The sequence below is a fragment of the Pseudomonas sp. HPB0071 genome, from assembly GCF_000478505.2.
Taxonomy (GTDB): Bacteria; Pseudomonadota; Gammaproteobacteria; order Pseudomonadales; family Pseudomonadaceae; genus Chryseomonas; species Chryseomonas luteola.
Genome location: NZ_KI517367.1, coordinates 2,138,243 through 2,248,163 on the forward strand (window position 1 = coordinate 2,138,243; position 109,921 = coordinate 2,248,163).

Annotated in this window: 113 protein-coding genes (1 of these 113 only partly in view); 46 read left to right on the forward strand and 67 right to left on the reverse strand. The window is 58.3% G+C overall.

What is annotated here, in order from left to right; translation table 11 throughout:
- From HMPREF1487_RS10065 to HMPREF1487_RS10095, 7 genes are all read left to right on the forward strand, one after another.
- A protein-coding gene (locus HMPREF1487_RS10065; protein ID WP_010796535.1) for a LytR/AlgR family response regulator transcription factor crosses the window boundary here: on the forward strand, positions 1-617 show its 3' portion. Its footprint begins 130 nt before the window's first position; only the last 617 of its 747 coding nucleotides appear in the window; its start codon lies beyond the left edge, outside the window; it ends in the stop codon at positions 615-617.
- Between the two features lie 108 nt (positions 618-725).
- A complete protein-coding gene (gene hemC / locus HMPREF1487_RS10070) occupies positions 726-1,688 on the forward strand; it encodes a hydroxymethylbilane synthase (RefSeq protein WP_230382228.1) in 963 nt (320 codons plus the stop codon).
- Positions 1,685-2,446, forward strand: coding sequence for a uroporphyrinogen-III synthase (locus HMPREF1487_RS10075; protein WP_010796537.1), 762 nt, complete (start codon positions 1,685-1,687; stop codon positions 2,444-2,446). The genes hemC and HMPREF1487_RS10075 overlap by 4 nt, the downstream gene beginning before the upstream one ends.
- Before the next feature lie 23 nt (positions 2,447-2,469).
- Positions 2,470-3,639 (forward strand): uroporphyrinogen-III C-methyltransferase, encoded by a 1,170-nt coding sequence (locus tag HMPREF1487_RS10080; RefSeq protein ID WP_010796538.1) that lies wholly within the window; start codon positions 2,470-2,472, stop codon positions 3,637-3,639.
- A complete protein-coding gene (locus HMPREF1487_RS10085; protein ID WP_010796539.1) occupies positions 3,636-4,847 on the forward strand; it encodes a heme biosynthesis protein HemY in 1,212 nt (403 codons plus the stop codon). The genes HMPREF1487_RS10080 and HMPREF1487_RS10085 overlap by 4 nt, the downstream gene beginning before the upstream one ends.
- Before the next feature lie 160 nt (positions 4,848-5,007).
- Positions 5,008-5,517: a disulfide bond formation protein B gene (locus tag HMPREF1487_RS10090; RefSeq protein ID WP_037030661.1), complete on the forward strand. Its 510-nt coding sequence runs from the start codon at positions 5,008-5,010 to the stop codon at positions 5,515-5,517.
- A gap of 162 nt (positions 5,518-5,679) precedes the next feature.
- Positions 5,680-6,186, forward strand: coding sequence for an Rsd/AlgQ family anti-sigma factor (locus HMPREF1487_RS10095; protein WP_010796541.1), 507 nt, complete (start codon positions 5,680-5,682; stop codon positions 6,184-6,186).
- 63 nt (positions 6,187-6,249) lie between these two features.
- Here the strand turns inward: HMPREF1487_RS10095 and HMPREF1487_RS10100 are convergent, their stop codons facing one another.
- A complete protein-coding gene (locus tag HMPREF1487_RS10100; RefSeq protein ID WP_010796542.1) occupies positions 6,250-7,077 on the reverse strand; it encodes an aldo/keto reductase in 828 nt (275 codons plus the stop codon).
- A 76-nt stretch (positions 7,078-7,153) separates the two neighbouring features.
- Complete coding sequence (locus HMPREF1487_RS10105; RefSeq protein WP_010796543.1) at positions 7,154-8,083, reverse strand: LysR substrate-binding domain-containing protein; 930 nt, start codon at positions 8,081-8,083, stop codon at positions 7,154-7,156.
- A 110-nt stretch (positions 8,084-8,193) separates the two neighbouring features.
- On the opposite strand from HMPREF1487_RS10105, the gene HMPREF1487_RS10110 reads away from it, so the two are divergent.
- The gene (locus HMPREF1487_RS10110) at positions 8,194-9,273 is read left to right on the forward strand and encodes a tartrate dehydrogenase (protein ID WP_010796544.1); all 1,080 of its coding nucleotides are present in this window, start codon (positions 8,194-8,196) and stop codon (positions 9,271-9,273) included.
- 62 nt (positions 9,274-9,335) lie between these two features.
- On the opposite strand, the gene znuB is transcribed toward HMPREF1487_RS10110, so the two are convergent.
- From znuB to HMPREF1487_RS10125, 3 genes are read right to left on the reverse strand one after another with little or no spacing between them, the layout of a single operon-like run.
- Positions 9,336-10,121, reverse strand: a complete 786-nt coding sequence (gene znuB, locus HMPREF1487_RS10115; protein ID WP_037029903.1) for a zinc ABC transporter permease subunit ZnuB — start codon at positions 10,119-10,121, stop codon at positions 9,336-9,338.
- Complete coding sequence (gene znuC, locus HMPREF1487_RS10120; protein ID WP_010796546.1) at positions 10,114-10,884, reverse strand: zinc ABC transporter ATP-binding protein ZnuC; 771 nt, start codon at positions 10,882-10,884, stop codon at positions 10,114-10,116. Before znuC ends, znuB begins: the two co-directional genes overlap by 8 nt.
- Positions 10,881-11,366, reverse strand: coding sequence for a Fur family transcriptional regulator (locus HMPREF1487_RS10125; RefSeq protein ID WP_010796547.1), 486 nt, complete (start codon positions 11,364-11,366; stop codon positions 10,881-10,883). The genes znuC and HMPREF1487_RS10125 overlap by 4 nt, the downstream gene beginning before the upstream one ends.
- A 65-nt stretch (positions 11,367-11,431) precedes the next feature.
- Between HMPREF1487_RS10125 and znuA the strand changes: the two genes are divergently transcribed.
- Complete coding sequence (znuA, locus tag HMPREF1487_RS10130) at positions 11,432-12,376, forward strand: zinc ABC transporter substrate-binding protein ZnuA (RefSeq protein ID WP_010796548.1); 945 nt, start codon at positions 11,432-11,434, stop codon at positions 12,374-12,376.
- A 71-nt stretch (positions 12,377-12,447) separates the two neighbouring features.
- On the opposite strand, the gene HMPREF1487_RS10135 is transcribed toward znuA, so the two are convergent.
- Entirely contained in the window at positions 12,448-13,398 is a 951-nt protein-coding gene (locus HMPREF1487_RS10135) for a homoserine kinase (protein WP_010796549.1), read from the reverse strand.
- Between the two features lie 122 nt (positions 13,399-13,520).
- Positions 13,521-13,802 (reverse strand): DUF2782 domain-containing protein, encoded by a 282-nt coding sequence (locus tag HMPREF1487_RS10140; RefSeq protein ID WP_010796550.1) that lies wholly within the window; start codon positions 13,800-13,802, stop codon positions 13,521-13,523.
- A gap of 72 nt (positions 13,803-13,874) precedes the next feature.
- On the opposite strand from HMPREF1487_RS10140, the gene polA reads away from it, so the two are divergent.
- Positions 13,875-16,616: a DNA polymerase I gene (gene polA, locus HMPREF1487_RS10145; protein ID WP_010796551.1), complete on the forward strand. Its 2,742-nt coding sequence runs from the start codon at positions 13,875-13,877 to the stop codon at positions 16,614-16,616.
- 426 nt (positions 16,617-17,042) lie between these two features.
- Here polA and yihA read toward each other — a convergent pair whose 3' ends face one another.
- Positions 17,043-17,687, reverse strand: a complete 645-nt coding sequence (gene yihA, locus HMPREF1487_RS10150; protein WP_010796552.1) for a ribosome biogenesis GTP-binding protein YihA/YsxC — start codon at positions 17,685-17,687, stop codon at positions 17,043-17,045.
- Between the two features lie 149 nt (positions 17,688-17,836).
- Between yihA and HMPREF1487_RS10155 the strand changes: the two genes are divergently transcribed.
- From HMPREF1487_RS10155 to HMPREF1487_RS10170, 4 genes are all read left to right on the forward strand, one after another.
- Positions 17,837-18,442 (forward strand): c-type cytochrome, encoded by a 606-nt coding sequence (locus tag HMPREF1487_RS10155; RefSeq protein WP_010796553.1) that lies wholly within the window; start codon positions 17,837-17,839, stop codon positions 18,440-18,442.
- A 216-nt stretch (positions 18,443-18,658) separates the two neighbouring features.
- Complete coding sequence (locus HMPREF1487_RS10160; RefSeq protein WP_010796554.1) at positions 18,659-19,288, forward strand: thiol:disulfide interchange protein DsbA/DsbL; 630 nt, start codon at positions 18,659-18,661, stop codon at positions 19,286-19,288.
- A 256-nt stretch (positions 19,289-19,544) separates the two neighbouring features.
- Positions 19,545-21,635 (forward strand): GGDEF domain-containing protein, encoded by a 2,091-nt coding sequence (locus tag HMPREF1487_RS10165; RefSeq protein WP_010796555.1) that lies wholly within the window; start codon positions 19,545-19,547, stop codon positions 21,633-21,635.
- Between the two features lie 43 nt (positions 21,636-21,678).
- Entirely contained in the window at positions 21,679-22,458 is a 780-nt protein-coding gene (locus tag HMPREF1487_RS10170) for an N-acetylmuramoyl-L-alanine amidase (protein WP_010796556.1), read from the forward strand.
- Here HMPREF1487_RS10170 and HMPREF1487_RS10175 read toward each other — a convergent pair.
- A complete protein-coding gene (locus HMPREF1487_RS10175) occupies positions 22,455-22,883 on the reverse strand; it encodes a MarR family winged helix-turn-helix transcriptional regulator (RefSeq protein ID WP_010796557.1) in 429 nt (142 codons plus the stop codon). The two genes, HMPREF1487_RS10170 and HMPREF1487_RS10175, sit on opposite strands and share 4 nt — an antisense overlap.
- A 55-nt stretch (positions 22,884-22,938) precedes the next feature.
- Between HMPREF1487_RS10175 and HMPREF1487_RS10180 the strand changes: the two genes are divergently transcribed.
- Both HMPREF1487_RS10180 and HMPREF1487_RS10185 read left to right on the forward strand, forming a co-directional pair.
- Entirely contained in the window at positions 22,939-23,736 is a 798-nt protein-coding gene (locus HMPREF1487_RS10180; RefSeq protein WP_037029906.1) for a siderophore-interacting protein, read from the forward strand.
- Positions 23,733-25,106 (forward strand): MFS transporter, encoded by a 1,374-nt coding sequence (locus tag HMPREF1487_RS10185; protein ID WP_010796559.1) that lies wholly within the window; start codon positions 23,733-23,735, stop codon positions 25,104-25,106. The genes HMPREF1487_RS10180 and HMPREF1487_RS10185 overlap by 4 nt, the downstream gene beginning before the upstream one ends.
- Positions 25,107-25,136: 30 nt before the next feature.
- On the opposite strand, the gene HMPREF1487_RS10190 is transcribed toward HMPREF1487_RS10185, so the two are convergent.
- Together HMPREF1487_RS10190 and algB are read right to left on the reverse strand one after the other, a co-directional pair.
- Positions 25,137-26,927 (reverse strand): ATP-binding protein, encoded by a 1,791-nt coding sequence (locus HMPREF1487_RS10190; RefSeq protein ID WP_010796560.1) that lies wholly within the window; start codon positions 26,925-26,927, stop codon positions 25,137-25,139.
- Positions 26,924-28,267: a sigma-54-dependent response regulator transcription factor AlgB gene (gene algB / locus HMPREF1487_RS10195; protein WP_010796561.1), complete on the reverse strand. Its 1,344-nt coding sequence runs from the start codon at positions 28,265-28,267 to the stop codon at positions 26,924-26,926. Before algB ends, HMPREF1487_RS10190 begins: the two co-directional genes overlap by 4 nt.
- A 526-nt stretch (positions 28,268-28,793) precedes the next feature.
- Between algB and HMPREF1487_RS10200 the strand changes: the two genes are divergently transcribed.
- Both HMPREF1487_RS10200 and HMPREF1487_RS26765 read left to right on the forward strand, forming a co-directional pair.
- Entirely contained in the window at positions 28,794-29,039 is a 246-nt protein-coding gene (locus tag HMPREF1487_RS10200) for a hypothetical protein (RefSeq protein WP_010796562.1), read from the forward strand.
- A 298-nt stretch (positions 29,040-29,337) separates the two neighbouring features.
- Positions 29,338-29,499 carry a DUF1328 domain-containing protein gene (locus HMPREF1487_RS26765; RefSeq protein WP_010796564.1) on the forward strand — a complete coding sequence of 54 codons (162 nt, stop codon included), beginning with the start codon at positions 29,338-29,340 and terminating at the stop codon, positions 29,497-29,499.
- Positions 29,500-29,747: 248 nt separating this feature from the next.
- Here the strand turns inward: HMPREF1487_RS26765 and wrbA are convergent, their stop codons facing one another.
- Entirely contained in the window at positions 29,748-30,344 is a 597-nt protein-coding gene (gene wrbA, locus HMPREF1487_RS10215) for an NAD(P)H:quinone oxidoreductase (protein WP_010796565.1), read from the reverse strand.
- A gap of 224 nt (positions 30,345-30,568) precedes the next feature.
- Between wrbA and HMPREF1487_RS10220 the strand changes: the two genes are divergently transcribed.
- A complete protein-coding gene (locus HMPREF1487_RS10220; protein ID WP_010796566.1) occupies positions 30,569-31,798 on the forward strand; it encodes a nucleoside recognition domain-containing protein in 1,230 nt (409 codons plus the stop codon).
- A 4-nt stretch (positions 31,799-31,802) separates the two neighbouring features.
- Here the strand turns inward: HMPREF1487_RS10220 and HMPREF1487_RS10225 are convergent, their stop codons facing one another.
- Positions 31,803-32,450 (reverse strand): hypothetical protein, encoded by a 648-nt coding sequence (locus HMPREF1487_RS10225; protein ID WP_010796567.1) that lies wholly within the window; start codon positions 32,448-32,450, stop codon positions 31,803-31,805.
- Between the two features lie 156 nt (positions 32,451-32,606).
- On the opposite strand from HMPREF1487_RS10225, the gene HMPREF1487_RS10230 reads away from it, so the two are divergent.
- Positions 32,607-32,840, forward strand: a complete 234-nt coding sequence (locus tag HMPREF1487_RS10230; RefSeq protein WP_010796568.1) for a DUF1161 domain-containing protein — start codon at positions 32,607-32,609, stop codon at positions 32,838-32,840.
- On the opposite strand, the gene HMPREF1487_RS10235 is transcribed toward HMPREF1487_RS10230, so the two are convergent.
- Together HMPREF1487_RS10235 and HMPREF1487_RS10240 are read right to left on the reverse strand one after the other, a co-directional pair.
- Positions 32,837-33,274, reverse strand: coding sequence for a PA0061/PA0062 family lipoprotein (locus tag HMPREF1487_RS10235; protein WP_010796569.1), 438 nt, complete (start codon positions 33,272-33,274; stop codon positions 32,837-32,839). The genes HMPREF1487_RS10230 and HMPREF1487_RS10235 overlap by 4 nt on opposite strands.
- Before the next feature lie 33 nt (positions 33,275-33,307).
- On the reverse strand, positions 33,308-33,727 hold the full coding sequence (locus tag HMPREF1487_RS10240; protein ID WP_010796570.1) for a PA0061/PA0062 family lipoprotein: 420 nt from the start codon (positions 33,725-33,727) through the stop codon (positions 33,308-33,310).
- Positions 33,728-33,857: 130 nt separating this feature from the next.
- Here HMPREF1487_RS10240 and HMPREF1487_RS10245 point away from each other — a divergent pair, with 130 nt between their 5' ends.
- Positions 33,858-34,946: an aminopeptidase gene (locus tag HMPREF1487_RS10245; protein ID WP_010796571.1), complete on the forward strand. Its 1,089-nt coding sequence runs from the start codon at positions 33,858-33,860 to the stop codon at positions 34,944-34,946.
- Here the strand turns inward: HMPREF1487_RS10245 and HMPREF1487_RS10250 are convergent.
- Entirely contained in the window at positions 34,943-35,848 is a 906-nt protein-coding gene (locus tag HMPREF1487_RS10250) for a D-hexose-6-phosphate mutarotase (protein WP_010796572.1), read from the reverse strand. The genes HMPREF1487_RS10245 and HMPREF1487_RS10250 overlap by 4 nt on opposite strands.
- 145 nt (positions 35,849-35,993) lie before the next feature.
- Positions 35,994-37,664 (reverse strand): Na/Pi cotransporter family protein, encoded by a 1,671-nt coding sequence (locus tag HMPREF1487_RS10255; RefSeq protein WP_010796573.1) that lies wholly within the window; start codon positions 37,662-37,664, stop codon positions 35,994-35,996.
- A gap of 513 nt (positions 37,665-38,177) precedes the next feature.
- Here HMPREF1487_RS10255 and HMPREF1487_RS10260 point away from each other — a divergent pair.
- The 4 genes from HMPREF1487_RS10260 (at position 38,178) to HMPREF1487_RS10275 (ending at position 41,622) form a co-directional block, all read left to right on the forward strand.
- Entirely contained in the window at positions 38,178-39,185 is a 1,008-nt protein-coding gene (locus tag HMPREF1487_RS10260) for a methionine ABC transporter ATP-binding protein (RefSeq protein WP_010796574.1), read from the forward strand.
- Positions 39,185-39,859 carry a methionine ABC transporter permease gene (locus HMPREF1487_RS10265; RefSeq protein ID WP_010796575.1) on the forward strand — a complete coding sequence of 225 codons (675 nt, stop codon included), beginning with the start codon at positions 39,185-39,187 and terminating at the stop codon, positions 39,857-39,859. The genes HMPREF1487_RS10260 and HMPREF1487_RS10265 overlap by 1 nt, the downstream gene beginning before the upstream one ends.
- Positions 39,860-39,948: 89 nt before the next feature.
- Complete coding sequence (locus HMPREF1487_RS10270; protein ID WP_112297980.1) at positions 39,949-40,728, forward strand: MetQ/NlpA family ABC transporter substrate-binding protein; 780 nt, start codon at positions 39,949-39,951, stop codon at positions 40,726-40,728.
- A gap of 117 nt (positions 40,729-40,845) precedes the next feature.
- A complete protein-coding gene (locus tag HMPREF1487_RS10275; protein WP_010796577.1) occupies positions 40,846-41,622 on the forward strand; it encodes a MetQ/NlpA family ABC transporter substrate-binding protein in 777 nt (258 codons plus the stop codon).
- A 62-nt stretch (positions 41,623-41,684) separates the two neighbouring features.
- Here the strand turns inward: HMPREF1487_RS10275 and HMPREF1487_RS10280 are convergent, their stop codons facing one another.
- The 5 genes from HMPREF1487_RS10280 to HMPREF1487_RS10300 form a co-directional block, all read right to left on the reverse strand.
- Positions 41,685-42,122, reverse strand: coding sequence for a VOC family protein (locus tag HMPREF1487_RS10280; protein ID WP_010796578.1), 438 nt, complete (start codon positions 42,120-42,122; stop codon positions 41,685-41,687).
- A 279-nt stretch (positions 42,123-42,401) separates the two neighbouring features.
- Positions 42,402-42,932 (reverse strand): DUF5384 family protein, encoded by a 531-nt coding sequence (locus HMPREF1487_RS10285; protein ID WP_010796579.1) that lies wholly within the window; start codon positions 42,930-42,932, stop codon positions 42,402-42,404.
- 5 nt (positions 42,933-42,937) lie between these two features.
- Positions 42,938-43,459 (reverse strand): glycine zipper 2TM domain-containing protein, encoded by a 522-nt coding sequence (locus tag HMPREF1487_RS10290; RefSeq protein WP_037029910.1) that lies wholly within the window; start codon positions 43,457-43,459, stop codon positions 42,938-42,940.
- A gap of 219 nt (positions 43,460-43,678) precedes the next feature.
- A complete protein-coding gene (locus HMPREF1487_RS10295; protein WP_010796581.1) occupies positions 43,679-44,827 on the reverse strand; it encodes an MFS transporter in 1,149 nt (382 codons plus the stop codon).
- Between the two features lie 51 nt (positions 44,828-44,878).
- Positions 44,879-45,253 (reverse strand): MarR family winged helix-turn-helix transcriptional regulator, encoded by a 375-nt coding sequence (locus tag HMPREF1487_RS10300; protein ID WP_010796582.1) that lies wholly within the window; start codon positions 45,251-45,253, stop codon positions 44,879-44,881.
- Between the two features lie 337 nt (positions 45,254-45,590).
- On the opposite strand from HMPREF1487_RS10300, the gene HMPREF1487_RS10305 reads away from it, so the two are divergent.
- The 3 genes from HMPREF1487_RS10305 (at position 45,591) to HMPREF1487_RS10315 (ending at position 47,518) form a co-directional block, all read left to right on the forward strand.
- Entirely contained in the window at positions 45,591-45,758 is a 168-nt protein-coding gene (locus HMPREF1487_RS10305; RefSeq protein ID WP_010796583.1) for a rubredoxin, read from the forward strand.
- A 148-nt stretch (positions 45,759-45,906) separates the two neighbouring features.
- The gene (locus tag HMPREF1487_RS10310) at positions 45,907-47,061 is read left to right on the forward strand and encodes an NAD(P)/FAD-dependent oxidoreductase (RefSeq protein ID WP_010796584.1); all 1,155 of its coding nucleotides are present in this window, start codon (positions 45,907-45,909) and stop codon (positions 47,059-47,061) included.
- 184 nt (positions 47,062-47,245) lie between these two features.
- Positions 47,246-47,518: an HU family DNA-binding protein gene (locus HMPREF1487_RS10315; RefSeq protein ID WP_010796585.1), complete on the forward strand. Its 273-nt coding sequence runs from the start codon at positions 47,246-47,248 to the stop codon at positions 47,516-47,518.
- A gap of 149 nt (positions 47,519-47,667) precedes the next feature.
- On the opposite strand, the gene HMPREF1487_RS10320 is transcribed toward HMPREF1487_RS10315, so the two are convergent.
- The 3 genes from HMPREF1487_RS10320 to HMPREF1487_RS10330 form a co-directional block, all read right to left on the reverse strand.
- Complete coding sequence (locus HMPREF1487_RS10320) at positions 47,668-49,254, reverse strand: SulP family inorganic anion transporter (RefSeq protein ID WP_010796586.1); 1,587 nt, start codon at positions 49,252-49,254, stop codon at positions 47,668-47,670.
- A 200-nt stretch (positions 49,255-49,454) separates the two neighbouring features.
- Positions 49,455-50,165 (reverse strand): carbonic anhydrase, encoded by a 711-nt coding sequence (locus tag HMPREF1487_RS10325; RefSeq protein ID WP_010796587.1) that lies wholly within the window; start codon positions 50,163-50,165, stop codon positions 49,455-49,457.
- Positions 50,166-50,653: 488 nt separating this feature from the next.
- Entirely contained in the window at positions 50,654-51,052 is a 399-nt protein-coding gene (locus HMPREF1487_RS10330) for a hypothetical protein (RefSeq protein ID WP_010796588.1), read from the reverse strand.
- A 170-nt stretch (positions 51,053-51,222) separates the two neighbouring features.
- Here HMPREF1487_RS10330 and HMPREF1487_RS10335 point away from each other — a divergent pair, with 170 nt between their 5' ends.
- Both HMPREF1487_RS10335 and HMPREF1487_RS27930 read left to right on the forward strand, forming a co-directional pair.
- A complete protein-coding gene (locus tag HMPREF1487_RS10335) occupies positions 51,223-51,867 on the forward strand; it encodes a hypothetical protein (protein WP_010796589.1) in 645 nt (214 codons plus the stop codon).
- A 92-nt stretch (positions 51,868-51,959) separates the two neighbouring features.
- On the forward strand, positions 51,960-52,430 hold the full coding sequence (locus HMPREF1487_RS27930) for a hypothetical protein (RefSeq protein WP_010796590.1): 471 nt from the start codon (positions 51,960-51,962) through the stop codon (positions 52,428-52,430).
- Between the two features lie 36 nt (positions 52,431-52,466).
- On the opposite strand, the gene ybaL is transcribed toward HMPREF1487_RS27930, so the two are convergent.
- The 5 genes from ybaL to HMPREF1487_RS10365 form a co-directional block, all read right to left on the reverse strand.
- A complete protein-coding gene (ybaL, locus tag HMPREF1487_RS10345; RefSeq protein ID WP_010796591.1) occupies positions 52,467-54,173 on the reverse strand; it encodes a YbaL family putative K(+) efflux transporter in 1,707 nt (568 codons plus the stop codon).
- A 304-nt stretch (positions 54,174-54,477) separates the two neighbouring features.
- Complete coding sequence (locus tag HMPREF1487_RS10350; RefSeq protein ID WP_010796592.1) at positions 54,478-55,539, reverse strand: PA0069 family radical SAM protein; 1,062 nt, start codon at positions 55,537-55,539, stop codon at positions 54,478-54,480.
- A 112-nt stretch (positions 55,540-55,651) separates the two neighbouring features.
- Positions 55,652-56,179, reverse strand: a complete 528-nt coding sequence (gene gloA / locus HMPREF1487_RS10355; protein ID WP_010796593.1) for a lactoylglutathione lyase — start codon at positions 56,177-56,179, stop codon at positions 55,652-55,654.
- A gap of 118 nt (positions 56,180-56,297) precedes the next feature.
- Positions 56,298-57,323, reverse strand: a complete 1,026-nt coding sequence (locus HMPREF1487_RS10360) for an LLM class flavin-dependent oxidoreductase (RefSeq protein ID WP_010796594.1) — start codon at positions 57,321-57,323, stop codon at positions 56,298-56,300.
- Between the two features lie 196 nt (positions 57,324-57,519).
- A complete protein-coding gene (locus HMPREF1487_RS10365; RefSeq protein WP_010796595.1) occupies positions 57,520-58,251 on the reverse strand; it encodes a glutathione S-transferase in 732 nt (243 codons plus the stop codon).
- Positions 58,252-58,507: 256 nt separating this feature from the next.
- On the opposite strand from HMPREF1487_RS10365, the gene HMPREF1487_RS10370 reads away from it, so the two are divergent.
- Positions 58,508-59,386 carry a YihY/virulence factor BrkB family protein gene (locus tag HMPREF1487_RS10370; RefSeq protein ID WP_010796596.1) on the forward strand — a complete coding sequence of 293 codons (879 nt, stop codon included), beginning with the start codon at positions 58,508-58,510 and terminating at the stop codon, positions 59,384-59,386.
- Between the two features lie 11 nt (positions 59,387-59,397).
- On the opposite strand, the gene HMPREF1487_RS10375 is transcribed toward HMPREF1487_RS10370, so the two are convergent.
- From HMPREF1487_RS10375 to HMPREF1487_RS10425, 11 genes are all read right to left on the reverse strand, one after another.
- Entirely contained in the window at positions 59,398-59,961 is a 564-nt protein-coding gene (locus HMPREF1487_RS10375) for a GNAT family N-acetyltransferase (protein ID WP_010796597.1), read from the reverse strand.
- Between the two features lie 4 nt (positions 59,962-59,965).
- Positions 59,966-60,592, reverse strand: coding sequence for a LysE family translocator (locus tag HMPREF1487_RS10380; protein WP_010796598.1), 627 nt, complete (start codon positions 60,590-60,592; stop codon positions 59,966-59,968).
- A gap of 24 nt (positions 60,593-60,616) precedes the next feature.
- Positions 60,617-60,883 carry a hypothetical protein gene (locus HMPREF1487_RS10385; RefSeq protein ID WP_010796599.1) on the reverse strand — a complete coding sequence of 89 codons (267 nt, stop codon included), beginning with the start codon at positions 60,881-60,883 and terminating at the stop codon, positions 60,617-60,619.
- Between the two features lie 87 nt (positions 60,884-60,970).
- Complete coding sequence (locus HMPREF1487_RS10390; protein ID WP_010796600.1) at positions 60,971-61,339, reverse strand: hypothetical protein; 369 nt, start codon at positions 61,337-61,339, stop codon at positions 60,971-60,973.
- A 178-nt stretch (positions 61,340-61,517) separates the two neighbouring features.
- Complete coding sequence (locus tag HMPREF1487_RS10395; RefSeq protein ID WP_010796601.1) at positions 61,518-61,967, reverse strand: AAA family ATPase; 450 nt, start codon at positions 61,965-61,967, stop codon at positions 61,518-61,520.
- A gap of 11 nt (positions 61,968-61,978) precedes the next feature.
- Positions 61,979-62,548, reverse strand: a complete 570-nt coding sequence (locus HMPREF1487_RS10400) for a GNAT family N-acetyltransferase (protein ID WP_010796602.1) — start codon at positions 62,546-62,548, stop codon at positions 61,979-61,981.
- 25 nt (positions 62,549-62,573) lie between these two features.
- Entirely contained in the window at positions 62,574-63,131 is a 558-nt protein-coding gene (gene rimJ / locus HMPREF1487_RS10405; protein WP_010796603.1) for a ribosomal protein S5-alanine N-acetyltransferase, read from the reverse strand.
- An 81-nt stretch (positions 63,132-63,212) separates the two neighbouring features.
- A complete protein-coding gene (locus HMPREF1487_RS26300) occupies positions 63,213-63,713 on the reverse strand; it encodes a GNAT family N-acetyltransferase (protein ID WP_010796604.1) in 501 nt (166 codons plus the stop codon).
- A 10-nt stretch (positions 63,714-63,723) separates the two neighbouring features.
- Positions 63,724-64,035 carry a cupin domain-containing protein gene (locus HMPREF1487_RS10415; RefSeq protein ID WP_010796605.1) on the reverse strand — a complete coding sequence of 104 codons (312 nt, stop codon included), beginning with the start codon at positions 64,033-64,035 and terminating at the stop codon, positions 63,724-63,726.
- Positions 64,036-64,053: 18 nt separating this feature from the next.
- Positions 64,054-64,290, reverse strand: coding sequence for a hypothetical protein (locus tag HMPREF1487_RS10420; protein ID WP_010796606.1), 237 nt, complete (start codon positions 64,288-64,290; stop codon positions 64,054-64,056).
- 29 nt (positions 64,291-64,319) lie between these two features.
- Entirely contained in the window at positions 64,320-64,937 is a 618-nt protein-coding gene (locus tag HMPREF1487_RS10425) for a glutathione S-transferase (RefSeq protein ID WP_010796607.1), read from the reverse strand.
- 400 nt (positions 64,938-65,337) lie between these two features.
- On the opposite strand from HMPREF1487_RS10425, the gene HMPREF1487_RS10430 reads away from it, so the two are divergent.
- On the forward strand, positions 65,338-67,323 hold the full coding sequence (locus HMPREF1487_RS10430) for a methyl-accepting chemotaxis protein (RefSeq protein ID WP_010796608.1): 1,986 nt from the start codon (positions 65,338-65,340) through the stop codon (positions 67,321-67,323).
- A gap of 7 nt (positions 67,324-67,330) precedes the next feature.
- Positions 67,331-68,248: a substrate-binding domain-containing protein gene (locus HMPREF1487_RS10435; protein WP_010796609.1), complete on the forward strand. Its 918-nt coding sequence runs from the start codon at positions 67,331-67,333 to the stop codon at positions 68,246-68,248.
- Positions 68,249-68,289: 41 nt separating this feature from the next.
- Here HMPREF1487_RS10435 and HMPREF1487_RS10440 read toward each other — a convergent pair whose 3' ends face one another.
- Both HMPREF1487_RS10440 and oxlT read right to left on the reverse strand, forming a co-directional pair.
- Positions 68,290-69,879, reverse strand: a complete 1,590-nt coding sequence (locus HMPREF1487_RS10440; RefSeq protein WP_010796610.1) for a gamma-glutamyltransferase family protein — start codon at positions 69,877-69,879, stop codon at positions 68,290-68,292.
- An 85-nt stretch (positions 69,880-69,964) separates the two neighbouring features.
- Entirely contained in the window at positions 69,965-71,248 is a 1,284-nt protein-coding gene (gene oxlT / locus HMPREF1487_RS10445) for an oxalate/formate MFS antiporter (protein WP_010796611.1), read from the reverse strand.
- A 958-nt stretch (positions 71,249-72,206) separates the two neighbouring features.
- Here oxlT and HMPREF1487_RS10450 point away from each other — a divergent pair.
- The 4 genes from HMPREF1487_RS10450 to fos all read left to right on the forward strand — a co-directional run bounded on the left by HMPREF1487_RS10450 (position 72,207) and on the right by fos (position 76,380).
- Entirely contained in the window at positions 72,207-73,955 is a 1,749-nt protein-coding gene (locus HMPREF1487_RS10450) for a methyl-accepting chemotaxis protein (protein WP_371106365.1), read from the forward strand.
- An 8-nt stretch (positions 73,956-73,963) separates the two neighbouring features.
- The gene (locus HMPREF1487_RS10455) at positions 73,964-75,448 is read left to right on the forward strand and encodes a chemotaxis protein CheW (protein WP_177325219.1); all 1,485 of its coding nucleotides are present in this window, start codon (positions 73,964-73,966) and stop codon (positions 75,446-75,448) included.
- Positions 75,449-75,509: 61 nt separating this feature from the next.
- Positions 75,510-75,971 (forward strand): GNAT family N-acetyltransferase, encoded by a 462-nt coding sequence (locus HMPREF1487_RS10460; RefSeq protein WP_010796614.1) that lies wholly within the window; start codon positions 75,510-75,512, stop codon positions 75,969-75,971.
- Between the two features lies 1 nt (position 75,972).
- Entirely contained in the window at positions 75,973-76,380 is a 408-nt protein-coding gene (fos, locus tag HMPREF1487_RS10465) for a fosfomycin resistance glutathione transferase (RefSeq protein ID WP_010796615.1), read from the forward strand.
- 66 nt (positions 76,381-76,446) lie between these two features.
- Here fos and HMPREF1487_RS27310 read toward each other — a convergent pair whose 3' ends face one another.
- From HMPREF1487_RS27310 to HMPREF1487_RS10485, 6 genes are all read right to left on the reverse strand, one after another.
- Positions 76,447-76,593, reverse strand: a complete 147-nt coding sequence (locus HMPREF1487_RS27310) for a hypothetical protein (RefSeq protein WP_156913091.1) — start codon at positions 76,591-76,593, stop codon at positions 76,447-76,449.
- A 108-nt stretch (positions 76,594-76,701) separates the two neighbouring features.
- The gene (locus tag HMPREF1487_RS27315; RefSeq protein WP_010796617.1) at positions 76,702-76,860 is read right to left on the reverse strand and encodes a hypothetical protein; all 159 of its coding nucleotides are present in this window, start codon (positions 76,858-76,860) and stop codon (positions 76,702-76,704) included.
- A 187-nt stretch (positions 76,861-77,047) separates the two neighbouring features.
- Positions 77,048-78,325: a hypothetical protein gene (locus HMPREF1487_RS10470; RefSeq protein WP_010796618.1), complete on the reverse strand. Its 1,278-nt coding sequence runs from the start codon at positions 78,323-78,325 to the stop codon at positions 77,048-77,050.
- A 124-nt stretch (positions 78,326-78,449) separates the two neighbouring features.
- A complete protein-coding gene (locus tag HMPREF1487_RS10475) occupies positions 78,450-79,874 on the reverse strand; it encodes a sugar porter family MFS transporter (protein WP_010796619.1) in 1,425 nt (474 codons plus the stop codon).
- Positions 79,875-80,309: 435 nt separating this feature from the next.
- Positions 80,310-81,317, reverse strand: a complete 1,008-nt coding sequence (locus HMPREF1487_RS10480) for an SDR family oxidoreductase (RefSeq protein ID WP_010796620.1) — start codon at positions 81,315-81,317, stop codon at positions 80,310-80,312.
- 323 nt (positions 81,318-81,640) lie between these two features.
- Positions 81,641-82,102, reverse strand: coding sequence for a hypothetical protein (locus HMPREF1487_RS10485; RefSeq protein ID WP_010796621.1), 462 nt, complete (start codon positions 82,100-82,102; stop codon positions 81,641-81,643).
- A 263-nt stretch (positions 82,103-82,365) separates the two neighbouring features.
- On the opposite strand from HMPREF1487_RS10485, the gene treS reads away from it, so the two are divergent.
- A complete protein-coding gene (treS, locus tag HMPREF1487_RS10490; RefSeq protein WP_010796622.1) occupies positions 82,366-84,471 on the forward strand; it encodes a maltose alpha-D-glucosyltransferase in 2,106 nt (701 codons plus the stop codon).
- Positions 84,472-84,524: 53 nt separating this feature from the next.
- Here the strand turns inward: treS and HMPREF1487_RS10495 are convergent, their stop codons facing one another.
- The 8 genes from HMPREF1487_RS10495 to HMPREF1487_RS10530 all read right to left on the reverse strand — a co-directional run bounded on the left by HMPREF1487_RS10495 (position 84,525) and on the right by HMPREF1487_RS10530 (position 92,484).
- A complete protein-coding gene (locus HMPREF1487_RS10495; RefSeq protein ID WP_010796623.1) occupies positions 84,525-84,866 on the reverse strand; it encodes an FKBP-type peptidyl-prolyl cis-trans isomerase in 342 nt (113 codons plus the stop codon).
- Complete coding sequence (locus tag HMPREF1487_RS10500) at positions 84,863-86,056, reverse strand: murein transglycosylase A (protein WP_010796624.1); 1,194 nt, start codon at positions 86,054-86,056, stop codon at positions 84,863-84,865. Before HMPREF1487_RS10500 ends, HMPREF1487_RS10495 begins: the two co-directional genes overlap by 4 nt.
- Positions 86,057-86,244: 188 nt before the next feature.
- Positions 86,245-86,808 (reverse strand): hypothetical protein, encoded by a 564-nt coding sequence (locus HMPREF1487_RS10505; RefSeq protein ID WP_010796625.1) that lies wholly within the window; start codon positions 86,806-86,808, stop codon positions 86,245-86,247.
- A 261-nt stretch (positions 86,809-87,069) separates the two neighbouring features.
- On the reverse strand, positions 87,070-87,360 hold the full coding sequence (locus HMPREF1487_RS10510; RefSeq protein ID WP_037030686.1) for a YkgJ family cysteine cluster protein: 291 nt from the start codon (positions 87,358-87,360) through the stop codon (positions 87,070-87,072).
- A gap of 152 nt (positions 87,361-87,512) precedes the next feature.
- A complete protein-coding gene (locus HMPREF1487_RS10515; RefSeq protein ID WP_010796627.1) occupies positions 87,513-88,853 on the reverse strand; it encodes a c-type cytochrome in 1,341 nt (446 codons plus the stop codon).
- A gap of 11 nt (positions 88,854-88,864) precedes the next feature.
- On the reverse strand, positions 88,865-90,652 hold the full coding sequence (locus tag HMPREF1487_RS10520) for a GMC family oxidoreductase (protein ID WP_010796628.1): 1,788 nt from the start codon (positions 90,650-90,652) through the stop codon (positions 88,865-88,867).
- 3 nt (positions 90,653-90,655) lie between these two features.
- Positions 90,656-91,399 (reverse strand): gluconate 2-dehydrogenase subunit 3 family protein, encoded by a 744-nt coding sequence (locus HMPREF1487_RS10525; RefSeq protein ID WP_010796629.1) that lies wholly within the window; start codon positions 91,397-91,399, stop codon positions 90,656-90,658.
- Positions 91,400-91,560: 161 nt separating this feature from the next.
- The gene (locus HMPREF1487_RS10530; protein ID WP_037029918.1) at positions 91,561-92,484 is read right to left on the reverse strand and encodes a LysR family transcriptional regulator; all 924 of its coding nucleotides are present in this window, start codon (positions 92,482-92,484) and stop codon (positions 91,561-91,563) included.
- Between the two features lie 134 nt (positions 92,485-92,618).
- Here HMPREF1487_RS10530 and HMPREF1487_RS10535 point away from each other — a divergent pair, with 134 nt between their 5' ends.
- Both HMPREF1487_RS10535 and HMPREF1487_RS10540 read left to right on the forward strand, forming a co-directional pair.
- Positions 92,619-93,962, forward strand: coding sequence for an omega-aminotransferase AptA (locus tag HMPREF1487_RS10535; RefSeq protein WP_010796631.1), 1,344 nt, complete (start codon positions 92,619-92,621; stop codon positions 93,960-93,962).
- Between the two features lie 61 nt (positions 93,963-94,023).
- Positions 94,024-95,520 (forward strand): CoA-acylating methylmalonate-semialdehyde dehydrogenase, encoded by a 1,497-nt coding sequence (locus HMPREF1487_RS10540; protein ID WP_010796632.1) that lies wholly within the window; start codon positions 94,024-94,026, stop codon positions 95,518-95,520.
- Positions 95,521-95,554: 34 nt separating this feature from the next.
- Here the strand turns inward: HMPREF1487_RS10540 and HMPREF1487_RS10545 are convergent, their stop codons facing one another.
- The 3 genes from HMPREF1487_RS10545 to HMPREF1487_RS10555 form a co-directional block, all read right to left on the reverse strand.
- Positions 95,555-97,111, reverse strand: coding sequence for an SIR2 family protein (locus HMPREF1487_RS10545; RefSeq protein ID WP_010796633.1), 1,557 nt, complete (start codon positions 97,109-97,111; stop codon positions 95,555-95,557).
- A 152-nt stretch (positions 97,112-97,263) separates the two neighbouring features.
- Positions 97,264-98,073 carry an NYN domain-containing protein gene (locus HMPREF1487_RS10550; protein WP_010796634.1) on the reverse strand — a complete coding sequence of 270 codons (810 nt, stop codon included), beginning with the start codon at positions 98,071-98,073 and terminating at the stop codon, positions 97,264-97,266.
- 217 nt (positions 98,074-98,290) lie between these two features.
- A complete protein-coding gene (locus HMPREF1487_RS10555) occupies positions 98,291-98,767 on the reverse strand; it encodes a hypothetical protein (RefSeq protein ID WP_010796635.1) in 477 nt (158 codons plus the stop codon).
- A 223-nt stretch (positions 98,768-98,990) separates the two neighbouring features.
- On the opposite strand from HMPREF1487_RS10555, the gene HMPREF1487_RS10560 reads away from it, so the two are divergent.
- A complete protein-coding gene (locus HMPREF1487_RS10560; RefSeq protein WP_010796636.1) occupies positions 98,991-100,241 on the forward strand; it encodes an acyltransferase family protein in 1,251 nt (416 codons plus the stop codon).
- A gap of 55 nt (positions 100,242-100,296) precedes the next feature.
- Here HMPREF1487_RS10560 and HMPREF1487_RS10565 read toward each other — a convergent pair whose 3' ends face one another.
- Positions 100,297-100,596 (reverse strand): hypothetical protein, encoded by a 300-nt coding sequence (locus tag HMPREF1487_RS10565; protein ID WP_010796637.1) that lies wholly within the window; start codon positions 100,594-100,596, stop codon positions 100,297-100,299.
- Positions 100,597-100,901: 305 nt separating this feature from the next.
- Between HMPREF1487_RS10565 and HMPREF1487_RS10570 the strand changes: the two genes are divergently transcribed.
- From HMPREF1487_RS10570 to HMPREF1487_RS10580, 3 genes are all read left to right on the forward strand, one after another.
- Positions 100,902-101,606 (forward strand): sulfotransferase family 2 domain-containing protein, encoded by a 705-nt coding sequence (locus HMPREF1487_RS10570; RefSeq protein WP_037030692.1) that lies wholly within the window; start codon positions 100,902-100,904, stop codon positions 101,604-101,606.
- An 8-nt stretch (positions 101,607-101,614) separates the two neighbouring features.
- Complete coding sequence (cysC, locus tag HMPREF1487_RS10575; protein ID WP_010796639.1) at positions 101,615-102,202, forward strand: adenylyl-sulfate kinase; 588 nt, start codon at positions 101,615-101,617, stop codon at positions 102,200-102,202.
- 167 nt (positions 102,203-102,369) lie between these two features.
- Positions 102,370-103,071 carry a DUF1294 domain-containing protein gene (locus HMPREF1487_RS10580; protein WP_010796640.1) on the forward strand — a complete coding sequence of 234 codons (702 nt, stop codon included), beginning with the start codon at positions 102,370-102,372 and terminating at the stop codon, positions 103,069-103,071.
- Positions 103,072-103,128: 57 nt separating this feature from the next.
- Here the strand turns inward: HMPREF1487_RS10580 and dctM are convergent, their stop codons facing one another.
- From dctM to dctP, 3 genes are all read right to left on the reverse strand, one after another.
- Positions 103,129-104,412, reverse strand: a complete 1,284-nt coding sequence (gene dctM, locus HMPREF1487_RS10585) for a C4-dicarboxylate TRAP transporter large permease protein DctM (protein WP_010796641.1) — start codon at positions 104,410-104,412, stop codon at positions 103,129-103,131.
- Positions 104,409-105,038, reverse strand: a complete 630-nt coding sequence (locus tag HMPREF1487_RS10590) for a TRAP transporter small permease (RefSeq protein WP_010796642.1) — start codon at positions 105,036-105,038, stop codon at positions 104,409-104,411. Before HMPREF1487_RS10590 ends, dctM begins: the two co-directional genes overlap by 4 nt.
- A 107-nt stretch (positions 105,039-105,145) precedes the next feature.
- The gene (gene dctP, locus HMPREF1487_RS10595) at positions 105,146-106,138 is read right to left on the reverse strand and encodes a C4-dicarboxylate TRAP substrate-binding protein DctP (protein ID WP_010796643.1); all 993 of its coding nucleotides are present in this window, start codon (positions 106,136-106,138) and stop codon (positions 105,146-105,148) included.
- A 565-nt stretch (positions 106,139-106,703) separates the two neighbouring features.
- On the opposite strand from dctP, the gene HMPREF1487_RS10600 reads away from it, so the two are divergent.
- The gene (locus HMPREF1487_RS10600) at positions 106,704-107,483 is read left to right on the forward strand and encodes a hypothetical protein (RefSeq protein WP_083603127.1); all 780 of its coding nucleotides are present in this window, start codon (positions 106,704-106,706) and stop codon (positions 107,481-107,483) included.
- 65 nt (positions 107,484-107,548) lie between these two features.
- On the opposite strand, the gene HMPREF1487_RS10605 is transcribed toward HMPREF1487_RS10600, so the two are convergent.
- The 3 genes from HMPREF1487_RS10605 to HMPREF1487_RS10615 form a co-directional block, all read right to left on the reverse strand.
- Positions 107,549-107,890: a zinc ribbon domain-containing protein YjdM gene (locus tag HMPREF1487_RS10605; RefSeq protein ID WP_010796645.1), complete on the reverse strand. Its 342-nt coding sequence runs from the start codon at positions 107,888-107,890 to the stop codon at positions 107,549-107,551.
- Between the two features lie 77 nt (positions 107,891-107,967).
- On the reverse strand, positions 107,968-108,591 hold the full coding sequence (locus HMPREF1487_RS10610) for a YdcF family protein (RefSeq protein WP_010796646.1): 624 nt from the start codon (positions 108,589-108,591) through the stop codon (positions 107,968-107,970).
- 93 nt (positions 108,592-108,684) lie between these two features.
- The gene (locus tag HMPREF1487_RS10615) at positions 108,685-109,224 is read right to left on the reverse strand and encodes an invasion associated locus B family protein (protein WP_010796647.1); all 540 of its coding nucleotides are present in this window, start codon (positions 109,222-109,224) and stop codon (positions 108,685-108,687) included.
- A gap of 190 nt (positions 109,225-109,414) precedes the next feature.
- Between HMPREF1487_RS10615 and HMPREF1487_RS10620 the strand changes: the two genes are divergently transcribed.
- Positions 109,415-109,894, forward strand: coding sequence for a GNAT family N-acetyltransferase (locus HMPREF1487_RS10620; protein ID WP_010796648.1), 480 nt, complete (start codon positions 109,415-109,417; stop codon positions 109,892-109,894).
- Positions 109,895-109,921: the final 27 nt, after the last annotated feature.

The following is a 109,921-nucleotide window of genomic DNA, read 5'->3' on the forward strand; positions in this document are numbered from 1 at the left end:
AAAGCCTGAAGCCGGATATCGTATTGCTCGATATTCGTATGCCAGGTCTGGACGGGCTACAAGTAGCTGCCCGACTATGCGAGCGAGAAGCACCGCCTGCGGTTATTTTCGTAACCGCCCATGATGAATTTGCACTGGAGGCCTTCAAGGTCAGTGCCGTGGGGTATCTGGTCAAGCCGGTACGCCAGGAAGATCTTGAGGAGGCCCTGAAAAAAGCCGAACGCCCTAATCGCGTTCAGCTGGCTGCACTGACCAAGCCGCCGTCCAGCGGCGGTCCGGGGCCGCGCAGCCATATCAGCGCCCGGACCCGCAAGGGCATCGAGCTGATTCCGCTGGATGATGTCGTTTATTTCATTGCCGATCACAAATACGTGACCCTGCGTCACGGCAACGGTGAAGTCCTGCTGGACGAGCCGCTGAAGGCGCTGGAAGACGAGTTCGGTGACCGGTTCGTCCGTATCCACCGCAATGCCCTGGTGGCGCGGGAGCGGATCGAGCGCTTGCAGCGTACGCCGCTGGGCCATTTCCAGCTGTATCTGAAAGGGCTCAATGGCGATGCGTTGACGGTCAGCCGACGACATGTAGCCGGTGTACGACGCCTGATGCAGAACCTGTGACGCTGAGGGGCAGGACCTGCCGTTCTGTGCGCACGGCGCGCGGACGATTGGTCTTGCCTATCAGGGCGAAAGCGGCTTGCGACAGGAGAGCCTGTTATCATTCCGGTCATGTTTCAATCCCGGAATAGGCTCATGAACCGCGAGATTCGCATTGCCACGCGTCAAAGTGCGCTTGCCCTGTGGCAGGCCGAGTATGTAAAGGCCCGTCTGGAGGCAGCCCACCCGGGGTTGCACGTCAGTCTGTTGCCGATGACCAGCCGGGGCGACAAGCTGCTCGATGCACCGCTGGCGAAGATTGGTGGCAAGGGCTTGTTCGTCAAGGAGTTGGAAACGGCGCTGCTCGAAGGCGAGGCCGACATTGCCGTGCATTCCATGAAGGATGTGCCGATGGAGTTTCCCGAAGGCCTTGGGCTCTACGCCATCTGCGAGCGGGAAGATGCACGCGATGCCTTCGTTTCCAACACCTATTCCAGTCTGGCGGATCTGCCGGCCGGTAGCATTGTGGGTACTTCCAGTCTGCGCCGTCAGGCCCAGCTGCTGGCCCAACGCCCAGACCTTGAGATCCGTTTCCTAAGGGGCAACGTCAATACGCGCCTTGCCAAGCTGGATGCAGGCGATTATCACGCCATCATTCTGGCAGCGGCCGGGCTGATCCGTCTGGGTTTTCAGGACCGCATCCGTGAATCCATCAGTGTCGAAGACAGCCTTCCGGCAGGTGGACAGGGCGCGGTAGGCATCGAGTGCCGCACGGACGATGCCGAAGTCCACGAACTCCTGAAGCCGCTCCATCATCTGGAGACCGAGCAGCGCGTCATTGCCGAGCGCGCCATGAACCGCCATCTCAACGGCGGTTGCCAGGTGCCCATTGCCTGCTATGCCATCCGCGAAGGCGAAGAACTCTGGTTGCGTGGCCTGGTGGGTCAGCCGGATGGCACCCTGCTGCTGCGCGCCGAGGCGCGGGGATCGGTTATCGACCCGTCTGCATTGGGTATCCAGGTTGCGGATGAGCTACTTGCCCAGGGCGCCGGTGACATTCTACGGGCCGTTTACGACGAGGCTGCCCAGCCATGACGGCTTGGCGGCTGCTTCTGACCCGTCCGGCCGAAGAGTGCATACCCCTGGCGGCTGCACTGGACGAGCGGGGCATTTACAGCGCCAGCCTGCCGTTACTGGCCATCGAGCCGCTGCCTGAGACACCGGAGCAGCGCACCCTTATGCTGGATCTGGACCGCTACAAGGCGGTCATCGTGGTCAGCAAGCCGGCCGCCCGACTCGGCCTGGAGCGGCTTGACCAGTACTGGCCGCAGCTGCCCATTAACCAGACCTGGTTCGCCGTAGGCGCCGCCACGGCGGATATTCTCGAAGCGTATGGTCTTTCGATCATCACGCCCGACCAGAGCGAAGACAGCGAGGGCATCCTGGCCTTGCCGCAGCTTGATCAAGCCTTGCAGGAGGCCGATTCCCGCGTGCTGATCCTGCGGGGCGAAGGTGGCCGGGAAACCATGGCCGACACGCTGCGTGAGCGAGGCGTGCAGGTCGACTACCTTGAGTTGTACCGGCGCGTATTGCCGGATCATCCACAAAATGCCCTGACCGAGTGCCTTGCAGCGGAACGCCTCAATGGCATCATGGTCAGCAGTGGGCAGAGTTTCGCGCACCTGCGTACCCTGGCCGGCTCCGCATGGCCGGACGTGTGTTCGGTGCCGCTGCTGGTACCCAGCGAGCGTGTGGCCGAGCAGGCCCGCGCGGCCGGTATCCAGCGTGTCATTACCTGTCATGGCGCCAGTACCGCTGCGGTACTGGCGGCGCTTGAAGAGCATCATCCTTGAATAACCGATCAAAGGAAGGACTTGTGAGCGAAACAGTCACTCCCACTGACGATGCCGTACCGGCATCTGGCGAGACCGTCAACGCGACGCCTCCACCTGCCCCGACTCCGGAAAAGCCCCGGCGTGGCAGTGCCGGGCTGGCTCTGCTGGCATTGCTGGTAGGCGCTGCCGGCCTGGCGGCCGGTGGCTGGAGCCTCTGGCAGACACGGACCCTGCATGAGCAGGATCATGCCCAGCTGGCTCAGCTTGAAGATGCCCGTAGCCTGACGCGTCAGGTCGAGCAGCGTGAGCAGGCCCTGGCCGCTCAGCTGGAAAAACTGCCCAATGCAGAAGATTTCGAAAGCCGCCGCCGGCTGATGAGCCAGCTGCAGGCCGACCAGCAGCACCTGGCCCAGCAATTCAATGAAGTGGTTGGGCAGAGCCGGCAAGTCTGGCGCCTGACCGAGGCCGAGCACCTGATGCGCATGGCCACGCTGCGCCTGGCAGCGCTGCAGGATGTGCCCAGCGCGCAAAACCTGCTCCAGGCGGTCGATGAGATTCTCAAGTCGCAGAACGATCCGGGCGCCTTTGCCGTGCGCCAGCAGCTGGCGAACAGTCAGCAGGCGCTGCGCCAGCTGCCGGACTTGGACCGCACCGGCCTGTTCGTTCAGCTGTCCGCTTTGCGAGATCAGGTACAAACGCTTGAGCCGCTGCCGCCGCGCTTTGTGCATCCCGAAGGGGATCAGCCCGGTGTCCAGGCCAGCGAGGAAAGCACGAACCGCTTCGTGCGTGCCTGGCAGCGTCTGCGCGAGCGTGTTTCCGGCTACTTCCGGATCGATTTTTCAGCGGACAAACCCATCAAGCCGCTGCTGGCTGAGGAAAGCCTGGCCCAGGTCCGCCTGGCCATGAACCTGGCCCTTGAGCAAGCTCAGTGGGGAGCACTCAATGGCAACCAGGCGGTCTACCAGCGTGCGCTGACCCAGGCGCAAGGCGTTCTTGAGGCTCACTTCAATAGCCAGAACGCTGAAAGCCGCGCGGTTCGTGAGACCTTGAGCGAGCTGGCGGACAAGCCTGTAACGCTCAATCCACCGGATCTCAGCCCGACGCTGTCGGCTCTTCAGGCGTATATCGCCCGCCGTCAGCAACCTGAATCGACTACTTCTGCCCAGCCTGCACCCCCGGCTGCGTCGCCTGCCCAGGAGGAGCAACTGTGAAACGATTGACCCTGCTGTTCCTATTTGCCGTACTGGTTGCCCTCGGGGTAGCCGTCATCATGGCGGATGAGTCAGGCTATGTGCTGTTCTCCTACAACAGCTTCCGTTACGAATCGAGCTTCTGGGGGTTCCTCGCCCTGATCGTAGCGGCCGTGATCGTCCTGTACCTGTTGCGGCTGGCCTTGTCGGCCCTTGGCGTTTCGGGCCGAGTGGTCAATCCCTGGTCGCGTTACAACAAGCAACGCCGTGTCGCCCAGGCCGCTCATCGTGGTCAGCTGGAGCTGGCTGAAGGTGACTGGTCGTCAGCGCTCAAGCACCTGAAGACTGCAGCGGAAAGCGATGCACACCCGCTGACTCACTATCTGGGTGCCGCCCGGGCTGCCAACGAGATGGGTCAGTACGAAGAAAGCGACGCGCTTCTGCAGAAGGCCCGAGAGCGCGAGCCCCATGCCGATGTGGCCATCGGTCTGACTCAGACTCAATTGCAGATCCATCGGGCGCAGTATTCCGAGGCACTGGCAAGCCTGGCGCCTTTGCATGCAAAGTATCCCAAGCATCCCTACGTACTCTCACTGATGCAGCGCCTGTATGTGACCACGCGTGATTGGCCGGCACTGATCGGCCTGTTGCCGGAGTTGCGCAAACAGCGGGTTCTGGGCGAATCGGAATTAAGTGATCTTGAGCGCCGCGCCTGGTTGGCCTCGCTGGATGAGGTTAGCCCCATTGGCGATGAGGCACCTACACAGGCAATAGCGCGCCAATGGCAGCAGGTCCCCAGTGCGCTGAAAAGCGACGTGGAAATCGCCCATGCCTACGCGGCTCGTTTGCATGAGCTGAACCGAGAGGATGATGCCGAGGACGTACTGCGTGCTGCCATCAAGCGTAATTACGACGACCGGTTGGTCCGCCTGTATGGCTACATCAAGAGCCGTGACCCGGCCAAACAGCTGCAGTTGGCCGAGGGTTGGCTGCGCAACCGTCCAAACGACCCCGTTCTGTTGCTGACGCTGGGCCGTCTGTGTCAGACCAACCAACTCTGGGGTAAGGCGCGGGATTATCTCGAGGCCAGCCTGAGCGCCCAGCGCACACCCGAGGCCTGCGGTGAATTGGCGCGTCTTCTGATCCATCTGGGCGAGACGGATCGCAGCAACCAATTGCTGCTGGAAAGCACCGGCAGCCGCCCGACTCCTCCGGCGCTGCGGGCTTAAGAGGTGTTCAGGCAGGGTCTGGTGCGGTTCTTCACGCCAGACCCTTTATCCCTCTTGCAGCACCTCTCATCCGCCCTACCGCGTATAAGCTGCTTTACTTCGCTTGAAAGGCCGCAACGCTTTCACTACCGTAGCGACCTCTATTTCTTTTGGAGCCGTCCTGCTCGTGACTAGCCCGCGTTTTATTTTTTCGCTGATCGCTATTGCTTGCGCCGTGCTCATGGCCGCCGGCCTTTACCTTGAGCACGTCCTCGGCCTTGAACCCTGCCCGCTCTGTATCGTCCAGCGGATATTCTTCATCATCGCCGGTATCCTGGCGTTCATCGCGGCCCTGCATAATCCGGCTACCCGCGGCCAGCGTGTCTATGCGGTCCTGATCTTTCTGTCCTCGGCCCTGGGCGCTGCGACCGCCGGTCGGCAAGTGTGGCTGCAGACATTACCGGCCGACCAGCTGCCTGCCTGCCTGCCCAGCCTGGATTACATGATGCAGGCCCTGCCATTCCAGGACGTTGTGCGCCTGGTTCTGCATGGCACGGCCGATTGCGCTGAAGTGAACTGGACATTGTTTGGCATGAGCGTGCCGGAGTGGAGCCTGCTGGCCTTTACCGGCTTTATTCTGCTTTCGATCTATCAGTTCTTCCGCCGCTCCCGTGGTGTCATTGTCCGATAATCGGAATGCCGTTCAGCAGGTCACAGGGGTTGCAGTCGATCACTGAACGGCACTACTCTGCTTCGACGGTGTCCGAACAGTCTCTGGTTGGATTAACCGGGTCGAACGCCTTACGACGAAGACCGTCGGGGCTATTGTTTCGCCGCTGAGGAAGAGTTCGTCATGCTTGAACGTTGCCGAAATGCACAAGAACGTTGGGGTGGGGTGCACCAGATGATTGATCGCTGGTTGCAGGAACGTCAAAAACTGGTAACGGCATATCAAGCCCTGCAGCTAGAGCCTCAGTTGGCTCCGATGGTAAACCACAAGGGCCTTGAGCAGCTGTGCGATCTGCTCGTGGACTATGTATCGGCAGGGCACTTCGAAATCTATGAGCAACTGATGAACGAGGCAAAGGCCTTTGATGATCAGCGTGCCATGGAATTTGCCCATACCGTTTATCCACGCCTGCAGGCCTTGACCGAGGCTGCCCTGAATTTCAATGACCGTTGCGACAGTGGCGACTGCCATGAGCCGGCTCGCCTGCTGGTTGAGCTGCAGCAACTGGGCAAACTGCTCGATGAGCGCTTCGAGCTTGAAGACTGCCTGATCGAAGTGCTGCACAATTCGCATCAGCTGCAGCCAATGTCCACGCCCGGCGTGGCCGCGTCTCAACAGCCGGTCTATTGAGTGACGCGCTGATCGATGCACATGAAAAACCCCGCCTAAGCGGGGTTTTTTGTGCCCGATGGATTAGCAGAATTCTGCCGGGTCCGGGCCCAGGCGCTTGCCTTCATCCAGAGCGGCGATCTTTTGCATGTCATCGCTGTCGAGGCTGAAGTCGAAAATATCGGCATTTTCGCGGATACGTTCGGGATTGGTGGATTTGGGAAAAATGATTGAACCAAGCTCGACATGCCAGCGCAGGATGACTTGGGCAGGCGTCTTGCCATGCTTTTTCGCCAGTTCCTGGAACAAGGGATGCTTGAGCAGCTCGCCGCCCTGAGCGAGCGGACTCCAGGCTTCGGTCAGGATATTCTTCTGACGGTTCACTTCGCGCAGGTCATTTTGCTGTAGCAGCGGATGAACTTCGATCTGGTTCACCACTGGGGTTACACCAGTCTCCAGAATGATCTGCTCCAGATCTTCCTGGCGGAAGTTGGATACGCCTACCGAGCGAACGCGACCCTCTTCACGCAGGCGCAGGAACGCTTTCCAGGTATCCAGAAACTTGCCAGCCTTGGGGCAGGGCCAGTGAATGAGGTAGAGGTCTACGTAGTCCAGCTTGAGCTTGGACAGGCTCTCGTCAAAGGCCTTGAGGGTTTCGTCGAAGCCCTGGCGCTCGTTCCACAGCTTGGTTGTCACGAAGAGTTCGCTGCGGTCGATGCCGGATTCGGCGATGCCCTGGCCTACGCCTTCCTCGTTGTTATAGGCAGCCGCTGTATCGATGTGGCGGTAGCCCATTTCGAGGGCTGAGCGGATCAGCTGGGGCGCTTCTTCGTTCGGGGTTTTCCAAGTGCCCAGGCCGAACTGGGGAATATGGTGACCGTCATTGAGTTGAAGGCTCGGAATCGAGGACATGATTACTCCTGTGTCGAGATGAAGGGAGTCGTATATTTCCGGCGGTATCGGTGATACGACCGGGGAGGAGCCGTTTCTATCCCGGCGCGTTACGAACGGGCTCGGGAGCATTGGGCAGGCGCGCCTCCAACGCTTGGGCCAGATAGCGGACAAAGACCTTGATACGGCGAGGCACGTGCCGGCGGTACGGGTAGACCGCGTAGATGTCGGCACGGGGTGCCTCGTACGCGGTCAGCAGCGGCAGCAGGGCGCCCGAGGCGAGGTGCTCATGGACATCCCACCAGGAGCGCAGGATCAGGCCATGGCCGTCCAGCGCCCATTGCAGGGCAACTTCTCCATCATTGCTCGACAGGCTGCCGCTGACCTTGTGAGCGTACTCACGTCCCTCCTTATGGAAACGCCAGATAGCGTAGTCGCTGCCATCCTGGCGCAGCACGATGCAGTTATGTGCACTCAGCTCGGATACCTCATGGGGCGTACCGGCGCGGCTCAGATAGGCTGGAGAGGCACAGAGCAGGCGCGGATTGCCCAGCAGGCGATGGCCGACCAGGCGTGAGTCCGGCGGCTCGCCCATGCGAATACCGATATCCATGCCCTGGTCCAGCAGGCTGAGCGGCTGGCTGGTCAGCTCAAGGGATAGCTCGACATCAGGGTACTCCTGGGCAAAGCGGGACAGGACAGGGGCGAGGTGGCGTCGCCCAAAGCCAAAGGTTGCGTTGATTCTGAGCTGCCCGCGCAAGGTCTGGCGTTGGTTGCCCAAGGCGCTTTCTAACTCCTCCAGCTGCTGGAGAATCGGCCGGGCGCCCTCCAGGTACAGCTCGCCTTCTGCCGTCAGGTCAAGCCGTCTCGTCGTGCGTTGTACCAGCTGAACACCCAGGCGCTGTTCCAGCTGCGTCAGTCGCTTGCTTACTGCAGGGAGTGACAGCCCCAGCTCACGCGCCACGGCGGTAAGGCTGCCCCGTGTGGCGACGCGCTGGAAAAAGCTGAGGTCATCAATGGCGGACATGCAATTCTTTACCTGAATTCAATAATGGCTTTCTTCAAAGGCGAATTGTGTGGATCGGAGGAGTGAATAACACTGGCCGGACTGTGTATCAACTACAAGAGGATTCGCCCATGAGCACGCCCTGTTACCGGATTGCAGTCATTCCCGGCGATGGCATCGGCAAGGAAGTCATGCCTGAGGGCATTCGGGTCATGGATGCCGCTGCAAAGGCATTCAACCTGACGCTGCAATGGGACTGGTTTGATTTTGCCTGTGCGGATTACTACGTGAAGCACGGCAAGATGATGCCGGACAACTGGTTCGAACGGCTCAAGGGCTACGACGCGATTTACTTTGGCGCGGTGGGCTGGCCCGAGGTGGTTCCTGATCATGTCTCCTTGTGGGAGTCGCTGCTGAAATTCCGCCGTGACTTCGACCAGTACGTGAACCTGCGCCCCTGCCGCCTGATGCCGGGCGTGAGAAGCCCGCTGGCCAACCGCAAGCCGGGTGATATCGATTTCTATGTGGTGCGCGAGAATACCGAAGGCGAATACTCCAGCATCGGCGGCAAGATGTTTGCCGGCACCGAGCGCGAAGTGGTCATGCAGGAAACGGTCATGAGCCGTATCGGGGTCGATCGCATCCTCAAGTTCGCCTTTGAGCTGGCGCAGCGGCGTCCGAAGAAACACCTGACCTCGGCCACCAAATCCAACGGCATTTCCATCACCATGCCTTACTGGGACGAGCGGGTGGAAGCCATGGCGGCAGGCTATCCAGAGGTCAAGATCGACAAATACCACATCGATATCCTGACGGCGAATTTTGTGCTGCATCCGAACTGGTTCGACGTCGTCGTGGCAAGCAATCTGTTCGGGGACATTCTTTCCGACCTTGGCCCGGCCTGCACGGGTACGATCGGTATTGCGCCTTCGGCCAACATCAATCCGGACCGCCGCTTCCCTAGCCTGTTCGAGCCCGTCCATGGCTCGGCGCCGGACATTGCAGGCCAGGGGATTGCCAATCCCATCGGGCAGATCTGGTGCGGCGCGATGATGCTGGAGCACCTGGGCCACCATGACGCTGGCGCGGCAGTACTGGCTGCCATCGAGACCGTTCTGGCAAAAGGTCCGGACAATGCACCGCTGACACGGGATATTGGCGGGACGGGAACGACCGAGGCGCTTGGCAAGGCCATTGCCGCGCAGTTCTAAAGAGTGTTCTCTGACCAATAAAAAAGCCCCGCCTAGGCGGGGCTTTTCAGGTCCAGTGACGCTTAAGCCCGTCGGGGCAGGGTAAAGCTGAGCAGGAAGAGCGCTGCGGCCGAGACCACGATGGAGGGGCCGGCAGGCGTGTCCTGATACCACGACAGCGATAGGCCCAGGCACACCGCAATGATCCCCAGCACACTGGCGCCAAAGGCCATTTGCTCGGGGCTGCGGGCATGGCGCTGCGCGGCAGCGGCGGGAATGATGAGCAGCGACGTGATCAGCAGGACGCCGACGATTTTCATCGCGACCGCAATCACGATGGCAATGAGCAGCATCAGGGCCATGCGGATGGCCGTAACCGGCAGGCCTTCCACCTGGGCCAATTCCTCGTGGACGGTAATGGCTAGCAGGGGGCGCCAGAGCGCGGCCAGCGCGGCCAGTACGATCACGCTGCCGATCAGAATCCACCACAGATCGCTCTGGCTGACGGCAAGCAGATCCCCAAAGAGATAGCTCATCAGGTCGATCCGTACGTCCTTCATGAAGGACAAAGCCACCAGGCCTAGCGACAAGGTGCTGTGGGACATGATGCCCAGCAGCGTATCGGCGGCCAGGCCCCGGCGGCGCTGGAGCAATACCAGAAGGACAGCCAGAACGACGCAGCCAACGGTAACCGCCAGGGTCGGGCTGACATCAAGCAAAAAGCCCATTGCCACACCGAGCAGGGCTGCGTGGGAAAGGGTGTCGCCAAAATAGGCCATACGTCGCCAGACCACGAACGAGCCCAGCGGCCCGGCAACAACCGCCAATGCAAGCCCGGCGAGCAAGGCGTAAAGAAGAAAATCAGCCATGCTTGCAGTGTTCACCATGGACGTGGGGTTTCATCACGACGCCGCCATGCAGTTCATGGGCATGGTCGTGGTGATGGTGGTAGATCGCGAGGCTGCGCGCGTCCTGGCCGAACAGTTCGACAAAGGCCGGATCGCCGCTGACCTGCTCGGGATGGCCGGAGCAGCAGATGTGATGATTCAGGCAGACGACCTGATCAGTGGTGCTCATGACCAGATGCAGGTCATGGGAAACCATCAGCACGCCACAGCCGTAGCGGTTGCGCAATTGGGTAATGAGCCGATAGAGCTCCGCCTGACCGCTTACGTCCACACCCTGGACCGGCTCGTCGAGCACCAGCAGCTCGGGCTTGCGCAAGAGCGCACGGGCCAGCAGCACGCGCTGCAACTCGCCTCCGGAAATGGTTTGCAAAGGGCTGTCGAGTAAGTGATCTGCACCTACCTCGGCCAGGGCGCTGGCGGCACTTGTACGGTCTACACCCGGCACGAGCCGCAGGAACCGCAGCACAGAGAGCGGAAGCGTTGCATCTACGTGCAGCTTTTGCGGCATGTAGCCAATCGTCAGGCGTGGCTGACGCCAGACGCTGCCGGTGTCCGGCTTGAGCAGACCCAGTACGGTGCGCACCAGTGTTGTCTTGCCGGCCCCGTTGGGCCCGATCAGCGTGACGATTTCGCCACGCGTGAGGGTCAGGTTTACCTGATCAAGAATGTTCTGCCCGGAAAAGCGCACGCCCACATCGGACAGCTGGATCAGCGCATCGCTCATTGAGCGTCCTGGCAGGCAGAGCAGAGGCCGATGACTTCAACTGTCTGGCCTTCGACCTTGAAGCCGACCGTGCCGGCACCTGCCTGAATAGCCTCATGAATGGCAGGCTGTTCAAGCTCGATTGCCACATGGCAATGGCGGCAGATCAGGAACTGACCCTGGTGGGCATGCCCTGGGTGATTGCAGCCAATAAAGGCGTTCAGGGAGGCGATGCGGTGCACCAGGCCGTTTTCGAGCAGGAAATCCAGCGCACGATAAACGGTCGGCGGTGCAGCACGGCGGCCGTCCTGCTCGCTGAGAACCGCCAGGATGTCATAGGCCCCGAGCGGCTTGTGGCTTTGCCAGACCAGCTCCAGCACGCGGCGGCGCAGGTCGGTCAGGCGTACACCGGACTTCGTGCACAGCGATTCGGCCTCACCCAGCGCATGGGTGACGCAATGGGAATGGTCATGCGGGCGAGAAGCCAGAGGGATACTCGTCATTGAAATGAGCCGTTTATGAATAGGGACGTTATTATATTGCAAACGTACTGCTTTGAGACCCTTCCGTGATCCGATCCCTGATTGCCGGCGCTCTGTTCGGCCTGACCGCTTTTGCAGCCTCGGCCCATGCCGAGGTCAACGTACTGACCAGCATCAAACCCCTACAGCTGATTGCTGCGGCGGTGCAAGAGGGTGTCGATACGCCCGATGTCCTGCTGCCACCAGGCGCCTCCCCGCACAACTACGCCCTGCGGCCTTCCGACATACGGCGCATCCGCGAGGCGCAGCTGTTCTATTGGGTAGGGCCGGACATGGAAGTCTTTCTCAAGGATGTGTTGCCCGGCCGGGACAAGCCCAGCGTCGCCATACAAGAGCTACCTGATCTGCACCTGCGGCGCTTCGTCAATTTCAGCGCCGAAGCAGATCACGAGCACGAACACGACCATGGCCATGACGAAGCTTTCGAGCACGACCATGACCATCGTCCCGGCTCCATCGATGCGCATCTCTGGCTCTCGCTGAACAACGCACGTGTGATCGCTGCCAGGATGGCGGCTGATCTTTCGGCCCAGGACAGTGCCAACGCCGACCGCTACAAGGCGAATCTGGCAGCCTTCAATCAGCGGCTCGACCGCCTCGATGGCCAGCTCAAGCAGGATCTGACGCCCTTGATCGGCAAGCCGTATTTCGTCTTCCATGAGGCCTTCGACTACCTCGAGGAAGCCTACGGCCTGTCACACCGTGGTGTATTTGCCATCAGTGGGGATGTGCAGCCGGGCGCCCGCCATGTTGCCGCAATGCGCGCCATGCTGAAGAGCGCCGGGCCCACCTGTGTCTTTACCGAGCCGCCGCTGCGCCCACGTCTGGCCGATACGCTAAGCCAGGGCCTGCCAGTCACGCTGTCCGAACTGGATCCGCTGGGCGCTGATGCGCCAGTCAATGCCTCCGGTTATGAGACGCTGCTGACCAACCTGACGGGCAAGCTGACGGATTGCCTGGGTAAAATTTAGGCAAAGGCGATTTTGACTAGCTGAGTCGTTGAGGCAGGGGCTTCGTATACAGGACGAAGCCCTCGAAAAGCTCACAGCGACAGGGGGAGTCGCAGCGCAACACTCTGGCGCTGGGCGAGACGGTGCTCGAACTCGGCAGGGTCGTGGATCAGCACATCCTGACCGGCAAAGGCCTTGGCGGCAATCAGGCGGGACAGCCAGAAGCGTACGCAGGCAATCCGCAGCATAACCGGCCAGAGTTCGACTTCGAGCGGCGTGAAGCGGCGCTTGGCGGCATAGGCGGCCAGTAATGAGCGGGCGCGCGGCTCGTCGAGCGAGCCGTCTTCGCGGGAGCACCAGTCATTCACCGTGATGGCGAGGTCATAGAGCATCCAGCCTGAGCAGGCATTGTAGAAGTCGATTACGCCAGACAGGTGCGGCCCGTCGAACATTACGTTGTCGCGGAACAGGTCGGCATGCAGGTTGGCGCATGGCAGGTTGGGGTTTCGCTCCTGCAGCGCGCGAATCTCCTCCAGTGTGTTATGCAACATCGCCTGGGCCGATTCGGGTAGCTCGTTTGCCAGTTGTGGGCCCTGCTCCAGCATCCAGGCAAGACCCCGGTCGCTTGGGCGCTCGATGATTCGATCGCGTGTTGCCAAGTGGATGCAGGCCAGCAGCGAGCCGACTTCCTGGCAGTGATGAGGGTTCGGTACGCGCTCATGCTTGCCTGGTAGCCGCGGCTGCAGCAGGGCAGGCTTGCCCTTCAGGGTCCGTAGTCCGTCTCCCGCCTCGGTGCGCAGCGCATACGGCACTGGCAGATCGGCTTCATGCAGCACATCCAGGAGCTGGATGAAAAACGGCAGATCGGCTGCCGGACCGCGCTCGACCAGTGTCAGCACGAACTCACCGCCTTCCAGGCTGATGAAGTAGTTGGTGTTCTCGGACCCTTCGGCAATACCGCGAAAGTCGCGCAGGCGGCCAAGGCCGTAGTCTGCCAGGAAAGCTTCAAGCGTCGGGCGGTCGAGCGGGGTAAAGACGGACATGGGGTGAAGCTTTCCTCAAAGCGTCATGGACGAGAACGGCCTGCAAGCCGAAAAACGGCGGGCAGTTTACCGCCTGCTGCCGCCTGAGGAACAGCCACCCGTACCGACAGGGCCGAATAAAATCACCAGCGGAAAATTTCCCATTGGGGAATCAGCATGTCGGGCTGGTCCGAGCGGATGAAATTGCTGTCGCCATCGGCGCGCACCAGAAAATACGGCTTGCCGTGCTTGGGAGTGATTTTGATGGCATACAGAAAACCGTTCACGCGGTATTCCTGGATGGTCTTGTCGCCATCATGACGGATGGTCACGTCCGGCTCGGGCGAAGGGTCCTCCTGGGCCAGTACGGGTACGGTAGGGGCAGCTAAAAGACCGATGAGTAAAAGTCTGCTGAGCACTCGCATGGTAACCTTGTCCTTTTGAATAGGTCAGAGGAAATTCTACCTCTAGGCCTCGCGAAAAGGTTGATCTCGCTCATGAGCCAAGCGCCTCTCGTCCTGGTGGACGGTTCCTCCTATCTCTACCGTGCCTTCCATGCCCTGCCGCCGTTGATGACATCGACCGGCCGGCCGACCGGCGCCGTGAAAGGCGTCCTCAACATGCTGCTGTCCCTGCGCAGACAATACCCGGACAGCCCCTTTGCCGTAGTCTTCGATGCCAAGGGCCCAACGTTCCGCGATGAACTCTTCGCCGACTACAAGGCCCATCGCCCGGCCATGCCCGATGACCTGCGCAGTCAGGTCGAGCCGCTGCACGCCTGCATTCGCGCCCTGGGCCTGCCGCTGCTCAATGTGGAAGGCGTCGAGGCGGACGATGTGATCGGCACTTTGGCCCGCAGCTGCGCAGCCGCTTCTCGTCCGGTGGTGATTTCCACAGGCGACAAGGACATGGCCCAGCTGGTCTGCGAGCATGTCACGCTGGTCAACACCATGAGCGGCAGCGTGCTGGACGTCGAGGGTGTGAAAGAGAAGTTTGGTGTGGGGCCTGAGCACATCATCGACTTCCTGGCACTCATGGGCGACAAGATCGACAACATTCCCGGCGTACCGGGCATTGGCGAGAAGACGGCCTGTGGCCTGCTCAACGGGATTGGCGGCGGCTTGGACGCGCTGTATGCCAATTTGGACAAGGTGGCTACGCTACCAATCCGCGGCGCCAAGTCGCTGGCGGCCAAGCTCGAGCAGCACCGCGATCAGGCGTATCTTTCCTATCAGCTGGCAACCATCAAGATCGATGTTCCGCTCGACGTGAAATTCGATGAACTGATGCCGGAGGAACCGCACCGCGAAGCGCTGATCGCCCTGTACAAGGAAATGGAATTCAAATCCTGGCTGGACGACCTGCTGCGGGAGGCCAAGGACAGCGGCGAGCCGCTGCCACTGGGTGAAAGCGAGCAGGCGATGCTGGAGCTCGATTACCAAACGGTCCTGACCCAGGACGAATTCGACGCCTGGCTGGAAAAGCTGAAGGCGGCCGACCTGTTTGCCCTGGACACCGAAACCAACAGCCTGGACGCTCATCAGGCGGATCTGGCCGGTATCTCGTTCGCGGTAACAGCAGGCGAGGCGGCCTATGTGCCGGTTGCGCACAATTACATGGGGGCACCCGCCCAGCTTGACCGTGACGCCGTACTGGCTGCGCTCAAGCCGCTACTGGAAGACGAGACCAAGCTCAAGGTCATGCAGCACGGCAAGTACGACAAGAACGTTTTTGCCCGCTATGGCATCACCCTGCGCGGCATTGCCTTCGACACCATGCTCGAATCCTATGTGCTGGACGCTACCGCCACCCGTCATGACATGGACAGCCTGGCGCTCAAATACCTTGGCCACAGCACCATCCGTTTCGAGGACATTGCCGGCAAGGGCGCCAAGCAGCTGACCTTCGACCAGATTGCCCTGGAGCAGGCCGGCCCTTACGCCGCCGAAGATGCTGACGTTACCCTGCGCCTGCATCAGGCCCTCTGGCCCAAGCTGGAGGCCGTTCCGGCGCTGGCCAGCGTGCTGAAAGACATCGAGATGCCACTGGTGCCGGTACTGGCGCGTATCGAGCAGAACGGGGCCTATGTGGACCGCGATCTGCTTGGCGTGCAGAGCCGCGAGCTGGGTGAAAAGATGATCGCGTTGGAGAAAGAGGCTTACGAATTGGCCGGCCAGGAGTTCAACCTGGGCTCGCCCAAGCAGCTCGGCGAGATCCTGTTTGTGAAGCTAGGCCTGCCGGTGGTATCCAAGACCGCGTCCGGCCAGCCGTCCACGGCCGAAGCCGTGTTGCAGGAATTGGCCGACCAGGATTATCCGCTGCCCAAGGTCATCATGCAGCACCGCTCGATGAGCAAGCTCAAGAGCACCTATACCGACAAGCTGCCCCAGCAGATCAACCCGCACACCGGACGTATCCACACCTCTTATCATCAGGCGGTGACGGCGACGGGGCGACTGTCTTCATCCGATCCGAACCTGCAGAATATCCCGATCCGCACCGCGGAAGGTCGCCGCATTCGTCAGGCCTTCATCGCGCCCAAAGGCTATAAGCTGATGGCGGCGGACTATTCGCAGATCGAGCTGCGCATCATGGCGCATCTGGCCCAGGACGAAGGCCTTTTGCATGCATTCCAGAACGACCTGGACGTACACCGTGCCACGGCTGCCGAAGTCATGGGCGTAAGCCTGGACGAGGTAACCAACGAGCAGCGTCGCCGCGCCAAGGCCATCAACTTTGGCTTGATCTACGGCATGAGTTCGTTTGGCCTGGCCAAGCAGATCGGTGTGGATCGCAAGGAGGCCCAGGCCTATATCGACCGATACTTCCTGCGTTACCCCGGCGTGCTGGCCTACATGGAGCGCACCCGCGCCCAGGTCGTGGATCAGGGCTATGTGGAAACGCTGTTTGGCCGTCGTCTGTACCTGCCGGATATTCACTCCAAGAACCAGAACATCCGTCGTGGTGCCGAACGTGCGGCGATCAACGCACCCATGCAGGGCACGGCGGCAGACATCATGAAGCGCGCCATGGTGCGTGTGGATGACTGGCTACAGCGTTCGGGTATTGATGCCCGCGTCATTTTGCAGGTACACGACGAACTGGTACTGGAAGTACGGGAAGATCTCGTCGAGACCGTCCGTGAAGAACTCTGCCCATTGATGAGTGGTGCGGCTGAATTGGACGTACCGCTGCTGGTGGAAGCAGGCGTTGGCTGTAACTGGGACGAGGCGCACTAAGAGGGCAACGCAGAAGGCTCCGCTGGGGCCTTTTGTAGCCTTTTATGGCGAAATAGTGGCTAAAAGGAGCGAATTGGCCAGTATCTTGAGGTTCAGGAATGAGTCTTCGAAAAAATAACAAGCGGTTATGACATTTTTTCGATGAACGGAGAACTTTTGTGAAGCCGTTCTGTCTGATTTTGTGAATGGCTTGGAGAAGCCCTTCGATGCTCCTTTGCTGTTTAGTGTTGGCAGATTAACGGACCCCGCCCTAGCGGTCCGAACTTAAACCCCGATCTTTTCCCCTCCCCAATGAAGATCGGGGTTTTTTTTGCGTCTGGAAAAGTGCGGCAGAGGTTTTTGCCTGAACAAGAGCGGTAGCGCTTCGATGGACATGTGCTGCCAGCCTATGGCGCACCCACAATTCAGTGCGCCATGCTCCTGTGCTTATTCCACGTCGTTGGCCGCTTCGTCCTCAAGCAGCCCCAGCCATTGAGCCAACACCTTGTGGGCTTCTTCAATCCCCTGGCGCTTGGGAGCCGAGAACAGCTGTACGCTGGCGTTGTCGCCCCAGCCTTTCTTGATGTCGCGCTGCACCTTGAGCAGTGCATTCTTGGCTGCGCCAAAAGCCAGCTTGTCGGCCTTGGTCAACAGAACATGGATCGGCATGTGGCTTGCCTTGCCCCAGTCCAGCATCAGGAGGTCGAATTCGGTCAGCGGGTGGCGGATATCCATCAGCAAGACGATACCCACAAGACTCTCACGGCTGCCCAGATAGGCTTCCAGGTGCTGCTGCCAGTGCTGTTTGAGCGGAATCGGGACCTTGGCATAGCCATAGCCAGGTAGGTCGACCAGACGTCTCTCCTCATCCAACTGGAAGAAGTTGAGCATCTGGGTACGGCCAGGGGTTTTGGAGGTACGGGCCAGGCTGGCATGGGTCAGGGTATTAAGTGCACTGGATTTGCCCGCGTTAGAGCGGCCGGCAAAGGCGACTTCGTAGCCAATATCCGGCGGGCACTGGTCCACCCGGGTGGCGCTGATCTGGTAGGTCGCTTGTTGGCAAAGGCCGATAATAGGGTTTTTGAACGTCATAGTAGGTCTCGATGGCGCCGCAGCGCTGCGACTCCCGCTTTCGCTCAGCGGAGCCGTCTCTATAGAATGATGCAGATTCTGTACGCATAGTATGCCTGGGGTTGAGCAGGCTGGCTTGCGTCCCGTACACAGGCGTAATGGATCGACGGATGAAAACACTGATGGTGAGCCTTTTGCTCACCCTGGGAATCAGCATGACGGCCCAGGCCGCAGGCGATGTTGCCGCCGGACAAAGCAAGTCGATGGTCTGTGCTGCCTGCCATGGTCCCGATGGTAACAGCCCTATACCCAATTTTCCCAAGAGTGCCGGTCAGGGCGAGCGCTATCTGATCAAACAGCTCCACGATATCAAGAGCGGCGCCCGGCCCGTGCCTGAAATGATGGCGTTCATGCCAGGCCTGAGCGATCAGGATATAGAAGACCTGGCGGCCTATTTTGCCTCGCAGAAGCCGGTGATCGGTGCCGCTGACCCTGCGCTTGTGGCTGCTGGCGAAGCGCTTTATCGAGGCGGACGTCTGGAAACGGGTCTGCCTGCCTGTACGGGCTGTCACGCGCCGGATGGTGTCGGCAATCGCCAGGCCGGCTTTCCCTTGCTTTCAGGCCAGCACGCCGCTTATACCCTCAAGCAGCTGACCGCTTTTCACGAAGGACAGCGCACCAATGATGGCGAAGCCATGATGATGCGCAGCATTGCCAGCAAGCTGTCTGACCAGGATATTTCAGCCTTGGCAACCTATATTGAAGGATTGCACTAGAGCTGTTTACGGTGCGTCCCATTGGGTGGACGCGTTGAGAAGTTGAATCAAGCCTGAATGTCACGTTAAAAAGCGCCGCAGCAGCCCTCATTTTGGTGGTTATGACCGCTACAATGGCAGACCCCGTCGCATGCTTCGATTGAAGCATGGCTTTATCCGGCGTGGCCTGCCTGCTGCGGGCTTCGCAGCATGGCCTTTCAGCCCAGGAGTAGATTAATGCGTAACCTGATTCTTACCGCTGTATTAGCCTTTTCCGGCCTGTTTGGTACGTTTGCCAACGCCCAGGAGATTGAGGCTGGCAAACAATACACGGAAATGAGCAACCCGGTCCCAGTGGCTACACCGGGCAAGATCGAAGTGGTCGAACTGTTTTGGTATGGCTGCCCGCACTGCTATGCCTTCGAGCCGACGTTGAATGCCTGGGCCAAAAAGCTGCCTGACGATGTGAGTTTCCGTCGCGTGCCGGCCATGTTTGGTGGTGTCTGGAACGTTCATGGCCAGCTGTTCGTGACGCTGGAAGCCATGGGCGTCGAGCAGAAGGTGCATGAGGCGATTTTTGCGACCATTCATAACGGCCAACAGAAGCTGGCCACTCCTGAGGAGATGGCGGACTTTCTGGCTAATCAGGGTGTTGATCGCGAGAAATTCCTGAGCACCTACAATTCCTTCGCCGTGAAGGGACAGGTCGAGAAGGACAAGAAACTGGCAATGGCCTACCAGATCAGCGGCGTTCCGACCATGGTCGTCAACGGTAAATACCGCTTTGACTTGGGTAGCGCAGGTGGTCCGGACCAGGCCCTGCAAGTGGCTGATTTCTTGATCCAGAAGGAACGCGCCGCCAAGTAATACCCTGCCGGGCCTGCCATTCTGGCGGGCCCTTCCAGGCTGCGCTGCTGGCTGGATCTTCTATGCTGCCCAACCAGCTGGCGTAAACCTGTCGTTATTTACAACCTGTATCACACTTCTGCTGTGTACGTTAAAGGCCGGGTTATTTCGGCCGTTACAACTGCCATGAACCTTATCGAAGCGATACAACCTGTGGCGTCTGCTAAAACATGCATAACGCTTTAGATTTACCCATGCTCTTCTCTCGGGGCCTGACATGAGCCAGGACGATCTCGAACGCTGGAAAAACAAGTACCTGGAGGTCGTCGAGCGCCAGGAAGAAGTGGAGGCGCGCTGGGAAGCGCGTCTTGACCTGGTACGCCGCGGCTTGACCCGCACCAGTATCGCAGCCGAAGGCAACGACAAGGCTGTGGATGAGTGTCTCCATGATCTGCGCAATATCCTGCGCCACGAGAATATGGACGACGAGCTCTCGCGCATGATTCCGCGTCTGGAGAAAACTGTACTCGAGTCGGAGCGTCGCCGTAGCGAGCGCGCCGAGCATGCGGCCAAGGCCTTTGCGGACCTGTCTCATATGCTGATGGCGCTACCGCTGCCTCGGGATATCCGCAAGTCGCTGAAGCGCTTTGCCAAGAAGGCGGCCAATTCAGCCGAGCAGCCAGGTGATTTCCCCAAACTGGTGATCGAGTTGAGCCGACTGCAGCGTCAGGCCCTGGAAGCTCAGGCCAATGCCCAGCCCCATAAGCCTGGTTTTCTGGAGCGGCTGCTGGGTAAGGGAAAGGAGGAGGCGCCTGTTGTTGCCAAACCCGTACCAGCCCCGCATGACGAGGCGGATGACGAAGACGACCTGGAGGACGAGCCGGCTTCGAACGCTGCCGACCTGCCAGTGGTTGCGGAGCCCGCTACGCCTGAGCAAGTCGTACTGCCCGTAGCAGAGACGCCTCAGCCCTCGCCTATCACTGTGCCGATCGAGGGAGCCAGCTCTGCGGGCGAGCAGGAACCGCTTGCCAAGCCTATTGCTCAGGCTGAGCCGATTGCTGCCATCGCACCGGATGTACCCAGCGAGACGCCAGCCAGCACACCCGTTGAGGCTGAGGCCGATAAGCTTGAGGTCGCTGAGCCTACAGAAACTGCTATTGAAACCGCTACTGTCGAAGACGAGAAGCCCGCCGAGCTAGAAGCCGCAGTAGAAGAGCCGTCTCAAGTCATGGAAAGTACTGAGGCCGAGCAGTCTAAAATGGCTACGGCTGAAGTTACGTCAGACGAGTCCCATTTTGATCTGCCACCACCGCCAGAGCCTGGATACAGCGCTATCGCTCCGCATATCGAGGCGACGCTGATTCATCTATTGGACGAGCTGCAGCTGCCGGATAGCCACAAACCGCAGGCTGAAGCCTTGCGACAGCGCATGTTCGGACGGTTGAACTGGTATGAGCTGGTGCCGTTGCTGGATGACCTGTCGGGCCTGGTGCTTTCACTCAACGACCAAGGCCATCGCGAGTTCGAGGGCTATCTCAAGCAGCTCAATCAGCGCCTGGACAGCTTCCAGAATCACCTGCAACAGGTCAACGAAGGCCATGACGAGGCTCGTGAGCAAGAGCGCTCCTTCAGCGAAGAGCTCCGTGAGCAGGTCAGCGACCTGCAGACTCATGTGCAGGAAGCCGCTGAGCCGGATAATGTGAAAAAGGCGCTGGAAAGCCGCCTGGATGGCATGCTGACTCACATGGAGCAGTATCAGCAACAGCGTGAGGCGCGCGAGCTGGAAATGGCCGAGCGGCTGAAAACGCTTTCGGAGCGTGTGGTCAGCATGGAGCAGGAGGCCAACGACTATCGCTCCCACGTCGAAGAGCAGCGCAAGAAAGCTCTGACCGATCCGCTGACCGGCCTGCCTAACCGTGCGGCCTGGACCGAGCGCCTGGATGCCGAAGTCTCGCTTTGGCAGCGTTACCATAGCAGTCTGCTGCTGGCAGTGATCGACGTGGATCACTTCAAGCGGGTCAACGATGATTTCGGCCATCTGGCGGGAGACAAGGTGCTCAAGATCATCGGTACCCAGTTGAGCAAGAAGCTACGGCGGACCGACTTTATTGCGCGCTTCGGTGGAGAGGAATTTGTCGTCCTGTTGCCTAACACGTCCATGGAGGAGGGCGAGCCCCTGATTCAGGCGTTACGTGCAGCCATTGAAGCCTGCCCATTTCATTTCAAGGGCGAGCGCGTCACCATAACCTGCTCGGCCGGCCTCACGGCGTTCCAGACAGGCGAAGGCAGCAAGCAGGCTTTCGAACGTGCGGATCAGGCGCTTTACCGCGCCAAGCGCGGAGGGCGGAACCGAATCGAGCTGGCCTGACGGCCTGCCATACCCTACAAAAGTTGTCCGAGGTTCTTGCGTCATGCGTCTGCTACTGCCCTTGTTATTGCTCTTCAGCACCTTGCTCGCCGGTTGTGCCGGCGGGCTTCGCATCAATACGGACCACACGGCCAAGGATCAGGATAGCCGTGTGCAGTACATCGTGCTGCACTACACCGCATCGGACTCGCAACGCTCCCTGGCCATGCTGACCCATGGCGGTGTAAGCGCCCACTACATGATTGACCGGGACGGTACGATCTACCGGTTGGTCGACGAAAATCGCCGTGCCTGGCACGCAGGGGAGAGCGAGTGGGAAGGGCGGACCTGGCTCAACGCGACGTCCATCGGGATCGAGATGGTAAACCTGGGCTTCCGTGACACGCCCACAGGACGTCAGTGGTATCCCTTCACGGAAGAGCAGATCAAGGCGCTTATCCCGCTACTCAAGAATATCCAGCAGCGTCACCACCTGGGGCCGAATGCCGTGATTGGCCATAGCGACATCGCACCGTCCCGCAAGCAGGACCCGGGCCCGATGTTCCCTTGGGCGCGTCTGGCCGCTGCCGGTATCATCAACTGGCCAACCCCGGCCACGGTCGCACAGCGGCAGGCCAGCCTGGGTGGCGTTCTCCCTCCGCCTGCGTGGTTCCAGCAGCAGCTGGCCCGTGTTGGTTATGCCGTACCGCAGACCGGCCTGCTGGACAAGGCGACCCGCGATGTGATTTCGGCCTTCCAGATAAAGTACCGCCCAGGTCGATTCGACGGTGAGCCGGATCTGCAGACGGCAGCCTTGCTGCTCAGCCTGCCAACGGGCCGTTAGCTTCCCTTCGGGTTCGCGTCACGAACCTTGCCTAGCAGGCGCAGCAGCTGCGCCTGCTCATCGGCTTCAAGCGGTGCAAAGACAGCCTCCAACGCCTGCCGACGGGGTGCCTGCGCGAGCGTAAGTGCGTGCCGGCCGGCATCAGTCAGGTGCACTAGGACCGCCCGGCGGTCATCCGGGTGGGGCTCACGGCGAACCAGTCCGTCACGTTCCAGCGCATCAATGGCATCTGTCAGGGTGCGGGGCGCGTGCTTCAAATGTTCCGCAAGCACACCGGGGCGACAGGGGCCTAGCTTATCCAGAAGGCTCATGACCTTATAACGGGCAAACGAGAGCCCCGAGGCTTGCAGAGCGCTATCCAGATGCTGACGCATGCTGCGCTTGATGTCGTGCAGGGCTTCGGCAATTTCAAAAATGGTTGACATGGTGCATCACTTATCTTGAATATAGTGAGGAACCTCAATGAATGGGTCCTCTTTAATGACTGCATCATTTCATAGCCGCACGGCAGATTCCAGTACACGTCACGTTTTTCAGCGCGTCCGCCATGAACTCAAACGTCGCTGGGCCCAGGTCGTACGCCGTGAAAGCCTGGGTGGCGATATGCTGCGCCTGACCTTTGGCGGCCCGGATCTCGCGGATTTCAACAGCCCGGCCTTCGATGACCATATCAAACTGTTTCTCCCAGCCGATGGGGCGCCTATCCGCAGCGTTCCGCTGGATAGACTTGTGGGCCGCCATTACACGCCGCGCCGCTATGACTCTGCTACCGGTGAACTCGACATCGACTTTTACCTGCACGAAACAGGTGTAGTCACCGCGTGGGCTGCCCAGGCCCAGCCGGGTGACGAGATCGTCATTGGCGGTCCCAGAGGCTCGATGCTTCCGCCCAGCGACTTTGACTGGTATCTGCTGGCTGGTGACGAAACGGCCCTGCCGGCCATGGCACGCCGTCTTGAGGAGCTGCCCGCCGACAAGACAGCTATTGCGCTGGTAGAGGTAGCCCGACCAGGCGGCGAAATCCCCTTGCCGAGTCAGGCGGCCGTGACGCTGATCTGGGTCTACCGCGAGACGACGAGTGATTCGCTGGCGGACTCGTTGGCGCGATTGCAACTGCCCGCAGGTGAAGGCTACGCCTGGATCGCCAGTGAAGCCGGTGCTGCCCGCGCCGCTCGGCAGGTGATGATCGAACAGCACGGACTGCCTCGCGAATGGGTCAAGGCAGCCGGCTACTGGAAGCGCGGCGAAAGCGATCAGCACGTGAAGCTTGAAGATTGAACACAACTACCTCTTCCTCAGCCCCGGCGGGCACTGATGGCCTGCCAACGCCCCGGCGCTATCAGGCCATTGCGGCGCTGCTGGCGGCCATCAGCATGACAGTTCTGGATTCGGGTATTGCCAATCTGGCGCTGCCTACCATTGCCCAGGCACTTGATGTTTCCGCCGCGCAGTCAGTCTGGATCGTCAGTGCCTATCAGCTGGCGCTGGTGGCCCTGCTGCTGCCCTTGGCAGCGTTGTCCGAGCGGATCAGTCTGCGCCGTGTATTCGGCGCCGGGGTCTGTCTGTTCAGCCTGGCGTCGCTCGGGTGTGCCCTGGCGCCGGATCTCTTCTGGCTGGTGCTGGCGCGAGCACTTCAGGGCATTGGGGCTGCTGCCATCATGTGTGTCAGCGCTGGCATCGTAAAGCTGACCTATCCCAGGCATCTGCTGGGACGGGGCATCGGTATCAATGCACTTTGCGTTGCCCTGGGATCAGCCCTGGCACCCAGCCTGGGCGCCGGCATCCTGGCCTTGGGTGGATGGCCCTGGCTGTTTGCGATCAATCTGCCCATAGGACTGGCTGTTCTGATGCTGCTCAAGGCCTTGCCGGATAACCCACGGGCGCAGCGCCGTATCGATCCATTCAGCGCACTGCTCAATGTTGCCTTGTTCTGCGGTGCCATCGGTGGGCTTGAGCGACTGGCAGTAGAGCCCCTGCAAGGTGCTGTGCTATTGCTCGTGGCGGTCGGCTGCCTGTGTGGGTTGCTACGCCGTGAACGGGGTCAGACGGCGCCGCTGCTGCCGGTGGATCTGCTTGAACACTCAGCGTTCCGCCATGCGATCATGGCGTCTATCTGCTCGTTCGCTGCACAAATGCTGTGCTTTCTGGCTATTCCGTTTTACCTGCAGCATCAGCTGGGGCTCACACCGGTACACGTAGCCTTGCTGATGCTGTCCTGGCCGCTGACGGTGGCCGTGGCCGCTCAGGTCGCCGGGCGTCTGGCGGATCGTTACCGCCCCCAGACACTGTGCATGCTGGGTGGATTGGGTATCGCCCTGGGATTGGGAATTACCGCGGTCTGGCCGCTGGCACAAGGGCAAGGCCCACTGGTGGCTTTCATGATCATCGGCGGGCTGGGCTTCGGCTTTTTTCAGGTGCCCAACAACCGGGTCATGCTGACGTCCACGCCGTCTTCCCGGACCGGAGCGACAGGAGGCATGCAGGCGACTGCACGGCAGACCGGCATGGCCCTGGGCGCCGCCGCGCTGGCCATCCTGCTGCATCTGTGGCCGGAGGGAGCGCCTCGTCTGGGATTGGCCCTGGCTTCGGCATTGGGTCTGCTGGCGGCCTGGATCAACTGGCACGTGCCCAAGGAAGACAAGGCATGAAAAAAGCCGCCCGTTGGGCGGCTTTTGCGTTCAGGTCGGCAGGGTCATGAAGAATTGCGTACCCTGTCCCGGTCGCGAGACGACGCCAATGCGCCCGCCATGGAGCTGAATGATCTCCTTGCAGAGCGCAAGGCCAAGACCGGCACCGCCTTTCTTGGAACCAATCTGCACAAACGGCTCGAATACCCGGCCTTGTTGGGCATAGGCGATCCCTTCGCCGTTGTCCTGTACAGCCATGAGCAGGCGATCGTTCTGACGCATGGCCTGAAGCGAAACGCGGCCGCCCGCAGGGGTATGGCGAAGGGCATTGCTGATGAGGTTGTCCAGCACCCGGCCCATTTGTGCCGGGTCCAGCGTGACGCGGGGAAGCGGGGTATGCAGCAGTTCCACCACCAGCTCGACCGACTTGTCCCGAGCGGCATCGGCATGCCGTGCGCGGGCCTGATCGAGCAGCTCGCTGACTTCACTCGGGACTTTCTCAGGACGTTGCAGGCCGCTCTGGTAGCGTGAGAAGTCCAGCAGGTCGTTGATCAGGCGGACCAGGCGATGGGTTTCCTCATCCACTGTCTGCAGCAGATAAGCCTCACGCGAGTCTTCGGGAAACTTCAGGCGCTCCTGCAACAGGGCAAAGGCCATGTGCATGCCGGTTACCGGCGTCCGTAGCTCATGGGAGGCTCGCAGGACGAACTCGTTGCGGACCCGGTCGAAGGCACGCTGCTCGGTCACATCACGCAGGACCATCAAGGCACCAACGCTGCGGCCGTCGGCATGGTTGACCGGCGTGACTGTCCAGGCGAGCAGGCGTGTCTCACCCGCAATATCGATCTGCAGATCTTCCGGGACAGCTTCCAGCGTCTTGCCGGACAGGACACGCTGGACGGCTTCGTCGATATCCGGGCGTTGCAGGGCCGCGCCCAGGAGCTGACCCTGACGCTCGTCATCCCAACCTAGCTGACGGTTCGCCACCGGGTTGGCATGTTCGATATGTCCGAGGTAGTCGAGGATGATCAGGCCGTAGTCGATACTGTCCAGCACCGCTTGAAGACGACGTTGCCCGGCCACCAGGGCCTCGATGTTGGTCTGGCTCAGCTGACGCAGGGACTCCGCCATGGAACCGAAGCGGCGACTTAGCAAGGCCAGCTCGGTCACCTTGGAGGTCGGCAGGGTAATGTCGAAATGCCCTTGGCTGATCTGGTCGGCTGCCTTGGCCAGCGAGTCGATGGGACCGCCAAAGCGACGAGCAATGGTGTTGGCCGTTGCAAATCCAATCCCCAGGATAGCCAGCCCGACGAGCCCCAGCAGGACGGCAATCAGCGTGGCCCGGTTATGGGCGTGTTGCTGGGTACTGTCCATGTCGCTGATAAAGCTGGTCTGCAGGTCATACACCTGATTGCGCAGGCTGTTGACCAAGTCCAGAAAAACCTTGTTTTCCCTGAGCGCAGAGTATCCATCCGGTGGATTGCCCAGCATCTTGTAGTACTGGTTGTACTTGCTCTCGAGCTGACTCAGCTGCTGGATATCGTCCGGATGGCTGACCAGGCTCTGGGTCGTGGCCAGGTAGTTACGAAACTCCTGATCATGATTGCGAAGCTGATTGGCGTCCGGCGCCCCATCCATGAGCGAGTACAGCTCGTTGCTCAGCTCCTGTCGCATGCCCAGTGAGGCATTGATGAACAGCAGCGTGTGCTTGTTGTAGCTCTCCTGGCTATTGGAGAACTGCAGGACACTGACCAACCCGATAATGAGTCCGAGCAGCGCAACGGTAATGAGCGCGGAAATGCTCAGGAACAGGCGTGTCCTAAGTTTTATCGGAAGCTTCATAGCCCGTACTGCTTGCGTTTACGGTAGAGCGTCGACGAGTCGATGCCGAGAATTTTGGCGGCCTGATCCAACGTCTCGCTTGTCGCCATGACCGCCGCAATATGCGCCTTCTCGAGCGCTTCCAGGCTCATGGTCTCACCCACACGCGGAGCGCTACTGGCGGAGCTGGGCTGCTCGGTCAGGCCAAGGTTGGTAACGTCCACCAGATCCTTGCTGCAGATAATGCTGGCGCGCTCGATTACGTTGCGCAGCTCGCGGACGTTGCCGGGCCAGTCATACTTGCGCAGCGCTTCCTTGGCTTCCTCACTGAATCCATGGGCCGGACGGCCATAGTCCTTGACGAAGCGGGCCAGGAAACGCTCGGCCAGATCAATGATGTCTTCCTTACGCTCGCGAAGCGGCGGCAGGGTCAGCACGATGACGTTCAGGCGGTAGAGCAGGTCTTCGCGGAACTCACCTTCCGCCACCATCTGCTCGAGGTTGCGGTTGGTCGCGGCAAGAATGCGTACATCGGCACGGCGCGTGACCGGATCGCCCACCCGCTCATATTCCTTATCCTGGATGAAGCGCAGCAGCTTGGGTTGCAGGGCAAGCGGGAAATCACCGATTTCGTCGAGAAACAGAGTACCGCCATCGGCTTGGCTGACGCGACCCAGGGTGCTTTCACTGGCTCCGGTAAACGCACCGCGGGTGTGGCCAAACAACTCGCTTTCCATCAGGTCGGCGGACAGGGACGGGCAGTTGATGGTGACAAAGGTTTTCTTGGCGCGGCGGCTCCAGGCATGGATGGAGCGGGCCAGCTCACCCTTGCCGGAACCGGATTCGCCCAGAATAAGAATATTGGCGTCGGTCGTAGCGACCTGTCGGGCCGTTTCCAGTATCGACATCATGGCCGGACTACGGGATTCCAGACCCAGGCTGGACTTGCGTACTTCACCTTCGAGCGCTTCAAGGCGAGCGGACAGCTGGCGAAACTCCAGCTGCTTGGCCGCGGCCATGCGCAGCTGATCAGGGCTGCAAGGTTTAACCAGGTAATCGGCAGCACCAGCCTGCATGGCATCGACCGCTGTATCCACCGCCGAATGGGCGGTAACGATGACTACCCGCATCCAGGGTGCCTGGATACGCATCTGTTGCAATACATCCAGACCGTTGTCCTCGCCCAGGCGTAGGTCGAGAAAACAAAGGTCGTATACCTGTCGTAGCAGCAGGGCTTCGGCCTGAGCGGCCGAGTTGGCCGTAGCGACACTATAACCAGCATCTTCAAGGCAGAAACGGAAAGTACGCAGGATCGCTGCCTCGTCATCGACGAGAAGAATCCTTCCGCTCGGTTGATCCATGGAATGTTCTCCGTAGGTACATCCCGCACCTATATAAACAGAAGGGGGCGGGAGGTCTGTGCCTTAGTCAGTTGTAAGTCGTGCAAGTTGCAATATGCACGACAAACGATGCAAGTCTTTTGATGAGATGTCATGACGCGCTGACAGGGGCAGATGGAGGAGGGGCCATGCAAATTGCAGGGAAGCCTCGAAAAACACCAGCCTTACTACCGATCCGGCCAGGAATTCGGTACAGACAACGAGGCACTGACGCTGAGGTTTCGCCTTTTCCTTTAAGGAAGGCAACACAAGTAGAGGCCGCTTGGCTTGAGAAGTTCGCCAGAACGGTCAGTTTTTCTCTATAGGCATCATGCAAAACGCAATGCTTGAAACCCTGCATCTTGCAGTATGCAAGCGGCAGAAAGCGGATCTAATTTTTAACTTATTGATTTTAAATGATTTTTTTTATTCAAAAACTTGGCATGCCGTCTGCAATATATCTTGCATAGAGCCTGAAACGGCCAATAACAGTTGAAGGAGTAAACCCATGGTCAGCCAGATTGCACGTAACAATATGATCTGTTCGGCATTCTTCGCAGGTGTAGCAGCAGTGCTGTTCACCACGGGCCATACCTCTACTCCTGTTGCTGCTCCGCAAGCCGTACCTCACATTGAAGTGAAGGCACCGGCGGCCAAGCCTCTGGCAAGCCATGTAAGCGTCGAGCAGCAAAAAGCCATTCCGGCTCAATCTACTGTTGACCGTTTCCCCCGTCAGACTCGCTGGGTTTTCTAAGGAGACGCTTGCGATGTCCGGGACCTACACAACCTTCGCTTTGACCTTCGCCAGCGCGATAGTTCTATTGGGCCTTGTAGCCAGCATGATTTTGATCGGCCGTGCGTTAAAACAGACGGATAGCCGGAACACACGCGATTTAGAAGTATCCATACCGAGGAGCCTATCTTTCTCGGAAAGCGGTGCCAGAGAGTCTCGGATAAGACAGTCGGCCTGGCCTGAGAAAGTAAGTGTGTCTCGATAATCAACTAGAAATCCAAACTAGAAACCAGAGAAAAGTAAGACGAGGAGAATCATCATGCTGAGCTGGGCTATCACGTTTCTAATCATCGCTATCATTGCAGGTGTTTTGGGCTTCGGCGGCATCGCCGGTACAGCAGCAGGTATTGCCAAGATCCTGTTCGTTCTGTTCCTGATCCTGTTTGTGGTGTCCTTCTTCTTCGGTCGCCGCCGACCCTGACACGGGGCCTGCGATTGTCATCAAATCGTAGCCGTAGGCCGGTTTAATGACCTGACCGAACACACGCCCCGACTTGTCGGGGCGTTTAGGCCAAGGGGCTTGGGTGCTTTGCGGTAAGAGGAGCATCCTCAGGGTACAGGGAGTACCTTCGTCGTTACGAGCCAGGCTGGACGATATATCCCCCAGACGTTTTGGGCCTCGACCGTGGGTCTTGAGGACTAAAACGCCTGGGGGACATAATTTTTGGGTTACTGCATTTTTACCGCCAGCTTGGCGACATGCTCGCCCTGATGGCTCGCCAGTTGTAGTTCCTTGGCGCTGGGCAATCGAGAGCCATTGGCTCCTGCCAGCGTGGCTGCGCCGTAAGGCGAGCCTCCCCTCACTTCAGTAATATCCGCCAGCATGGGGTCGGTATAAGGCATACCGACAATCAACATGCCATGGTGCGCCAGCGTGTTCCAGAAGGACGTAATGGTAGTCTCACTACCGCCCCCGGTTCCCGTCGAAACGAACACACTGCCCAGCTTGCCCACCAATGCACCCTTGACCCACAGACCGCCCGTCTGATCGAGGAAGGTGCGCATCTGGCCCGCCATGTTGCCGAAACGGGTTGGTGTTCCAAAGATGATTGCATCGTAGTCAGCCAGCTCTTGAGGCGTGGCGACTGGCGCTGCCTGATCAAGCTTGGCGCCAGCATTGCGGGCCACGTCTTCAGGCATGGTTTCGGGGACGCGCTTGATCGTCACTTCAACGCCCGGTACTCGTCGCGCACCTTCTGCCATGGCTTCAGCCAGGCGCTCGATATGTCCATACATGGAATAGTACAGAACCAGAACTTTCTTCATGTCGTCTCCTTGGTTAAAACAGAGGGCCGAGTGACGGCCTTTTGATAGCTTAAGAAAGGACAACAGCGGTCAGGAATCGTCGGCAGGTTTCTCTTCCTGAACCATCTCAATTCTGATTGATACCTATCGACGCGTTCGACTTTTTACAGGCGCAGGGCTGCTCGACCTTCGCCATCGGGAGTCAACCCTCGTATCATCCCCGGCTGGTTTCGGGGAGATGCATCATGCTGAACGGGTTATGGCTGGGCTTTTTCATCGTGGCGGCGATCAGTGCGCTGGGACGATGGTTGATCGGAGACGATGCAGGCGTGTTTGCAGCCATGGTCGAGAGCCTGTTTGCCATGGCCAAGCTGTCGGTAGAGGTGATGATCCTGTTATTCGGCACACTGACGCTCTGGCTGGGTATCCTGCGTATTGCCGAGAAGGCCGGGCTGGTCGAAAAGCTGGCTTATGTCCTTGGGCCGCTGTTCCGCCGTTTGATGCCGGAAGTACCTGCCGGCCACCCGGCGCTGGGGCTGATCACGCTCAACTTTGCAGCTAACGGCCTGGGGCTCGATAATGCGGCTACGCCCATTGGCCTCAAGGCCATGCGGGCTTTACAGGACCTGAACCCCAAGCCGGAAACGGCCAGTAATGCACAGATTCTATTTCTGGTGCTCAATGCGTCCTCCCTGACATTACTGCCCGTCACTATCTTCATGTATCGCGCCCAACAGGGTGCGCCTGATCCAACCCTGGTCTTTCTGCCTATCCTGCTGGCGACCAGTGTCTCCTCGCTGGTCGGGCTGCTATCCGTTTCATTCATGCAACGGCTCAAGCTGTGGGATCCGGTCGTCCTGGCGTGGCTGGGTGGCGGCGCACTGCTTTTGGGCGGCTTCATGAGCATTCTGGTCACCTTGTCGGCAACGGCCCTGGCGGCATTGTCGTCGCTATTGGGTAATCTGGTGCTGTTCGGCCTGATCCTGATGTTCCTGATCTTTGGCGCGCTCAAGCGGGTGCCGGTTTACGAAACCTTTGTCGAGGGTGCAAAAGAAGGGTTCGAGGTTGCCAAGAACCTGTTGCCCTATCTGGTTGCCATGTTGTGCGCGGTGGGCGTGTTACGGGCATCAGGCGCACTGGAAATCATTCTTGACGGTGTTCGCCATGCCGTGGGCTGGCTGGGTTGGGATACCCGCTTCGTCGATGCGCTGCCTACAGCACTGGTCAAGCCGTTTTCGGGCAGCGCCGCCCGCGCCATGCTGATCGAGACGATGCAGGCCAAAGGCGTGGACAGTTTTCCAGCCCTGATTGCGGCCACTGTCCAGGGCAGTACCGAGACGACCTTTTATGTGCTGGCTGTCTACTTCGGTTCGGTAGGAATCCAGCGGGCTCGCCATGCTGTCGGATGCGCACTGTTGGCCGATGGCGCCGGGGTGCTGGCGTCCATCCTGGTCTGCTATTGGTTTTTCGGCTGAGTCATCAATTTTCGAATTCCGCCATCCAGTGCTTGCGAACGATGCGGCGCTGGCGACGGGTCGTGAACTGTTCTGTCTGCCGGCTTTCGGCAATCAGTGAACAGTAATGCCCTTTGTACTGACCCAGGCGGAAGCGGCGGCGTACACCGATGGGGTGCCTGTCGGAGCCATAAAATGCGATCACGTGGATTTCCAGACCATCAAAGACCCAGCCTTCCGGCGGGTGCATGCCATTGAGTTCCAGATCGTGTGCAGCGGCTACCCGGGAGATCAATCGTTGAAAGGTGTCAATGTGCGTAAAGTCACCCGTTTTCAGCGGTCCCTGGCGGGTGGCTTTATACAGCTCGGCATCCTGATCGAAATCATCCTCGCTGCTCTCGCGAACATCGGTCACATCCGCCTTGAGCGTACCGCGCGAGGTGTGCAGGTGCACGATCAGCTGGTTAATGAAGATCGGCTCGGCGCTCATGTTGGAAAGCAGACACAGGGCGCCTACTCCCTTGCCTGCGCCGCGGTTGATAATGAGCCGCGGTTGACGCTGGCGCTTGAAGCCGCTCAGCAGCAGCTGCGCATAAAAGATCCATACCAGCAACGTGCAACCGGAGATGAACAGCGTCAGGACGTCACGGTACTCGCGTAACCAATCCAGCATTGGGCTACCTTTAAGGGAAAATTTGCACCTTATTGGAAGAGTCCCCGGTAGGCTGGTTCCCCGCGTGTTGCCTTTCCGTGATCGGGTACTAGAAACTCAATGTGACGGCCCTAGTCAAAAACCAAGAAGGGCATTTCCCGCTCAAGGAGTGAAACCATGAAAACGCTTGGATTGTTCGTTGCAGCCAGCCTGTTTACAGCCCCGCTCTGGGCGGCACCGTTACCATGCGATCAGCTCAAATCTGAGATCGAGGTAAAGATCCAGGCCGCCGGAGTCAGCTCGTACACGCTGGAAATCGTACCGAACGCAGACGTCACCGATCCCAACATGGTGGTGGGCAGCTGTGAAAACGGCACCAAGAAGATCATTTACCAGCGTAACGACGGCTAGAGCGGGATGCACTGACGCTGACGAACCGTTCCAACCGGCTGCCCCCGGCTATCGTGCAGCTCCAGCCGGGGCTGGTCCATGTAGGCTGACGCCTCGATGCGGTAGCGTTCGCCTGCCTTGAAATCACCGTACTGGACGATCATGTAGCAGTTGATCTCCACCGGCTCGTAGCCAAAGCCCATCATGCCGCCGCCCGGAACCATGCCACCCAGCTCGAACTGATAGCGAACCTGTAGCTCATGCGCGCCGGGCGAGACCTGGAAATAGCGTCCATCGTCGAGCCGCTTGCCATCCAGACGATCCGCCATCAGCACGTTGCCTACCGAGGCCATCTGCATGTGCAGATCCACCCAGGCCATGTCTGGGTTCTTGGGCGGAAGAGGGCTGGCGCAGCCTGCCAGCAGTACGGCGGCGAACAACAGGTGCTTTTTCATGGCCTTTAGCCCGAGCGAGTCTGAGAGTATCGATTAGACATCGCCGCAGCGACTTTCTCCACCCCGTGCGACTTCCTGCTGACTGGCATCATACAGCTTGGCCCAGGCGCGGAACCCGGCCTGCTCAGCCTGTAGCCGATAGCGTTCGCCCGCCGAGAAATCCTTGTAATGGACATTGAGCAGGCAAGTGCGGACCAAGGGCGTGGCACTGGGGCCGATATTGGCCGGATCGACCTTGAATTGGTAGCGCACCTGAAGATCATGGCTACCGGGTTGCACCTGGAAGTAACGGTCGTCCTCAAGGGTCTGGCGATCGGCTTGCTGGGCTTGGAGCAGATCCGGTTTTTCGGTCTTGAGGTCGATCCAGGCCTGGGAAGGGTCCGGCTTGGGCAGCGGCATCAGGGAACAGGCAGTCAGTGCCAGGGCAGGGCACAACAGGAGAATACGACGCATGAATGAGCTCCAGACAAAGGTAATGCAACGGGGCAGGATTCTCGACTTCCTTCCTCAGTGCCGGTTTCCATGGGGCCGATACTCATACTAGAGTGTCGCCTCCTCATACCGGCGCTCCAGGTTATTTACCATGTCCCGTCTCTGGTTAGCCCAAGTCGACCTTAAAAGCTTGAGATGGGTTCCATTTATCGCGGCCCTTTGGCTGTGCGGCTGCTCGTCTGTCGGATATTACGGGCAGATGGCAAAGGGGCAGGCGGCCCTGTTATGGCAGCGCACACCCATCACCCAGGTCATTGATGATCCTTCTACCGATCCGGCCCTGAGGCGTCGCCTTGAGCTGGCCCTGCGCGCCCGTGAGTTCGCCAGTCGGCAATTGGGCTTGCCGGATAACCGCAGCTATCGTCTGTTCGTAAAGCTGGACCGGCCCTACGTTGTCTGGAATGTCTTTGCAGCACCGGAGTTCTCACTCTCGCCCCTGACGCATTGCTTTCCCATTGCCGGTTGCGTGGCGTATCGCGGTTACTACCATGAAGAGGCAGCGCAAAAGGCGGCAGAGCCGCTCAAGGCCAAGGGGTGGGATACCTATGTGGCAGGTGTGCCAGCGTATTCGACGCTGGGATGGTTCGATGACCCGCTGCTCAGCAGCATGCTGCGTTGGGATGACGATCAGTTGATTGCAACGATTTTCCACGAGCTGGCCCATCAGAACCTCTATGTGCAGGACGACACGACCTTTAATGAGTCCTATGCCAACTTCGTCCAGCAGGAAGGGCTTCGCCAGTGGCGTGCGGCTCAAGGGCTACCGCCACCTGATCCACTCCGCGAACAACAGTACCGGCAATTCGTAGGGCTGATACTGGATACACGTAAGCAGCTTGAGTCGCTTTATGCTCAGCCGCTTGCAGCCGAGGCGATACGACAAGCAAAGGGCAAGGTATTCGAGACGATGCGGCGTGACTATGCACAGCTGAGGGATACGCAGTGGCGAGGCGATCACCGCTTTGATGCCTGGATGGCGGGTCCGCTAAATAACGCAAAGCTCTTGCCGTTCGGGCTATATGAGCAGTGGGTGCCGGCCTTTGCTGCCTTGTATGCCGAGCATCCCGGAAACTGGCCAGCCTTTTATGCACGTGTCCGGGCGTTGGCAGCGTTACCAGCCGCCGACCGCCAGGCTCGGTTGAAAGCCCTGGCGGAGCGGCAGGCAGAGCAGAACGATTAGAGCGGTTCGCTCCAGAGCGTGGCGCTGATCTGACCGGTCTCGCCGGGAGCCAGCACCATCACATCGTCCATGACACGGGCGGTCTCGATGCACAGCATGCGCTGCCAGGCATCATCGGCGAACGGTGTCAGACGCTTGGATTTTTCGATCCAGGGGTTCCATAGCACAGCAGACGAGGTGTTCTTGGTCTCGATGAAAATACGGCGATTCCACTGAGGGTCACGAATTCCCAGGCGGGAGGGCAGACCCTGATAGACGCGGTCCACTTCCTGGTCGATGACCGGCTCGCCGTTCTGGCGCTTGCGTTCCCAGCCGTCGAGGCAATCGTAGTAGTCAGCGTGGGTAAAGCCCTCGATACCGACCTGACGGGAGTCGCTCACGGCAAAGTAGGTATGCAGGGCCTGGCTCAGGGTCAGCGTCTGATCACCAATGTTGCGGGTGGTAAGCGTCATGGTGAGACGATCGCTTACCTCAACCGACAGGGTCAAGTCGGCGGCGTGGGGCCAGCCAGGCATGTGGGCGGCAGAGGTCTGGTAGTGGAAGTCCAGGCGGACGCGGTCCACATCCACATCCATGTCACCGGTTGCCCACCCGGCCTGACGAACGAGGCCATGCTGCGGGGCGCCTTCCACTTCGGTCAGCATGTGCTGAACGGCCGGCGGGTTGCGCTTGATATCGCCAAACCAGGGCCAGCAGACCGGTACGCCGCCACGAATGGGTTGGCCATGAATGAATTCGGCATCCGGATTGTCCCAGATGATCGGCTGCTCGCCATCAAGGCCGAAGCTGAGGATATGGGCGCCCTGGCAGGCAATCACGGCTTCGGCACGGCCGATACGGATACGCCAGCAGGGCAATTCGCCCTTCTGGATCTGTTCAACGAGGGGAGCGGCTTGGGTCATCAATAATTCCTTGGTCGTTATTATCAGTGAGCGCTGGGCCTGTTCGGTTTGGCCGCGTCAATCGGTTCCGGCAGGACATGACAAGACCTGCCGGATAAGGTGAATAGAGTAGCGCTATCTCGCGCCACGGTGTGCGTTTCGAAGGCTACGACTCATGAAGGTCGGGTGGGGTTTCCATTGAAGCTGCGTGCTCGGTCTCATATCCGGATTCCGCCTGCTCCAGGACGCCATAGGCGATACTGCAGAACAGCGAATTGAGACGCTTCATGTCTGACAGCAGGCCAAGGTGTAGCGAGCTGGTCTCGATGCTTTGTACGACCTGATGGTGCAGACGCTCCACATGGGCGTGGGCGTATCGCCGCTCCAGGACGCGAAAGCGCTGCTTGGCACGCCGCAGGCGACGGGCCGAGTCGGCATCGCCAGACAGAAAGACTGACAGGCATAGCCTCAGGTTGGCCATCAGGTGGCCGTGCAATGCGGCGAGTTCTTCAAGGCCTTGCTCGGAAAAGGAGCGATTGGCCGAGATTTTCTTGTTTTCCAAATCACTGGCCATGCGCTCGATGATATCTCCGGCCTGCTCAAGGTTGATGGCCAGTTCGATGATCTGCGCCCAGCGACGGCTGTCCCGATCCCCCAGATCTTCTCGCGGAATACGGGCCAGATAGAGCTTGATGGCGGTGTAGAGCGCATCAACATCATCATCCAGGCGGCGGACTTCCCGTCCCTGGGCCTTGGTGCCACCGCTTATCAAGGCCATCAGCTCCGTGAGCATATGCTCTACCACATCGCCCATACGCAGCGCCTCACGGGCGGCGTTGGCAAGCGCCAGGGCGGGGGTATCCAGTACGGACGTATCCAGATGACGTGGGTTCATGGTGATGTCTGCCTGCGGCCGGTCCGGCAGGACGAGTGTGCAGAAGCGCGCCATCGGACGTGTCAGGGGCAGGAACACCACACAGCGGACGAGGTTGTAGAGTACGTGGAAGCCAATTACCAGCTCTGCGGCTGCCAGTTCCCAGTTGTCCATCCAGTCGGCTACGGTGTCGACCCACGGCAGTACCAGCGCGCAGCCGGCCAGCTTGAACAGCAGGCTGCCCAGGGCTACCCGTCGACCGGCCGGGGTCTGGCGGGACGCACTCAACATGGCCAGAAGACCGCTGCCCAGATTGGCACCCACCACCAGGCAGAGAGCCACTTTCAGCGAAATGACGCCTGAGCCGGCCAGCGTTGCCGTCAGCAGGACAGCCGCAAGACTGGAATAGGAAATCATGGCGAACAGAGCCCCGGTCAGGGCGTCGAGCATTTCGTCTCCGGTCAGTGAGGAGAACAGCACCTTGACGCCCGCAGCCTGGGTCATGGGTGTTGCGGCCGCTACGATCAGCTCCAGCGCCAGAATGATCAGTCCCAGCCCGATCGCCACTCGGCCCAATTGCCCGGGACGGGACTGCTTGTGACCAATGAAAAGAATGACGCCCACCAGGATCAGCAGCGGAGAAAGCCACGACAGATCAAAGGTGAGCACACGGGCCATTAGTGCCGTCCCTACGTCGGCGCCCAACATGATCGCAAGGGCAGGCCTGAGGGTCATAAGCCCCTGGCCTACGAAGGAGGTTGCCAGCAGCGCGGTGGCATTGCTGCTTTGCACGAGTGCGGTAACCCCAATGCCAGCGGCAAAGGCTAGCGGGGTGTGACGTACGCTGCGGCTGAGTACGCGACGCAGGTTCGCCCCGTAGACCCGCATGATGCCGGTCCGGACGATGTGCGTTCCCCATACCAGCAGGGCCACCGCAGAAAGAAGGTTCAGTAGTGTCAGCATTCAGGCGCCCTCCCGGCGCAACTGCTTCCCGGCTGCCTGGCCAGGCTGTAACAAAAGTTTCACATTCATATGACATGCAGGCCGCAGCGTCTGCTGAGACGGCAGGACGGTAATCGGGGCTATACAGGGTTAGTCGCCTGTGTAAGGCATATGTTCAGCCTGTGGAGAGCGGCCTTTTCGCGCTAGGGGCGCAGGAGCACACCGTAAACGCTCTAGCTCGGCAGACGGCGCGAGTTAGGTCGGGAGCGTTTTCGCTGAATATGGCGTCTGACTGATTGTGAATCGACACAAGGTAAGGTGTTCGCGGCAGGGGTGCGTTATAGTCCGCCGCCGTGTCCATATGCCATTTTTGCCGCTGCATTTAGAAAACAAATATTAAGAAGATATAAACAGCCGCGGTAAACTGTGCGTTTATGTGGGCGCTTTGCCAGCGTCATATCGATAAATCAGGAGGCACAGCCGCTTATCAGGGCTGACCACGCCTACAGCAATACCCACAAGGTTTCGCGTTAAGTGATCGAATTTCAGAACGTTCAAAAGACCTACCTCGTTTCAGGTCGCCAGGTGCCGGCGCTCCAGTCGACTAACCTGCGCGTCGAGGCGGGCGAAGTCTTCGGCCTCATCGGCCACTCCGGGGCCGGCAAGAGCACCATGCTGCGCCTGATCAACCGGCTGGAAGCACCCAGCGGCGGCCGGATCATTGTGGATGGCGAAGACGTCACCGCGCTGGACAGCGCCGGTCTACGTGCCTTCCGCCGTCGCGTCGGCATGATCTTTCAGCATTTCAATCTGCTGTCATCCAAGACCGTGGCGGCCAATATCGCCATGCCGCTTGAGCTGGCAGGTGGACATTCCCGCGCCGAGATCAACGCGCGCGTGGATGAATTGCTGGCCCGTGTTGGCCTGACTGACCATGCCCGCAAATACCCGGCACAGCTCTCGGGCGGCCAGAAACAGCGGGTCGGCATTGCCCGTGCGCTGGCGACGCGGCCAAAGATCCTGTTGTGCGACGAGGCCACCAGTGCTCTCGACCCGCAGACCACCGGACAGGTGCTGCAGCTGCTGGCGGAGATCAACCGTGAGCTGGGTCTGACCATTGTGCTCATCACCCATGAGATGGATGTGATCCGTCGCGTCTGTGACCGCGTGGCGGTACTCGATGCCGGCACAGTTGTCGAGCAGGGCACGGTGGCGGATGTCTTCCTGCATCCCAAGCATGCCACCACTCGGCGCTTTGTGTTCGAGGCCGAACACGTGGACGAGGGCGATCTGATGTCGTCCTACAGCCATGTGGAGGGTCGTATCTTGCGCCTGACCTTCCGTGGCGAAGCCACCTATGCGCCTCTTCTGGGTCAGGTAGCCCGGGAAACCGGCGTGGATTACAGCATTCTGGGCGGTCGAATCGACCGTATTCGCGAAGAACCCTACGGCCAGCTGACCATTGCCCTCGTGGGAGGGGATCTGGACGCCGCTCTGGCTCGTTTCGACGCCGCTGATGTAACCGTGGAGGTCATTCGTTGATGGACGCTTTTCTCGCCTTTTTTGCCGATATCGACTGGCCTGAAATCTGGCAGGCTACCCTCGACACCCTGCAAATGCTGGGCTGGTCGATGTTGTTTACCGTACTGCTCGGCTTGCCGCTGGGCGTTCTGCTCTTTTTGACCGGCAAGCGGCAGTTGCTGGAACAGCCCATCGTGTATGGCCTGCTGTCGTTCCTGGTGAACGTCCTGCGTTCGATTCCCTTCATTATCCTGTTGATTCTGATGATCCCGATTACCGTATGGCTGATCGGCACCTCGCTGGGCGTCGAGGGTGCTATTCCGCCGCTGGTGGTGGGGGCTGCGCCCTTCCTGGCACGTCTGGTCGAGACGGCGCTGCGCGAAGTGGATCGTGGCATCATCGAGGCAACCCAGGCCATGGGCGCAAGCCTCTGGCAGATCGTGACCCGTACCCTGCTGCCCGAGGCCCTGCCTGGCCTGATCGCCGCTGCAACCGTTACAGCGATTGCGCTGGTGTCCTACACGGCCATGGCGGGCGTGATCGGTGGCGGTGGTTTGGGTGATCTGGCGATCCGCTTCGGATACCAGCGCTTCCAGACCAATGTCATGGTGGTCACCGTCGTACTTCTGCTGATCCTGGTACAGGTGCTGCAGATGGTTGGTGACCGTCTGGTTGTAAAGTTCAGCCGCCGCTAACAGGTTGCCCGCCGGGCCTCAAGGTCCGGCGGAAAACACTAGCATTACACGCTGTTCCCTCTTATTTTCGAAAGGAATCCGCTATGTCTCTGAAACGTACCCTGCTTTCCGTTGCGCTTGGTTTTGGTCTGGTGACAGCGGCTCATGCCGAGACCCTGAAGGTGGCAGCGAGCCCTATTCCCCACGCGGAGATCCTTGAGCTGGTCAAACCCCAGCTGGCAAAGGAAGGTGTAGATCTGGAGATCAAGGTCTTCAACGACTATATCCAGCCGGATCGCCAGACCGACCAGAAGCAGGTCGATGCCAACTATTTCCAGAGCAAGCCCTATTACGAGTCCTACCAGAAGAGCAACAAGGACAGTAATCAGGTGCCGGTCGTAGCCGTACACGTCGAGCCGTTTGGCGCCTATTCCCAGAAGATCAAGTCGGTTTCCGAACTGAAAGACGGCGCGACCATTGCCATCCCCAACGATCCAACCAACTCGGGTCGCGCGCTGCTGCTGATCGCCAAGCAGGGTTTGATCACCCTGAAAGACCCGAGCAACATCTCTGCTACCCAGCGCGACATCGTGGATAACCCCAAGCACCTGAAGTTCAAGGAGCTTGAAGCCGCTACGCTGCCGCGTGTACTGAACCAGGTGGACCTGGCGCTGATCAACGCCAACTATGCGCTGCAGGCCAAGCTGGTGCCGACCAAGGATGCGCTGTTCATCGAAAGCGCCGAGTCGCCCTACGCCAATTACCTGTACACCCGTGCGGAAAAAGCCAACGATCCAGCCATCCAGAAGCTGGCCAAGGCCCTGACCACACCTGAAGTGAAGAAATTCATTCAGGAGAAATATCAGGGTGGCGTTGTTCCCGCGTTCTGATCGTAATGACTTGATCGGGTATAAGGAGAGGGGTTGAGGGGTAGATCTTGAACCCCCATCTCCTGGACTGATCCGCGTGTCGTTGACATGCTTTTGAATCTGCCGAGGAGTTTGACCATGAAGAAACTGATTGCCGCTGCTGCCCTGCTGGCTGCCGCCGTCACTGCCCATGCGGCAGAAAAGCTGAGCGTGGCGGCAACGCCTGTTCCGCATGCCGAGATTCTGGAATTCGTAAAGCCCCAGCTGGCGAAGGAAGGCGTGGACCTGGACGTCAAGATTTTCACTGACTACGTTCAGCCCAACCTACAGGTAGCCCAGAAGCGTCTGGATGCCAACTTCTATCAGCACAAGCCTTACCTGGACGAATTCAACAAGAGCCGCGGAACCGATCTGGTGCCGGTCGCTCAAGTGCATGTGGAGCCGTTCGGTATCTACTCCCAGAAGGTCAAAAGCCTGGATGAGGTCAAGGAAGGCGCAACCGTTGCCATTCCTAGCGACGCCACCAATGGTGGCCGTGCCTTGCTGCTCCTGGAAAAAGCCGGTCTGATCGCTCTCAAGGATAACTCCAATATCCTGGCGACCCCGCGTGACATCGCCACCAATCCCAAGCACCTGAAGTTCAAGGAGCTTGAAGCCGCTACGCTGCCGCGTGTGCTGAACCAGGTGGACCTGGCGCTGATCAACACCAACTATGCGCTGGAAGCCAAGCTGAACCCGACCAAGGATGCGCTCCTGCTGGAAGGCAAGGAATCGCCTTATGCCAACCTGCTGGTTGCCCGCCCGGACAACAAGGACAGCGATGCCATGCAAAAGCTGGCCAAGGCCCTGACCAGCCCGGAAACCAAGAAATTCATCGAAGACAAGTACAACGGTGCGGTTGCTCCGGCGTTCTGATCGCTTCGATAACAAAAAGCCCGCCCTGAACCGGCGGGCTTTTTTTATGGGTACGATCCGGATTAGCCGGGCTGCATCAGCTCAACCACAACCCGATCGGGCCCGTGGATCGTCACGACTTGCCAGCCCTCACGGGGACCCTGGGTAATGATACGGGGCGCTGGCGCCTCATACCCCGCCTTGCGAATGTGCACCAGTCGCGCCTCAAGGTCATGGACCTGAAACAGGAGGGGAACGACCGCAGGGATTTCAGGCTCCGGTAGCTGATGCGCAGGGATAGGCTGCTCGATCAGCAGCACACGGTAGTCATGAACTTCAAGCTCGGCAACAGCGGTCGCCTGGGTGCCCGCAAGCGCTTCATCACAGGGGGACTTGCTCTGGCGGATGAGCGTAAAGCCAAGGGCAACCGCCCAAAAATTCAGCGACTCAGCCAGTGACGGAACAACAAGTCTGAGGTAATCGGAACGGCGTAAGACGGTAATAGGCTCGCTTGAAAACATCAAAAATATCCATGGCTAGTCGCCTAAGGGTATCTCGTTGAGCCTCTTGCACTGAGAACAGGTAAGTAAAGATTGAGTAAAGCTTGGCCGTTCAGGCTATACCGCGGATGAAAACCAAACTCCATTAAAGATGATGCAACAGACGGGGAAAGGCTTGAATCTGTGGGGCATTTACGTTCGGGCTCTTACCGGTAGTCAGCATTGGAGCGCTAAGGTCCTAATAGAAAGCCCGCTTCTTGAAAAGCGGGCTTCAGCTCTACACGGCGTTGAAAGCCTTTGTTACTTGAACCAGCTGGAAGCCTCTTTCTCTCTAGCTTGACCTTCGCTCTTGAGCAGGTCTTTACCGCCTTCTGACAGGTTTCGCGTTGCATCGGCCTGAGATTGAATGACCTCAGTTTCCGCCGCTTTCTGCTTGAGCTCTTGGTCGATGTAATCGTCCGTGCGATTGGTTTTTGCTTTGAGCGCAGTAAGCTTTAGCTTGCGCTCTTCAATCTCAAGCTGACGGAGCTCATCTTCGTATGCCTGATCACGTTTTTTATCGGAGTAGGCTTCGGCGGCCACTGCTGCGCGTTGCTGTTCAGCCTTTTTAATTTGTGCAGCTCTAGCCTGTTCAGCTCTTCTCTGCTCTGCCGCGCGGGCTTGTGCGGCGCGATCCAGCTCAGCTTGGCGGGCTTGTGCCGCAGCACGTTCTGCAGCTTGCTGGTTCAGCTCCGCCTGATGGATTGCAGAAATCTGATCCTGCAGACTAGGTGCGGCATGCGCTTGTGCCGCCAGAATCAACAGACAGGCACTGGCAAATCTTCTTTTCATCGACCTTACCCTTTTGTTGCGACAGGGCAGGTAGCGTTTGGCTGGATACGGGTCTCATTCATTTCAGTTGAAACTACAACCGCCATGCCAGGGCTGAACTCACAGGAGCGGCCAACCTGGGCAGAGTTGAATGTCTTACCTTCTTCTACATAGGTGATGGAAACACCGTCTACCAGCGTCGTGTCTTTAACCAGAGAACCTGTGGCAACACCGGCGACACCACCGCCAACAGCGCCAATTGTCGTGTTCGTGCCGCTGCGAGAACCTACATTATGTCCGATCGCGCCGCCTGCAAGAGCACCCAATACAGCGCCAAGGACCTGAGCGCCCTGCTTGGCCTGAGTATTGTCGACTTCGATCTTGGCAGGCATGACAGCCAGAATGTTTACCGTCTTGGCATCTTGACGGGCGTTGACTTGCCCAGCCTTGTAAACATTTGCAGCGTAATTTTCTCCGGTGGCTTGGCAACCGGAAAGGGCAATTACTGCAGCCGCGACAGCAGATAACGCGAGTCCATTTTTTCTCATTTCAATCCCTAGCATTTTTGAATTGGCAGAATAGGTAGCAGGTGAGTGCAGCCTGTCAAAGGTTGGGCCAAGGAAGACAGAGGGAGACGGACAAAAAGAGAGGCTAAAGTCCTTGTACATGCGTTCGCCTACCTTGGCGCGCGCAAAGATAGCATTAAAAGGCCATCATTAAAATTGAGAATTGAATCACGCAAAAAAAATCTGCCAGTTCATATATCTCTAACAGGCTTTGCTTTTAGTCTCAGGCAGTATGCCGCGCAGCTGTGTAATAGCGATCAGTCCGAGTGCCCCTGCGGCCAGCACTAAGGGCATCGCATGACCGGTCAGCCATTGGCTGGCGGCTCCGGTGGTTAAGGGGCCGAGCAGGCAGCCGAAGCCCCAGAGCTGGGCGATACGGGCATTGGCCTGGACCAGCTCGGCGTCCCGGTAACGCTCGCCAATCAGGATCAGGGCGAGGGTGAAAATACCACCGGCGCTGGCACCAAAGATCACCAGTAGCGGCCAGATGTAGGTGGTGTGCAGCAGGAGCGGCATGGCGAGGCTGGTCAGCAGCAGTGTGACACCACATGCCTTGAACAGACCGGTGCGCGAAACACGGTCAGCCAGTGCGCCCAGCGGCAGTTGTAGCAGGGCGTCTCCGGTCACGACCGTGCTGGCCATGAGCAGGGCGGTACGCTGGTCAAAGCCCTGGTTCAATGCGTACACCGGCAGCAGTGTCAGCATCATGGCCTCGAAGGCGGCAAATAGCACAACAGCCCAGGCGATGGCGGGGAGTTGCCGGCAAAAGCGCAAAAGGCCGCGGCCAATGGAGCCATGATCGCTGGCTTTGGGCGCACCGCTGCGGCCTACAAGCGCAAGGGAGCCCATGATGAGCAGGGCGGTACTGATCCAGAAGCCGCCGTTGCCTTCAGTGCCAATCAGGGTCAGAACCAGGGGGCCGGTCAGCTGGCTCAGGGCATAGGCGCTGCCATACAACGCCACCAGTTTGCCGCGCCACTGTTCAACGATGATCTGGTTGATCCAGCTTTCACCGAGCACGAAGATCATGGTCAGAATAACGCCCAGCAGTAACCGGAGCAGTACCCAGACGCTGTAATAGGGCAGGAGGGACAGCAGCAGTACGGACAGCGCACCCGCCAGAAGGCAGAGCTGCATCAGCCGCGGCGTACCGATACGAGCGGCCAGGCGTCCGGTTATACCGGCCCCCACGATGATGCCGATGGCCGGCGTGGCCGCCATGAACCCAATGGCGAACGGGCCGTAGCCCCAGTTTTCCAGCCTCAATGATACCAGCGGCATGGTGATGCCCAATGCCAGCCCCACACTGATGATGGCGCCCAGCACGGCAAAATAGGTCCCCCAGCGCATGAGCGCTCCTTGTGGTGCAGAGGGTAATAGGACAGCACGTGCCGGCGAGAGTTACGCTTTGTTCAGCTTGCCGAAATGCTCGCAGGCGGCATCGCAGAAACGCTCCAGCCGGTCGACGATATCCGGTGTCAGGCTGACCCAGCGCACCCGACGGTCAACATCGCCATTGGTTTCAGTCAGATAGCCCCGGTCGATCAGATGCTGGACATATTTGACGGCGGTGCGCCGGCTGATGCTGGGCATGAACGCATAGAGATCGGTTTTGCGCAGGGATTGATCCTGCCGCTGCCACATGTTGATGAACAGGTCGGAGTAGCTGAGATCGCTTAGCCCCAAATCGCCGAAATGAGCAATCCAGCTGTTGTCCATGGCCAGAATGGCGTGTGCAACAGCGCGGCGTTTGGTTTGACTGAAGCGACGGGTCATGATCGTTACCGGTAAGTGCAGACAGGCAGGGCCTGTTTGTTGGCTTTCTTGTCTCGGTGGCTAGCGCTTGGCACCCACCGTTTACAGGGCAACACAGGTTAAGCGGCTCGCGGCAGCTGACGAGCACGCGCAGTGTAATGGCTGGACGATATCCGCCGGTAGCGTTTGTATACAGGCGCGTGCCTGTTGTGCGCTAGTGGTCATGCGTGACACGCAGGACAGATGAACTAGAGGAGAAAATACGTTTCCGATAGGCTGAGAAGAACCGGTGACATGTGTGATGCCCAGAGCCTCACCGGATCACCAGCCCTGATGAGTTTTTAAGGACACGATAACGATGCGTAAGTGGCAATGTATTGTCTGCGGTTACATTTATGACGAAGCGGCAGGCTGGCCGGATGATGGTATTGCGCCTGGGACCCGTTGGGAGGATGTTCCGGAAGACTGGATGTGTCCGGATTGCGGCGTCGGCAAATCCGATTTTGAAATGATCGAGATCGCCTGATCCGCTCCTTCCCAAGCGGCCGACCGGTTGCTGTCTTCGTCCCGGGTCTGCGTTGATGACAGGCCCGGTGACACATTCAATAATGCGTGAACCTATCTGAGCGGGGCGCCCGGTGACGCCACGCCTGAACCAACGCAGAGAGAACGTTATGAGCGAAATTTTACCCCTGGTCATCATCGGCACAGGGTTGGCGGGCTACAACCTGGCCAAGGAATGGCGCAAGCTCGATAGCCAGACGCCTCTACTCATGATTACGGCCGATGACGGGCGTTCCTATTCCAAGCCCATGCTGTCCAACGGCTACGCCAAGAACAAGCAGCCGGATGAGCTAGTCATGGCGGAGCCGGGGGCAATGGCTGATCAGTTCAATGCCCGAATCTTTACCAATACCCGCGTCACGGCTATCGACCCTGGCCACAAGCGAATCTGGCTAGGTGAGGAAGAGATTCGCTACGAAAACCTTGTCCTGGCCTGGGGCGCAGAACCTATTCAGGTGCCCGTTGCAGGAGGGTGCGAGGACGCTTTCTTCCCAATCAACGACCTGCAGGACTATGCCCGTTTTCGTCAGGCAGCTGAAGGCAAGCAGCGCGTGCTGATTCTGGGGGCCGGGTTGATTGGCTGTGAGTTTGCCAATGACCTGCGAAGCGGCGGCTATGACGTGGATGTGGTCGCACCGTGTGAGCAGGTCATGCCCAATCTTGTTCCTGCCCAGGTGGCAGCAGCCGTTCAGAGCGGGTTGGAAAGCATTGGCGCGCGGTTTCACCTGGGGCAGACGGTGACACGGCTGGAGCGCGAAGGGGATGGGTATCTGGCGCACCTTTCCGATGGTGCGACTCTACCCTGCGACGTAGTGGTGTCGGCTGTAGGTCTCAAACCACGGGTTGATCTGGCGCAGGCGGCAGGCCTTGAGGTCGAGCGCGGCATTGTGGTCAATCGCGAGCTGCGTACCTCCCATGAAAACATCTATGCCTTGGGAGACTGCGCCGAAGTGGAAGGGCAAAGCCTGATGTATGTGATGCCGCTGATGGCCTGTGCCCGTGCTCTGGCCCAGACGCTGGCCGGAAAGCCCACGGCAGTTACTTATGGTCCGATGCCAGTAACGGTAAAAACGCCAGCCTGCCCGCTGGTTGTCGCATTGGTCAACAAAGGGGGCAAGGGTGAATGGCGGGTTGAAGGAAGTGGAGCGGATATCAAGGCGTTGTGCGTTGATAGTGAAGGTAAATTGCTGGGTTATGCCTTGAGCGGAGCAGCCGTCAGCGAAAAATTGGCGTTAAACAAGCAATTACCACCCGTTCTGGCGTAGTGACTGAAATACAACGTTACATTCAAGACGCATCAGTCGTATGGAAAAAGCGCTGAATGCGACTGGCGCGCGGGTTTGGGCCGTGCCATGCTCAGAGTGCCTGCTTAAACGCGGCTGCTCCGCTCCAGACAAGGGGTGGAGAGTACGGATACAACAACAATAAACACCTACAAGAGGCATCTTTATGCGCAAACCGGAACTCGCCAGCGCCATCGCTGAAAAAGTCGGTCTTTCCAAGGAACAGGCCAATACCGTTCTCAATGCCGTGCTTGATGAAATTGCCAATGCATTGCACCGCAAGGATAACGTCACGTTGGTAGGCTTCGGTACTTTCCTTCCCCGCCATCGCGGAGCCCGTACAGGCAAGAACCCGCAAACCGGTGAACCGGTCAAGATTCGCGCCAGCAATACCGTGGCCTTCAAGCCCGGCAAGGCCTTGCGCGACAGCATCAGCTGATCTCTCCTGCATTTGCCCGATGACGGTGTGTCAGGTATGCCTGTCTGGCCTTCTTCCGCCTTCCAGACAGTTTTATCCGGTTCTGACTGTTACAAGGCATTTGCTTTCAACTATCCGGCGGGCACCTCTGTACCCGCCGGACACACAGGCTAGGCGGCCGTCTGCACGCCGCCTGTCGAGGGTGATCCGCCCAGCGAAGCCGCTTTATGGTAGCGACCTTCCAGACGACGCTTGAGCGCGCGAGGCTCAATGATCAGCTTGACGCCATTGGACTCGTTGGTCCGTTCCCAGTCTGCCAGCAGCTCCATGCAGGCATGATCGATATAGCTCACGCGATCCAGTGGTACATGCAGGGTTGTACCCGGCTTAACGCCTTCCAGCACTTGAGTGATCTTGGGCACCTTCAGGAAGGTGGCCGAGCCGCTCATGCGCAGTTCTGCCTGGGTCTCGTCTTCCTTGTCATAGACCAGAGCCACTTTAAGGCGTGAGGCCTTGAACGCCAGGGTGGCTACCGACAGGGCAAAGCCTAGAACGACACCCGTGAGCAGGTCGGTAAAGACAATGGTCAGCGCCGTCACGGCATAGATCAGGATAGGCGTACGTCCATACTGCTTCAGGCCTTGCAACGCCGAAGGACTGGCCAGTTTTACGCCGGTATAGACCAGGACGCCTGCCAGGCTGGCAATCGGGATTTGCTTGAGCACGAAGGGGAGCGCGGCGACGAACGCCAGGAGCCAGGCACCATGCATAATGGCCGATGCACGTGTTTTAGCGCCAGCCTGAACATTGGCTGAGCTACGAACGATTACCCCGGTCATAGGTAGCGCACCGACGATACCGCACAGCAGGTTACCGACGCCCTGGGCTGACAGCTCACGATCGAACTGGGAACGGGGCCCCTGGTGCATCCGGTCAACCGCTGCGGCGGACAGCAGCGTTTCGGCACTGGCAATAAACGCCATGGCAACCGCTGCCATGAACAGTGTCGGGTTGGTCAGCATGCCCAGGTCGGCAAAGGTGATCCAGTCAATGGCATCGCCGAGGTTGTCCGGCACGTTGACCCGGTTGACGTCCAGATTCATCCACAGGCTGGCCATCGTAGCTGCCGTTACGGCGATCAGCGCGCCTGGCAAAAAGCGTAGCGAATGTGGCCGTTTCTTCTCCCAAAGCCACATGATGGCGATGGTGGCGATACCCAGCATGGCCGCATAGGCACCGCTGCCCTCGTGTCCGCCCCATTCACCGGCTGCCTGTACGGCGGCCTTCGGAAAACCGACCAGGTTGGAAAGGCCCGACGCTTGCGGTGAGGCATCGAGCATCACATGGACTTGGGACAAGACAATCAGAATACCGATACCGGCCAACATGCCGTACACCACGGCAGGCGAGGTGACGCGGAACCAGGCGCCCAGCCGGGCAAAGCCCGCTGCGACCTGAATGATCCCGGCCAGGATCAGCACCGGCCCGAGGGCCTTCATGCCATGCTGGTTGACCAGTTCGAATACCAGTACGGCAAGCCCTGCGGCCGGGCCGCTGACCTGCAAGGGGGAGCCGGCCAGAAAGCCGACGATGAGGCCACCAATGATGCCGGTCACCAAGCCCTTGGCTGGCGGCATTCCGGAGGCGATGGCGATGCCCATGCACAAAGGCAGGGCAACGAGAAAGACTACCAGCGAGGCCAAGGCATCGCGTGGAAAGGTCTGCTTGAGTGATGCTGCAGAAGTGTTTCCGAGCATGGTCCTATCCTCCGTAAAAACGCATAGCAACCTGTGCCAGAACCCTTCCTAACCGGCTCTGGCAGAGTCGTTTACCCACACGAAGACGGACAGCGCCCATGACTGCAGGCAGCCATGGGCCTCGTCTGAAAATGACCAGCTATGTTGTTTTTATTGAGGTGCTGGCGACTTCGGCGCGCAAGGCGCGCCGAAGGCTTGGATCAGTTTGAGTTCAAACGGGGACGTGGCGTGGCGATTGGCATCGGACCTTCTCCATCCAGGGGACGGAAGCGGCCTTCGATAGCGTCGTATGCCTTGATTTCACTGGTTTCGATCGAGTAGACCCAGCCGTGAATGAACAATTGTCCACTTGCCAGACGCGAAGCCACGGATGGATGCGTTTGCAGGTGAGTCAACTGCGCCACAACGTTTTCCTCAGTGAGGAAGTTCAGCTCTCCATCATGAGTGTGTTCACACATCTGGTGGTCGGCAACAACCGTTCTGGCAATTTCAGCATGGCGTAGCCAGGCTCTCACAGTAGGCATTTTTTCCAGCGATGCCGGGTTCAACACCGCTTTCATGGCGCCGCAGTCGGAGTGACCGCAGACAATGATGTGCTGGACACCCAGTGCCGATACGGCGTATTCGATCGCCGTCGAAACACCGCCATTCATTTGCCCATAGGGCGGAACGACGTTTCCAACGTTACGGGTAACGAACAGATCGCCTGGGGAGCTCTGGGTGATCAGCTCAGGCACGATGCGCGAGTCGGCACATGTAATAAACATGGCGCGTGGCGATTGTGCATTGGCCAGCTTTTTAAATAACTCCTCCTGTTCTGGGAACACTTCCTTTCGGAAGCGCTTGAAGCCATCGACAATTTGTTGCAAGGCGTCATCCGCACAAGGGATGTTCATGTTTTTCTCGTTCATGGTCCAACCTCTTTACGTGGACGAAACAACTAACCATTGTCCGATCGGGTACTGCTTGAAGCAGACGCTGCCCACCAACGTCTGGTTACAGCTTAATCCCGAAACCCTCCGGACCACGTAGCGTTGGGCATATGCCCCAGGCTCGAAACAAGCCTAGAGCGCGAAGCTTAATTCACCCTGAAGAAAAAGTAGTGAAAGGAACGGTTTGAAGATATTTCCAAATTTTATTGCGATCAAATAGCCATCATGTGGTGGCTAATTGCTTAAAAGAGGTTTTTGGAGCTATTGAATTTTTTAGGGCAGGGTTTAAATCTGGAATAGTTCACAGATAGAACATTTTTATTCAATGCTGAAGTGAGCAAATGTCTATTGCGCCACATTGCACGGCTTGAGGTGGAGATAAAAGTGTAATGAGTTATCAGGTAAAGCAGTACGGCAGTACCAGGATACCGGGCAGGTAGATCATCAACCTGCCCAGCGAAATCCGATCAGCGGACACCGATTCCGCGCATGGCTGCGTCCAGCGCGTTAGCGCTCAGGTACTGATGATCGGCGCCCAGACCACTTTGCAGGGCCTCTTCCAATGCAGGGCGCAGCCGATTCCACTTGTGCTCATCCTCCATCCACTCGAACAGCTCCTGCCCCAGCGGCTTGATACCCCTGACCTCCGAATCTTTCTCGAACGGATAAGGCGCGTCGATAAAGCCGTTGCGGACCAGTTCATCCGCTGCTTTGAGAATGGCTTCGATGACTTGAGGGTCATCGGCAGATGTGTCCTGACGGCGGGCAACGTCTACCGCAATGGTGCGTACCGAGACGCTGTCCTCGCGGGTGCCTGCTCGTAATACGTCACGGGTGGTATCCCAATCAACCTTCAGCTTTTGCATGGTTCCTCCTGTAATTCAGGTAGTGGCTATAACTCCTGACCACAGAGAGAGGCCTTCGGCTCGTTCCAGCGATCGGCAGTCCACCATTAGACCGGCGGCATGGGCAGGGGTGAGTGTCAGGTGGAATGCAGGGTCCAACCGTTTACACGCCTGGTTTTTCTGGAGGCCCTATGCCGTTGCCTGACATCCAGCTGATCGAGTCGGCTGCCTTGCCGTACCTGCTTTCCGTGCCTGAGGGCTTGCCACCCACGGAAGGTTGGCCGGTACTCTGTTTTCTGCATGGCTACGATGAGGGCGCACCCATGCCGATCCATAAGGCATTGACCGTGCATGGCCCGCTCAACCCGGGCAATCCGGAACAGGTAAGGGAGACCTTTATTGTGGTGGCGCCACAGATGCCATCCAAGGGTGATCGCTGGCATCGCTTTGCTGATGAGGTCGGCAGTATTGTGGTGGACGTGCAAAAGTCCTATTACGGTGATCGCAGGCGGACTTATCTCACCGGCTTCAGCTTTGGCGGAAACGGTGTATTCGATCTGGCGCTCTCTCAACCTGCTTTCTGGGCGGCGTTATGGCCGGTAGACCTGACGCGCGTGCCTCAATCCGATTCTCAACGACCGGTCTGGATCAGTGTTGGCGAGGTGACGCGCCGGGCAACGCCTGCCTTTATCAGCCGCCTGGGCCTGGCCTCGGCTGAGACCTCCCAGGAGGGAGACCGCCTGTATCTGGATCAGGGGCAGGACCATGTAGGTGCTGCTCGCCTGGCTTATCGGGACATACGAATCTACCAGTGGCTGCTGGCCAGGCAGCTGTAACAGAATACATCCTGGCTTGCCGACAGGAAGGATGCTCAAGGCTGAACTACGCTGTGCAGAGGGCTTGATGTGCCCTTCAAGGAGAACCTGCAGTGAGATTTGCCCGACGTATCGCCCTTGCCCTTCCGGCTTGCCTGCTGGCCACACTGACCTTGGCGGCCGAGCCGTCACAGCCACCGTCCAGCCCTGAAAAGACCACGCAACCGATGCCTGCATCGTCACCAGCCTCGCCAGCCGATACAGGCGCGTCGGGGAGCACGGCTTCAGGCGTGCTGCTGACCATTATCCTGCGGCACGACCAGTCCAAGCCGCTGACCGAAACCAAGCAGGAGCTCAGGCGTCAGGGCTTTTTTGACAATTTTCCGCCCCCGGGCACAGAGGTGGTGTCCTGGTATGTCGTGATGGGAATTGGTCAGATCGTGACCCTGCGCGTACCGCCAGACAAACTGCCGGACGTGAACATGGCGGTAGAAAAGGGCGCCTGGGGCTCCTTTCATACCGAGTTCTATCCGACCTATGACTACCGCGAGGCTGCCAAGAGCGAATACAAGTCGCTCAAGTAGACAGGGCGGGAGCCAGCGGGCTCCCGCTGTCGCCCATTAGCCGGGATGCGGATGCAGGTCTTCTCCACGCTCTTGGGTGGGCAGGCCCAGCTCGGTAAACATGCCTCGGGCAATCTCGCGCTCGCCCATGATGACAACGTTAGCGCCACTTTCTTGCAGGTGCTGCACCAACTCGTCGTAATGGGCGCGGGAAACGATATTGAGGGACGCATTCAGCTCTCGCGCACGCCTCGAGACCTCGCAGGCCTCAATCCCGTTCGGGATGGCGATCAGCAGCGTATGCGCCTGCTCGATATGAGCCTTTTGAAGCACATTCGGCTGCGCAGCATTACCCAGCACGGCACTGATCTGATCTGCTCGCAGCTCCTCGATATGATCGCGATCATTCTCGATCACCACGAACGGCATGTGTTCACGGCGCAGGCGAGCACTGACCAGCCTGCCAACCCGTCCATGGCCGACCAGAACCACATGATCGGTTTCGATAATGGGGGGCGGCTCTACCACTTCGGGCGCGTGGGGCGCCTTGGCATTGGGAAGCGCCTGCCCTTCGCGTCGCTCGAGCCATGGCTGGAGACGGTCGATAATGCTGAACAGGGCAGGGTTCAGAATGATGGAAATGATCGCACCGCCCAGAATCAGGTCGCGACCTTCCTCAGGCAGCAGCTCCAGGCTGACGCCCAGGCTCGCCAGGATGAATGAAAACTCACCAATCTGGGCAAGACTTGCTGAAATGGTCAGGGCTACGCTGAGCGGGCGCCGGGCCAGCAGTACGATGATCAGCGCAGCCAGGGACTTGCCAACGATGATGATCAGTACCGTGGCCAACAGGTGCAGCGGGTGCGAGAGCAGCACTTCCGGGTTGAACAGCATGCCGACAGAAAAGAAGAACAGCACGGCAAAGGCTTCACGCAGCGGCAGGGAATTGTCGGCTGCCTCGTGACTGAGTTCCGACTCGTTCAAGACCATGCCGGCAAAGAAGGCACCCAGCGCAAAGGACACGCCGAACAGGACCGATGAGCCAAAGGCAATCCCCATGGCCAGTGCCAGTACGGCGAGGGTAAACAACTCCCGTGATCCGGTGCGGGCGACACGCTTGAGTAGCCACGGAACGACTCTCCGGCCCACGATCAGCATCAGCGCTACGAAGGCGCTCACTTTCACCAGCGTCAGCAGAAGTTGCATGCTCAGGCTAGTGTCGCTTTCGGCGGCCTTGCCGCCCAGCATGCCGGAGAGTGCTGGCAGCAGAACCAGTGCCAGCACCATCATCAGGTCTTCCACAATCAGCCAGCCGACGGCGATGCGACCGCGGCGACTTTCCATCATCTGTCGTTCCTCCATGGCCCTGAGCAGCACTACGGTACTGGCGACCGAAAGTGACAGGCCAAAGACCAGCCCTGCACCCAACCCCCAGCCCAGGAGGTGCGCAAGGCCCATCCCCATAAGCGTGGCTACGGCAATTTGCCCAATGGCACCGGGAATGGCGATTTTGCGGACCGACATCAGGTCCTTGATGGAAAAATGCAGGCCTACGCCAAACATCAGCAGAATCACACCGATTTCGGACAGCTCATGGGCAATATCACTGTCGGCTACAAAGCCTGGCGTAAAGGGGCCGGCCAGTACGCCGGCCAGAAGATAGCCCGCCAGAGGAGGCAGGCGCAGGCGGTTGGCGAGGAGGCCCAGAAAAAAGGCCAGAACCAGGCCGGCGGCCAAGGTAGTAATCAGGGGCATTTCATGCATGCGGTGGCTCCATGTGGGGCTGGGGCAAAAAGAACCCGCAAGGCTTGGAGACCCAGCCTATGGACTGGCCTCACCATGGCGCTCAGATATTCAAGGCATCATGCACGCAGCGATAAAGTACGCACCGTATTGGAGTTATAGCTACAAAAATGCTGGCGCCAAACCTTATAAGGCCAGGCAGGGTGTAGTAAGGACAAGCGGTAAAGGCTGAAAGTTGCCGTTCTCTTTTCAGCGTGTCTGAATAAAGCGTTTTCAGGGTTATCTCAGATATTTCCCGATATTACGCACGCTTTACCAGCAAAGGTCAGAAAAGTGGCATCTGCTGACCGGGAGGGCTGAACTGAGTGCAGTCCAGTGAAATGCGTGCTTCGCGACGATTCAGGCCCAGGCGGCGCAGGGCGATACGAAATCGCTGCTCAAGCAGATCGGCAAATACCCCCTCGCCATGCATGCGCGTGGTAAAGCGACTGTCGTAGACCTCACCACCTCGACTCTGGCGAATCAGGCTCATGACGTGGGCCGCACGCTGCGGATAGTGAGCTCCGAGCCATTCCTCGAACAAGGGAGCCACTTCCCGCGGCAGGCGCAGCAGAACATACCCTGCCGAGCGAGCCCCGGCATCATGGGCTGCTTCAAGCAGATGCTCCAGTTCTCGGTCGTTAATCATTGGAATAATCGGGGCACACATGACGCCAACCGGAACCTCGGCCTCACGCAGGGTGCGAATAATCTTGAGCCGCGCGGACGGGGCCGCTGCCCTGGGCTCCAAGGTACGTTTCAGCTCATCGTCCAGTGTGGTCAGGCTGATTCCGACCTTGATCAGGCCACGGGCCGCCAGCTCGCTTAACAGGTCAAGGTCACGCAGGATAAGCGTACCCTTGGTAATAATCGTGGCCGGATGCCGATACCGGAGGAGTACCTCAAGCGCCTGGCGCGTCAGGCGCTGCTCGCGTTCGATGGGCTGATAGGGATCGGTATTACCCCCGATGGCGATGGGCTTGCAGATATAACCCGGTTTGGACAGCTCCCTCTCCAGAGTTTCGGCCAGATTGGTCTTGGCAATCAGCCGGGTCTCGAAGTCGAGGCCGGGCGAGAGGTCCCAATAGGCATGGGTTGGGCGGGCATAGCAGTAGATACAGCCATGTTCGCAGCCGCGATAGGGATTAAGAGACTGTTCGAAGGGAATGTCCGGCGAGGTATTACGCGAGATAACCGTCTTGGCCGTTTCCAGCCGAATCTCGGTTGCCTGGGTGGGAGGAATATCCTGGAACCAGCCATCGTCATAAGCTTCCGACCGGGTAGGGGCATAGCGGTTGTGCGGATTACTACCGGTCCCCCGACCGCGTGGAGGCTTTTGATGAGTCATGACCTTGTCTCAGAGATATACTGTTTGAATATACAGTATATCTTTAGCAGGTGTTAAGCCAGACGGTATAGCCGAAAAAGGCAGGACGGCGCGGAACGCCGCCCTGAAGGTCTTATGCGACCGGCGTGAACTGGATGATTTCTACCCAGTAGCCATCGGGGTCCTTGATGAACGCGATGTCTTTCATGCTGCCGTCGGTCAGGCGCTTCTGGAAGGTAACGCCCAGCTCTTCGAAGCGCGCACAGGCGGCGTGGATGTCCGGTACGGCAACGCACAGGTGGCCAAAGCCGCGTGGATCGCTGTTACCGCTGTGGTAGCTGAAGTCCGCATCGTCTTCGGTGCCGTGGTTGTGGGTCAGTTCCAGAAGCCCGGAAAGGGATTTACGCCAGCGATGACGCTCTTCCGGATCCGTCGGGATCTGGGACTTATCGGCAATCAGTGCCAGGAAGTACAGGCTGAACTTGCCTGCCGGGAAATCCTTTTTCTCCAACATGGTGAAGCCAAGGATGCGGGTATAGAAGTCCAGGGTCTTCTCAATGTCCTTCACACGGATCATGGTGTGGTTGTAGACGTATTCGGCGGTGGCCGCGTCAGGCTGGGCCGTGACGCCCGGCAGGTTGTTCAGTTCATTCAAGGTCATCGTATTTCTCCAGACGATCAATCCAGACGTTACTTAGATAGTCAGCTTATCACTTTCGCGCCTCGTTTAGGCTGAGTAGACCCTGGCTGTGGCAAATGGCCACGAAGGCCGTTGAGGATCAGGACAATTCCAGCAGAGCCTGCTGCTTTGCCTGCCAGACGATCTCATAGGACCGCAGACGCTCCTTAAAGTCATAGGTCTCGGTATGAATCAGGAGTTCATCGGCTTGGGTGCTTTCCAGCAATTTCTGCAAACCTGCCCGCACCTCACCAGGGTCTCCAATGATGGCCGCTGCATACTGGTCTTCCACGGCCAGCCGCTCTTGAGGCGTCCACTCCATCGTTTCGGGCGGAGGCTTCAGCCGGCTGGAGCGGCCACGCCCGAGATCCAGCGCCTTTTGATACAGGGAGTGCATCAAACGCTTGGCTCTTGACCGGGTATCCGCCGCCATGACGGGAACAGCCACGATGACCCGCGGCCGCGGCTGGTGCAGAGAAGGTTTGAAATGCTCGCGATAGGCCGCTATCGCCTCATGCAGGCGGGCCGGCGAAAAATGCGCGGCAAACGCATAGGGCAGCCCAAGCTCAGCGGCCAAGCGAGCACTGATCAGGCTGGAGCCCAGCATCCAGATCGGAACGCTCAGCCCTTCGCCTGGGGCGCGGGTGAAGGGCTGCGTATTCAAGGCTGATTCCGTGCCTTCGTCGAATAGCGCAAGCAGTTCACGGACGCGCTCTGGAAACTCCCGGCTCGCCGTGATCATGTTGACCCGCAGCGCTTCCATGGTGGCGTAATCCCCGCCGGGAGAGCGACCTATGCCCAAATCGATGCGGCCTGGGTACAGGATTTCCAGCGTACCGAACTGCTCGGCCACGTATTGGGGGGTATGGTTCGGCAGCATGACACCGCCTGCCCCCACACGGATACGGCGGGTGGCAGCCGCTACCTGCCCAATCAGCACGGCGGTGGCCGAGGCGGCTACACCGTCCATGTTATGGTGTTCGGACAACCAGTAACGGTGATAACCCCAGCGATCGGCCTGCTCGGCCAGGGTAAGGGTGTTGCGCAGGGCCTCGCCTACCGACTGGCCAGCCGTGACAGGGGCAAGATCAAGTATCGACAGGCGGGTCTTGGCTAATGTCCGCATGGGCCTCTCCTTGATGATCGGCAGCGCAACAGGCGCTTTCAGACAGAATCCGAGAGTCGCGTACGATGCGCTGCTCAGGCGGGAGAATCAAGGCGTGCAGGTGGTTGATGCCAAAAAGATCGCACACGTCTGGCATGTTCAGACCCGATGGAAACGGTTGGACTGAAGGCCCGGATCTGTCGAGCCTTCAGTTGGATCACACCTCGTCGAGCTCAGGATAATGGCGGAAGATGCCGTTTTCGCTGAAGGGCAGGCGTCGATCGGAGGCCAGATAGGCCTTGATATTGGGACGCTGGGCTACCCGGGAGACCAGATCGACGACTTTGGGCATATCCGCCTCGATCCGCTGCATGGCCTTGGGCAGGGCATAACGCAGCCCGCTCACGACCTGGAAGAGCGACAGGTCGACATAGGAGAGCGAGTCTCCAACCAGATAGCGATCTCCCTTGGGGTTGTCCTCTAGAACGTGCTCGAAATAGTCGAGAAACTTGGGGATACGTTCCTTGATGAACCCTTCCGCACGGCGCTTGGCTTCCGTCTTCTGGTCTTCGTAATACAGCGAAGAGCCTATGGGATGATGAATGTCGTGGGCTTCGGTTACAAGGTCGGCAAGGGTCAGCTGCAGACCATGGGCCCACAGGCGTAAGGCCTCATCTTCCGGAGCCAGCCCGAGGCGGGGTCCCAGGAACTGCAGGATATTGGCAACATGGGAGACGATCAGATCGCCCGCCTTGAGAAAGGGGAGGGCGAAGGGGGGGAAGGGCGTTGCCTCGCCGTTCAGATAGGTTTCCATGACGGGCATGCCCAGGCCATCCTCTTCGGAGCCATTGCCCACATCCACGTAGTCAGCGCCGGCTTCTTCCAGCGCGAGGCGGATGAACTCGCCTCGTCCCTGAATGGTGGGCCAGTAATGCAGTTCGTAACGCATTGCTCGTCTCCTTTCAATGAGGGTCTCCCTGTGGGACAGACGATCTCATCAGGAGTTGTTTGCCTGTTTTCACGAACGAACAGCCGTCACAGTATCGGATTGCTCGGCTTATGGCGGAAGGCGCGCGAACAGCCGTTTGATTCTTCTGCGGTGACATCTGCCGCTCAGTCCGGTCTACCCCCTACAAGGCTATGCCTTCACCTTTACAAACAGCCAAGTCCGGTTGCCTGTAGATAAAGTATGAGAGGAGATGGGGATGTTGGGATTCAGTCTTCGTGGGTTGGGCCCGCTGGACGTACTCAAGCGGGCAGTCAAGGAATTCAATGAAGACGATATGGCGACTTATGCTTCGGCATTGGCCTATCAGATGTTCTTTTCGATGTTTCCTTTCATTCTGTTCCTGATCTCGCTGGTGGGCTTTCTGCATCTGCCCGACTTCTTCAACTGGCTACGCGAGCAGGCCAACTATGTCCTGCCGGCGCAGGCACTGGAGCAAGTCAATCCAGTGATCGATCAGCTTCAGCAAAATCAGCAGGGCGGCTTGCTGTCGGTAGGGATCATCGTGGCGCTGTGGTCGGCTTCGGCGGCAGTGCGCTCGCTGATGACGGCCCTGAACATGGCCTATGATGTCGAGGAAGGACGACCCGTCTGGAAGCGGTTACCACTGTCGGTGTTTTATACTATCGGGCTGGCGCTGATGCTCATCAGCGCTGCCGCCCTGATGGTTACTGGCCCGCAGTTCCTGAATTGGCTGACCAGCTACATTGGCCTTGAACAGGTCTTTATCACGGTTTGGACCTGGATCCGCTGGCCCGTTGCTGTGATCCTCCTGATGCTGGCCGTGGCGATCATTTATTACGCAGCGCCCGATGTGGAGCAGGACTTTCGGTTCATTACACCCGGCTCGGTGCTCGCTGTAGTGGTTTGGATTGCCGCCTCCTTGGGCTTTGCCTTTTACGTCCAGAACTTTGGCAACTACAACGCCATGTATGGCGGGATCGGCACGATCATCATCATGCTCCTGTACCTGTACATCTCATCAGCAGTGCTGCTGTTTGGCGCGGAAATCAACGCGGTGATCGAGCACCACTCCAACGAGGGCAAAGAAAAGGGCGACAAGAAGCTGGACGAGTAAACCACTCTAAGTCAGGGGCGCTGCCAGTCCGCATGGGTGAGCCGGTACAGGCAGTGCCGGCGCAGGGGGTGGCCAGCAGGGACGCGAGGATGATCGAAGTCTTCCTGAGTACTTCGCATTCCGAGCCGCTCCATCACGGCTCGAGAGCGGTGATTGCTCAAGGCTGTAAAGGCGACGATCTCGTCTAACGCCAGTTGCTCGAACCCGATGCGCAAGGCTTCACGCGCGGCCTCTGAGGCATATCCCTTTCCCCAGTAGGCCCTGACCAATCGCCAGCCAATTTCCACGCACGGCGAGCAGGGCAGACCTTCTGAAGCATTCAGGCCGGTAAAGCCGATGAATGCGCCTGTCTCCTTCAGTTCGACTGCCCAGAAGCCCCAGCCCTGCTGTTCGATTCTGTCCTGGATACGCTCACGCTCGGCCTCGCTGCCGGCAAAATCCAGTACACCCGGAAAGTATTCACGTACTTCTGGATCAGCGTTCAGCGCGGCATAAGGGAGACGGTCTTCGTCACGCCATGGGCGAAGCCGCAGGCGGGCCGTTTCGTAAAGGGCAGGCTCCAGAGACGGGTGCATATGGCTACCTTTGTTGCAAGGCCGCCACGGTCAGGCCAGACGTGATGAAGGCAATACCCGCGCCCCAATTGAGACCGCCTACGACGCGTGGGCGATGCTTCAGCCAGCGGGCCAGCCGCGAAGCACAGGAGCCCATGATGGAAAAGCCGATAAAGGTCAGCAAGGCAAACCAGGCGCCGTAGACCAGCATCTGGATCGTCACGGAGCCGCGGGCAGGGCTTACGAATTGGGGTAGAAAGGCCAGGACAAACAGGCCCGGCTTGGGGTTGAGCACAGCCGACAGCAGACCGGTAAGGAAGATGGTTTTCAGCGGCTGGTGAGCTGCCGGGGTGAAGGTGATCAGGTTGCGCGAACGCAATACCTTGATCCCCAGCCACAGCAGGTAGGCGGCGCCCACCAGCTTGACGACCCAAAATGCCACGGCTGATGTTTTCATCAGTAGCGTCAGGCCGAAGGTGGCGGCTGTGACGTGAAACAGGATGCCAACGCCTGAGGACAGTCCGGAAACGATGGCGGCCCGGCTACCCTGGCTCAGGCCACGGCCAATGGCAAGCAGATTGTCCGGGCCGGGAGACAGGATCAACAACGCGCAGGCTGCGGTATAGGCGAGCCAGATATCGATTGGAAACATGATCAGTCCTTGGATATTTTTTGTTCAGACCCAATAGTGATACAGGCGGATAAAGCCACGCCAGATCATACCCAGCCAACCGGGAAACAGGGTGGGCCAGATGAATGCTGCCAGCAAAAATAATCCCAGGCAGCCCCAGAAGTATCCTGTCCCGAGAAATCCGCCCGTGAAAGCCAGCCCCTGATTGAGCGCAAGCCATAGCAGCGCCGCTGTTACCAGGGTAAACGGCAGGGCGACCAGGAGGCTGATAATGCGGGTTTCAAGTGAGTGTCCGTCGTCCTTGCGGGCCATTGCAACTCCCTATCCATGAAAGGCACCTCCAGAGTATGGCAGTGTTCTGGTTGATCCAGCGTGCGGCAGTACCTGAATCGCGCCTATTCAGACGTTGCCCTTGTTGGCTTCGATCAGGCTAGACAATAGCTCGATGGCCCCTTCAGGATGCTCGACTTCGATGATCAGACGTTTGTACTGCTCATCTTCCAGGTCGATGATGATCGCCCGTTCCGCATGGCTGACATCCCAGAATACCTGCTCGCCCTCAAGGTAGAAGGTCCCGGCCGTCAGAATATTCGGAATCTTGGTGCCCGGCGCCTTCCAGCCTTTCCAGCCCTGCAGGACCGTATCGTCTTGGCGAGCCGCCAGGATATGCGATTGGGGGATCGTCAGCTGGCTCTTGAGTGCCCACAGCTTGTGAATGCCTTTGACGGTGAAGACGACGTTATTGCCTTCGATTTCGATCTCGACCATCCGCTGCTCCTCTCATCAGCCCGTTCTACAATAGGGCTGGCTAATACGTTTCTTGAATAGATAAGGAACAGCGTAGCCGCGGATCGTTCGTCGGGTAGAAAAGTGTCTATGCCGTTTCAAAACAGACAGGCTGGGCCAGAGTGCTCAAGCGTCCGGCACAGAGGATGTTGGCGCTGGGTCAGCCGCCGTCTGGTGGCTGATACCGTGAAACCAGAAAGCGGCCATCCGGCTGTAACACAACGCGATGGATCTCATCGAACCCTTCCTCGAAGCGTGGCCGCTCCAACCGTTTAAGGGTTCCGAAGAGTCCCGCTGGCGGCACCTGGCGGGCGCGTGACTGATTTCGCGCCTCGCAGCCACGCGGGTCCGGCTCGAAAAAATAGCCGATCACGGTAAAGCTGGCCGTTCGAGCGGGCTCGATGTAGCGTGCCCGCTCGGCAGCAGTGGGATTGGTGTTATCGATAACCACCTTCTGTTTGCCTTCCAGGCAGGCCGTCAGCAGAAGCCGCTCACGGTGGCGGGTGCGCAGCATGTCCCGGTTGATACGGACATGCGTGTCGAAAAAGCAGCGTTGGTAAAACGTCGACTTGCCCGCGGCCTGAATGCCTATGAATACGATCAGCTCCATGGCATCACAGTTCAGGCGATCCGGGCATATACGCGGGTGTTGCGTAGCGTGCCGTCCGGTGCCTTGCGCTCATGGTGCAGTGTCCCTTCAAGGCTGAAGCCTGCCCGTTCGCAGACCCGGCAGGAGGCAAGATTTTCCTCATCCGTGAGGATCTGGATGCGCTCGGCCTTGAGGTCAGTGAACGCCAGGTGCGTCATGGCGCTGACCGCTTCGGTGATGTAGCCCTGTCGGCACTGGCTGTCCCGGCACCAATAACCGATCTCCATGCTGGGTACGTTCCAGTCGATATGGTGAAAGCTGGCGCAGCCCACCAGCATACCGGTGGTTTTGTCGATCAACAGAAACGGAAGGTCCTTGCGTACGATAAAGCTCGATGCCGCAAGACGGCAGTAGGCTTCGGACGTATCGACTGATGGCTCGGTCATCACCCACGGCAGCGAGGCCGGAAAGCGGCGCAACGAGGCAAGCGACTCCACCACGGCCGCGTAGACCATGGGGCCATCACCGGCACGGGGAACCCGTAGCAACAGCCGTTGGGTTTCAAATTGTTCGGGAATGGTGCGCAGCAAGGGAGGAGTCATCGCAGTCCTTGGGGTATGTAATGGTTTAGACGCTGCTGGCCGGGTTGATCAAGGCGTTGAGGACGTGATCCTCCCAGACGCCATTGATCTTGAGATAGGCCCGTGCGTACCCCTCACGCTCGAAACCCAGACGCTTGAGCAGCCGCGCGCTGCGCTCGTTATGGGGAATATAGTTGGCCATGATGCGATGCAGCCTGCGCTGGGTGAACATGTAGTCGATACCGGTCCTGGCCGCTTCGAACATGAACCCCTTGCCCTGATGGCTTTCAGCGATGGAATAACCCAGGTGGCAGGCCAGAAACGAGCCCCGGATGATATTGGAAAAGTTGCAGCAGCCGATGATCGCCTCGGTGCGCTTGTCGACAATGCTGAAACAGCAGGAAGCACCGGCCATGAAATCCTGCAGGTTCAGGCGAATCCGCTGGCGAACCGTCTCGGGTGTATAGAAGGTCTCCTCCCGCAAGGGCTCCCAGATGCGCAGATGCTCGCGGTTTTCAAGCTCGAACCGCCGTCGCCGCACGACATCACGCTCGGTGGGGATGATCAGTCGGACCCGCTCTGCCTCTAACGTCAGGATGCTCATGGACTTTTATCTCTTATAAGCGCCTGAGCGTTATAACCGGAACATCACCCGGTTTTGTAGCGTTTTGGCAGATAAACCTCACTAGGCAAGCTCAAGTCGCATACGCTGTGGCTGATCTTCCCGTCCATCAGGCATGACGCGACCGGGCAGGTCGTGTTGCCACTTGAACCCGTGCGCTGCGTATACATGAATAGCCCGCCGATTGGATGTGTAGACATCCAGCTCAAGCGCGATAAAGCCGAATGCCCGGCTGCTTTCGATAAGTGTGCCCAGCAGGCGTGTGCCAAACCCCTGGTTACGAAAGGCTTTGTGAATCTGCATGCCCAGGAAACCCACTGAATCATCCCGGTCCGTCTGACCACAAACACTGGCCGGAAAGATTTCTCCCGAGCCGATAATCTGGCCCTCATGCTCAATAGCTTGATTGGGCCAGCCATGCGCCAGAGCCTGAATCAGGCTTTCCAGAATACGCTCCCGGGCAGGCGGCAGTTGCCGGTGAGTGTACAGCCCCTCCGCGCAGACGGAGGCGAAGAGACTGTAAAAGCCATCAAGGTCGGCACGCTCCGTCTGACGTATCAGCATACGAGTCCTTTCAGACGCTGCCCTCGCGCTCCACCACCAGAATGCGCGCCTCGCCATGAGGATGTGCGACATGCTCACAGCCGATTCCGGCAAAGAACACATCTCCTGTTTCCAGGCGTACGGACTTCTCCTCTCCGGCTTCGCGGTAATGCATATCGACAACGCCGTCGAGAACAGCAAAGACCTCTTCGCCATCGTTGACATGCCATTTGTAGGGCTGATCCGTCCAATGCAGACGGGTAGTGATTCCGCCCATGTTGGCAATGTCGAGCGCTCCCCAGGCTCGGCTGGCGGTAAAGTGCTTGCTGCGGATGATGTTCATGTAGACCTTGTATGCGGCTCAGGGGTGGAATTGGCCCAACGCGGCCATGAGTGACACGGCCAGCGCAGCGATAGCAGTGGCTCGAACGCAGTTGGCTTGCATCGTCTCGTCCAGACATTTCTGGCCATGAGGATAGCGACCCAAGGTCAGAACCTTGACGATGGGCCAGCCGATCCAGAACAGAATGGCCGCGAAAAGGGTGCCGAAAACGAACTCCAGAATGAAGTTGCCAATGACACTCAGAAGTCCATCCATGGTTCGCCTGCCTCCATCAATCAGTGGTCCTAGACAAAGACCGTTGCCTTGAACGCGTCGAGTGTTTCTGCCTGCGCCGACAGCTCGCGCAGGTGTGGAAAGCTGTCGGCAATAACGGCATTGGGCGTCATGTGCTGGGTAAAGCGCCACGCTACAGCCGTGGTGATGCCAGCCTGATTGATGTCGTCGGCGCCTGCCTTGAGCGGGCGGTTCGCCACTTCGGCTTCCAGCGTACCGTAGGCAGCCAGCAACTGCCCGATTACGCGGTCAATCCAGGGTTCATGCACCTTGTCAGCCGGGCGCAGCTTGCGCTCGTAGACGATCTGGACGGTTTTCTCACAGGCGGTCAAGGCGAGCCCGATGATGCGCAGCGCATGCTGACGCTCGGCCAGATCGCGTGGCATGAGGGTGCGTCCCGACTCGGCCGCCAGCGCCTCCACGTAATCCAGGATCAATGTCGAGTCCATCAGCACCGTGTCGTCATCGCACACCAGTGACGGTGCCTTCACGACCGGGTTGATTGACCGGAACTCCTCGAAGGCGCTGAAGACCGAAAGGGGATTGTGCTCGAAGGGCTGGTCCAGCAGGTTCAGCGAGACGGCTACGCGACGGACGTAGGGCGAGTCGAACATTCCGATCAGTTGCATGGTGGCTCCTGTGAGGTAGAGGCAAATCCCTTTCCTTATAACGGCTGCCGAGGCGGACTGCACGCGTTGTGCTCGTGCCTTGGATGTCAGGTACAGGCCCCTGAAGCATGGAGACCGCACTGTGCGCTGGGACAGGCGTTCAGAACAGCCATGACCGTTCGTCGCCAGGACTAACTGGTCCATCTAAAGCACATCCGCTCTAGCCTGCGGTTGCCTGGTGGCCAACGGCTGCCATTGATCCCCAGCCCCTTCAAAACCGCTGAAAATGACCTTCAGGCCGCTTCAGTCGGCATGATGTCAAGCCGATAGCCTGGAAGTGAAAAGCCAGAATGCCTTCGATTCTGGCACCTCGCGCCGTGTTGTTGACCCCTGAATAATGACAAACGTACGGGTTACTATCATGACCATCCTCCAACGTGTGATTGGTGGTTTTGCGCTGCTGTTAGTACTGCTGCTCTCCATCGTGGGCATCAGCTACCAGAGCACGCATTCCATCAGTGACCGGCTTTCCATCATTACCGGGCAATCGGCGCCGCTCAGTCAGGCCGCCAGTGAGCTCAACGTGCATATCTTGCGCGCCAATCAGGCTGTACTGGCCGTTCTTATCAGCCGTGACGGCCAACAGATTGCCGAAGGCAAGAAGCCCTTCGATGATAGCCTGGGGCGTTTCAATGAGCTCCTGGGAACCACGGTGCGTTACATTGACGATCGTCCCGAACTCAAGGAAAACCTGACTCAGCAGCGTGAGCTGAGCACGGCCTATGCCGAGCAGGCTGCCACGCTGATGAAGCTGCACGGCCAGCAGGTTGCCCTGAACATCCAGGCCCGTACGCTGCAAGGTTTTGCGACTCAGGAAGGCACGCGGCTGTCCAATATGCTGCGGGATTACATGGCCAGGCAGCGTGCCAATGGGTCCACTGACAGTGCAGCCGCTGCCGAGGCGCTGCTGCTGGAAATCGGTAAGACCTATGACCAGTTCGCCGGGCATGCGGCTGTTTCTGATATCGACAAGCTCAAACGCGCCTTGACGCTTCAGGATGAGGTCATCCGTGATCGACTCAAGGTGTTTGTCGCGCAGGATGGTCGGACTGGCCGGATTGTGACGGTGATGGTGAACCATTTGTTAAGGGACCTGACCGCTAACGATGGCCTTTTCTACATCTACCAGCAGGACGCAGCGCTGGCAGGGCAGGTTGCAGCCCAGCGTCAGGCTGTAGACGGCAATCTGCAAGCCGTGCTGGGCAAGATCGCTGAGTTTGGCAGTCAGGCCGTTGCCGTGGCCAACAGTGCCAAGGCCGGTGCCGATTCGACCATTTCCACCAGCCGCAGCCTGTTGCTGGTCGCTTGCGTCCTGGCTGTTCTGGCTGCCGTCCTGATCGGTGGTTGGGTCGCGCACAGTATCCGGCGTCCGCTGGCAACCTTCCGCGAGGTGCTCAAGCAGGTCACGAGCGGTGACATGCGCGTGCGCTTCGATGTCTCCCGCAAGGATGAGTTTGGCGAGCTGGGCGGCTATCTGAACGAGCTGACCGCCTCCCTGCAGGACACGCTGCGTGAGCTGACCCGCTCAGCCGACAGCCTGGCGCAGACGGCGGACAGTAATGCCGAGATCAGCGAGCGCACCACGCGTGCCGTGGATGAGCAGCGTGATCGCCTCAACTCTGCCGCCTCGGCCATGACCGAGATGGAAAGTACCGTGCATGAGGTCGCCAGACGGGCCAACGATACCCGTCAGGCGGTAGACGACACCCATGAGCTGACCAGTAAGGTGCAGGAGCGCGTCGCCGAAACCATCAGCAGCATTCGTCTGCAGGCCGACCAGATCAACAAGGCCTCGCTGGAAACCGACGAGCTTCAGGGCTACGGCAAGCAGATCGATGGCATTGTGGATGCGATTCGCACCATCGCCGAGCAGACCAACCTGCTGGCCCTCAACGCGGCCATCGAGGCGGCGCGCGCCGGTGAGCAGGGGCGTGGGTTTGCCGTGGTGGCGGACGAGGTGCGCTCCCTGGCGAGTCGTACACAGACCTCCACCAGCGAGATCCAGAAGATGATCGAGCAGATGCAGGGCAAGATCCACTCGGTCGTGAAGGTCATGAACGAGAGCCAGACCCAGTCCAACGACTGTGTTCGCCTGGCCTCCGGCGCAGATGAGCTGCTGGGCTCCATGAGCAGCGCGGTGAACAGCATCCGTGACATGAACATCCAGATCGCGGCGGCCACTGAAGAGCAAAGCGCGACCGTGCAGGAAACCAGCCGCATGGTCACGTACATCAACGATGCGGCCCAGCTGGCCGCCGAGGGTGCCGAGCGTACCGCACAAAGCAGCCAGGACCTGTCCGAAATGGCTCAGGTGCAGCGTCGGCTACTTCATCATTTCAGCGTGTGAGGCGAACATGAAACACTGGATGACCTCTCTACTCAGTGCCGGCCTGCTCCTGAGCAGTCTGGCCCAGGCCGCCACGCCCCTGATCGGCGTGGGTGTCGCCAAGAACAACGACAACTTCCAGGTCCTGCTGCGCAATAACGTACAGCGCCACGCCAGCAGTCTGGAGGCCGATGTCTTTATGGAGGATGCGCAGGATAACGGCACCTTGCAGATGCGACAGATTCGCAACCTGATCGCCTCTAAGGTGGATGCCATTATCGTGACCGTGGTGGACATGAAAACCGCACCGGAAATGACCCGGCTCGCCAACGAGGCGAAGATTCCGCTGGTTTTCATCAACCGTAATCCCGAACCAGCCGCCTGGGCGCCGCAGACTGCGTTCGTCGGTTCGAATGAGATCGAGTCAGGCACCTTGCAAATGGAAGAGCTGGCGCGCCGGGCCAACTACAAGGGCAACGTCGTTATTCTGGTTGGCGATCCAGGCAACAAGGCTTCGAAAATTCGTACCGAAGACGTAGAGAACGTTGTGGCCAAATATCCGAACATGAAGATCGTACAGAAGACCATTGCCCACTGGCAGCGTAGCGAGGCGGCGAGCACTGTCATGGACTGGCTCAAGCAAGGCGTGAGCTTTGACATCATCGCCGCAAATAATGATGAGATGGCTATCGGCGCTGTGATGGGGCTGGAGAAGGCAGGCAAGAATCCCAAGGACTACCTGATCGGCGGTATCGACGGCACACCCGATGCGCTCAAGTTGATGGATCAGGGCAAGCTGACCGTCAGCGTACTCCAGGATGCGGCAGGGCAAGCCAACGGTGCCGTAGAGGTTGCACTGCACATGATCCGGGGTGAGCGGGTCGAGCCTGTGAACTGGGTGCCTTTCAAGCTGATCACACCGGAAAACCGCAGTCAGTTCCAGTAACACAGACGAAAAAAGACCGGGCCAGGCCCGGTCTTTTCATATCAGTACCCTGCTGCCGCGCCGTTGCTACGGGGATCAAACGCGCCCTCGAACACACCGCTCGGATGGCGTACGGCCGCACCGGCATGGCCCATGGTCTCGCTGAAGGGGGGCAGGCTTTCCACGTCATGACCGCGCGCGCGCAGCGCCTCGAACACGTCTGCCGTAAAGCGGGACTCGAGCTTGAGCGTATCGGTGCTTTCACCCCAGGTCCGACCCAGCAGCCAGCGGGGCGCAGTGACTGCCTGCTGGAGCGGCTGATTGAAGATGGCGTAGCGGCTGAAAACCGCTGCCTGAGTTTGCGGCTGGCCATCGCCACCCATGGTGCCGTACACCAGGGTTCTTCCATCCTGGAGCCGTGCCGCGGCGGGGTTGAGGGTGTGAAAGGGCTTCTTGCCAGGCATGAGGGCCAGCAGATGATTGGGGTCCAGACTGAACGATGCGCCCCGGTTCTGCCAGTTGAGACCACTGGCTGGCAAGACCACACCGCTGCCGAACTCATGGTAGATGCTTTGGATAAACGAAACGGCCAGCCCGTTCCCATCGATCACGCCCATCCAAATGGTATCACCCGGCCCTTTGCCTTCGCCCCAGGGCGCCGCCTTTTGCGGGTCGATGGCCGCGGCCAGTCCTTCAAGATAGTCGGGGGTGAGGCACGCTTGTGGATCGATGGTCATGTGCTCGGGGTCGGTAATGTGCTCATCGCGTACCCGGAAGGCCAGTTTGGTCGCCTCGGCCAGCGTATGAATGTGCTCGGCGCTGTCGGCCGTGCAGCTGTCCAGCCCGGCGTAGTCGGCAATGCCAAGAATGAGCTGGGAAACCAGACCCTGGGATGGAGGTGTCAGGTTGTAGACCATCCCGGCGCTATGCTGAAGCGCCAGTGGCTTTACCCGGCGGGCGTAGTAGGCGGCCAGATCATTGCGTGAAACAGGAGAGCCCAGCGCCTCCAGATCATGGGCGATACTGGCTGCCAGGGCGCCACGGTAGAAGGTATCCAGCCCTTCTTCCGCCAGCTGATGCAGGGTGGCGGCCAGTCGTGGTTGTCTGAATAGGCTTCCGGCTACGGGTGCCTCGCCATTTTCCAGAAAGGTTTCGGCAAAGCCGGGAACAGACTCCAACTCGTGCCGCTTGCTGGAGGTGGCAAGATGCTGGGACAGCGTGACCGGAATACCGTCTGCGGCGTAATGGATGGCATCAGCCAGAAGGCGTGGTAATGGCATCTTACCGCCCAGCTCCCCGGAAACCGCCAACGCCTCCTGCCAGCCACCAACTGTGCCCGCAACGGTAAGCGCGGCTTTCGGGCCGCGTGTTGGAATACGATCCATACCCGCGTAGTGCTCGAGGGTGGCGTGGCTGCCTGCCGGGCCGCTGGCATCAATGGCAACCGGATCACCTTCAGGCGGAACGATCAGCCAGAAGCCATCCCCACCCAGGCTGTTCATATGGGGATAGACAACGGCAATGCTGGCCGCCGCGGCGACCATGGCCTCGATGGCATTGCCACCTTCACGCAGCACGGCCAGGGCCGATTGAGCAGCAAGACTGTGAGGAGCGACGGCAATTCCGCGGGCAGCAACAGTGGTATTAAGCATTCTTCTTTTCCTTGACGAACAAAGGGTCCCGCCGGGAGAGCAGAGGGGGAGACTCCGCTTATCTGGAGCCTCCCAGCCACTTCAGTTAAGCGACGCTGGAGTTCTTGGCGAGCCATTGACGGCGCATGCGTTTGAGCACGAACAGGGCCAGGGCCGCTGTGATCAGGTCAAAGCTGATGGCCACGGCGAACACCGGCATCCAGCTGTCTGTGGACTGGTGGAGCAGGGCGGCCATCGGACCGCCAAAGATGGAGCCGATCCCTTGAGCCATGTACAGGAAACCGTAATTGGTCGTGGCGTTGCGGGTGCCAAAGGTGTCGGTCAGGGTGGAGGGAAACAGGGAGAAGATTTCGCCCCAGCCCAGGAAGACTACACCGGAGAGCAATACGAACAGCACAGGGTTATCGCTGGTCAGTAGCCACAGGGTCATGGCAATGCCTTCTGCGAAAAAGGCGAAGGCCATAGTGTTTTCGCGGCCATATCGGTCCGAGATCCAGCCAAACAGCGGGCGGGTCAGGCCATTGCAGACACGGTCGATGGTCATTGCGAGCGGCAGTGCAGCCATGCCAAAGACCATGACACCGGTCATGCCAAAATCCTTGGCAAAGCTGGCCATCTGCGACGTTACCATCAGGCCTGAGGTCGACATCATCGCGAACATGGCAAACATGAGCCAGAACAGCGGCGTCTTGAGCATAGCCTTGGGTGCAATGTCCGGTGCGGTGCTGGAGGCAGGGCTGGTGTCGGCAATCCGCTCTGCCAACTCGGCTGGCGGTTGGCGCAGGAACTGTGCGGCGAGCAGGCCGACAATCCCTAGGATCAGACCAAAGGTGACCAGGGTATTTTCCATGCCAGCCGCTGCGAGGCTATTGCTGATGGGAAAGGTCGTGATCATCGCACCCATGCCGTAACCTGCGGCAACCGCACCGGCTGCCAGCCCCCGGTGATCAGGAAACCAGCGAACCATCAAGCCAACGATGCCCACATACACGATGCCGGTTCCCAAGCCCCCCATTAGGCCGTAGGTCAGGTAGATCATGGCGAGTGAATTGGCCTGACTTGCCAGAATCCAGGACAGCCCTGTGAGGGCACAACCAAAGGCGATCAGTTTGCGTAAGCCGAAACGGTCAATCAGAAAACCTTGTACTGGCGAGAAAAACGTTTGCAGGACGATCAGAATGGAAAAGGTAATCTGGATCTGAGCCAGTGAGACACCCAGCTTTTGGGTCAATGGCGCCGTAAACAATGTCCAGACATATTGCGGGCTTGAAATGGCCATCATGCAGACAACGCCTGCGGCCAGTTGAAACCAGCGAGTGCCCAGAGCGCTGCCTGGCGCGCGACTATCTACCAATATCTTCGTATTCATGGAAGTTTCCGAGGGCTATATAACGATATGAATACGAGAGCAATGGATATGCCAGCTTTATATATTCCTTATGTTTTAAGGTGTTGGCGTTAAAATATAAGGATATGTTCATCCATAAGTATAATTTGCTGCTCTAACTTGGTGCGCTTGGCACTTTTTTGAAGCTATTTAATATCTTTGTGAAATAAAAAAGCCCGCTTTAAGGGCGGGCTTTTTTATTCGAAATCAATGGGATGCAGTCTTAATAAATGTGTAAGGTAAATTTGCTCTGCTTCAAGATAAGTTAAGCATTGGTTTGAATAATATATTCAACTAAATATTTAATGCATACATATTAAATATCACAGGTTAGAACTTAACCCGATTATGCTTTTCGGGATAGCGCTAAAAAGCCAATGTATAGCGTGAAACGGACATCTTGCGGCTTGATGTTTTCCAGACGCATATAACCGCCCTGCCAATGGCGTTTTGCCCCGGCGTTCAATGGGCGAGCGCAGGTCACTGTCCGGGCGGGGCGTAGGCATTATGGGGACGCATGAAGACCCACATCGGCTACGGCATTGCTCACGATAAGGTGTCGACAGGGATTGGTTCTGATCTGCGTGGTCGACCAATGCCACTATCGGCTCGAACGGCAAGGGCAGTGGCAGAAAATGTCTGGGTGGGCCTTGCCATCAGTTACCGATGCGCAATCGGCTATACGGACAACAGTCCAAGAGAAGCCAAGAGAAACTCCACGATTGAAGACGGGGCGGACTATAGGCCTGGAAAGGACCTACTCAGCCGCTTGGCTGGCTAACATATGGGCTTGTTCAGGTTTTATTCAGAGTCCTGGGTACGCTGTTGGACAAGGGGTAGTGACGGGGCGACAAAATAATAGGCGGTAGTATCAAGCCGGATCCGGCTCAGCCGATAGCATCGTTATCGCAAAAACCATAGGGCGGTTTTTTGCCCACGAATGCTACCGGAGAGAAATCCAATGAATGCCCCCCAAGACTTCAACGCTGACGCCCAGGCGGCGGAGTTCAATTCACTCTGGTCAGCGATTGATCGCTCCCAAGCCGTCATCGAGTTTAACCTTGATGGCACCATCCTGCGCGCCAACCAGAATTTCCTCGACGCCTTGGGGTATCGGCTTGAGGAGATCGCCGGGCAGCATCACCGGATCTTCTGCGATGCCGAATACGCCAGTAGCATGTCCTATCGCCAGTTCTGGGAAAAGCTTGGCCGCGGCGAGTTCGATGCAGGGCAGTACAAGCGCCTGGGTAAGGGCGGCCGGGAGGTTTGGATTCAGGCGACCTACAACCCGATTTTCAATGCCGAAGGCAAACCGTACAAGGTGGTCAAGTTCGCGTCCGATGTGACCGAGGCTGTATTACGCAGCACCGACCACCAGGGCAAGGTCAATGCTATCGAACGCGCCCAGGCGGTTATCGAGTTCGATCTGACCGGCCATGTGCTGCGGGCCAACGATAATTTCCTGTCTGTGCTGGGCTATAGCCTGGAAGAGATCAAGGGCAAGCATCACCGCATGTTCTGTGACGAAGAACATGCCAACTCCACTGCGTACCATCTGCTTTGGGAAAAGCTTGGCCGTGGTAAGTTCGACACAGGGGTCTACAAGCGCATCAGCAAGGAAGGGCGTGAAATCTGGATTCAAGCGACCTATAACCCGATCCTGGACGCCGAGGGCAAGCCTTACAAAATCGTGAAGTTCGCTACTGATATCACGGCCTTGCAGATCAAGAGTGCCGAGTATGAAGGCAAGATTGCGGCCATTGATCGTAGCCAGGCGGTCATCGAGTTCGATCTGCTGGGCAACATTCTCCATGCCAACCAGAACTTCCTGTCGACCCTGGGCTATCGCCTGGAAGAGATCGTCGGCAAGCACCACCGCATGTTCTGTGAGGAGCATTACGTCACTTCAACCGCGTATCGGGACTTCTGGCAGCGTCTGGGGCAGGGGCAGTTCTTCAGCGACCGTTACATGCGCCTGGGCAAGTTCGGACAGAAGATCTGGATCCAGGCGACTTATAACCCGATCTTCAATGCCGACGGCCAGCCATACAAAGTTATCAAGTTTGCGACAGACATTACCCAGCAGGTGGAAATGGAGCAGTTGGTCAAGGCCAAGACGCAAGCCATGAGCAGCTCCGTACAAAACCTGACGCAATCGATCAACCACATTGCCCAAAGCACCGGGGAGGCAAATGGGCTGGCGCGCATGACGCAGGAAGAGGCCGCCCAAGGCGCCGAGACGCTCAAGCGCTCCGTTGAAGCTATGGCCGTTATTGCCAAGTCTGCTGAGGACATCCAGGACATCATTCAGGTCATCAGCGACATCGCCAGCCAGACGAACATGCTGGCCTTCAACGCAGCCATCGAGGCGGCGCGGGCGGGCGAGCATGGCCTGGGCTTTTCGGTCGTGGCGGACGAGGTGCGCAAGCTGGCCGAGAAATCGTCCCAGGCGACCAAGGAGATCAACAAGCTGATTCAGGAGTCCTCCAAGCGCATCACGGTGGGTAATGAAATCTCTCGAAGCGTAGGCGAAGCCTTCGAGCGTATCGCCAAGGGTGTAGTGCGTACCACGCGCTCCATCGATGCCATCAACGCCTCGACGGGCGACCAGCTGACGACGGCAGGTGAAGTGAACGAGCTGATTCGTGACCTCAATAACGTCACGTCCGGTGTTGGACCGCGTGGATGACCGCCATCATGACTGGCAGCGCATATGGAGTAGTCCGTGTCGGTGGCATCGAGATCGCCATTCCGGCATCGGCCCTGCAACAGGTAGTGCGCTGGCCTGACCAGATACAGCCACGCCCTCCGGTAGCGTCTTACATGCGTGGTGTGTTCAGCCTGCGGGGCCGCGCGGTCCCGCTGGTGGACCTGCACGTGCTGCTCGGGCTCACACCGGCTGGGGAGGACGGAATGCCCAGCGAAGTGGCACTCCTGCATCATCAGGAAGGACGTTTTGGGATTGGGATTGACGCCGTGGCGGATGTCATCCACATCGATGAAAGGCAACTCAGCGAACTGGGCACCCACAAACGTGGACAGGGTTTGTTGCCGCGCCTTTTCATGGGCGGCAGCCAGGGCGAGCGCATCATCTACCTGCTTGATATCGAGGCGCTGGCGTCGCTGCCGGAGTTGTTCATGGCCTTCGATCATGCGCAGGAGTTGCGTGAGCGCGGCCGTACGGCTCGCTTCAAGCTCAAGCATTACATACTGCTGGGCTGTGATGGTCGCCGGTTCTGCCTGGAGGCTACGGCAGTCAGTGAGCTGGTCGAACATCCCCGGATCGATACGACGTTCTTTCAGAGTGAGTATTGCCTGGGTGTCACGGAGCTGCGGGGTACCCCGATTCCAGTGCTCAATCTTTCCCGCATCCTAGGGCTTGAAGAGGTCCCCGGCGAGACCAAAAAACAGCTGCTGGTCATGACAGCCAACGGCCATGCTTTTGGTTTTGCCTTTACCGAACTTCTGGCCATGATGCGGCGCAACCCGGACGATCTTGTGCCTATGCCGCGTTTCGGCCTGCAGCACCCCGCCATGTTTTCCGGGGTCATGAGCGGCGAAGATGGCCATGATGCGTTGCTGCTCAACCATACGGCGCTGCTGCGTCGCAAGGATATCCAGGCGTTTTCCAAAATCTTTGAAAACGCCAAGGGCCGCAGCAGCGAGGCCTCCAGTATCGTGCCCAAGGCGCGATCCCGGCAGGCGTGTCTGGTATACGAGGCCGGTATCCAGTTTGCATCGCCGCTGCATCAGGTGGATGAGATTCTTCATATCCCCACGCAGTTCATGCGTCTCAAGCAAGCCCAAGGACATCTGATTGGGATGATCAACGTTCGCGGGCAACAGGTCTCGCTGATCTGCCTGAGCAGCCTGATCAATTCGTCGCCGCGTGAGGCAACCGAAAGCTCGCGTATTCTTTTAGTGACTGGCGAGGCAATGACCTTTGGCTTTGCGGTCTGCCAGATCGATGCGATCGAGACGTTCAACGATTTCGATCCCGGCATGCTCGAAAAGGGTTGGCAAACCCCGACAGGTGATTCCCTCTCCGTTGGGCAGCGGGCGCGAACGCTGGTAAGCATTGGCTCCGGCCTCAATCGCTGGCGCGCTACATTGCTGGACCTGAAAGCCGTGGCACGCGAACTGGAGGCAGAATTAGCTAGCCAGGAAATGCTGCCGGTATAGGACTGGTGCCTGAGAACAAGGTGATCGACAATGCGGCGATTACCTTGTCCGGGAGTTGCCCATGTCCATCCGCTGGATCGCCACACCGCAAACCGATCTCACCGTTCAGACCCTGTATGCCATTCTTGCGCTACGTACCGAGGTCTTCGTGGTAGAGCAGAAGTGTCCTTATCAGGAGGTGGACGGCCAGGACCTGACCGGCAATACCTATCACCTCATGGGCTGGGAAGGCGATACGCTGGCGGCTTATCTGCGAGTGCTGGATCCGGTACTGCATGACGGGCAAGTAGTGATTGGCCGCGTCGTAACCGCGCCCGCCGCACGGGGTCGCGGGCTGGGGCATGAGCTGATGAAGCAGGGCCTGACCTTTTGCGAGACGCACTGGGCCGGTCTTCCCATCTATTTATCTGCCCAGGCGCACCTGCAGGATTACTACGGCCGCTACGGCTTCGAGCCGGTTACAGACATCTACCTTGAAGATGACATCCCGCATATCGGGATGCGTCGTACGGCAACCTCCTGAGATGCTCACCGGCCTGAATCATCTCACCCTGGCCGTGAGCGACCTGGACCGCAGCGTTACCTTTTACCAGGCGCTGCTGGGTGGTCGGCTGGTTGCCCGATGGGCGCAAGGTGCTTATCTGGAGCTGGGATCGCTATGGTTGTGCCTTTCTCTGGACGCTATTGTGAAAGGACCGCGAGCAGACTACACGCACTATGCGTTTTCTATCTCCCAGCCTGACTTCGGGCCTTTCATGGATCGGCTCAAGACGCACGACGTTGACGTCTGGAAAGACAACCGCAGCGAGGGCGACTCGTTCTATTTTCTCGATCCGGATGGGCACAAGCTGGAGCTGCATGTCGGCACCCTGGCAACACGCCTGGCGCAGTGCCGTGTCAAACCCTATGCGGGAATGCAATTCTTCGATTAAAGCTCTATTGCTGCGCAAAGAGTATGAGATTCGCGCTCCCGGCAGGAGCGGCCCGGAAAGGGGGGCTTATTTAGCCGGAGGCTGTGCCTTATCCAGTGCAATGAGTTGCTGTTTCCCGTCCGCAATGATTTTATTGAATTCGGGCGCTATGTTCATCGTGCTGGCCTGGATAGCCTGCATGCTGTTTTGCATGGCAATGGGCATCTTGGTCACCACTGAGCGCCCTTCTTAAGACTGGTAGAACTTCATTTCGCGCTGGTTGAAGGACTTCTTATAGATGTCCGTCATCACAGGCTCCATGTTCTTCCATGACAGCGCCTTCTAGATAACGGCCAGGCTCTTGCGCTGCATATTGTCGACGATCTTCTGCTGTTCGGCAGTCAGCGTCTTGCCCGGCAGGCCTTGCTCAAGAACGGCCTTGAAATAACTGTTCATCTGGCTAATCGATGAGTCGATCAACTGTGAGGTATTGATCACCATCAGCAGCTCATGGACAGAGCTGTCGCTTGGCGCCGAGTCTGCCGCAAACGCATGTGCAGCTGAAAGCAGGACAAGGGCAGCGAGGGTCTTTTCATTTCAATTCCCTCTGTACGAGTTACGTCCTTATAGGACAGCAAGCGCGCGTCTCAACACGTCGTGCGCGTAACCATAACGTGCTTAAAACGATTTAAAAATCGAATCCGATCTGAGTCCGATTCGGTTCGGCCTTTCTATGGGGTTTGCGGTGGGGGGTAGTAACGTTGTTTTGGGCCTTGGGCGCCTTGAAGACAAGTGTGGTGAGGCGGATTGTTCGCATCGGGTCATCAGGCAGGCGGAGCGTTACCTCGCTACCGTGCTCAGGCTGCTCTTCCGGCGCCTCCTGGTAAGCGGGATGAGCACGGTTTTGTGCACGGACATCGTTGATCGTTCGGGTCAGCCGTTGACCTCTATAAAAAACCAGCAGGATAAGCCGAGCTTCCCGGCTCAACGGATGGGCCAGCAGGTAGTCAAGTTGCTCCCGATACGCCTCGGCACTCTTCCAAAACAGGCAGTCGGCCAGACAGGCGATCCGCTCCCGATGACGCAGGCCAAGTGCGCTATAGCCGACAGGCACAAAGGGCTCGATTGTTTCCGGGCGCTCGAACTGGCCGTTCAGTGCAATACCCAGGTAGTTTCTTAACGGCGCCTCATTCCATGTGGCGAACAGTGATGGACTGTAGGCCAGCAGCGTAATGGCGCTTTGCAAGGTTTCCACGATCTGCTCATGCTGATCACGGCTCAGCGCTGGCTCCGGCAAGTCGGGCCCATGGCCCATGCGAGGGAGCTCAGGAAACAGCTGCTCCTGTGAAACAGGCGTAAGCCGTGCCAGTGGACCGTCGGAGCGCTTGTGCAGTGGAATACCCAACGTTTGCGCCAGGGCCTGATGGGAGAGCAGCCGCGTGCGGCGGGTGTTGATGACCGTCTCCACGGTAGCCGACAGGCTGTCGTTGTAGGCATTCACTTCCTGTCGAATCCAGGCGAGCGCTTTTTCGATCTCGTTGACTTCACGGTCGATCAGCGCGCGTGCGGCCTGCTCCGCGCCGCGCTTGATCTCGAAGGTCAGAATCAGGGATTGCCCGCTGATCCGTACTGTACCTGACGTACCCGCCCAGGGACCGGCCTGTGCGCCAAACCACTCCGCGTCGCCATCGAAGGGTATATCGATATCGAGTCGATGGCTGGCCGCATTGCCCTCGAAATCCGCATGGTCATCGGTTTCAGCCTGCCACTCATGGCGACGCAGCGCCGGCGGCTCGATCCGATAGACCGCGATGAAGTAATCGATCAGCGCCTTTGGCGCCGTGTTGAGCAGGCGGTGTTCATCCAGCGCGGCCAATGCCTCGTCGAGGCGGCTCCGCTGGTTATCGAGTCGCTCCCTGGGGTCGAAAGTGGAAAACAGCTCGTCCTGCAACACGTGTGCACTCATTCGCCTGTCCCGGTGACTACTACCCGTCAACATCGTCTTTTATTGGAGCTGGAGAAGGCAAGGGAATATCCCGGACCGACCGTCAATAAAAGGGGCCATATAGGCCCCTTGCGAACCTTTCGTATCAGGCCTTCTTGAACTCCTCTTCAATGGCTTCCAGCGTCTTGTTCCGGGTCTCGGGTAAATAACGGACCACGAACGCAATGGCCAGCAGGCCGAACGCGAAGAACATGAAGAACGTCGTGGAGATACTGAACCACGCCACCAACTGCAGGAAGAAAAAGCCTACCAGGAATGTGGTCAGCCATAGCACGCCGCCGGTAAAGCCCAGGGCCAGGCCCCGGATACGCATGGGAAAGATCTCAGACAGCATCAACCAGGTCACTGGTGAGATGGCCCCTTGCTGGAAAGCCAGAAAGCTGACCGTAAGGCCCAGGATAATAAACGCGCGCTCCGTGCCTGGCGCCATGTTCATCGAGACCAGACCGATCAGCAGCAGACACGTAGTCGTGCCGATCAGGCCGGTGATCAGCATCGGCCGGCGGCCGACCCGGCCCAGTAGCCAGATGCCCAGAAAGGTAGCCAGTACGGAGATCACGCCATTGGCGATGTTGGCTGTGAGCGCAGCCTGCGTATCAAAGCCGGACTCCTTCAGGATCTGGGTGCCGTAATACATGATCGAGTTGACGCCGGTGATCTGCTGCACGACGGCGATACCTATACCAATCAGAAAGATCTTGCGAATCCAGGGCGTTTTCAGGTCTTCCCAACTACCCTCTTTGGCCTTGGAGTCCTCCTGCGCGGCTTGGCGTACTTCCTTGGCCTCCTTATGTGCCTGGTGCTCGGCGCGAACCTCTTTAAGCGTACGCAGCATTTCGCCGAAGCGGCCTTTGGACGCGAGCCAACGGGGACTTTCCGGCATGACCAGCATGCCTAGCCAGAGCACCACGGCTGGAAGCGTGGCAATGACCAGCATCCAGCGCCAGATATGGCTGCCCTCGAAGAAATGGGCGATCGCAGCGTTGCAGGTAAAGGCCAGTAACTGGCCCGACACGATCATCAGTTCATTGCGCGTCACCATCTGCCCGCGCTTGTGCGCAGGCGACATCTCCGCCAGGTAGACCGGAACGGTGACCGAGGCACCACCAACGGCAAGCCCCAGGATGAAGCGGGCCAGCACCATGATCTCGGCGTTGGGCGCAAGGGTGCTGCCCAATGTGCCAAGGATGAAAATGATCGACAGCAAGAGGATGATCTTGCGTCGGCCACGGGCGTCGGAGAGGCGGCCGCTGATAGCGGCACCGATGGCACCGCCAAAGACTAGGGAAGACGCCACCAGACTTTCAGAAAAAGGCGTGAGGCCAAAGTCTTCCTTGATGAAGGGAAGCGCGCCGTTGATGACGCCAGTATCATACCCAAACAGCAAGCCGCCAAAGGTTGAGATCGTGGTGATGATCTGCATCTTGCGCTTGTGGTTGGTAGGCGAGGAGTCTGTTGTCGAAGGCTCTGCATTTGCAGGCGAGGCGAGGGATGATGGGGTTTTTATCATAGATTTCTCTTTGCACGTTAAGCCGTGACGCTCATCCATCCCTGGTTGATCACGAGGCAGTCCAAGGTGCCTTGATACTGGGCGGGTCCGCTAAATGCACGTGCTTCGGCCGGGAGATTGATTGCCCGTGCGACGCTATCGATGCGTTTGGAACCCACGTTATCGAGCGTATGGGGCTCATAGGAATAGACTGACGTGCTTGGAGAGTGGTTTCAAAAAAAGCCACTGAGGAGTATCTGCATCACAGAATCCTGAGTGAAAGGCTGACGAATTCCCAGGCGGTGGGCGTCAGTGATGGCTGCCAGAACACGGCCTGAGGAAATCAATAGCCGGTAGGGTAAACATCGTCGAAAAGAGGCAATTACTTGATACCGAGTCGGTATCGGACCAGGCAGGTTAGCCAGGCGGCAAAACCGCCTGGCTGGCTTGACTCAGTTAAGGCTGACCATTTCCGCCGGAGGCGCCAAAGACTTGACCTGTGACATAGCTGGCCTCGGTGGAAGCCAACTGCACGTAAAGCGGTGCGATTTCCACAGGCTGGCCGGGACGCTTGAGCGGGGTGTCGCCTCCAAAGCTCTTGAGCTTTTCCATGGTCTGGCCACCGCAGACCTGCAAGGGTGTCCAGAACGGGCCGGGTGCTACGGCGTTGACGCGGATACCCTTGTCTGCCAGCTGTTTGGCCAATCCCTTGCTGAAGTTGGCAATGCCGGCCTTGGTCAACGCGTAATCGACCAGATTGGCCGAAGGATCGTAGGCATTGACCGATGATGTGTTGATGATCGAAGCGCCTTCCGGCAGATGCGGAATGGCAGCCTTGGTAATCCAGAACATGGCGTACAGATTGGTTTTGAGCGTCCAGTCGAACTGCTCATTGCTCAGGTCAAGAATCGAATCGTGGCTCTGCTGGCGCGCAGCATTGTTGACCAGGATATCCAGTCCACCCAGTTCCTTTACGGCGCGGTCCACCAGCTCGCGGCAGAATGCTTCGTCGCGAATGTCACCGGGAATGGCTACCGCCTTGCGGCCGGCCTGCTGGATCAGCTGAACCACTTCCTTTGCATCGGGTTCCTCATCCGGCAGGTAGTTGATGGCTACATCCGCGCCTTCGCGGGCAAAGGCGATGGCTGCGGCACGGCCGATACCCGAGTCGCCTCCGGTGATCAGGGCCTTGCGGCCGGCGAGGCGGTTATTGCCTTTGTAGCTTTCTTCACCGTGATCTGGCCGAGGCGTCATCTTGCTGGCCAGCCCTGGCCAGGGTTGGGTTTGCTCCTGAAACGGAGGGCGGGGATGGCCGCTCTTGGGATCGCTCAACGGGGCTGGGTCGGCTGCAGCCTTGCCATTGGCCGTCTGAGCAAAGGCGGGGGCCGCTGCGGCGGCGGCAATCGTGACAGCCGCACCTTGCATGAGTTTACGGCGGGACGTGGAGAGGTCGTTCGGATTCATGGCTGGCTCCTGAGAATGGGAATAAGCGGTGATCGAAACGGCAAGGCAGCAGCGCCCATCGGGGCATCTGCCGGGTAAGCACCTGATGCGATGCTTGAATCGTTGTGACCGGGATAGACGTACAGACCGTACGCATCGTTCCCCAACCAAGGCAATAATGGGCGAATGGTCTGTTAGGTAAGAGCCTGGAGCTAGAGCGGATGACAGTCGACGCGGACAGGGCAGGGGCTTTGCAGATAGGGCCCGTTCATGACTAAGGGCTGAACAACAGACAGGCAAACCTGCCTCGCGCCTGAAAGGCGCAAGCCAGGGTGCAGGGAGGCTTACAGCGTTGGGTCTACTTCACGTACCAGCACATAATGGCGACCGGTTTCGTCTTCACAGTAGTCGTACACATAGAACATCTCGACCACTCCGGCTCCTGGCATGGCAGCCACGAGGTCACCCGGCTCAGGTGTAAAAAAACCTGCCGTGCCCGGCTCGGCTTCGCTCTCGATGCGAGCAGTGGAAAACAATTCGGGGTCCATGTCGCCAAAAAAATCGTCGCGTGTTTCCTGGTCCCAGTCCTCGGGCACCTTGAATTCACCCGTAAACAGGATCTTGGCATCACCCAGGTCGTCAGCATCAACTTCCGGATTTTCGTCCGGGCGGTAGACCGTGCAGTCCAGAACGTTGCTGTCGCTCAGGATGGTTTCCCGTGCGGCAAGACGCTTTTTCGAGCCAAACGAATCTGCCGTATAGGATACGGAATCCGGGCCGTTGGTTATGCGATCGTTGGGACTCATAGCACTCTCCATGGTCATGGTTCTGCCTTCATAGCAGATAAGGCGAAAATTGCTGTGTTTTCCAGTCATTTTGGCGCTTTGTCATACGGCAGAACCATCTTTTTTGTGTAAGCGTCTGTCTTATGACTGCTTACGGGTGCGGTTTACGCCTGAGGGCTCTTCAATGACCGTTCAGGCACCGGAGCGGCGAGGGGCAATAAGGGTTGGGATACAAACGCGAACCGGCGCAGTCCAAGTTACAAATTCACTGTTCAGGGTCCGATATGACAGCGCCAGACACAGAAGAGCAGGTAAACGCGCCTGATCTAGAATACGTTCAATGGTTAGTCAACCAGTCGATGCTCTACAAGGCTCGTCAACGTGCCAAGGCGTATGGCGGTCAGGCGCGGCTCTGGATGCATCCCTATGCTGAAACGCGTCCGCGTCGGGCCACGGCCATTGCCTCCGTCTGGTTCACGGCCTACCCCAGCTCAGTGATCACCGGATCAGGCGATTCCGTCATCAAGACACTGGGGAGCGCTCCGCTATGGAATGCGTTGTCTTCCATTGGCGTGCAGGCGATCCATACGGGGCCGACCAAGCTGTCCGGCGGGCTCAAGGGACGGGAGATTACGCCTACCATCGACGGCAACTTCGACCGGATCAGTCTCGACATCGACCCGCTCTACGGAACGGAAGAAGAGTTCATCGCCCTGAGCCGAATGGCCTCTGCCCACAACGCGGTAGTTGTGGACGACATCATCCCGGCTCACACTGGCAAGGGCGCCGATTTTCGGCTCGCCGAATTGGGCTATGAAGATTATCCGGGCCTTTACCATATGGTGGAGATCAAGCCGGAGGACTGGGAATTGCTGCCGGAGGTGCCGGAAGGACGCGATGCAGTCAACCTGTCGCCCGAGGTCGTCGATGCCCTGAAAGAGAAGTGCTATATCGTCGGCCAGCTCCAGCGCGTCATCTTTTTCGAGCCGGGTGTGAAAGAGACTGACTGGAGTGCCACACCGGTCGTTACCGGTGTGGATGGCAAGAACCGGCGCTGGGTATACCTGCATTACTTCAAGGAAGGTCAACCTTCCCTGAACTGGCTCGACCCCAGTTTCGCTGCACAGCAACTGATCATTGGCGATGCACTGCATTCGCTGGATGTGCTTGGTGCACGCGGGTTGCGTCTGGATGCCAACGGCTTCTTGGGTGTTGAACGGCGCGCCAACGACAAAGCCTGGTCTGAAGGGCATCCCTTGTCCATCGTCGGCAACCAACTGATTGGCGGCATGGTGCGCAAGGCCGGCGGCTTTAGCTTTCAGGAGCTGAACCTGACCGTGGATGATATCGCGGCCATGGGCCAGGGCGGGGCAGATCTCTCTTACGACTTCATCACCCGTCCGGCCTACCATCACGCCGTGCTAACGGGCGATACCGAATTCCTGCGCCTGATGCTGCGTACCATGCATCAATTCAACATCGACCCGGCGTCGCTTATCCATGCCCTGCAAAACCACGATGAGCTGACCCTGGAGCTGGTGCACTTCTGGACCCTGCATGCCGACACTAATTTCGTCTACCAGGGCCAGACCTGGCGCGGCAGCATCTTGCGCGAGCATATTCGTGAGGTCATGTACGAGCGTCTTAGCGGTGAGCATGCGCCCTACAACCTGAGGTTTGTTACCAACGGCGTAGCCTGTACCACGGCGAGCGTGATTGCAGCAGCCTTGGGCATCCGCGAACTGGACAGCATGACCGACGAGGACAAAGAACGGGTCAAGCGGGTTCATTTGCTTCTTGCCATGTACAACGCCTTGCAACCCGGCGTATTCGCCCTGTCCGGATGGGATCTGGTAGGAGCGTTGCCGCTACCGTTCGGTATGGTGGAAGACCGGATGCGCGATGGCGATACACGATGGATTCAGCGCGGTGCCTATGATCTGGCAGACGCCAATAACGAGGCGACCCATTCCGGCGAAGGTCTGCCCAAGGCCGTCAACCTTTATGGCAGCCTGACCGAGCAGCTGGCCGACCCGGACTCCTTTGCCAACAAGCTCAAGCGCATCCTCTCGGTACGCCAGGCCTATGGCATTGCGTCCAGCCACCAGATTGCGGTGCCGGATGTCACCTCGCCGGGGCTTCTGATCATGGTGCACGAGCTGCCCGCCGGGCGTGGCACCCAGATTACCGCGCTAAACTTTGGCGCCACCTCGATCCAGGAAACCATCACCCTGACCAACGTTACGCCGGGGCCGGTCGTGGATATGATCAACGAGACGGTTGAAGGTGATCTCACCGACAACGGTGAGCTGACGATCAATCTGGAAGGGTATGAGGGGCTCAGCCTGCGGATCGTAGGTGCCCTGCCCAACACGCCGTTCGACGTGTAAAGGCTGAAAAGGGCTGCGAGGCAAAATGTATTTGCTCGCAGCCCTTTATAGATTCAATCGTCCCGGGTGAGGACTTCCAGCAGCTCGATCTCGAAGATCAGGTTCGAGTTCGGTTTGATATGTGCGCCAATCTGGCGCTCACCATAGGCCAGGTGCGCCGGCACGACCAGCCTGCGTTTGCCGCCCACCTTCATCCCCATTAACCCGATATCCCAGCCCTTGATGACTCGGCCCGTGCCGATGACGCACTGGAACGGCCGACCCTTTTCGTATGAAGAGTCGAATACGGTGCCATCTTCCAGAGTGCCTCGGTACTGGGTCGTGATCAGGGCACCTTTGACAGCTTCCTTGCCTTCGCCCAGCTGGATATCTTCAATCGTCAGTTCGTTGCTCATGGGGTGTTCTCTGTGTTCGTTGGATTCTGCGGCTTTTCAGGCGTAACCGCAGGTTTGGGCGCTGCGTCCGGCAGGGGAGCGCCTTTTGGCCAAAGCATCCAGATTCGACCGTCCTGCTTCATATGGCCAGCCAGCTCGCCGGCATCATCACCTGTACCCCAGAAAAGATCGGCCCGGACCTCTCCCGTAATGGCGCCACCGGTATCCTGTGCGGCCACCGGGCGAATCACGGGGCTGCCATCCGGGCGGGTAGTGGACAGCCAGAGCAGGCTGCCCAGCGGAATCACCTTGCGATCAATGGCCACGCTGTAGCCAGGCGTCAATGGAACGTTCAACGAGCCGCGGGGTGCTTCGTTGCTGTCCGGGCGTTGGCTGAAAAACACATAGCTCGGGTTACTGCCCAAGAGCTCCGGCACACGATCCGGGTTGGCCGTGGCCCACTCGCGAATCTTGCTCATGCTGACCTCTTCCTTTTGCAGCAGCCCCTGCTCCACCAGCCAGCGGCCGATAGGCTTGTAGGGATACCCGTTCTGATTTGCGTAACCGATACGCAGCTGGCGACCATCTTCCAGTTCAACACGGCCCGAGCCTTGGATCTGTAAGAATTGCAGGTCCATCGGATCACGCAGCCAGGCCAGTACAGGGGCATCTACACCCTGCTGCATGATGGTGGCGGCGTCGTCATAGGGTTTGAGCGTCTGGCCTTCGAGTCGGCCTCGCAGGCGTTTCCCCTTGAGTTCAGGGTAAATGCTGGCCAGATCGACGGTAATCAGGTCGGTAGGTGTGCCATAGACCGGCACGGGATGGGCCTCATCCTGCACGAGGCTGCCGTGGTAGACCGGCTCGTAATAGCCCGTGATAAGGCCATGCTCGCCCTTCAAAGAGCGCAGGCTGTAGACCTGTAGCTGGCTTTTGAGAAAGTCCCGTACGGCGCGTGGATCATACGGGACCTGCGCGGCTGCCTGACATGGTCCACTCCAGGCCTCATTGTTCTTGAGCTTCTCGCAGCCTGCCTGCCAAGCCTTGAAGCCTGCCATAAGGTCGGCGTCACTGGTGACAGGAAGATCCTCCCAGCGGACAGGAGTGTAGGTGGCAACTTCCGGCGGTTTGGGCGGCGGCTTTTGCTTGAACTTGGAGCCGTCGTCACAACCGGCCAGCAAGGCTAATAGAGATACGGCGGCACAGGCCATGAGCCGCCAGGGGTAACGATAGGCAAGCACGTCAACTGTTCTTGTCGATGAGTGAGCCGGTAGCTTGGTGAAATCAGGCCGTGACGTCAAATGCCGATCCTGACTTTCCCACCTGCTGAATCATGTTGCAAAACAGTCAGGTAGGCCTGCCGTGGCTGGTTAAATTATAACCAGCTCCATGCGAAAGATCATGGCGTTACAGTGCTCGGAATGCGTTCCAGCGGCATGCGCTGATGTTCTTTCCATACGCCATTTTCCAGGGCGATACGGCCAGTGACATCCAGTGTCGGACAGCAGGACGCATCGGCTGCCTTGAAGGTGAGTCCCTGATACCAGAGGTCATCGTTTCGGATAAAAAGGCTACTGATATGCTTGGGAAGTTCTGTTGAGCTCTGCTTGGGCATCGAGTAATCGGCATCGATGAAATAGTCGCCGCCCGGGCTCTGGCGCAGGATGGCCATGAGCGGCCGAGTGGCGGTAGGTGTGCCGCTGCAGCCGACATCCAGCTCGTACACCGCCAGGAAAACCGATTTTCCATCCAGCTGGTAGGGGATGATATTGCGTGGGTCCATCGAGAAGGAGCAGCCCAGCGACTTGCCGAATTGCTCAATGATAGGCGGCAACTTGGCTAACGTCTCGGTCCGCTTGGGTTCCGAGGCCTGCACGATGTAATCGGTCAGGTCAACCTTGATATCTGCCAGGCAGCTCAAGGGCAAAAGTGACAAAGCCATCCAAAGGGCCATAAAACGCATTGGGCTTCCTCTCCGTGGAACAGAACGCAAGGATCATTTCAATTGGTCGATATTGACGCGCATAAAGGGCATCGGTTCGCCGGTTGTACAACTATTGTTCAATTTGGAAGCGGATTCGCCTTTTGAAAATGCCGTACCTGTCGATTGCTCTGTCGACAACGGCCACTAAAACGCTCGGGCGCACATAATGCCTTGCATACAGACTTACATACAGCGAATGTACTCGCTGAGTAGCCTATCTATTAGGGCGTGCTCTGGTTATCAGAAGGCGTTGCGCTCTTCCAGGCAGTCGTCCCCACCCATCTCGAATTCGCGGCAGATCAAAGGGCGATTCTCATAGATGCTGCATCGCATGGTTTTTCGATCCAGCGCGGCGCACCAGCCGTCGTCCAGGCGCGCCATGGTCATCGAGCCCCATTGGTCCTCCTCGATAAAGCGCATGGGAACGCCGGTATCCGTAATCAGCATGACTTCCAGACGGCAGCACTTGGCCGCACAGGTGTCACAGGTGACACTGGGTTCGGGCTTGGTGGGCGGCGCAGAGGCAGGCAGGTTATGGAGCGGAATCACGTGATCACCGGCGTAAAGGCAGGCTGCAAGGTTACCGGCAGTTAAGGCCTGCTCAAAACGAAGAATGATCCATCAGGAGGAAAACTGACGGACCGCAGGCCTCTCATGTCTGCCTGCGTTCCGTCAGCGACCGATTACCGGGGCGTCGGATTCTGCTCCGGCTGATTGCCATACGCCGTTTGCCCGATGTCATCGCCCGAGGTGGTGCGATTATCGCTGTTGCGCAGTTTGGCGACGGCATCGGCATCCACCGGACCGCCCTTGTTGCCCCAGCTGGTCCGGATAAAGGTCACCACATCCGCTACCTGCTGATCGCTCAACCGCCAGCCGAAGGCAGGCATGACGATGGTCGAGGGCGCACTCTTGAGACCCGGCAGCTTGCCCCCTTCCAGCACAATGTGGATAAGGGACGTCGGGTCTTCCGTCTGCACCACGGTGTTACCGGCCAGTGCCGGGAACGCTCGGGTGTAGCCCAGGCCATCCGAGCGGTGGCAGGCATTGCAGTTATCGATGTAGACCGCTGCGCCGCGCTTGCTTTCATCCCCTTTTACCAGCATTTCCGAAACGGCATTGTTGCGCTGATAGGGCGGGGCATCCGGATGGACCGGCGAAAGCGTCTTCAGGTAACGGACGATTGCGGTCAGATCCTCGTCGCTCATGTACTGCAGGCTGTGCTCGACCACCTGCGTCATACCGCCAAAGACGGCCATGTCATCCGAGCGGCCTGTCTTGAGGAATTCCACTAGCTGCGCCTCATCCCATCGGGCAATGCCTTCCTTGTGGTCATTGCGCAGGCTTTTGGCAACCCAGCCTTCCAGCGGGGCGCTACCCGCGAGGAAGTCCTTGCCGTCGGCATCGCTGAGGGCTTTTTCCTGCATACCAATGCCGCGGGGTGTGTGGCAGGCACCGCAATGGCCCAGGCCCTCCACCAGATAGGCGCCACGGGCAACCACCGGGTCCATGCCCTGCGCCGGTTTGAAGTCGGCAACCTCCGGCGCGAACAGCTTGCGCCAGACAGCCAGGGGCCAGCGCATCGACAGCGGCCAGGGAATCGCCACGTCCTGGTTGGGCTGAGTCACCGGCTGAACGCCGTGCATGAAGTAGGCGTACAGGGCACGCATGTCCTCTTCGGTGACGCGTGCATAAGAGGGATACGGCATGGCCGGATAGAGCGAATGCCCTTCCTTGGCGATGCCGTGACGTACGGCCTTATCGAAATCCTCGAAACTGTAATTGCCAATGCCGGTTTCCTTATCCGGCGTGATGTTGGTCGAGTAAATGGTGCCGATGGGCGTTCCCATGGGCAGGCCGCCAGCGAAGGGCTTGCCACCGGCTGCTGTATGACAGGCTACACAGTCACCGGCGCGAGCCAAGTATTCGCCTTTCTTGATCAATTCCTGATCAGGTCCGGCCTCTTGAGCAAAAGCAGGCAGAGCGATGAACCCCAGGGCCAGTGCAGAGATGAGTGCTTTCATGGTCGACGTCCTCATGCCTGCACCAGTGGGCCAGGGTTTTTCAGGTACTGTTCGCGGATGGCGCGTGCCGACCAGTAGGTGAGGGCTGCCACAAGGCCTGTCGGGTTGTAGCCCAGCCCCTGTGGGAAAGCCGAGGCGCCCGGAACGAACACGTTGTGCACATCCCAGCTTTGCAGGTAACGGTTGAGGGCGCTGGTCTTGGGGTCGGTGCCCATGATCGCGCCGCCGTTCAGGTGGGTGGTCTGGTAGCTGACCGTATTGAAATGCGTTCCCGGCGCCTTGACCTGCACGTTGATGGCCTTGGGATTCATGGCTTCGGCGATGCGCTTCATCTTGTCGACCATGAAGTGCGTCATCTTGATGTCGTTTTCCTTCCAGTCGAAGGTCATGCGCAGGAGTGGCATTCCATACGCATCCTTGTAGGTCGGATCGAGGTCCAGGTAGTTGTCGCGGTAGGACTGGTGCGCTCCGTGGGCATCCATGGACAGCTGATGATTGTAGTAATCGGCCGCCGCCGCCTTCCACTGGCTGCCCCAGTTGGGCGTGCCGGGGGGATTGCTTACGCCGGCGATAGGGCGTGTGCCCGCCTGGTTCACCCAGAACGGTGAGCCACCTACGAAGCCGTGAGGGCCGTGGTCGAAGTTGTCGGCATTGAAGTCATCCACCGCCACGCCATTACCGCCCGCACCGATAAAGGGGTTAGTGAAGTGCTGGTCCTTGTCGAAGTAGGCCTTGATGGTCGCCATGTTCTGGTAGGCGAAATTTTTGCCGACCACACCTTCGCCGGTTTTTGGGTCATAGGGCTTGCCGATGCCTGAAAGCAGCATCAGCCGCACGTTGTTGAATTGGAAAGCGCCGAGAATGACGATATCGGCCGGTTGCTCAATCTCGTTGCCCTGGGCGTCCACATAGGTCACGCCGGTGGCGAGCTTCTTGTCGTCGGTCAGGTTGACTTTCAGTACGTGGGCATCGGCGCGCAGTTCGAACTTGGGTTCCTGGCGCAGCGCCGGCAGGATGTTCAGGTTAGGCGAAGACTTGGAGTACATGTAGCAGACGTACCCGCTGCAATATCCGCAGAAATTGCACGGCCCCATCTGGCAGCCGTAGGGATTGGTGTAAGGGCCGGACGTGTTGGCCGAGGGCAGGTCATAAGGGTGGTAGCCCACATCCCAGGCGGCCTTCTGAAACAGCTGCGCCGACACCGTATTCTTTTGCGGCGTGAGCGGAAAGTGATCGGAGCGGTCCGGCGCAAAGGGGTTGCCGCCCTTGCCTTTGCCAACCAACTCACCCTTTACCGTCCAGGCCTGACCAGAGGTGCCGAAGACTTTTTCGGCAAAATCGAAGTACGGCTCCAGCTCCTCGTAGGTCACGCCAAAGTCCTGGATGGTCATACCATCTGGGATGAAATTCTTGCCGTACCGCTCCTCATAGTGACTGCGCAGGCGCAGCTCTACCGGGTCGACCCGCAGATGCACGCCGGACCAGTGCAAACCCGCACCGCCTACGCCATCGCCGGGCAGAAAGGCGCCGAGCTGACGATAGGGCAGTGCCGTCTGGCTCACGTTGTGGCGAATGGTGACGGTTTCTTTGGATGTGTCCACGAACAGCTTGCGACGGATGCTGTAGGTCAGCTCGTCGATCACCTGTGGGTAGGAACCGTCCGGGTAGGTATCACGCATTGGGCCACGCTCCAGCGCGACCACGGAAAGACCCGCTTCGGTCAGTTCTTTAGCCATGATGGCTCCAGTCCAGCCAAAGCCTACGATCACCGCATCGGCTTTCTGCATCACTTTTGCCATGGATCAAGCCCTCTCGCCGCGAATGGAAACCGGCGGGAAGGGGTACGCCACATCGCGCTCCACCCAATCCATAAAGTCGGCGCGGGCGCCGGGAAAGCCCACTAGCTTCCAGCCCACCATATCCTTATTGCCACCATGGATCGGGTCGCAGAAAAAGCCTTCTTTGGTGCTTTGCAACAGAGCGGCAAAGAAGGTCTTGGCAGGAAGCGGGGCGAACTCGGCCTCACCGGCTTCAAACTGACGAAGTGCGGCATCCTGGGTGCCGGTATCCAGCTCGGCAAACGGTTTGCCGTGTTGCTGGCGCGACCAGTCATCCGCGGCCTTGATGCCCAGGCGGAAAACCTGTTGCGGATTGAGCTTGAGCTGGTACCCCATCTCCGAAGGTGCATCGGGTTGGAAAGGCCCCTGCATGTACCACTTCGCCCCTTGGGCATAGGGGGTATTCATCTGCCGGTCGATGTACTCCGGTACACCAGCCTCCACCGCACCAGGGCCGCGATCATCAGCGGGAATCAGCCGGGCGACGGCGGCGTGGATAAACGTCCATTCTTCCGGCGTGAAAAAGGTGGGCTGATAGGCGTCTGCGCGGGCGCTCTGGCCCGGCTTGTCCTCGTCACGCTGTCGCTCCTTCGTCTCGGCCAGAGCCAGGCTGGCGCCGCCTGTAGTGGCAAGTGTCACCACGGGGATCAGGGTTAGAGACTTACGTAGAAAGTCGCGGCGGGCGTTAGACGTATCATCAGCGGACATGAGGGTTCCCATCAGCCATCAGGCTTTAAATGTTAGTAAGCTAAGCATTTAAGTGTAACAATTTGTGCGGATCTGCGACAGATTGCCTCATCATCGACCGGCGCGCCGCGGGCAGGTTCCTGATGACCCTTTAAAACGTATGGATAAGAACGTATAGCCCATCAAGCCTGGGTATGCTCAAGCGCTTCCAGAAACCGCTGTAGGATCAGGTTGGGGCGGCGGCCCTTGCGCATCGCGGCACAGAGCGGAATAGAGTAGAAGAAACGCTCCGGCTTGAGCGGCCGCAGGACGCCCTGCATCACCCAGCTGGCGGCGTAATGATCTGGCAGATACCCGATATAGCTGCCGGTATGCAGTAGAAAGGCGATCCCTTCGCGGTCTGACGCGGTGGCCGTACAGTTGAGCGTCTGGTGTCGCTCCAACGCCTCGGCCGTCAGCCGATAATTCGGCGCCACAGCATCGGCCATGCGCAATGTCTCGTCCGGGATCTCTTCATCGGGCCGGTGGAACAGAGGATGCTCATGACCACAATACAGTTGCGAGCGCTCCTCATAGAGCGCGGTGTATTCCAGGCCGGACAGCGGGTTGATCAGCGGGACCACGCCAATATGCAGCCGTCCGTCCAGCACCCCACGTTCGATTTCGCCCGGCGTCATCATGCCAATGTTTACCCGCACACCCGGTCCTAATGCCTTCAGTTTGCGCAACGCATGGGTCACGCGCATTTGCGGCAGCGTGACGAGGTTGTTGATGATGCCGATGTTCAACTCGCCTCGCAGTTGCTGGTGCAGGGCGTTTACTTCACTACGAAAGCCTTCCAGCGCGGCCAGTAGGCTCTGGCTGGCCCGCAGCACTTCCCGACCTTCATCTGTGAGTGCAAACCCGGCGCGGCCGCGCTGGCACAAGCGCATCCCCAACCGTTTTTCCAGGTCGCCCATGTGCAGGCTGATAGCCGAGCGGGTTATGCCCAGTGCACTTTCCGCCGCGGCAAAGCTCCCGCATTCCGCCACCGTCTTGAACAGACGCAGGAGGCGGATATCGAAATCGCTGACTTGGCCAAGCGGGGCTTTGCGAGGTGTGCTCATTGGGTGAGTTTTTTCTTGAGTAAACGTAAGAAGAATACGCTTTAACTCATCCAAGGTCAGGCTCAAGCTGAGGCTTTCGTCGGGACGATTCCCATCGCCCCGTCCAGCTCATGTCTTGTACCCCGAGGCCCTGCATGAACCAGCCCTTGACCGTATCGCCACCGCTCGCCAGCGAACTCGACCTGACCCATCACTGGATGCCCTATACCGCCAATCGCGCGTTCAAGAAGGACCCGCGCATTCTGGTGGCGGCCGAGGGTGCGTATCTGACCGACGATCAGGGCCGCAAGCTGTACGACAGCCTGTCTGCCTTGTGGTGTGTGGGTGCGGGGCATGGTCGCAAGGAAATTGCCGAGGCGGTAGGTAAGCAAGCGCTGCAACTCGACTATTCACCGGGCTTCCAGTACGGCCATCCGCTGTCCTTCAAGCTGGCCGAAAAGATCGCCAGCCTGACACCGGGAGACCTGAACCACGTGTTCTTTGTCAACTCAGGCTCCGAATGCGCCGACACGGCGGTAAAAATGGCCCGCGCCTACTGGCGTCTGAAAGGGCAGGCCACCAAGACCAAGATGATTGGCCGTGCCCGTGGCTACCACGGGGTGAACATTGCTGGCACCAGCCTGGGTGGCATTGGGGCTAACCGCAAGATGTACGGCCAGCTGATGGATGCAGACCACCTGCCACACACCCTGCTGCCGGGCAACGAGTTCACCAAGGGCATGCCCAAGACCGGCGTCGAGCTGGCGAACGAAATGCTCAAACTGATCGAACTGCACGATGCCTCTAACATCGCGGCGGTCATCGTCGAGCCTATGTCCGGCTCGGCCGGTGTAATCGTGCCGCCGGAGGGCTACCTGCAACGCCTGCGCGAGATTTGCACGCAGCACAATATCCTGCTGATCTTTGACGAGGTGATTACCGGCTTTGGCCGCACCGGTTCCATGTTTGGTGCGGACAGCTTTGGCGTTACGCCCGACATCATGAACCTCGCCAAGCAGATCACCAACGGCGTGATCCCTATGGGCGCGGTGGTGGCAACCAAGGAAATCCACGACACCTTTATGAACCAGGGCACGCCGGATTACGCCGTCGAGTTTGGCCACGGCTACACCTACTCCGCGCATCCGGTCGCTTGCGCGGCAGGTCTGGCTGCGCTGGAAATTTTGGAGCGGGATAACCTCATACAGCGCGTAGCCGAACTGGCGCCGCACTTCGAGCAGCGTATCCACGGCGTGCGCGGTGCCAAGCACATCGTCGATATCCGTAACTACGGCTTGGCCGGTGCGATCCAGCTCGCCCCGCGTGATGGCGATGCGATCGTCCGCCCCTACGAGGCCTCGCTGAAACTGTGGAAGGCCGGTTTCTATGTCCGCTTCGGCGGCGATACCCTGCAATTCGGCCCGCCCTTTATCAGCACGCCGGAAGAACTGGACCGCCTGTTCGACGCCGTGGGCGAAGCCCTCAACGCCACGGCCTGATTATTTTTCGTACAGCGGCGCGATACGGCTACCCGACGCGCCGCCTTTACAAGGAATCGATATGACCACCTTGAACCACCTCATCAACGGCGAAGCCTTTGCCGACAACGGCCGCACGGCAGATGTCTACAACCCTTCAACTGGCGAAGTCATTCATCAGGTGCCGCTGGCCAGCCGCGACACCGTGCAAAAGGCCATCGATGCGGCCAAGGCGGCTTTCCCCGCGTGGCGCAACACCCCACCGGCCAAGCGCGTCCAGGTCCTGTTCCGCTTCAAGCAACTGCTGGAGCAGAACGAGCAGCGCATCGTGCAGTTGATCAGCGAAGAGCATGGCAAGACGCTGGAAGATGCCTCCGGTGAACTCAAGCGCGGTATCGAGAACGTCGAGTACGCCACCGCCGCGCCCGAACTGCTCAAGGGCGAGTACAGCCGCAACGCCGGTCCCGCCATCGACAGCTGGTCCGACTTCCAGCCGCTGGGCGTGGTTGCCGGTATCACGCCGTTCAACTTCCCGGCCATGGTGCCGCTGTGGATGTACCCGCTGGCGATTGCCTGCGGCAACTGCTTTATCCTCAAACCCTCCGAGCGCGACCCCAGCTCCACACTGCTGATTGCCGAACTCCTATATGAAGCCGGTCTGCCCAAGGGCGTGCTCAATGTGGTGCATGGCGACAAGGACGCCGTGGATGCACTGATCCATGCACCTGAGGTCAAGGCGCTGAGCTTTGTCGGCTCCACCCCGATTGCCGAATACATCTATAAGGAAGGCGCAGCCCGCGGCAAGCGCGTCCAAGCCCTGGGCGGTGCGAAGAACCACGCAGTGCTGATGCCCGATGCCGACCTGGACAACGCCGTCAGCGCACTGATGGGCGCCGCCTACGGCTCCTGCGGCGAGCGCTGCATGGCCATCTCCGTGGCCGTGTGTGTGGGCGACCAGATTGCCGATGCGCTGATCGAGCGCCTCACGCCACAAATCCAAAGCCTCAAGGTTGGCCCCGGCACCTGCAAGGGCCTCGACATGGGCCCACTGGTCACCAAGGCCGCGCTGGAAAAAGTCACCGGCTATGTGCAAGACGGCGAAGCGGCAGGCGCCAAGCTGGTCGTCGACGGTCGCAGCCTCAAGGTTGCCGACCACAGCAACGGCTTCTTCCTCGGCGGCTGCCTGTTCGACTATGTCACGCCGGAGATGCGTATCTATAAAGAAGAGATCTTTGGCCCGGTGCTGTGCGTGGTGCGCGTCAACAGCCTGGAAGACGCCATCGCGCTGATCAACGCCCATGAATACGGAAACGGCACCTGCATCTTTACCCGCGACGGCGAGTCCGCACGGCTCTTCAGCGACGAAATCGAAGTAGGCATGGTCGGCATCAACGTCCCGCTACCCGTTCCGGTGGCTTACCACAGCTTTGGCGGCTGGAAGCGCTCGATCTTCGGCGACCTCGCCGCCTACGGCCCGGACGGCGTACGCTTCTACACCCGCCGCAAAACTATTACCCAGCGCTGGCCGCAACGCGCCAGCCATGAAGCGGCGCAGTTTGCGTTTCCAAGTGGTGGGTAATAAGAGCTTCTTAGGGCCTTGCTAATTAAAGGCCCTATTCTTCTGTTCTGTACATATACCAGTCTAATAGGCAGGCTAATTTTCTAAAGTATGTTGAATAGCTTGAGCTAGAGTTAGCGTCAAGTTTATCTATATGCATATTTAAAAAATCCTTTATTGCACTAGTGTTAAATAGTTCTTTTGGTAAGAAAGCTAAATAAGCAGCAGCTTTTTCAGGTGTGTTGCTTTGAATTATATCTATAGCGCTTTTTTCTTTCCCGTTTTTTAAAAAGGGTTTTGTGTAGGTCTTGGATTTGTATGGTGAGGTGTCTTCAAATAACTGTCTGGAGAGGTCAGGGCTTATTTTGAAACGTGCATCTTTATAGCTCAATCCGGCAAGTTTTATGTATTTATAAATTGGTATATATGTAGCACTTTTAGCTAATAGTGGAAGAGTGTGGTTTATTATCATGTTAGGATCATATTCTGAGTTTTCCTGCAGAGAATCTTTGAATAAATCGAGTAAGGTTATTGGCTGGTAACCAATAAGGCTTGCACGTTCTGCTGCTACGCCTACGCCGACAACGAACTCGATGTCGCCTTTGTTTTCTATGTCATCAATGTCCACTACGCATAGTTTTGCTTCAGGATCGTTAGATTTAACTAATTCATAAAGTTGTTCTTTACAATAGCGTAATACCCTTGCAGGTATTTTTCTTTTTACTTCGTCAAGAGCTTCGTAAACTGGTACAAAGCTATTTGTGTGAACTACAGTTATTGGTATCTGTCCGCCATCTATAGTTAGGAATGTTTGACTTAGTTCAGAGTCGTGATCATTCTTTTTCCTTTGTATGAAAATTAGATTATTGCGCAGCTTCTCTATATTGTCCTTTCCGAGAACAGATACGATTGAACGCAATAGTGCACATATATTAGGATCTGAAAGTGAGTATCCAATAAATACAATTGGATGCTCAACGAAAAGTGTTATTAGCTTTGCAGCAAGGTAGGGATTTTTGTTTTCGAAGTCAGAATAATCATTTGATGTTAACACTAGCGAGGAAGGTTTTGTTACGGACCCATGTATCTTGTATATTTCTGCAATAGATTGCGGGTGCGAGAATAGAAGCTCCCCTTGGCCAACAAATACTTTGTATTCAGGGAATAATGACTCTAGAAAAGTATCCCAATTTGTCGTTATGATTCCATCAACGTTAAGTTTTGATAGTAATTCTATTTCATTCTTATATTCAGATTTAGATATGTCTATTTGAGATATTGATGCTAGGTAAGAGCATATTTCTATCCTTAAGGCTGAGGTTTTATCTCTAACCTTCCCTTTATGTTTTTCTCTGCTTTCTGAATATTTATCTGCGGACCACCAAATGTCATGGAAGTCATGGCTCATTAATTCGGCAACTTCTGGTAGTAATCCATTGGCTGTAGATAGGTAATAATCAAAATCTCTAAGGCCTTGACTGAACTTGGAAAGTAAGCCTTTCCAGTCATCCAGCCCTAAATAGCGGCGAGAGAAACCTGATCCTATGAATAAGAAAGGTGCTGAGTTAGCTAACCGGAAGTGCTCGACTAGTTGTTTCTTCAAAGATGACATATTTAAGGTATAAAATTTTGTAATGGATTAAGTTAAAATAGATATCGCTTCGTTCAATCAATGCCAACCTATAGGCACGAAGAGTTTTGTAGGACGGGTCGGGCGCGTAGGTTGAGCATGCGACACCCATCGAAAGGAACGAGCACTGTTGCCTACTTCTCGCCTTTCTTCCCCTGGCGATTCCGCACATACAATGTCCGACGGCTACTAGTCCCATCTTCCTGCACCTCGAAACGCCGTTGCTGGGCCTTGAGCAGCTCGCTGAGTTTCTTGAAGCCGTACAGGCGTGGGTCAAAGGCGGGGCGGAGTTTGGTGATGTTCTGACCAAGCACGCCTAGGCTGGCCCAGCCGTCTTCGTCGGAGAGGTCGTCAATAACCTTGGCGATGAAGTCCACCGGGACTTTCTGCGGTTTAGGCGTGGCGGCAGGTTTGGGTTCTTCGCCAGTGGGTTGCCCTGGCGTACCCGCCTTGTCGGATGGGGTGGACTCGGGGGCTGGCTCGGCATCAGCGCGCAGGATTTCGGTGTAGATGAATTTGTCGCAGGCGGCGACGAAAGGCTTGGGCGTCTTTTCTTCACCAAAGCCGTAGACCGTCAAACCCTCTTCACGCAGGCGCATGGCCAGACGGGTGAAGTCGCTGTCGCTGGAGACGAGGCAGAACCCATCGAAGCGCCGAGTGTAGAGCAGGTCCATGGCGTCGATGATGAGGGAGCTGTCAGTTGAGTTCTTGCCCTTGGTATAGGCGAACTGCTGCATGGGCTGGATGGAGTGGTCGAGCAGGACCTGTTTCCATTTGCCCAGCTGCGGGCCGGTCCAGTCACCATAGATACGCCGCACACTGGCGACGCCGTATTTGGCGATCTCTTCGAACAGCCCTTCGACGATAGCCGCCGGAGCGTTATCGGCATCGATGAGGACGGCGAGATGTTTCTGTTGAGGCGACGCACTTCCTTTGCTTGGCATGGCTCGATCCGTGAGAGCAGGATTTCGCTAACATACGCCTAATTTAAAGTGTGTGCTATGTCTCGTTTGTCGGATTTTCAGCCAGCCTCCACAGAGATTTGCGTGCGTCTGGCAGCCTCTTCTGGGAGGCAAAGCCATAACCCTTTCTGCTGCTACAAAAAACCGCCTCTAAGGGCGGTTTTGTTTTTCCGTTAACACTGGGCAACGGTGGATATGTTCAAGCCTGAGGAGTCGGTTTGGTCACGGCCAGAAACTTGGCTTGCAGGTCATTGATCTGTGCGTGTGACACCGAGTACTGAACATTGCAGAGCTGAACGTTCAAAGTGTCATTACCTGCCAGGCGCTGCATCTGAGCGTTGCTCAGCGTCACGTCGTACGTGACGTTGTAGTCCGACTTGGTGTACTGCTGGCGTTGCACGACATCGGCCTGGAACTGGTCCGTGCCGGAAGTGATCAGCGCAGTGCTGCAATCCGAGTAGGAGGGGTGCTGCGCTGTTGTCGCGAGGCTCAGGACGTATTGCCCGGCAGCGGGCTCGATGCGATTGACGGTCAGCGATCCGCCCTGGGTTCTAGCCGGTGCCTGAGCTGTGTTGCTTTCAGGGGTTGCGTTGAAGGGGGCACTGATTGCACAGCCTGCCAGTAACAGGGGCGCGATCAGCAAGGCTGCCTTACCGTGTTGGATAAGCGTGTTCATGGTTGCCTCAGCAAGAAGATTCGATACGTTCATTATCGAATCAATCGCTTGATGCTAGAAATGAAGCGCAGAGATAACGACCATTGCGGAAATTGATGTTTCAGGGAAGGCGGTCGATACGTGGCCAAGGTGTTTCAGCGCACTAACACATCCTGCAACGAGCCGGCGTCCAATGTTGGCATAATGACGGTTCGATGACTGCTTTGATCGTTTCGCCTTCACTATGACCAAGCATTACTACGGCCTTGAATGGCTTCGTTTTCTGATGGCCCTTTACATGGTGGTCTACCACCTGGGCGGCCTGTACGGTGACGCACCGTGGCTTTTTCAAAAGCTCGTCGGCATGGGCTTTTACGCTACCAGTACCTTTTTCCTGCTTTCGGGCTTTCTGCTGGCGCATGTCTGCCTGGATGATCAGGGCAAAATGAAGGGCAGCCAAGCCGGCTTTATCGCGCGGCGATTGTGCAATCTCTATCCCATCCACCTGATGACATTGGCCATCGCGCTGGGTGTACTGGCGATGAATGCACCCTCGGCAGACGGTGTGCCCGTGTATTACAACCAGCATCCCTACGCGTCGCTGGAGGATGGCGAGGGGCTGGAGGAATTGCTGCCCATCTCCTGGCTCATGGCAGGTGTTCATATCTTGATGCAGATCCTGCTGCTTCAGTCCTGGGAGCCACGCTTTCTCTGGCTCAATGGTGCGACCTGGTCCATTTCTGCCCTGCTGTTCTTCTATATCCTGTTCCCCTTGCTTGCGCCACGCCTGATGGCGGCGCGCCGCTGGATACTGATAGGGTTCGCATTATGGGGCGCTTACCTGCTGGTGCCTTTGTTGGCGACCTGGCTGCATGCCTATGACTATGTGACCGTAGGCGTTATCCATCGCAACCCGGTAATTCGCCTGCCGGAGTTTCTGATTGGCATCATTCTCTATCGCGCCTTGCAGGAGCCTTCTCTGGCACAACTGGCGGAACGTTACCGGTACTGCCTGATTGCCGTTGGCTTGAGTGGCCTTTTCATTGGGGCATGGCTCTTGCAGCAGGACGGGCGCCGCTGGTTCTATCTGGTTCACAATGGTCTACTGACGCCTTTTCAGGGCTTGCTATTGCTGGCCTGCGCTACCTTCCGCGCACCGGAAAGCGCCTCCCTGCAACAACTGGCCCGGCGGCTGGGTGAGGCATCGCTGTGTATCTTTGCCATCCACACACCCATGATCAGCCTGATCGACCCGTGGACGCGGCATCTGTTGGCCTTCTTTACCCAGGCGCAGGAAGCGGCCAGTGACGCGATCAGTGATGCCGTCAGCGATGTGTTGGGCGATGTGGTCACCATTCCCCTGTGGAGCCTTATCCCTCACCTGATCGTAGTTATTGGCCTGGGGCTGTTGATTCAACGTTTTCTGATCGGCCCCCTGCGCCGTTGGCTGGAGGCGCACCTGCCTCAGAAGTACAGGAAAGGTCGGGGCGCTTAGACGCACTCTGGATTAGCTATAAAAAACCGCCCTTAGAGGCGGTTTTTTATAGAGGCTACCGCGCGTCTGGCGGAGAGCCGGGCGGGGCGCCGTCTTTGGGTGGCGGTGGCATATGCTCAGGCATGGCGGCGAGCCGGCCTTGGAAGTCCTTACAGACGCTTTTGAGTGCCTTGCCGTCAGGCAGAGTAAGCATGACTGGCGCGCCGACAGGCTTACCTTCGCACACTTCAAACGCCGCGGGCGGCGGCATACGGTCATACTGGCCGCGGGGCGGCGGCTCCTGATCGGCCAGCGCAACGCTGCCAAACAGGCCCAACGCCAGTGCAGCTGTAGAAAGAAGGGGTGCTTGTTTCATACCCGGTCCTTGTCGTGCTGTTGAGCTATCTAAGCACAGCCCTCCCGGCTGTCGTGCCGAATTTACCCAGGCGATACACAGCCGCATAGCAGGCGAAATGGACGAAAGCCTACTGTAGAGCGGTTTGTACGCCTATTCAGAACAAAAGTAGCCGTGTGAGGCGGATCGCTTCTGTATCAGCGCCTTTACATGGCTTTTACCTACTCGAAACCTTAAATGGCGAGGGCCTCTGCTAGCCTTTTCGCCTTTTCAGCCATGTGTATCTACGGATGGCTTTGCGCAAAATTCAGGCGGTACAAACAGGTATGTTGCAGCGGTATCTATGGAAGCTTATCCCCAAGGCGCAGCGAAGCTTTCTGCTGGGTCGTCTTTCAGTGGTCGATCGGCAAGTGGTGAACAAGGTCATGTCCGGGAATGTGATTTTTCCCAGGCCGTTTGCCGATCAAAACTGCCTATTCATCCATGTACCCAAGTGCGCCGGAAGCAGCCTGTGCAAGGCCTTGTTCGATGACTGGCGACCGGGGCATCTGCCGCTATACTGGTATGAGCAGCAGTTTCCCGAGGCCTTCGAGCAGAGTTTCAAATTTACCTTTGTGCGCCATCCGCTGGAGCGAGCGTATTCGGCATTTGCCTTTTTAAAGGGAAATGAGCCCATCGCGCGTGATCTTTCCGCATGGCGGTTGATGTCGCGCTATGACAATTTCAATACGTTCGTCGCACAGTGGCTGCATGAGGACAACATCCGGCGGCAGATTCACTTCGCGCCGCAGACCGACTTTCTGACAGATTCCCTGGGGCGGCTGGCAATGGATTTCATTGGGCGCCAGGAGTCGCTTGAGGAAGACTTCGCTCGACTGACGGATATCTTGGACCTGTCGGCGACGCTGCCACATATCAATCCGTCGCGGCAGCGGGAGGCGGGGCCTGCGCATGCATTTTGTACGGCGCGCACACGGCGGCTGATTCGCCGGGTGTATGCACGTGATTTCGAATTATTAGGTTATGCGTGAGGACACCGATGGGAAGCTGTATCCGGCCTTATGATCTGACCCTGCCCGCCTCGGCGCGTGCACAGGCGTTGGGGCAAAAGCCTTGTTGCCTGTGGCTGACCGGGCTTTCCGGTGCGGGCAAGTCTACCCTGGCGAACAGTCTTGATCTGGCACTGCACCAGCGCGGGCTGCATGCCTACGTGCTGGACGGCGATAACCTGCGCAATGGGCTATGCCGTGACCTGGGGATGTCGGCGGCGGAGCGGAGCGAAAATAGCCGGCGAATAGCCGAGGTGGCGAAGCTGATGGTAGAGGCGGGATTGGTGGTGATCGTCTCGGCGATTTCACCGTTCCAGGCCGATCGTGATGCCGCGCGGGCCTTGTTCGAGCCGGGCCAGTTTCGTTGCGTGTACGTCAGCACATCATTTGAGGAGTGTGCACGGCGTGATCCCAAGGGGCTGTACCGCGCCGCGCGGGAGGGAAGAATCCACAATTTTACCGGGTTCGATAGTCCCTACGAGCCACCTTATGATGCTGATTGCGAAATCGACACAGCGCGCCTGTCTATTCCCGAGGCAACGCAGGCATTGATCGAATTGCTGACGCCAGAGGCCTGAGCTGAACGGGTAAGTAAGACAGCCGAAAGGGTTGAGCGGAGGATGCGTTTCCGAAGTACTTAGAGGTAAGCGGATGGGTAGGGCACGCAATACCCATCCACTGTCCGCCCTGTTACTGACTTCTGTCGTTCCGGTAGCATGCCTGCTTTTTCCAGGCAGAGCGGACGATGGAACAGCGCGGGACGTTGAAGAGCTGGAATGACGAAAAGGGCTTTGGGTTCATCCGGCCGGAGCAGGGCGGGGATGAGGTGTTCGCTCATATTTCAGCGGTACGGGGTGATCGGCGGCCGGTAGCCGGTGAAAAGGTCCTGTATGTCGCGGGGCCTGACGGCAAAGGGCGTCTGCGGGCGGAGCATATTCGTCTGAATGCAGGCATGACGCTGGACAAACCGTCCATCCGTCAACGATCCACGCCTGCCAGAACGGCTTCCCGGTCTGCCCAGACACCACGTCCGCGTCAACAGCGCCATGGCGGTATCCAGGACCTGCCGGTCAAGCTCGTCCTCTTCGCGGTACTTTGCGTGTTGCCTGTTTGGGGAAGTTTGCATGTTCTGTCTACACGATACAGCCTCTTCCCGCTGGCCCTCTATGGTAGCGCAAGCCTGGTGGCCTTCCTGTTCTATTGGCATGACAAGCAGAGCGCACTGAAGGCGCAGCGGCGTATTCCTGAGAAAACCCTGCACATACTTGAGTTGGCCGGCGGTTGGCCGGGTGGTCTTGTGGCGCAACAGGTCTTTCGCCACAAGACCCGCAAGGTGAGCTATCAGGCTGTCTTCTGGATCATCGTGCTGCTGCATGAGGCGTTGTGGGCAGATGAGCTATTTTTCCACCGCTTGCATCTGTTTGACCGCGTGCCTCTGTTCTTTTAAACGAAATGAAACAGCCCGGCATAAAAGCCGGGCTGCAAGGATGGGCACAGTAAGCGATCAGCTCATGCCCAGCCAGTTAGGCAACGCCAGCGAGATCGCCGGGATGTAAGTGATGATCAGAAGGAAGCTGATCAGCAGCATCAGCCACGGCATGGCCGCGCGGATGACGTTGGCCAGCGGCATGCCTGTCACGGCGGATGTTACGAATAGGTTCAGCCCTACCGGCGGCGTGATCAGGCCGATCTCCATGTTTACGACCATGATGATGCCCAAGTGGATCGGATCTATCCCCAACTGCATGGCAATGGGGAATAAGATCGGCGCCAGGATCAAGATGATGGCCGACGGCTCCATGAACGCACCGGCAACCAGCAGCAGGATATTGACCACCAGCAGGAACTGCCAGGGTTGCAAACCCATTTCAACCACCCAGGCGGTGATCTGCTGAGGAATCTGCTCTGTGGTCAATACATGGGCGAACAGCATGGCATTGGCAATGATGAACATCAGCATGATGCTTAGCTTGCCGGACTCCAGCAGCACCTTTGGGCAGTCGCGGAAGGTCATGTCCTTGTACACGAACAGGGCCACGAATCCGGCATAAACCGCGGCGACAGCTGCGGCTTCGGTCGGAGTGAACATGCCCGAATAGATCCCGCCGAGGATGATCACCATCAACAGCAAGCCCCAGATCGCCTTGCGTCCCGTGGTAAGAAGCTCACGCAGCGACGCACGAGGCAAGGCGGGCAGGTTCATCTTTCGGGCGACGATATAGATCGCCACCATCAACACCACGCCCAGCAGCAGACCGGGGATCACGCCGGCCATGAACAGTTTGCCCACCGACTGCTCGGTAGCCGCCGCATAGACCACCATCACAATGGACGGTGGAATCAGAATGCCCAGGGTGCCCGCATTACAAACGATTCCCGCACCAAAAGCCTGTGGGTAGCCGGAGCGGACCATGCCGGCAATGGCAATGGAACCTACCGCCGCCACCGTGGCCGGAGACGAGCCGGACAGGGCCGCAAACAGCATGCACGCCAGTACGGCCGAGATGGCCAGACCGCCGCGGATGTGGCCTACGCAGGCGTTAGCGAAATCGATCAGCCGCTTTGCCACACCGCCCGTTGTCATGAACGCGCCAGACAGCAGGAAGAACGGAATCGCCAGCAGGGTGTAATGCTCGGACGTCTCGAACAGCTTGATCGCCAGTGAACGAACCGAGTCGGGGCTGAACAGCATGATGGTGACCGAGCCGGCCAGACCCAGCGACACGGCAATCGGAACGCCGATAAACATCAGTGCAAACAGCACGACGAAGAGAAAGATGACGGTCATGGTTTCTCTCCCTCATGCTCTTTGAGTTTCAAGGCATCGGCGGCCTCGTCGGCCAGCCCAAGGCCGGTTTGCTGGTTGCGTATGATCCTGACCAGAATTTCTAGGAAGCGAATGAATACCATGGCATAGCCGAACGGCACGATCAGGGTGATATGCCATTGTTTGATCCCGAAATGGCCCAGGTCCTCTGCGCCAATGCTGGCGCCTAGCAGAGTCTGGACCCAATCGAAGCTGGCAACGGCGATGAGGCCCGCATAACCCAGGCAGCACAGACAGGCGATCAGGCCAATGATGCGCTGGACCGGCTTGCTGGCCAGCTTGACCAGTGCGTCGACACCAATATGGCCTGCCGTGCGCACGCCATAGGCCAGACCGAAAAAGATCAGCCAGGCGAACAGGGCTTTGGTCAGGGCGCTGCTCCAGGTCATGGACTGCGCCATGTCGAGGATTTTGTCACCAATGGCCAGCACCGTTTCGTTGCCGCCCAGGTAGTCGCCCAGGGTATAGAAAGGCGTATAGAAGTTATTGAGGATTACGTAGGTGAAGGTCACAAGCGTCATGGCCGCCAGGAGAAAGGCAATGAAACCTTCCTCGAAGTGGTCCCAGATACGTCGTAGGGCGCTCATCGATTGATCTCCCGCCAAGCAGGGCAGACGTGGGATGGGCCAGCCGAGGGCCGCCCATCCGTCACTGCGCAGGCGGCACTGGGCTCGCCTGCGCTACAGGGGTGTGCTTAGATCTGGTTGGACGCGTCAGCGGCCTTGATCAAGTCAGCACCGATCTCGCCTTCGAACTTCTGCCAAACCGGCTTCATGGCATCGCGCCACTTGGCCCGCTCTTCAGGCGTCAGGGTGATGATCTCGGTGGTCTTGGCATCCAGGATGCGCTGCTTGTCGCCCTGGTTCAGGGCATCAGCCTGCTTGTTCACTTCAGCCGTGACTTCCACAACGATCTTGTCCAGCTCGCTGCGCACATCGGCAGGCAGACCATTCCAGAACTTGGTATTGGTGATCAGCATGTAGTCCAGAAGACCGTGGTTGGACTCGGTGATGTACTTCTGCACTTCATACATCTTCTGGCTGTAGATGTTGGAGTAAGGGTTTTCAGCACCATTGACCACACCGGTCTGCAGGCCCTGATACACCTCGGCAAAGCTCATCTTGCGCGGGTTAGCGCGCACTGCCTTGAACTGCTCTTCAAGCACGGCAGACGCCTGGACACGGAACTTCAATCCACGGGCATCTTTGGGTTCGCGTAAAGGCTTGTTGGCAGACAGCTGCTTCAGCCCGTTATGCCAGTACCCCAGCCCGGTGATGTTCTTGTCTTCCATGGACTTGAGCAGGTTCTGCCCCGCGGGGCTCTGCTGGAAGCGGTCCACGGCGGCCATGTCATTGAACAGGAAGGGCAGGTCAAATACCTGTATCTGCTTGGTGTAATGCTCGAACTTGGCCAGTGACGGCGCAATGATCTGCACATCACCCAGCAATAGCGCTTCCATTTCCTTGCCGTCGCCGAACAGGGACGAGTTCGGATAGACCTCGACCTTTACCTTGCCGGGTAGTCGCTCTTCCGCCAGCTTCTTGAACAGAATGGCGCCTTGCCCTTTGGGTGTGTGCTCGGCTACGACATGGGAGAACTTGATTACGATGGGATCTGCAGCATTAGCCAATCCGGCAGCACCAAGCGCGAGTGCGCAGGCCAGAGCCTTGAGCGTCATCTTGAACATACCTGTATTCCTTTGTTGTGATTATTGGTGAGGCAGTGAGGGCAGCATGTATATCAGAATTCGTTAATCATTAACGACCTTAGACGGCACACGCAGAGTTCGCCTCTACAAATCATAGGGCAAGCAATATGCCGAGAAACGGTAGGGATCGCTGGTGTGCAATACCATGTCACAATGATTTCAAGACAGGCGCTCTAGAGCACCGCCTGGAAGTCTCTTGGGTACCATCGGTCTAGCCCTCTTAACGAGGCGGCAGAGCTTTTGCTAAGCGTTGGCGGTAATCCGCCACTAATGTCGCTGGTTGGCGGTTTTTCGCCACTGCTGGACTGCCTAATTGCGACATATTTTGCTCAGTTGTGTCGTAATTGGCATTTTTTGCTAACTGTTTGAGTTGAAAACCGTGCGTCGATTAAACGCAGCATTTGCGAATCAGCACTTTTAAGGGCCGATCTTTATTTCCTAGGGGTATCGCACAGCATCAGGTGAGCGCATCGTTTTTACTGTCCGGCTGAACTGGCCTACCTTGCGCGGGACTAAGCGTCCGGGCAGTAATTGACGAAAGCCGATGATCTCTGTGTTTCCCTGTTTTTTTCCGCTCGCTGCGCTGATCCGACGCGTACAGCTGTACCGTCCTTGCTGCACAATGCTGCTGGTGGTTTCCCTGCTCTTCACGTTGGGCGGCTGCGGGCAGCTCAGCCATTCCGACATCATGAACAAGGATGATTCGGCTGATGCCGGCGAGTTCTTCCAGACCAATGTGGATCGTATGGCCACGCTGGCGATGCGTGACAACCTCAACAGCCTTTATCGACTGCTGGATAAGCTGTACCGCCGCAATCCGGCCGAGTGGCGCAAGACGGGTCAGCCAACGATCGAGGCGGCAGAAAAGCTCATCCAGACGGCTATCGAGCAGAACCGTGACCTGCCTTCGCTCAATGGCCTGAGGGATATCCAGGCGCTCAGCTATGCCTTGAGTCCCGAGTTTCAGGGCGACCGGGCCGGTGCGTTCATCTATGCCATTGGCACCATGCTGATCACCGCCCACGGCGGTCGGATGGAGTTCTATATCACCGATACGATCAGCGCCGAGTTCATCAACAATGCTGCCCGCAATATCGAAAAGGCAACCTGGATGCTGGGGCAGCGCAAGGACTTGCAGGGTAAGCGTTTGCTGCTGGCCAATCAGTTGTCCAAGGATGGACGCAACCTGAGCTTTGCGGTGGAGTTTGGCAAGATTGTGGCGCGGCTCGATCTTATCAGCGAGGTGCTGGACGAGCGTTATCGGCGCCTGGGGGTGAGTTATGCACAAAGCCTGCTATTCATGAACTTCCTGCCGGTTCAGTAATGCGGCGTGGCTGCCCTGTCTATTCACAGGGCACGCTAACCAAGGACGGCAGGATCAGCGAGGTATCAGACCTTTCTCACGAATTCCGACTTGAGTTTCATCGCACCAATGCCGTCGATCTTACAATCGATATCGTGATCGCCTTCAACCAGACGAATATTCTTGACCTTGGTGCCGACCTTCACGACCAGGGATGAGCCTTTCACTTTCAAATCCTTGATGACCGTTACGGTATCGCCGTCCTGCAGCGTATTGCCTACTGAATCCTTGATGACCTTACCGCCCTCGGAGGCTTCCGCCGTTTCGGTGGCAGACCACTCGTGTCCGCACTCTGGGCAAACGAGCTGGGTGCCATCTTCATAGGTGAATTCGGAGTTGCATTGAGGGCAGGGCGGCAATGTGCTCACTGGACTTCCTTGGTGGGCGATAAAAGCCTGACATTATATAGGGTTTTATTGGCTTTCGCTGACGCTGACGCTGAACGTTAGCGGAGCGCTATAGGTAAAGTTTCTTGGGAGGCCGCCAGCGCACCATAGAGCTGTTCGATATCTGCTCGTGTATAAGCTGCATTTGGCGGGATCGGGGCTATCCAGCCTCGAGCTGAATAATTGAGTACCTTTTTCAGCTCGCCAGCCAGTTTTTGCTTAAAAAGAGGGTTACGCTGAAAATCTTCCAGCGCTTCTTCGAATAGATTGACGGTAAAACCGTAGCACTCATGGCCGTTGCGGTAACGCTCGAAGGTAAGTCGACATCGGAGGCTTGCGTAGTTCTTGCAAACATAGCCTACGCGTTGTTTGCCAGGGAGGTTATTTACAAGCGCCAATGAGTACCTGACATTTTCTTCTGTGTGACGCGCCTGCTGTTCTAGTACGAAACGCTCAGCAGGGGCACCGCGCTTGATGCAGGCATGGGCCAAGGCCTCGGCTTCGCCCTGATAACCACTCGGAATGATGACGCGGGGTTTGGTTATCTGGATGATGATGTTCGCTGCCTGTGCAATCTCATCGATATGGTGCGGGCTGCCCATGATGATCAGTGCATCGACGGGCACCAGTACGTCTGCGCCAAAGAGCTGTGTGACGAGTGCGGTAACGCTATCTGAGTGCATGGCTCGTGGCTCTAAGGTCGGTAAGCGTGCGCCAGGCAAGCACGCGAGTATGAAGGAAACTGTCTTTGACAGTCTCCTTCCAGAGCGGTCAGCTTATTTCATCAGCGCCCGGGTGCGCTCGGCCGCCTTGGTAAAGCCTTTGAGTGACAGCGGGCCGTGGGCCTCGCCGCCGGTGGCGATGGCCGCCGTTACATTAAGCGCCTTGCCCTTGCGCAGGGCCTTGAGCTGGTTGTTGTCAAAGTCCAGTGGGGCGATGCAGCCTACTGGCAGACAGGTATGGAAATCCACCGTGCGGGTGTCCTGGTCGTCTACCTGCAAGCGCACGCCTTTGGTTACGGCAACGCCAAAGGGCAATACCATGAATCCGCCCAAGCCCTCTTTTCCAGGACGCAGCTCGATGGCCAGCATGCGCTGCCCATCCTTGTTGTTGATAACCTGAGACATGGCGCAAACCTTGCCTTCTTCAGGAACGTTCCGGCAGATCACCGACCAGTCACCGTAGGTCTCTGTCGCGGTAGGCTTGCCCTGTGCATCGCCAGGCGCGGTTTGTGCCTGTACCGTAGTGGACAGGCCGGCTCCCGTCAGCAGCATGGTCGAAAAGGCCAGCGCCGGGAGAAAGCCGTTCTGTTTCATGTTTCTTCCTTGCAGTTGTGAAGAGTGATGACGTACAGCATAGGTCATTTGACCCGATTGATGCTGCCCTTATGACGACCCAGGAAGATCAGAATGCCGTCACGGCAGGCTGATGGCGAGGCTACATAATGCCTCATGGCCTCCTCTAGAGGTGGCCGCTTCCTTATCAGACGTGATTGTGAGACCTCCAATGCCCCTCTACCGTGAAGCGACACCCGATGACATCGCTGAAATTTCCAGGCTGGGGCAGCTGCTCAATGATATGCACCACCAGGCTTGGCCGCAGATCTTTGCGTCGGCCGAAGACGTGCGACGTGACGAGGCGAATTGGCGGCGCGCGATTGGGGCGGCGAATGCCACAACCTTTGTGGCGCAAGAGGACAGTGAACTGATCGGGTTCATCAGCGTTTACCTCATCAGTGAAACGCATTCCTTTTTCAATCCAATGCGTTATGCCCACGTAGGCTCGATCTGTGTGGACGAAACGCGCCGGGGAGAGGGCGTTGGCCGTACGTTGATGGTTCTAGCCGAGCAATGGGCCCAGGAGAAAGGTGCAGTGGATATGCGCCTCACCGTGTGGGCCTTCAATGAGGACGCGCAGCGGCTGTATGAGGAGCTGGGCTACGGGATACGGTCGGTTTCGATGGGAAAGCAGCTGTCGTCACGTTAGGCAGCTATGTTCTTTAGCTGGTAAATA

Excerpts from the sequence above, each read along its gene's own strand:
- HMPREF1487_RS10590 (WP_010796642.1), bottom strand. The coding sequence starts at position 105,038 with ATGAGCGCCCTACGACGTATCTGGGACCACTTCGAGGAAGGTTTCATT.
- HMPREF1487_RS10250 (WP_010796572.1), bottom strand. The coding sequence starts at position 35,848 with ATGACCCAAGCCGCTCCCCTCGTTGAACAGATCCAGAAGGGCGAATTG.
- HMPREF1487_RS10455 (WP_177325219.1), top strand. The coding sequence starts at position 73,964 with ATGACTGGCAGCGCATATGGAGTAGTCCGTGTCGGTGGCATCGAGATC.
- oxlT (WP_010796611.1), bottom strand. The coding sequence starts at position 71,248 with ATGAATACGAAGATATTGGTAGATAGTCGCGCGCCAGGCAGCGCTCTG.
- HMPREF1487_RS10395 (WP_010796601.1), bottom strand. The coding sequence starts at position 61,967 with ATGGAGCTGATCGTATTCATAGGCATTCAGGCCGCGGGCAAGTCGACG.
- HMPREF1487_RS10240 (WP_010796570.1), bottom strand. The coding sequence starts at position 33,727 with ATGCGTCGTATTCTCCTGTTGTGCCCTGCCCTGGCACTGACTGCCTGT.
- HMPREF1487_RS10105 (WP_010796543.1), bottom strand. The coding sequence starts at position 8,083 with ATGTCCGCCATTGATGACCTCAGCTTTTTCCAGCGCGTCGCCACACGG.
- dctP (WP_010796643.1), bottom strand. The coding sequence starts at position 106,138 with ATGTTCAAGATGACGCTCAAGGCTCTGGCCTGCGCACTCGCGCTTGGT.
- HMPREF1487_RS10485 (WP_010796621.1), bottom strand. The coding sequence starts at position 82,102 with ATGAGTCCCAACGATCGCATAACCAACGGCCCGGATTCCGTATCCTAT.
- HMPREF1487_RS10415 (WP_010796605.1), bottom strand. The coding sequence starts at position 64,035 with ATGAACATCATCCGCAGCAAGCACTTTACCGCCAGCCGAGCCTGGGGA.
- HMPREF1487_RS10350 (WP_010796592.1), bottom strand. The coding sequence starts at position 55,539 with ATGACTCATCAAAAGCCTCCACGCGGTCGGGGGACCGGTAGTAATCCG.
- HMPREF1487_RS10430 (WP_010796608.1), top strand. The coding sequence starts at position 65,338 with ATGACCATCCTCCAACGTGTGATTGGTGGTTTTGCGCTGCTGTTAGTA.
- algB (WP_010796561.1), bottom strand. The coding sequence starts at position 28,267 with ATGGATCAACCGAGCGGAAGGATTCTTCTCGTCGATGACGAGGCAGCG.
- yihA (WP_010796552.1), bottom strand. The coding sequence starts at position 17,687 with ATGACGTTCAAAAACCCTATTATCGGCCTTTGCCAACAAGCGACCTAC.
- hemC (WP_230382228.1), top strand. The coding sequence starts at position 726 with ATGTTTCAATCCCGGAATAGGCTCATGAACCGCGAGATTCGCATTGCC.
- HMPREF1487_RS10375 (WP_010796597.1), bottom strand. The coding sequence starts at position 59,961 with ATGCACCCGTCTCTGGAGCCTGCCCTTTACGAAACGGCCCGCCTGCGG.
- HMPREF1487_RS10265 (WP_010796575.1), top strand. The coding sequence starts at position 39,185 with ATGGACGCTTTTCTCGCCTTTTTTGCCGATATCGACTGGCCTGAAATC.
- HMPREF1487_RS10285 (WP_010796579.1), bottom strand. The coding sequence starts at position 42,932 with ATGAAAAGAAGATTTGCCAGTGCCTGTCTGTTGATTCTGGCGGCACAA.
- HMPREF1487_RS10300 (WP_010796582.1), bottom strand. The coding sequence starts at position 45,253 with ATGACCCGTCGCTTCAGTCAAACCAAACGCCGCGCTGTTGCACACGCC.
- HMPREF1487_RS10500 (WP_010796624.1), bottom strand. The coding sequence starts at position 86,056 with ATGGCCTGTGCCGCCGTATCTCTATTAGCCTTGCTGGCCGGTTGTGAC.
- ybaL (WP_010796591.1), bottom strand. The coding sequence starts at position 54,173 with ATGCATGAAATGCCCCTGATTACTACCTTGGCCGCCGGCCTGGTTCTG.
- HMPREF1487_RS10295 (WP_010796581.1), bottom strand. The coding sequence starts at position 44,827 with ATGCGCTGGGGGACCTATTTTGCCGTGCTGGGCGCCATCATCAGTGTG.
- HMPREF1487_RS10385 (WP_010796599.1), bottom strand. The coding sequence starts at position 60,883 with ATGGCCCGCAAGGACGACGGACACTCACTTGAAACCCGCATTATCAGC.
- HMPREF1487_RS10525 (WP_010796629.1), bottom strand. The coding sequence starts at position 91,399 with ATGTCCGCTGATGATACGTCTAACGCCCGCCGCGACTTTCTACGTAAG.
- HMPREF1487_RS10450 (WP_371106365.1), top strand. The coding sequence starts at position 72,207 with ATGCTACCGGAGAGAAATCCAATGAATGCCCCCCAAGACTTCAACGCT.
- HMPREF1487_RS10170 (WP_010796556.1), top strand. The coding sequence starts at position 21,679 with ATGCGTCTGCTACTGCCCTTGTTATTGCTCTTCAGCACCTTGCTCGCC.
- HMPREF1487_RS10420 (WP_010796606.1), bottom strand. The coding sequence starts at position 64,290 with ATGGATGGACTTCTGAGTGTCATTGGCAACTTCATTCTGGAGTTCGTT.
- HMPREF1487_RS10615 (WP_010796647.1), bottom strand. The coding sequence starts at position 109,224 with ATGAAACAGAACGGCTTTCTCCCGGCGCTGGCCTTTTCGACCATGCTG.
- HMPREF1487_RS10245 (WP_010796571.1), top strand. The coding sequence starts at position 33,858 with ATGTCCCGTCTCTGGTTAGCCCAAGTCGACCTTAAAAGCTTGAGATGG.
- HMPREF1487_RS10315 (WP_010796585.1), top strand. The coding sequence starts at position 47,246 with ATGCGCAAACCGGAACTCGCCAGCGCCATCGCTGAAAAAGTCGGTCTT.
- HMPREF1487_RS10135 (WP_010796549.1), bottom strand. The coding sequence starts at position 13,398 with ATGTCCGTCTTTACCCCGCTCGACCGCCCGACGCTTGAAGCTTTCCTG.
- HMPREF1487_RS10545 (WP_010796633.1), bottom strand. The coding sequence starts at position 97,111 with ATGTCATCTTTGAAGAAACAACTAGTCGAGCACTTCCGGTTAGCTAAC.
- HMPREF1487_RS10160 (WP_010796554.1), top strand. The coding sequence starts at position 18,659 with ATGCGTAACCTGATTCTTACCGCTGTATTAGCCTTTTCCGGCCTGTTT.
- HMPREF1487_RS10580 (WP_010796640.1), top strand. The coding sequence starts at position 102,370 with ATGGAACAGCGCGGGACGTTGAAGAGCTGGAATGACGAAAAGGGCTTT.
- HMPREF1487_RS10390 (WP_010796600.1), bottom strand. The coding sequence starts at position 61,339 with ATGGTCGAGATCGAAATCGAAGGCAATAACGTCGTCTTCACCGTCAAA.
- HMPREF1487_RS10330 (WP_010796588.1), bottom strand. The coding sequence starts at position 51,052 with ATGCAAAAGCTGAAGGTTGATTGGGATACCACCCGTGACGTATTACGA.
- HMPREF1487_RS10125 (WP_010796547.1), bottom strand. The coding sequence starts at position 11,366 with ATGACGAGTATCCCTCTGGCTTCTCGCCCGCATGACCATTCCCATTGC.
- HMPREF1487_RS10360 (WP_010796594.1), bottom strand. The coding sequence starts at position 57,323 with ATGCGGACATTAGCCAAGACCCGCCTGTCGATACTTGATCTTGCCCCT.
- HMPREF1487_RS10530 (WP_037029918.1), bottom strand. The coding sequence starts at position 92,484 with ATGAGCACACCTCGCAAAGCCCCGCTTGGCCAAGTCAGCGATTTCGAT.
- HMPREF1487_RS10325 (WP_010796587.1), bottom strand. The coding sequence starts at position 50,165 with ATGAACGAGAAAAACATGAACATCCCTTGTGCGGATGACGCCTTGCAA.
- gloA (WP_010796593.1), bottom strand. The coding sequence starts at position 56,179 with ATGACCTTGAATGAACTGAACAACCTGCCGGGCGTCACGGCCCAGCCT.
- HMPREF1487_RS10425 (WP_010796607.1), bottom strand. The coding sequence starts at position 64,937 with ATGCAACTGATCGGAATGTTCGACTCGCCCTACGTCCGTCGCGTAGCC.
- rimJ (WP_010796603.1), bottom strand. The coding sequence starts at position 63,131 with ATGAGCATCCTGACGTTAGAGGCAGAGCGGGTCCGACTGATCATCCCC.
- HMPREF1487_RS10555 (WP_010796635.1), bottom strand. The coding sequence starts at position 98,767 with ATGAACACGCTTATCCAACACGGTAAGGCAGCCTTGCTGATCGCGCCC.
- HMPREF1487_RS10255 (WP_010796573.1), bottom strand. The coding sequence starts at position 37,664 with ATGCTGACACTACTGAACCTTCTTTCTGCGGTGGCCCTGCTGGTATGG.
- HMPREF1487_RS10480 (WP_010796620.1), bottom strand. The coding sequence starts at position 81,317 with ATGAATCCGAACGACCTCTCCACGTCCCGCCGTAAACTCATGCAAGGT.
- HMPREF1487_RS10435 (WP_010796609.1), top strand. The coding sequence starts at position 67,331 with ATGAAACACTGGATGACCTCTCTACTCAGTGCCGGCCTGCTCCTGAGC.
- HMPREF1487_RS10505 (WP_010796625.1), bottom strand. The coding sequence starts at position 86,808 with ATGCGTTTTATGGCCCTTTGGATGGCTTTGTCACTTTTGCCCTTGAGC.
- HMPREF1487_RS10335 (WP_010796589.1), top strand. The coding sequence starts at position 51,223 with ATGCCGTTGCCTGACATCCAGCTGATCGAGTCGGCTGCCTTGCCGTAC.
- HMPREF1487_RS10475 (WP_010796619.1), bottom strand. The coding sequence starts at position 79,874 with ATGATAAAAACCCCATCATCCCTCGCCTCGCCTGCAAATGCAGAGCCT.
- HMPREF1487_RS10310 (WP_010796584.1), top strand. The coding sequence starts at position 45,907 with ATGAGCGAAATTTTACCCCTGGTCATCATCGGCACAGGGTTGGCGGGC.
- HMPREF1487_RS27315 (WP_010796617.1), bottom strand. The coding sequence starts at position 76,860 with ATGGTGATCAATACCTCACAGTTGATCGACTCATCGATTAGCCAGATG.
- wrbA (WP_010796565.1), bottom strand. The coding sequence starts at position 30,344 with ATGAAGAAAGTTCTGGTTCTGTACTATTCCATGTATGGACATATCGAG.
- HMPREF1487_RS10610 (WP_010796646.1), bottom strand. The coding sequence starts at position 108,591 with ATGCACTCAGATAGCGTTACCGCACTCGTCACACAGCTCTTTGGCGCA.
- HMPREF1487_RS10175 (WP_010796557.1), bottom strand. The coding sequence starts at position 22,883 with ATGTCAACCATTTTTGAAATTGCCGAAGCCCTGCACGACATCAAGCGC.
- HMPREF1487_RS10515 (WP_010796627.1), bottom strand. The coding sequence starts at position 88,853 with ATGAAAGCACTCATCTCTGCACTGGCCCTGGGGTTCATCGCTCTGCCT.
- HMPREF1487_RS10155 (WP_010796553.1), top strand. The coding sequence starts at position 17,837 with ATGAAAACACTGATGGTGAGCCTTTTGCTCACCCTGGGAATCAGCATG.
- HMPREF1487_RS10520 (WP_010796628.1), bottom strand. The coding sequence starts at position 90,652 with ATGGCAAAAGTGATGCAGAAAGCCGATGCGGTGATCGTAGGCTTTGGC.
- HMPREF1487_RS10165 (WP_010796555.1), top strand. The coding sequence starts at position 19,545 with ATGAGCCAGGACGATCTCGAACGCTGGAAAAACAAGTACCTGGAGGTC.
- HMPREF1487_RS10535 (WP_010796631.1), top strand. The coding sequence starts at position 92,619 with ATGAACCAGCCCTTGACCGTATCGCCACCGCTCGCCAGCGAACTCGAC.
- HMPREF1487_RS10100 (WP_010796542.1), bottom strand. The coding sequence starts at position 7,077 with ATGTCCTCGATTCCGAGCCTTCAACTCAATGACGGTCACCATATTCCC.
- znuB (WP_037029903.1), bottom strand. The coding sequence starts at position 10,121 with ATGGCTGATTTTCTTCTTTACGCCTTGCTCGCCGGGCTTGCATTGGCG.
- HMPREF1487_RS26300 (WP_010796604.1), bottom strand. The coding sequence starts at position 63,713 with ATGCTGATACGTCAGACGGAGCGTGCCGACCTTGATGGCTTTTACAGT.
- HMPREF1487_RS10400 (WP_010796602.1), bottom strand. The coding sequence starts at position 62,548 with ATGACTCCTCCCTTGCTGCGCACCATTCCCGAACAATTTGAAACCCAA.
- HMPREF1487_RS10550 (WP_010796634.1), bottom strand. The coding sequence starts at position 98,073 with ATGCCAAGCAAAGGAAGTGCGTCGCCTCAACAGAAACATCTCGCCGTC.
- HMPREF1487_RS10305 (WP_010796583.1), top strand. The coding sequence starts at position 45,591 with ATGCGTAAGTGGCAATGTATTGTCTGCGGTTACATTTATGACGAAGCG.
- HMPREF1487_RS10230 (WP_010796568.1), top strand. The coding sequence starts at position 32,607 with ATGAAAACGCTTGGATTGTTCGTTGCAGCCAGCCTGTTTACAGCCCCG.
- HMPREF1487_RS10140 (WP_010796550.1), bottom strand. The coding sequence starts at position 13,802 with ATGCGAGTGCTCAGCAGACTTTTACTCATCGGTCTTTTAGCTGCCCCT.
- HMPREF1487_RS10470 (WP_010796618.1), bottom strand. The coding sequence starts at position 78,325 with ATGAGTGCACACGTGTTGCAGGACGAGCTGTTTTCCACTTTCGACCCC.
- HMPREF1487_RS10225 (WP_010796567.1), bottom strand. The coding sequence starts at position 32,450 with ATGCTGGATTGGTTACGCGAGTACCGTGACGTCCTGACGCTGTTCATC.
- polA (WP_010796551.1), top strand. The coding sequence starts at position 13,875 with ATGAGCCAAGCGCCTCTCGTCCTGGTGGACGGTTCCTCCTATCTCTAC.
- HMPREF1487_RS10370 (WP_010796596.1), top strand. The coding sequence starts at position 58,508 with ATGTTGGGATTCAGTCTTCGTGGGTTGGGCCCGCTGGACGTACTCAAG.
- HMPREF1487_RS10495 (WP_010796623.1), bottom strand. The coding sequence starts at position 84,866 with ATGAGCAACGAACTGACGATTGAAGATATCCAGCTGGGCGAAGGCAAG.
- HMPREF1487_RS10560 (WP_010796636.1), top strand. The coding sequence starts at position 98,991 with ATGACCAAGCATTACTACGGCCTTGAATGGCTTCGTTTTCTGATGGCC.
- treS (WP_010796622.1), top strand. The coding sequence starts at position 82,366 with ATGACAGCGCCAGACACAGAAGAGCAGGTAAACGCGCCTGATCTAGAA.
- cysC (WP_010796639.1), top strand. The coding sequence starts at position 101,615 with ATGGGAAGCTGTATCCGGCCTTATGATCTGACCCTGCCCGCCTCGGCG.
- HMPREF1487_RS10460 (WP_010796614.1), top strand. The coding sequence starts at position 75,510 with ATGTCCATCCGCTGGATCGCCACACCGCAAACCGATCTCACCGTTCAG.
- HMPREF1487_RS26765 (WP_010796564.1), top strand. The coding sequence starts at position 29,338 with ATGCTGAGCTGGGCTATCACGTTTCTAATCATCGCTATCATTGCAGGT.
- HMPREF1487_RS10180 (WP_037029906.1), top strand. The coding sequence starts at position 22,939 with ATGACTGCATCATTTCATAGCCGCACGGCAGATTCCAGTACACGTCAC.
- HMPREF1487_RS10110 (WP_010796544.1), top strand. The coding sequence starts at position 8,194 with ATGAGCACGCCCTGTTACCGGATTGCAGTCATTCCCGGCGATGGCATC.
- HMPREF1487_RS10380 (WP_010796598.1), bottom strand. The coding sequence starts at position 60,592 with ATGTTTCCAATCGATATCTGGCTCGCCTATACCGCAGCCTGCGCGTTG.
- HMPREF1487_RS10440 (WP_010796610.1), bottom strand. The coding sequence starts at position 69,879 with ATGCTTAATACCACTGTTGCTGCCCGCGGAATTGCCGTCGCTCCTCAC.
- HMPREF1487_RS10570 (WP_037030692.1), top strand. The coding sequence starts at position 100,902 with ATGTTGCAGCGGTATCTATGGAAGCTTATCCCCAAGGCGCAGCGAAGC.
- HMPREF1487_RS10290 (WP_037029910.1), bottom strand. The coding sequence starts at position 43,459 with ATGAGAAAAAATGGACTCGCGTTATCTGCTGTCGCGGCTGCAGTAATT.
- HMPREF1487_RS10235 (WP_010796569.1), bottom strand. The coding sequence starts at position 33,274 with ATGAAAAAGCACCTGTTGTTCGCCGCCGTACTGCTGGCAGGCTGCGCC.
- HMPREF1487_RS10540 (WP_010796632.1), top strand. The coding sequence starts at position 94,024 with ATGACCACCTTGAACCACCTCATCAACGGCGAAGCCTTTGCCGACAAC.
- HMPREF1487_RS10620 (WP_010796648.1), top strand. The coding sequence starts at position 109,415 with ATGCCCCTCTACCGTGAAGCGACACCCGATGACATCGCTGAAATTTCC.
- znuC (WP_010796546.1), bottom strand. The coding sequence starts at position 10,884 with ATGAGCGATGCGCTGATCCAGCTGTCCGATGTGGGCGTGCGCTTTTCC.
- HMPREF1487_RS10075 (WP_010796537.1), top strand. The coding sequence starts at position 1,685 with ATGACGGCTTGGCGGCTGCTTCTGACCCGTCCGGCCGAAGAGTGCATA.
- HMPREF1487_RS10200 (WP_010796562.1), top strand. The coding sequence starts at position 28,794 with ATGGTCAGCCAGATTGCACGTAACAATATGATCTGTTCGGCATTCTTC.
- fos (WP_010796615.1), top strand. The coding sequence starts at position 75,973 with ATGCTCACCGGCCTGAATCATCTCACCCTGGCCGTGAGCGACCTGGAC.
- HMPREF1487_RS10190 (WP_010796560.1), bottom strand. The coding sequence starts at position 26,927 with ATGAAGCTTCCGATAAAACTTAGGACACGCCTGTTCCTGAGCATTTCC.
- HMPREF1487_RS10220 (WP_010796566.1), top strand. The coding sequence starts at position 30,569 with ATGCTGAACGGGTTATGGCTGGGCTTTTTCATCGTGGCGGCGATCAGT.
- HMPREF1487_RS10320 (WP_010796586.1), bottom strand. The coding sequence starts at position 49,254 with ATGCTCGGAAACACTTCTGCAGCATCACTCAAGCAGACCTTTCCACGC.
- HMPREF1487_RS10565 (WP_010796637.1), bottom strand. The coding sequence starts at position 100,596 with ATGAAACAAGCACCCCTTCTTTCTACAGCTGCACTGGCGTTGGGCCTG.
- dctM (WP_010796641.1), bottom strand. The coding sequence starts at position 104,412 with ATGACCGTCATCTTTCTCTTCGTCGTGCTGTTTGCACTGATGTTTATC.
- HMPREF1487_RS10365 (WP_010796595.1), bottom strand. The coding sequence starts at position 58,251 with ATGCGTTACGAACTGCATTACTGGCCCACCATTCAGGGACGAGGCGAG.
- HMPREF1487_RS10280 (WP_010796578.1), bottom strand. The coding sequence starts at position 42,122 with ATGTTTTCAAGCGAGCCTATTACCGTCTTACGCCGTTCCGATTACCTC.
- HMPREF1487_RS10095 (WP_010796541.1), top strand. The coding sequence starts at position 5,680 with ATGCTTGAACGTTGCCGAAATGCACAAGAACGTTGGGGTGGGGTGCAC.
- HMPREF1487_RS10600 (WP_083603127.1), top strand. The coding sequence starts at position 106,704 with ATGATCTCTGTGTTTCCCTGTTTTTTTCCGCTCGCTGCGCTGATCCGA.
- HMPREF1487_RS10275 (WP_010796577.1), top strand. The coding sequence starts at position 40,846 with ATGAAGAAACTGATTGCCGCTGCTGCCCTGCTGGCTGCCGCCGTCACT.